80 protein-coding genes and 3 pseudogenes (2 of these 83 running past the window's edge) are annotated in these 115,343 nt (G+C 71.4%); 43 read left to right on the forward strand and 40 right to left on the reverse strand.

The features are described 5' to 3' along the window. The 4 genes and pseudogenes from C1N81_RS00780 to C1N81_RS00795 all read left to right on the forward strand — a co-directional run. Nucleotides 1-31: the final stretch of an MFS transporter gene (locus tag C1N81_RS00780; protein WP_394425664.1), read on the forward strand. It extends 1,379 nt beyond the left edge of the window; 31 of the gene's 1,410 nt are visible here — the last part of the coding sequence; the start codon falls outside the window, past its left edge; the stop codon is at nucleotides 29-31. A 220-nt stretch (nucleotides 32-251) separates the two neighbouring features. Further along, on the forward strand, nucleotides 252-7,088 hold the full coding sequence (locus C1N81_RS00785) for an amino acid adenylation domain-containing protein (RefSeq protein WP_394425666.1): 6,837 nt from the start codon (nucleotides 252-254) through the stop codon (nucleotides 7,086-7,088). A 100-nt stretch (nucleotides 7,089-7,188) separates the two neighbouring features. Further along, nucleotides 7,189-15,087, forward strand: a pseudogene (locus tag C1N81_RS00790) (amino acid adenylation domain-containing protein); the annotation flags it as partial. Then, the gene (locus C1N81_RS00795) at nucleotides 15,084-19,076 is read left to right on the forward strand and encodes an amino acid adenylation domain-containing protein (RefSeq protein ID WP_394425667.1); all 3,993 of its coding nucleotides are present in this window, start codon (nucleotides 15,084-15,086) and stop codon (nucleotides 19,074-19,076) included. The pseudogene C1N81_RS00790 and the gene C1N81_RS00795, both read left to right, overlap by 4 nt. A 172-nt stretch (nucleotides 19,077-19,248) precedes the next feature. On the opposite strand, the gene sbnB is transcribed toward C1N81_RS00795, so the two are convergent. The 6 genes from sbnB to C1N81_RS00825 form a co-directional block, all read right to left on the reverse strand. Continuing rightward, complete coding sequence (sbnB, locus tag C1N81_RS00800; protein ID WP_394425668.1) at nucleotides 19,249-20,256, reverse strand: 2,3-diaminopropionate biosynthesis protein SbnB; 1,008 nt, start codon at nucleotides 20,254-20,256, stop codon at nucleotides 19,249-19,251. Between the two features lie 42 nt (nucleotides 20,257-20,298). After that, nucleotides 20,299-21,246, reverse strand: coding sequence for a 2,3-diaminopropionate biosynthesis protein SbnA (gene sbnA, locus C1N81_RS00805; RefSeq protein WP_394425670.1), 948 nt, complete (start codon nucleotides 21,244-21,246; stop codon nucleotides 20,299-20,301). Next, nucleotides 21,243-22,466 carry a glutamate synthase-related protein gene (locus tag C1N81_RS00810; RefSeq protein WP_394425672.1) on the reverse strand — a complete coding sequence of 408 codons (1,224 nt, stop codon included), beginning with the start codon at nucleotides 22,464-22,466 and terminating at the stop codon, nucleotides 21,243-21,245. Before C1N81_RS00810 ends, sbnA begins: the two co-directional genes overlap by 4 nt. Then, a complete protein-coding gene (locus C1N81_RS00815; RefSeq protein WP_394425673.1) occupies nucleotides 22,463-23,479 on the reverse strand; it encodes an asparagine synthetase A in 1,017 nt (338 codons plus the stop codon). Before C1N81_RS00815 ends, C1N81_RS00810 begins: the two co-directional genes overlap by 4 nt. Nucleotides 23,480-23,551: 72 nt before the next feature. After that, nucleotides 23,552-24,865 carry a methylaspartate mutase gene (locus C1N81_RS00820; protein WP_394425674.1) on the reverse strand — a complete coding sequence of 438 codons (1,314 nt, stop codon included), beginning with the start codon at nucleotides 24,863-24,865 and terminating at the stop codon, nucleotides 23,552-23,554. Continuing rightward, nucleotides 24,852-25,322: a cobalamin B12-binding domain-containing protein gene (locus C1N81_RS00825; protein ID WP_394425676.1), complete on the reverse strand. Its 471-nt coding sequence runs from the start codon at nucleotides 25,320-25,322 to the stop codon at nucleotides 24,852-24,854. The genes C1N81_RS00820 and C1N81_RS00825 overlap by 14 nt, the downstream gene beginning before the upstream one ends. A 351-nt stretch (nucleotides 25,323-25,673) precedes the next feature. Here C1N81_RS00825 and C1N81_RS00830 point away from each other — a divergent pair, with 351 nt between their 5' ends. After that, nucleotides 25,674-34,514, forward strand: coding sequence for a non-ribosomal peptide synthetase (locus tag C1N81_RS00830; protein ID WP_394425678.1), 8,841 nt, complete (start codon nucleotides 25,674-25,676; stop codon nucleotides 34,512-34,514). 100 nt (nucleotides 34,515-34,614) lie between these two features. On the opposite strand, the gene C1N81_RS00835 is transcribed toward C1N81_RS00830, so the two are convergent. Then, a complete protein-coding gene (locus tag C1N81_RS00835) occupies nucleotides 34,615-35,610 on the reverse strand; it encodes a LuxR C-terminal-related transcriptional regulator (protein ID WP_394425681.1) in 996 nt (331 codons plus the stop codon). Between the two features lie 496 nt (nucleotides 35,611-36,106). On the opposite strand from C1N81_RS00835, the gene lanM reads away from it, so the two are divergent. The 3 genes from lanM to C1N81_RS00850 all read left to right on the forward strand — a co-directional run bounded on the left by lanM (nucleotide 36,107) and on the right by C1N81_RS00850 (nucleotide 42,604). Continuing rightward, nucleotides 36,107-39,220 (forward strand): type 2 lanthipeptide synthetase LanM, encoded by a 3,114-nt coding sequence (gene lanM, locus C1N81_RS00840; protein ID WP_394425683.1) that lies wholly within the window; start codon nucleotides 36,107-36,109, stop codon nucleotides 39,218-39,220. Between the two features lie 147 nt (nucleotides 39,221-39,367). Then, complete coding sequence (locus C1N81_RS00845; RefSeq protein WP_394425685.1) at nucleotides 39,368-39,592, forward strand: hypothetical protein; 225 nt, start codon at nucleotides 39,368-39,370, stop codon at nucleotides 39,590-39,592. A gap of 99 nt (nucleotides 39,593-39,691) precedes the next feature. Beyond that, nucleotides 39,692-42,604, forward strand: coding sequence for a helix-turn-helix transcriptional regulator (locus C1N81_RS00850; protein ID WP_394425687.1), 2,913 nt, complete (start codon nucleotides 39,692-39,694; stop codon nucleotides 42,602-42,604). 177 nt (nucleotides 42,605-42,781) lie between these two features. On the opposite strand, the gene C1N81_RS00855 is transcribed toward C1N81_RS00850, so the two are convergent. Further along, nucleotides 42,782-43,918: an eCIS core domain-containing protein gene (locus tag C1N81_RS00855; protein WP_394425689.1), complete on the reverse strand. Its 1,137-nt coding sequence runs from the start codon at nucleotides 43,916-43,918 to the stop codon at nucleotides 42,782-42,784. Nucleotides 43,919-44,419: 501 nt separating this feature from the next. Between C1N81_RS00855 and C1N81_RS00860 the strand changes: the two genes are divergently transcribed. Together C1N81_RS00860 and C1N81_RS00865 are read left to right on the forward strand one after the other, a co-directional pair. After that, entirely contained in the window at nucleotides 44,420-44,848 is a 429-nt protein-coding gene (locus tag C1N81_RS00860) for a phospholipase (protein ID WP_394426213.1), read from the forward strand. Between the two features lie 285 nt (nucleotides 44,849-45,133). Beyond that, a complete protein-coding gene (locus C1N81_RS00865) occupies nucleotides 45,134-46,057 on the forward strand; it encodes a calcium-binding protein (protein WP_394425691.1) in 924 nt (307 codons plus the stop codon). A gap of 211 nt (nucleotides 46,058-46,268) precedes the next feature. Here C1N81_RS00865 and C1N81_RS00870 read toward each other — a convergent pair whose 3' ends face one another. The 4 genes from C1N81_RS00870 to C1N81_RS00885 all read right to left on the reverse strand — a co-directional run bounded on the left by C1N81_RS00870 (nucleotide 46,269) and on the right by C1N81_RS00885 (nucleotide 50,728). Next, nucleotides 46,269-47,030: a hypothetical protein gene (locus tag C1N81_RS00870; RefSeq protein WP_394425693.1), complete on the reverse strand. Its 762-nt coding sequence runs from the start codon at nucleotides 47,028-47,030 to the stop codon at nucleotides 46,269-46,271. Between the two features lie 138 nt (nucleotides 47,031-47,168). After that, nucleotides 47,169-48,809, reverse strand: a complete 1,641-nt coding sequence (locus C1N81_RS00875) for a M48 family metallopeptidase (protein WP_394425695.1) — start codon at nucleotides 48,807-48,809, stop codon at nucleotides 47,169-47,171. Between the two features lie 148 nt (nucleotides 48,810-48,957). Then, on the reverse strand, nucleotides 48,958-49,512 hold the full coding sequence (locus tag C1N81_RS00880; protein WP_394425698.1) for a hypothetical protein: 555 nt from the start codon (nucleotides 49,510-49,512) through the stop codon (nucleotides 48,958-48,960). A gap of 166 nt (nucleotides 49,513-49,678) precedes the next feature. Then, a complete protein-coding gene (locus C1N81_RS00885) occupies nucleotides 49,679-50,728 on the reverse strand; it encodes an aldo/keto reductase (protein WP_394425699.1) in 1,050 nt (349 codons plus the stop codon). Between the two features lie 232 nt (nucleotides 50,729-50,960). On the opposite strand from C1N81_RS00885, the gene C1N81_RS00890 reads away from it, so the two are divergent. Beyond that, nucleotides 50,961-51,527 carry a TetR/AcrR family transcriptional regulator gene (locus C1N81_RS00890; protein ID WP_394425701.1) on the forward strand — a complete coding sequence of 189 codons (567 nt, stop codon included), beginning with the start codon at nucleotides 50,961-50,963 and terminating at the stop codon, nucleotides 51,525-51,527. 68 nt (nucleotides 51,528-51,595) lie between these two features. Here C1N81_RS00890 and C1N81_RS00895 read toward each other — a convergent pair whose 3' ends face one another. Beyond that, nucleotides 51,596-51,988, reverse strand: coding sequence for a VOC family protein (locus C1N81_RS00895; RefSeq protein WP_394425703.1), 393 nt, complete (start codon nucleotides 51,986-51,988; stop codon nucleotides 51,596-51,598). Between the two features lie 450 nt (nucleotides 51,989-52,438). Here C1N81_RS00895 and C1N81_RS00900 point away from each other — a divergent pair, with 450 nt between their 5' ends. After that, complete coding sequence (locus C1N81_RS00900; protein WP_394425705.1) at nucleotides 52,439-54,400, forward strand: protein kinase domain-containing protein; 1,962 nt, start codon at nucleotides 52,439-52,441, stop codon at nucleotides 54,398-54,400. Between the two features lie 606 nt (nucleotides 54,401-55,006). Here the strand turns inward: C1N81_RS00900 and C1N81_RS00905 are convergent. Together C1N81_RS00905 and C1N81_RS00910 are read right to left on the reverse strand one after the other, a co-directional pair. Beyond that, entirely contained in the window at nucleotides 55,007-57,208 is a 2,202-nt protein-coding gene (locus C1N81_RS00905) for an MMPL family transporter (RefSeq protein ID WP_394425706.1), read from the reverse strand. A gap of 183 nt (nucleotides 57,209-57,391) precedes the next feature. Further along, nucleotides 57,392-59,059 (reverse strand): cellulase family glycosylhydrolase, encoded by a 1,668-nt coding sequence (locus tag C1N81_RS00910; RefSeq protein ID WP_394425709.1) that lies wholly within the window; start codon nucleotides 59,057-59,059, stop codon nucleotides 57,392-57,394. Nucleotides 59,060-59,287: 228 nt separating this feature from the next. Here C1N81_RS00910 and C1N81_RS00915 point away from each other — a divergent pair, with 228 nt between their 5' ends. Together C1N81_RS00915 and C1N81_RS00920 are read left to right on the forward strand one after the other, a co-directional pair. Next, on the forward strand, nucleotides 59,288-59,596 hold the full coding sequence (locus C1N81_RS00915) for a hypothetical protein (RefSeq protein ID WP_394425711.1): 309 nt from the start codon (nucleotides 59,288-59,290) through the stop codon (nucleotides 59,594-59,596). 79 nt (nucleotides 59,597-59,675) lie between these two features. Beyond that, the gene (locus C1N81_RS00920; RefSeq protein ID WP_394425713.1) at nucleotides 59,676-60,701 is read left to right on the forward strand and encodes a DNA topoisomerase IB; all 1,026 of its coding nucleotides are present in this window, start codon (nucleotides 59,676-59,678) and stop codon (nucleotides 60,699-60,701) included. A 164-nt stretch (nucleotides 60,702-60,865) separates the two neighbouring features. Here the strand turns inward: C1N81_RS00920 and C1N81_RS00925 are convergent, their stop codons facing one another. Further along, nucleotides 60,866-61,111, reverse strand: coding sequence for a DUF397 domain-containing protein (locus tag C1N81_RS00925; protein ID WP_394425715.1), 246 nt, complete (start codon nucleotides 61,109-61,111; stop codon nucleotides 60,866-60,868). Further along, entirely contained in the window at nucleotides 61,108-61,959 is an 852-nt protein-coding gene (locus C1N81_RS00930; protein WP_394425717.1) for a helix-turn-helix domain-containing protein, read from the reverse strand. The genes C1N81_RS00925 and C1N81_RS00930 overlap by 4 nt, the downstream gene beginning before the upstream one ends. A gap of 304 nt (nucleotides 61,960-62,263) precedes the next feature. On the opposite strand from C1N81_RS00930, the gene C1N81_RS00935 reads away from it, so the two are divergent. The 5 genes from C1N81_RS00935 (at nucleotide 62,264) to tgmC (ending at nucleotide 65,631) form a co-directional block, all read left to right on the forward strand. Continuing rightward, a complete protein-coding gene (locus C1N81_RS00935; protein WP_394425719.1) occupies nucleotides 62,264-62,575 on the forward strand; it encodes a hypothetical protein in 312 nt (103 codons plus the stop codon). Further along, a complete protein-coding gene (locus C1N81_RS00940; protein WP_394425720.1) occupies nucleotides 62,572-63,051 on the forward strand; it encodes an ATP-binding protein in 480 nt (159 codons plus the stop codon). Before C1N81_RS00935 ends, C1N81_RS00940 begins: the two co-directional genes overlap by 4 nt. Nucleotides 63,052-63,275: 224 nt before the next feature. After that, nucleotides 63,276-63,569 (forward strand): putative ATP-grasp-modified RiPP, encoded by a 294-nt coding sequence (gene tgmA, locus C1N81_RS00945; RefSeq protein WP_394425722.1) that lies wholly within the window; start codon nucleotides 63,276-63,278, stop codon nucleotides 63,567-63,569. Then, nucleotides 63,566-64,516, forward strand: coding sequence for an ATP-grasp ribosomal peptide maturase (gene tgmB, locus C1N81_RS00950; RefSeq protein ID WP_394425724.1), 951 nt, complete (start codon nucleotides 63,566-63,568; stop codon nucleotides 64,514-64,516). The genes tgmA and tgmB overlap by 4 nt, the downstream gene beginning before the upstream one ends. Beyond that, entirely contained in the window at nucleotides 64,513-65,631 is a 1,119-nt protein-coding gene (gene tgmC / locus C1N81_RS00955; protein ID WP_394425726.1) for an ATP-grasp peptide maturase system methyltransferase, read from the forward strand. Before tgmB ends, tgmC begins: the two co-directional genes overlap by 4 nt. 107 nt (nucleotides 65,632-65,738) lie before the next feature. Here tgmC and C1N81_RS00960 read toward each other — a convergent pair whose 3' ends face one another. The 3 genes from C1N81_RS00960 to C1N81_RS00970 form a co-directional block, all read right to left on the reverse strand. Then, complete coding sequence (locus C1N81_RS00960; protein WP_394425729.1) at nucleotides 65,739-66,464, reverse strand: MBL fold metallo-hydrolase; 726 nt, start codon at nucleotides 66,462-66,464, stop codon at nucleotides 65,739-65,741. Between the two features lie 119 nt (nucleotides 66,465-66,583). Then, complete coding sequence (gdhA, locus tag C1N81_RS00965; RefSeq protein ID WP_394425730.1) at nucleotides 66,584-67,954, reverse strand: NADP-specific glutamate dehydrogenase; 1,371 nt, start codon at nucleotides 67,952-67,954, stop codon at nucleotides 66,584-66,586. Nucleotides 67,955-68,152: 198 nt separating this feature from the next. Further along, on the reverse strand, nucleotides 68,153-69,016 hold the full coding sequence (locus C1N81_RS00970) for an NAD(P)-dependent oxidoreductase (protein WP_394426215.1): 864 nt from the start codon (nucleotides 69,014-69,016) through the stop codon (nucleotides 68,153-68,155). Nucleotides 69,017-69,259: 243 nt separating this feature from the next. On the opposite strand from C1N81_RS00970, the gene C1N81_RS00975 reads away from it, so the two are divergent. Further along, entirely contained in the window at nucleotides 69,260-69,646 is a 387-nt protein-coding gene (locus C1N81_RS00975) for a winged helix-turn-helix transcriptional regulator (RefSeq protein ID WP_394425733.1), read from the forward strand. A gap of 9 nt (nucleotides 69,647-69,655) precedes the next feature. On the opposite strand, the gene C1N81_RS00980 is transcribed toward C1N81_RS00975, so the two are convergent. Both C1N81_RS00980 and C1N81_RS00985 read right to left on the reverse strand, forming a co-directional pair. After that, nucleotides 69,656-71,794 carry a glycosyltransferase family 4 protein gene (locus C1N81_RS00980; RefSeq protein WP_394425735.1) on the reverse strand — a complete coding sequence of 713 codons (2,139 nt, stop codon included), beginning with the start codon at nucleotides 71,792-71,794 and terminating at the stop codon, nucleotides 69,656-69,658. A 115-nt stretch (nucleotides 71,795-71,909) separates the two neighbouring features. Continuing rightward, nucleotides 71,910-72,836, reverse strand: coding sequence for an alpha/beta hydrolase (locus C1N81_RS00985; RefSeq protein ID WP_394425737.1), 927 nt, complete (start codon nucleotides 72,834-72,836; stop codon nucleotides 71,910-71,912). A 300-nt stretch (nucleotides 72,837-73,136) separates the two neighbouring features. Here C1N81_RS00985 and C1N81_RS00990 point away from each other — a divergent pair, with 300 nt between their 5' ends. Beyond that, complete coding sequence (locus C1N81_RS00990; protein ID WP_394426217.1) at nucleotides 73,137-73,910, forward strand: GNAT family N-acetyltransferase; 774 nt, start codon at nucleotides 73,137-73,139, stop codon at nucleotides 73,908-73,910. Here the strand turns inward: C1N81_RS00990 and C1N81_RS00995 are convergent. The 3 genes from C1N81_RS00995 to C1N81_RS01005 form a co-directional block, all read right to left on the reverse strand. Then, a complete protein-coding gene (locus tag C1N81_RS00995) occupies nucleotides 73,889-74,776 on the reverse strand; it encodes a helix-turn-helix domain-containing protein (protein ID WP_394425739.1) in 888 nt (295 codons plus the stop codon). The two genes, C1N81_RS00990 and C1N81_RS00995, sit on opposite strands and share 22 nt — an antisense overlap. Nucleotides 74,777-74,820: 44 nt before the next feature. Then, a complete protein-coding gene (locus C1N81_RS01000; RefSeq protein WP_394425741.1) occupies nucleotides 74,821-75,747 on the reverse strand; it encodes an alpha/beta fold hydrolase in 927 nt (308 codons plus the stop codon). A gap of 116 nt (nucleotides 75,748-75,863) precedes the next feature. Next, nucleotides 75,864-76,094: a hypothetical protein gene (locus C1N81_RS01005; RefSeq protein WP_394425743.1), complete on the reverse strand. Its 231-nt coding sequence runs from the start codon at nucleotides 76,092-76,094 to the stop codon at nucleotides 75,864-75,866. Between the two features lie 210 nt (nucleotides 76,095-76,304). On the opposite strand from C1N81_RS01005, the gene C1N81_RS01010 reads away from it, so the two are divergent. Beyond that, entirely contained in the window at nucleotides 76,305-77,327 is a 1,023-nt protein-coding gene (locus C1N81_RS01010; RefSeq protein ID WP_394425745.1) for an alpha/beta fold hydrolase, read from the forward strand. A gap of 110 nt (nucleotides 77,328-77,437) precedes the next feature. Next, nucleotides 77,438-77,899 carry a hypothetical protein gene (locus tag C1N81_RS01015; RefSeq protein WP_394425748.1) on the forward strand — a complete coding sequence of 154 codons (462 nt, stop codon included), beginning with the start codon at nucleotides 77,438-77,440 and terminating at the stop codon, nucleotides 77,897-77,899. Between the two features lie 105 nt (nucleotides 77,900-78,004). Here the strand turns inward: C1N81_RS01015 and C1N81_RS01020 are convergent, their stop codons facing one another. After that, nucleotides 78,005-78,553, reverse strand: coding sequence for a CGNR zinc finger domain-containing protein (locus C1N81_RS01020; protein WP_394425750.1), 549 nt, complete (start codon nucleotides 78,551-78,553; stop codon nucleotides 78,005-78,007). Nucleotides 78,554-78,662: 109 nt separating this feature from the next. Here C1N81_RS01020 and C1N81_RS01025 point away from each other — a divergent pair, with 109 nt between their 5' ends. Together C1N81_RS01025 and C1N81_RS01030 are read left to right on the forward strand one after the other, a co-directional pair. Further along, on the forward strand, nucleotides 78,663-80,126 hold the full coding sequence (locus tag C1N81_RS01025) for a catalase (protein WP_394425751.1): 1,464 nt from the start codon (nucleotides 78,663-78,665) through the stop codon (nucleotides 80,124-80,126). A gap of 193 nt (nucleotides 80,127-80,319) precedes the next feature. Next, nucleotides 80,320-80,721, forward strand: coding sequence for an ankyrin repeat domain-containing protein (locus C1N81_RS01030; protein WP_394425753.1), 402 nt, complete (start codon nucleotides 80,320-80,322; stop codon nucleotides 80,719-80,721). Between the two features lie 106 nt (nucleotides 80,722-80,827). Here the strand turns inward: C1N81_RS01030 and C1N81_RS01035 are convergent, their stop codons facing one another. The 3 genes from C1N81_RS01035 to C1N81_RS01045 are packed head-to-tail and all read right to left on the reverse strand — an operon-like array spanning nucleotide 80,828 to nucleotide 84,188. After that, complete coding sequence (locus tag C1N81_RS01035) at nucleotides 80,828-80,953, reverse strand: hypothetical protein (RefSeq protein WP_394425755.1); 126 nt, start codon at nucleotides 80,951-80,953, stop codon at nucleotides 80,828-80,830. Next, nucleotides 80,950-83,418 carry an ABC transporter permease gene (locus C1N81_RS01040; protein ID WP_394425756.1) on the reverse strand — a complete coding sequence of 823 codons (2,469 nt, stop codon included), beginning with the start codon at nucleotides 83,416-83,418 and terminating at the stop codon, nucleotides 80,950-80,952. Before C1N81_RS01040 ends, C1N81_RS01035 begins: the two co-directional genes overlap by 4 nt. Next, nucleotides 83,418-84,188 (reverse strand): ABC transporter ATP-binding protein, encoded by a 771-nt coding sequence (locus C1N81_RS01045; protein ID WP_394425758.1) that lies wholly within the window; start codon nucleotides 84,186-84,188, stop codon nucleotides 83,418-83,420. Before C1N81_RS01045 ends, C1N81_RS01040 begins: the two co-directional genes overlap by 1 nt. Nucleotides 84,189-84,288: 100 nt before the next feature. Here C1N81_RS01045 and C1N81_RS01050 point away from each other — a divergent pair, with 100 nt between their 5' ends. Together C1N81_RS01050 and C1N81_RS01055 are read left to right on the forward strand one after the other, a co-directional pair. Continuing rightward, nucleotides 84,289-85,506, forward strand: a complete 1,218-nt coding sequence (locus C1N81_RS01050; RefSeq protein ID WP_394425760.1) for a sensor histidine kinase — start codon at nucleotides 84,289-84,291, stop codon at nucleotides 85,504-85,506. Beyond that, nucleotides 85,491-86,138: a response regulator gene (locus tag C1N81_RS01055; RefSeq protein WP_394425762.1), complete on the forward strand. Its 648-nt coding sequence runs from the start codon at nucleotides 85,491-85,493 to the stop codon at nucleotides 86,136-86,138. The genes C1N81_RS01050 and C1N81_RS01055 overlap by 16 nt, the downstream gene beginning before the upstream one ends. Nucleotides 86,139-86,267: 129 nt before the next feature. Here C1N81_RS01055 and C1N81_RS01060 read toward each other — a convergent pair whose 3' ends face one another. Both C1N81_RS01060 and C1N81_RS01065 read right to left on the reverse strand, forming a co-directional pair. After that, the gene (locus tag C1N81_RS01060) at nucleotides 86,268-86,963 is read right to left on the reverse strand and encodes a GAF and ANTAR domain-containing protein (protein WP_394425764.1); all 696 of its coding nucleotides are present in this window, start codon (nucleotides 86,961-86,963) and stop codon (nucleotides 86,268-86,270) included. 93 nt (nucleotides 86,964-87,056) lie between these two features. Continuing rightward, a complete protein-coding gene (locus tag C1N81_RS01065; protein ID WP_394425765.1) occupies nucleotides 87,057-87,395 on the reverse strand; it encodes a WhiB family transcriptional regulator in 339 nt (112 codons plus the stop codon). A 341-nt stretch (nucleotides 87,396-87,736) separates the two neighbouring features. On the opposite strand from C1N81_RS01065, the pseudogene C1N81_RS01070 reads away from it, so the two are divergent. Beyond that, nucleotides 87,737-88,366: pseudogene (locus tag C1N81_RS01070) on the forward strand (Scr1 family TA system antitoxin-like transcriptional regulator). A gap of 60 nt (nucleotides 88,367-88,426) precedes the next feature. Here C1N81_RS01070 and C1N81_RS01075 read toward each other — a convergent pair. Further along, nucleotides 88,427-88,900 carry a hypothetical protein gene (locus C1N81_RS01075; RefSeq protein ID WP_394425767.1) on the reverse strand — a complete coding sequence of 158 codons (474 nt, stop codon included), beginning with the start codon at nucleotides 88,898-88,900 and terminating at the stop codon, nucleotides 88,427-88,429. 13 nt (nucleotides 88,901-88,913) lie between these two features. After that, the gene (locus tag C1N81_RS01080; protein ID WP_394425769.1) at nucleotides 88,914-90,197 is read right to left on the reverse strand and encodes a helix-turn-helix domain-containing protein; all 1,284 of its coding nucleotides are present in this window, start codon (nucleotides 90,195-90,197) and stop codon (nucleotides 88,914-88,916) included. A gap of 148 nt (nucleotides 90,198-90,345) precedes the next feature. Between C1N81_RS01080 and C1N81_RS01085 the strand changes: the two genes are divergently transcribed. From C1N81_RS01085 to C1N81_RS01100, 4 genes are all read left to right on the forward strand, one after another. Then, on the forward strand, nucleotides 90,346-90,885 hold the full coding sequence (locus C1N81_RS01085) for a winged helix-turn-helix domain-containing protein (RefSeq protein ID WP_394425771.1): 540 nt from the start codon (nucleotides 90,346-90,348) through the stop codon (nucleotides 90,883-90,885). Then, nucleotides 90,882-91,430 carry a transposase gene (locus C1N81_RS01090; RefSeq protein ID WP_394426219.1) on the forward strand — a complete coding sequence of 183 codons (549 nt, stop codon included), beginning with the start codon at nucleotides 90,882-90,884 and terminating at the stop codon, nucleotides 91,428-91,430. The genes C1N81_RS01085 and C1N81_RS01090 overlap by 4 nt, the downstream gene beginning before the upstream one ends. A 128-nt stretch (nucleotides 91,431-91,558) precedes the next feature. Further along, nucleotides 91,559-91,951 carry an ATP-binding protein gene (locus C1N81_RS01095; protein ID WP_394425773.1) on the forward strand — a complete coding sequence of 131 codons (393 nt, stop codon included), beginning with the start codon at nucleotides 91,559-91,561 and terminating at the stop codon, nucleotides 91,949-91,951. A gap of 113 nt (nucleotides 91,952-92,064) precedes the next feature. Continuing rightward, the gene (locus C1N81_RS01100) at nucleotides 92,065-93,333 is read left to right on the forward strand and encodes a tetratricopeptide repeat protein (RefSeq protein WP_394425775.1); all 1,269 of its coding nucleotides are present in this window, start codon (nucleotides 92,065-92,067) and stop codon (nucleotides 93,331-93,333) included. A gap of 54 nt (nucleotides 93,334-93,387) precedes the next feature. On the opposite strand, the gene C1N81_RS01105 is transcribed toward C1N81_RS01100, so the two are convergent. Next, nucleotides 93,388-94,815 carry an esterase/lipase family protein gene (locus C1N81_RS01105; protein WP_394425777.1) on the reverse strand — a complete coding sequence of 476 codons (1,428 nt, stop codon included), beginning with the start codon at nucleotides 94,813-94,815 and terminating at the stop codon, nucleotides 93,388-93,390. Nucleotides 94,816-94,921: 106 nt separating this feature from the next. Between C1N81_RS01105 and C1N81_RS01110 the strand changes: the two genes are divergently transcribed. The 4 genes from C1N81_RS01110 (at nucleotide 94,922) to C1N81_RS01125 (ending at nucleotide 101,587) form a co-directional block, all read left to right on the forward strand. Next, nucleotides 94,922-97,087 carry a hypothetical protein gene (locus C1N81_RS01110; RefSeq protein ID WP_394425778.1) on the forward strand — a complete coding sequence of 722 codons (2,166 nt, stop codon included), beginning with the start codon at nucleotides 94,922-94,924 and terminating at the stop codon, nucleotides 97,085-97,087. A gap of 179 nt (nucleotides 97,088-97,266) precedes the next feature. Continuing rightward, nucleotides 97,267-99,783 carry a WD40 repeat domain-containing protein gene (locus C1N81_RS01115; protein ID WP_394425781.1) on the forward strand — a complete coding sequence of 839 codons (2,517 nt, stop codon included), beginning with the start codon at nucleotides 97,267-97,269 and terminating at the stop codon, nucleotides 99,781-99,783. Between the two features lie 258 nt (nucleotides 99,784-100,041). Next, a complete protein-coding gene (locus C1N81_RS01120) occupies nucleotides 100,042-100,734 on the forward strand; it encodes an RES domain-containing protein (protein ID WP_394425783.1) in 693 nt (230 codons plus the stop codon). A gap of 445 nt (nucleotides 100,735-101,179) precedes the next feature. Further along, nucleotides 101,180-101,587: an XRE family transcriptional regulator gene (locus C1N81_RS01125; protein WP_394425785.1), complete on the forward strand. Its 408-nt coding sequence runs from the start codon at nucleotides 101,180-101,182 to the stop codon at nucleotides 101,585-101,587. Nucleotides 101,588-101,600: 13 nt separating this feature from the next. Here C1N81_RS01125 and C1N81_RS01130 read toward each other — a convergent pair whose 3' ends face one another. The 4 genes from C1N81_RS01130 to C1N81_RS01145 all read right to left on the reverse strand — a co-directional run bounded on the left by C1N81_RS01130 (nucleotide 101,601) and on the right by C1N81_RS01145 (nucleotide 105,113). After that, the gene (locus C1N81_RS01130) at nucleotides 101,601-102,431 is read right to left on the reverse strand and encodes a SigB/SigF/SigG family RNA polymerase sigma factor (RefSeq protein ID WP_394425787.1); all 831 of its coding nucleotides are present in this window, start codon (nucleotides 102,429-102,431) and stop codon (nucleotides 101,601-101,603) included. A gap of 161 nt (nucleotides 102,432-102,592) precedes the next feature. After that, nucleotides 102,593-103,282: a WbqC family protein gene (locus C1N81_RS01135; RefSeq protein ID WP_394426222.1), complete on the reverse strand. Its 690-nt coding sequence runs from the start codon at nucleotides 103,280-103,282 to the stop codon at nucleotides 102,593-102,595. A 46-nt stretch (nucleotides 103,283-103,328) separates the two neighbouring features. Next, nucleotides 103,329-103,997 (reverse strand): YdcF family protein, encoded by a 669-nt coding sequence (locus tag C1N81_RS01140; RefSeq protein ID WP_394425788.1) that lies wholly within the window; start codon nucleotides 103,995-103,997, stop codon nucleotides 103,329-103,331. A gap of 21 nt (nucleotides 103,998-104,018) precedes the next feature. Continuing rightward, nucleotides 104,019-105,113 carry a helix-turn-helix domain-containing protein gene (locus tag C1N81_RS01145; RefSeq protein WP_394425790.1) on the reverse strand — a complete coding sequence of 365 codons (1,095 nt, stop codon included), beginning with the start codon at nucleotides 105,111-105,113 and terminating at the stop codon, nucleotides 104,019-104,021. Between the two features lie 153 nt (nucleotides 105,114-105,266). On the opposite strand from C1N81_RS01145, the gene C1N81_RS01150 reads away from it, so the two are divergent. From C1N81_RS01150 to C1N81_RS01165, 4 genes and pseudogenes are all read left to right on the forward strand, one after another. Further along, the gene (locus C1N81_RS01150) at nucleotides 105,267-105,686 is read left to right on the forward strand and encodes a hypothetical protein (RefSeq protein ID WP_394425792.1); all 420 of its coding nucleotides are present in this window, start codon (nucleotides 105,267-105,269) and stop codon (nucleotides 105,684-105,686) included. Then, complete coding sequence (locus C1N81_RS01155) at nucleotides 105,683-106,219, forward strand: ATP-binding protein (protein ID WP_394425794.1); 537 nt, start codon at nucleotides 105,683-105,685, stop codon at nucleotides 106,217-106,219. The genes C1N81_RS01150 and C1N81_RS01155 overlap by 4 nt, the downstream gene beginning before the upstream one ends. Before the next feature lie 11 nt (nucleotides 106,220-106,230). Further along, nucleotides 106,231-107,351 (forward strand): annotated as a pseudogene (locus C1N81_RS01160) (NAD(P)-binding domain-containing protein). Between the two features lie 5 nt (nucleotides 107,352-107,356). Continuing rightward, on the forward strand, nucleotides 107,357-107,899 hold the full coding sequence (locus C1N81_RS01165; protein WP_394426224.1) for an NUDIX hydrolase: 543 nt from the start codon (nucleotides 107,357-107,359) through the stop codon (nucleotides 107,897-107,899). 126 nt (nucleotides 107,900-108,025) lie between these two features. On the opposite strand, the gene dnaE is transcribed toward C1N81_RS01165, so the two are convergent. Next, nucleotides 108,026-111,625 (reverse strand): DNA polymerase III subunit alpha, encoded by a 3,600-nt coding sequence (dnaE, locus tag C1N81_RS01170; RefSeq protein WP_394425795.1) that lies wholly within the window; start codon nucleotides 111,623-111,625, stop codon nucleotides 108,026-108,028. 462 nt (nucleotides 111,626-112,087) lie between these two features. Continuing rightward, a complete protein-coding gene (locus C1N81_RS01175) occupies nucleotides 112,088-112,852 on the reverse strand; it encodes a helix-turn-helix domain-containing protein (protein WP_394425796.1) in 765 nt (254 codons plus the stop codon). 251 nt (nucleotides 112,853-113,103) lie between these two features. Here C1N81_RS01175 and C1N81_RS01180 point away from each other — a divergent pair, with 251 nt between their 5' ends. The 3 genes from C1N81_RS01180 to C1N81_RS01190 all read left to right on the forward strand — a co-directional run. Then, nucleotides 113,104-113,772, forward strand: a complete 669-nt coding sequence (locus C1N81_RS01180; RefSeq protein ID WP_394425798.1) for a DUF4097 family beta strand repeat-containing protein — start codon at nucleotides 113,104-113,106, stop codon at nucleotides 113,770-113,772. Nucleotides 113,773-113,858: 86 nt separating this feature from the next. After that, nucleotides 113,859-114,833: an ATP-binding cassette domain-containing protein gene (locus tag C1N81_RS01185; protein ID WP_394425800.1), complete on the forward strand. Its 975-nt coding sequence runs from the start codon at nucleotides 113,859-113,861 to the stop codon at nucleotides 114,831-114,833. Continuing rightward, nucleotides 114,830-115,343, forward strand: partial view of an ABC transporter permease gene (locus C1N81_RS01190; RefSeq protein WP_394425802.1) — the 5' portion only. The gene runs 263 nt beyond the window's last position; only the first 514 of its 777 coding nucleotides appear in the window; the start codon lies at nucleotides 114,830-114,832; its stop codon lies off the right edge, out of view. Before C1N81_RS01185 ends, C1N81_RS01190 begins: the two co-directional genes overlap by 4 nt.

Below are 115,343 nucleotides of genomic sequence, written 5' to 3' on the forward strand. Positions count from 1 at the left end.
GGAGGAGTCCTCGGTGCAGACCGCGGCCTGATCCGGCGCGGGCAACGGCGAGGCACGCGTGCGGTGGCCGGGGCATCCGCCCCGGCCACCGCACGCACGAGCAGAAGTGTCCACGTCCCGCGGGCAGAAGTGCCCACGTTCCACGGGCAGAAGTAACCAGTTATCGCGTCAAGATCGCTCTGCGAGCATCAAATCGGCTGAGCATCCGAGGGCCTTCCGGTACGGGTCGACGACGAGGAACTGGTGGACGCATGACTACGAATCCGATGGCGCCCCCGACACCGGCACCCGGCCGGGATGCGGGGCGTGAGCCGTTCTCACCGGCGGAAAGCCGAATAGCCGCCATCTGGGGGGCGGTTCTCGGCACCGAGGTGACGTCGGCGGATTCCGACTTCTTCGCACTGGGCGGCACCGGCGAGCAGGCCGCGGAAATGGCCCGGCGGGTCGCGGAGGAATTCGGCTCGGAATTCCGGGCCCCCTTCGCAGCGGGGCCGCCGACCGTTCGGACCGTGGCGGCCTTTCTCGCCGAGGAGGCGATGGAACGGGCCCGCCGCATGTTCGAGGACAGCATGGACGGCACGGACGGCGACTCCGGCGGCCTCGCGGCCTCGTCCGTCTCCTCCACCTCCTCCGCCTCCGCCTCCGACGACACCGCCTCGGTCCCCCTCGCCGTCCGGGACGGGCGGCCGCTGCCGCTGTCGTTCGCGCAGCGCCGTCTGTGGTTCCTGGACCAGCTGGATCCGGGCCGCGCCGAATATCTGATCCCGATGGGGCTGCGCATCAGCGGTCCGCTGGACGTCGCGGCGCTCGAGACGGCGCTGACGGAGCTGGTGGCGCGGCACGAGGTGCTGCGGACCCGTTTCGTCACCGACGAGGACGGCACCCCGGGCCAGCTGGTCGACGCGCCCCGTCCGCTGCCGCTGGCCGTGCACGATCTGCGGTACGTGACGGACGACGCCGCCCGTGAGGAGGCGGCCACCGCGCTCGTGGACACCGAGGGTTTCCGCCCGGTGGATCTCGCCACCGGTCCGATGGTCCGCGCCCTGCTGCTGCGCCTTGCGGACGAGGAGCACCTGCTGTCGCTGACCGTCCATCACATCGCGTTCGACGGCTGGTCGGTGGGTGTCCTCTCGCGTGAACTCACCACCCTGTACACGGCACAGGTGACGGGGCTCGCCGCCGGGCTGCCCGAACCGCCGCTGCAGTACGCCGACTTCGCGGTCTGGCAGCGTTCGTGGTTCACCGGCGACGTGCTGGCGGGTCAACTGGACTACTGGCGGGGACGGCTGGCGGGCGCCGAGGCGCTGGAGCTGCCCACCGACCGCAGGCGTCCGGCGCGGCGCAGCGGCAACGGGGCGATGCTCACCTTCGCCATCCCTGCGGCGACCGCCGACGGTGCGCGCAGGCTGGCGCGCGACACGGGCGCCAGCCTGTTCATGACGCTGCTCGCGGTGTTCCAGGCGGTGCTGTCCCGGTACAGCGGCCAGGAGGACATCGCGGTCGGCACCCCGATCGCGGGCCGCAACCGGGCCGAGATCGAGGACATGGTCGGCTTCTTCGTGAACACGCTGGTGATGCGGACCGACCTGTCCGGCGATCCGACGTTCACCGAGCTCATCGACCGGGTCAAGGACACGGCTCTTGGCGCCTACGACCACCAGGACATGCCGTTCGAGCGGCTGGTGGAGGAGCTGGCGCCGCAGCGGGACCTCTCCCGCAATCCGCTGTTCCAGACCATGTTCGTCCTGCAGAACACGCCCGACAGCCGTTCCTGGGAGCTTCCCGGGCTCAGCGTCCGGCAGGTGGACGTGGCCGCGCAGGAGTCCAAGTTCGACTTCACGTTCTACGCGACGGAAGCCGCGGACGGCGGCCTGGACTGCACCATCGTCTACTCCACCGATCTTTTCGACGAGTCGACGATGGTGCGGCTCGGCGGGCATTTCGAGACCCTGCTCGGTGCGGCGGCGGACTCCCCCACCGCCCCGCTGTCCTCTCTGGAGATGCTGACGGGCGCGGAGCGGCGGGAGATCCTCACCACGTGGAACGGCGCGGACACCGACGCCCCCGACTCCGTCACCGTCCACCGGCTGTTCGAGGAGCGCGCCGCCGAGCGGCCGGACTCCCCCGCCGTCACGTGCGGCCCGGACCATCTGACGTACCAGGAGCTGGACGCGCGGGCCGAGTGGATCGCCGCCCGGCTGCGCGAGCGCGGCGCCGGCCCCGGGACGCTGGTGGCCGTCTGCCTGGACCGGGGCACCGACATGGTGAGCGCCCTGCTCGGCATCCTCAAGTCGGGCGCCGCGTACGTGCCGTTGGACCCGGCCTATCCGACGGACCGGCTCGCGTACATGGTCGAGGACAGCGGGGCGCCGCTGATCGTCACCCGCCCCGCACACGCCGACCGGCTGCCCGCGGCGACGCCGCGCCTCCTGCTGGAGGACTGGCCCGAGGAGCTGCCCGCCCCGAGCGGTGGCGGCGCGTCGGCGCCCGGGGCGGGGCCTGACGACCTGGCGTACGTGATCTACACGAGTGGGTCGACGGGCCGTCCCAAAGGCGTGCAGATCACCCACGGCGCGCTGCGCGCACGGATGCGGGAGACACGGCGGCAGCTCGGTCTCACCTGCGAGGACCGGGTGCTGCAGTTCGCGTCGATCTCCTTCGACTCCTCGGTGGGGCAGCTGTTCGCGCCGCTCGTCTCGGGCGCGTCCCTCGTCCTGCGCGACGACGCCTGGGACCCGGGGATGCTGGCGGAGGCGCTGCGCGCCAACGCGGTGACGGTGGCCTGGCTGACCCCTTCGGCGTTCGGCGCGCTCGCCGCGCAGCTCGAAGGACCGGACGGCCTCGGCCCGGAGCTGCGCCTGGTGCGGCTCGGCGGCGAGGCGCTCCAGCGGGAGCAGGTGCGCCAGTGGTTCCGCCACACCTCCGTACCGCTGGTCAACGGCTACGGTCCGACGGAGGCGGCGCAGGAGGCGGCGACGGCGCTGATCACCGGCCCCGGCGACCACGTACCGATCGGGCGCCCGGTCGCCAACGCCAAGGTGTTCCTCGTGGACCGGCACGGCCGGCCGGTTCCGGTGGGCGTCCCGGGCGAGATGTGGATCGCCTGCCCCGGCCTCGCGCGCGGTTACCTGGACAGGCCCGAGCTGACCGCCGAGAAGTTCACCGTCGTCACCGTGGACGGCACGCCCCGGCGCGTGTACCGCACCGGCGACCTCGCGAAGTGGCACCCGGACGGGCACCTGGAGTTCGTGGGCCGGGGCGACAACCAGGTCAAGCTGCGCGGCTACCGCATCGAGCCGGGCGAGATCGAGACGGCCCTGCTGACCCACCCCTCGGTGACCGGCGCCACCGTCCTGCTCCGTGAGGACGTGCCGGGCGATCCGCGCCTGGTGGCGTACGTCGTCGCGGACCCGCCCGTGGAGGCGGGTGTCCTGCGCGGCCACCTCCAGCGCGACCTGCCGGACTACATGGTGCCCGCGGCGTTCGTGCCCCTGGACACCATCCCGCTCACCCCGAACGGCAAGACGGACCGGCGCGCGCTGCCCGCGCCCGCCTCGGCCCGGCCCGACCTCGGCGCCGCGTACACGGCGCCGCGCACGGAGACCGAGCGGACGGTGGCGGCCGTCTGGGCCGAGGTCCTCGGCATCGACACGGTCGGCGCGGACGACGACTTCTTCGCCCTGGGCGGCCACTCGCTTCTTGCGACGCGGGTCGTGTCGCGGCTGCGCCGCCGCCTTGGCGTCGACGTTCCCGTACGGGCCCTGTTCGGCGCGCCGACCCCTGCGCTCCTGGCGGCGGCCGTGGAGGAACTCGACGAGGCGGGCGTCGCGCGGATTCCCGCCGTACCGCGTGACGGGGGTCCGCTGCCGCTGAGCTTCGCCCAGCAACGCCTCTGGTTCCTCGACCAGTTGGAGCCCGGACGGGCCGAGTACCTGCTGCCCTTCGCCTTCCGCGTGCACGGCGTCGTCGACGTGGACGCGCTGAACAACGCCTTCACCGCGCTGGTGGAGCGCCACGAGATCCTGCGCACCCGGTTCGCCACGGACGCGGCGGGCTCGGCGGTCCAGTCGATCGCCCCGGCGGCCCCGGTGACGGTGCTGGTCCGTGACCTCCGGGGCGTCGCGGACGCCGCGGCCCGCGAGGACGCCCTCGCGGCGGTCCTGGCCGGCGACGCCCTGCGTCCGGTCGACCTCGCCGCCGGTCCGATGCTGCGCGCCGTGCTGGTGCGCCTGGCCGACGAGGAGGCGGTCCTGGCGGTCACCGTGCACCACATCGCCTTCGACGGCTGGTCGATCGGGGTGCTGCTGCGCGAGCTGTCCGCCCTGTACGCGGTGGCTCTGGGCGCGGGGCCCGGCGCGGCCCCGGCGCCGCTGCCGGTGCAGTACGCCGACTACGCGCTGTGGCAGCGCTCCTGGCTGACCGGCGAGGCGCTGGAGCGCCAGCTCGGCTACTGGCGTGGCCGCCTCGCGGGCCTTGAGCCCCTGGAGCTGCCGACGGACCACGCGCGGCCGACGGAGCGCACCGGCAAGGGCGAAGTGGTCCGCTTCTCGGTCCCCGCCGACGTCGCCGCACGGGCCGGGGCGGTGTCCGCCGAGGGCGGTGCGAGCCTGTTCATGACGCTGCTCTCGGTGTTCCAGCTGCTGCTGGCCCGCTACAGCGGCCAGCGTGACGTGGCGGTGGGCACGCCCATCGCCGGCCGCAACCGGGCGGAGACGGAAGAGCTGATCGGCTTCTTCGTCAACACGCTCGTCCTGCGCACCGACCTCTCCGGCGATCCGGCGTTCAGCGAGCTGCTGGCCCGGGTCAAGGACACCGCCCTGGGCGCGTACGACCACCAGGACCTGCCCTTCGAGCGCCTCGTCGAGGAGCTGGCGCCCGACCGCGACCTGTCCCGCAACCCGCTGTTCCAGACCCTGTTCGCGCTGCAGAACACGCCCGGCGCCGATGCCTGGAGCCTGCCGGGGCTGACCGCGGAGCCCGTCGAGTCCCCGGTCCGCGAGGCGAAGTTCGACCTGTCGATGTATCTGGCGGAGACGTCCGACGGCACCCTGGACGGCGCCGTCGTCTACGCGGCCGACCTGTTCACCGAGGCCACCGCGCGCCGGCTGGCGGACCACTTCACGATCCTCCTCGACGCGGCCACGGCCCGCCCGCAGAGCGCGCTGTCCGAACTGGAGATGCTGGGCGCGGACGAGCGGCACCGCATCGTGGCCGAGTGGAACGCCACGTCGGCGCCCGTCCCGGCCGAGGCCACCCTGCACCGGCTGTTCGAGGAGCGGGCGGCTCTCACGCCGGACGCGGTCGCCGTCGTGTGCGACGCGGAGGAGCTGACCTACCGGGAACTCGACGAGCGCGCCAACCGGTTGGCGCACCGCCTGCGCGCCGTGCCGGGGATCGGCCCTGACGTGCCGGTGGGCGTCTGCCTGGAGCGCTCCCCCGCCCTGGTGTGGACGCTGCTCGGCATCCTCAAGGCGGGCGCCGCGTACGTCCCGCTCGACCCGGAGCATCCGGCGGAGCGCCTGGCGTACCTGGTGGAGGACTCCGGTGCGCCGCTGGTCGTCACCGACACCGCGCACGCCGCTCTGCTGCCCGCGGGCCTCGGCCTGCTGGCCGTCGACAGCGCGACCGACCTGCCGGACACCCTTCCGGTCACCGCCCCGGACCCCGTCGCGACACCCGGCGACCTCTGCTACCTGATCTACACGAGCGGCTCCACGGGGCGGCCCAAGGGCGTCCGCATCGAGCACCGGGGCGTGGTGAACTACCTGGCCGGCATGCAGGACGCCTTCCCGCTGACCCCGGGCGAGGGCTTCCTCCAGGCCACACCGCTCTCCTTCGACGTGTCCGCGTACGAGATCTTCTGGCCGCTGTGGCAGGGCGCGACGGTCGTGCTGGTGCCCGGCTCCGACCGCCTTGACATGGCCGAGGTGTCGCGGCTGATGCGGGAGCACCGCGTGGTCGGTCTGCACTTCGTCCCGAGCCTCCTCGACCTGTTCGTCTCGCAGGCGCGGCCCGAGGACTGCGCGCACCTGCGCTACGCCTTCGCGAGCGGCGAGCCCCTCCAGCCGACCCTGGTGGCCCGTTTCCTCGACCGCTTCCCCGGCGACCTGATCAACCTGTACGGCGCGACGGAGGTCTCGGTCGACACCACGTACTGGCGGGCGTCGCGCACCGACCCCGCCGGTCCGGTGCTCGCGGGACGGCCCATGGTCAACCAGACGGTGTACGTCCTCGACCCGGACCGCCGCCCCGTACCGGCGGGGGTCCTCGGCGAGGTGTACCTCGGCGGTGACAGCGTGGGGCGCGGATACCACGAGCGCCCCGAGCTGACCGCGGAACGGTTCGTGCCCGACCCGTTCACCGGTGGCCGCATGTACCGCACGGGCGATGTCGGCCGCTTCACCGCAGACGGCGAGCTCGACCTCCTGGGCCGCATCGACCGGCAGGTGAAACTGCGCGGCGTACGCGTCGAACTCGGCGAGATCGAGGCGGTGCTGCTCACCCATGACGCGGTGGGCGTGTGTGCGGTGGCCGTGCGCGAGGACGTCCCCGGCGACAAACGGCTCGTCGCCTACTACGTGCCCGCGCCGGGCGGCACCGCCGACACCGCGGCGCTGCGCGCCTGGGCGGCCGAGCGCCTGCCCCGGGCCATGATGCCGTCCGCGTTCATGGACCTGCCGGAACTCCCGCTCAACCGGAACGGCAAGGTCGACCACGCGGCGCTGCCCGCACCCGCGGAAAGCGACATCACGGCGGGATACGTGGCGCCCCGGGACGAGATCGAGGCGGAAATCGCCGAAATCATGGCCGAGGTTCTCGGACTCGAAAAGGTCCGGGTCGGAGTCGGAGTCGGGGTCGAGATCGGGGTCGAGGGCAGGATCGAGGTCGGGGTCGGGATTCACGACGACTTCTTCGGCGTCGGCGGCCATTCCCTTCTCGCCATTCAACTCGTCAACCGCGTAGAGGCGGTGACGGGAGTCCGTATCGGCCTGCGCCGGTTCTTCCTGGCCCCGACGGTCGTCGGCGTCAAGGAGCAGCTCCTCGAATTGTTCGAGACGCAGGAAAACGAATCGGAACAGGCCTCCTGAATTCAGCGGCCCGCTGCCCACACGCACACACCCCGCTGCCCACACGAAGAGAATGAGGACGGACATCATCATGGGCGAGAACTCGATCGAGGCGCGGCTGCTGTCCCGTATGCGACGGCGTGCGGACGCGGACCGGATCGTCCGCGGCGCCGAGGAGACCGCCGGACCGCAGCCGCTGTCGTTCGCACAGCAGCGGCTGTGGTTCCTGGACCGCCTCTCCCCCGAAAGCGCCGACTACCTGGTGCCGACGGCGCTGCGGGTCCGGGGTCCGTTGAACGTCGCGGCGCTGGAGAAGGCGCTGTCCGGCCTGGTGGCCCGGCACGAGGTACTGCGGACGGCGTTCTCGGCCGATGACGACGGCACGCCGCAGCAGGTGATCACCGCGCCCTGGCCGGTGGAGGTCACGGTGCACGACCTGCGGGGCGACGCGCACGCCGAGGATCGCGGCCGCGAGGTGCTGCGCACCGAGGCGACGCGCCCCTTCGACCTCACGTCGGGCCGGCCCCTGCGGGCGGACCTGGTACGCCTGACGGAGGACGACTCCTACCTGTCGCTCACGGTGCACCACATCGTGTCGGACGGCTGGTCCTCGGGCATCCTGGCGCGGGAACTGCGCGAGCTGTACGCGGCCGCCCTGGCCGGGAGCGACGCCTCGCTCCCGGAACTGCCCGTCCGCTACGCGGACTTCGCCGCCTGGCAGCGCGACCGGCTCACGGGACCGGCCCTGGAACGACAGCTCGGCTACTGGCGCGAGCGCCTCGCACACGCGGCGCCCCTGGAGCTGCCGACCGACCACCAGCGTCCCGCACACACGAGTGGCACCGGCGACGTAGTGACCTTCTCGGTGCCGAACGAGGTCACCGAGCGGCTGCGCGAGGCAGCGGGCCGACAGGGCGCGAGCCTGTTCATGGCACTGCTTTCGCTGTTCCAAATCGTGCTGGCCCGCTACTGCCGCCAGGACGACATCGCCGTGGGCACCCCGATCGCGGGCCGCAACCGGGCCGAGATCGAGGACGTGGTCGGCTTCTTCGTGAACACGCTGGTGATGCGGACCGACCTGTCCGGCGACCCGACGTTCACCGAACTACTCGACCGGGTCAAGGACACGGCCCTCGGCGCCTACGACCACCAGGACCTGCCCTTCGAGCGGCTGGTGGAGGAGCTGGCACCCCAGCGGGACCTCTCCCGCAACCCGCTGTTCCAGACCATGTTCGTCCTCCAGGCCCCCGGAAGCGCTGACGGCCAGACCTGGGAACTGGCCGGCACGGACGTCGAGCCGGTCGAGATCGAGCGGGGCGTGGCCAAGTTCGACCTGACGCTGACGGCGGTCGAGTCGTCGGAGGGATCGGACGGGTTGGACGGGTTGGACGGGTCGGAGGGGTCGGAGGGACTGCTCGCTGTTCTGGAGTACCGGACGGATCTGTTCGAGCGGGCGACGATCGAGCGGATGGCCGGCCACCTGGCCACCCTCGCCGCATCCGTCGCAGCCAACCCCGACGCCCACCTCTCCGAACTGAACATGCTCACGGAGCGGGAGCGTCAAGAAATCCTGGTCGACTGGAACGGTGCCACCGGCCCCTATCCCGACACCGCGACCATCCATTCTCTGATCGAGGACCGGGTGACGACGGATCCCGACGCCATCGCCATCACGCATGGGGACGAGCGGTGGACGTACGCACAGGTCAACGAGCGCGCCAACCGACTCGCCCACCACCTGCGCGACACCGGCATCACCCCGGACACCCTCATCGCGGTCTGCCTGGACCGATCCCCCGAACTGATCGCGACTCTGCTCGGCATCATGAAGGCGGGCGGCGCGTTCGTCCCGCTCGACCCCGAATACCCGACCGACCGCATCACCTACATGGTCGAGGACGCCCAGGCCCCCCTCATCATCACCAGCAGCCACCACACCGACCGGCTCCCCGCCGACACGCCGCATCTCCTCGTCGACCGCGAGTGGCCCCAGGGACCGACGACCAACCCGACACCCCTGGCCTCCCCCGACGACCTCGCCTACATCATCTACACCTCAGGCTCCACCGGCCGCCCCAAAGGCGTCGCCCTCGAACACCGCGGCGTCGTCAACTACCTCCACTGGTGCGACCAGAACTACCCCGTCACCCAACCCGGCGGCATCGGCACGATCCTCTACTCCTCCGTCACCTTCGACCTCACCATCACCGCCCTGTTCCTGCCCCTCATCCAGGGCACCCAGCTCGCCATCCCCGCACTCGAACCCGGCCAGAGCGCCTTCGACGCCGCCATCGACCTCATCCTCACCGGCACCCCCATCAGCTTCCTCAAAGCCACCCCCTCCCACCTGGAAATCCTCGCCGCACACCTCACCACCCGCCACGCCACCCACCACATCACCACCATCGTCGCCGGCGGCGAAAACCTCACCCCCGCCCTCGTCTCACAACTCCTCGACACCAGCACCACGACCACCACCATCTCCAACGAATACGGGGCCACCGAAGGCTCCGTCGCCAACGTCATGAGCCTCACCACCACCCCCGACCCCAACGGCCACACCACCACCCTCGGCCGCCCCATCACCAACACCACCACCTACGTCCTCGACCACCACAACCAACCCGCCCCCATCGGCATCCCCGGACACGCCCTCCTCGGCGGCATCTGCCTCGCCCGCAACTACCACCACCGACCCCAACTCACCCTCGAACGCTTCACCCCCAACCCCCTCAACACCCCCCACGACCCCCGCACCTACCACACCGGCGACCTCGTCACCTGGCGCCCCGACGGCACCCTCGAATTCATCGGACGCATCGACAACCAGATCAAACTCCGCGGCTACCGCATCGAACTCGGCGAAATCGAAAACGCTCTCCAGACCCACCCCCACATCCACTCCACCACCGTCACCGTCCGCGAAGACACCCCCGGCAACAAACAGCTCACCGCATACATCACCACCACACCCGGCACCACCACGCCCGCCCCGCACGAACTGCGCACCCACCTTCAGCACCAACTCCCGGACTACATGGTCCCGGCCACCTACATCGCCCTCGACCAACTCCCCCTCACCCCCAACGGCAAGATCGACACCAAAGCCCTCCCCGCACCCGGCGCCGAGCGCCCCGACCTCGACGCCGCCTTCGTAGCCCCGCGGACCACAGCCGAGCAGATCGTCACCGCCGTCTGGTCCGAGATCCTGGGTGTCGACACCATCGGGATCCACGACAACTTCTTCGAGCTGGGCGGGCATTCACTGCTCGCCACGCAGGTGACGTCCCGGTTGCGCAAGCAGCTCGGTGTCGATGTGCCGGTCCGCACGGTCTTCACCGCACCCACCCCGGCGACTCTGGCCGCGGCCGTGCGTGAACTGACGACCGCCGACGAGGCACCGCTCGTACCGGTCGACCGAGCCGACGCCGCACTGCCGCTGTCCTTCGCCCAGCAACGTCTCTGGTTCCTCGACAAGCTGACGCCGGGCAGCCCCGAGTACCTGGTGCCCTTCGCCCTGCGCCTGCGGGGCGAGCTGGACAGCGACGCCCTGGGCGCCGCGTTCACCGGCCTGGTGGCACGTCACGAGATCCTGCGGACCAGGTTCGTCACCGATGATTCCGGGCGCCCCTCACAGATGGTGGACGCGCCGTGGTCGGTCACCCCGGTGGTGCACCATGTTCGGGCCGACGCCGGTCCCGAGGACAGGGAGCGGACCGCGCAGGAGGTCATGGAGGCCGAGGCGCGGCGCCCGTTCGAGTTGGACGGCGGGCGGCTGCTGCGCGTGGATCTGGTCCCCGTCGCGGAGGACGACCGGTATCTGCTGATCACGATGCACCACATCGTGTCGGACGGCTGGTCCTCGGGCATCCTGGCGCGCGAGCTGCGCGAGCTGTACGCGGCGGCCCTGGCCGGGGGCCCGGCCGCACTTCCGGAACTCCCCCTCCAGTACGCGGACTTCGCCGTCTGGCAGCGGGAACAGCTCACGGACGACTTCCTGGAGACGCAGTTGGCCTACTGGCGTGAGCGCCTGACCGGCGTGCCGGTGCTGGAACTGCCTACGGATCACGGACGCCCCGCCGAGCGCGAGGGCGCTGCGGGCGACACCGTTCACTTCACGCTGCCGGCCGAGGTCGCGGGACAACTGCGGGAGGCTGCCCGGCGGCGTGGTGCGAGCCTGTTCATGACGCTCCTTTCGCTGTTCCAGACCGTGCTGGCCCGCTACTCCCGCCAGGACGACATCGCCGTGGGCACCCCGATCGCGGGCCGCAACCGCGCCGAGACCGAGGCCCTGATCGGCTTCTTCGTGAACACGCTGGTGATGCGGACCGACCTGTCCGGAGACCCGACGTTCACCGAACTGATCGACCGGGTCAAGGACACGGCCCTCGGCGCCTACGACCACCAGGACCTGCCGTTCGAGCGGCTCGTCGACGAGTTGGCCCCGAACCGCGACCTGTCACGCAACCCGCTGTTCCAGACCCTGTTCGTCTTCCAGAACACTCCGGACGGGGATACGTGGAGCCTGCCGGGCCTCGACGTCGAGCCGGTCGGAGTGGGCGGTCAGGACGCGAAGTTCGACCTTCAGCTGACGGCTGCGGAGTCCGGCGGCAAGGTGCTGGCGGCGCTGGAGTACCGGACGGATCTGTTCGAGCGGGCGACGATCGAGCGGATGGCCGGCCACCTGGCCACCCTCGCCGCATCCGTCGCAGCCAACCCCGACGCCCACCTCTCCGAACTGAACATGCTCACGGAGCGGGAGCGTCAAGAAATCCTGGTCGACTGGAACGGCGCCACCGGCCCCTACCCCGACACCGCCACCATCCACTCCCTCATCGAGGACCGGGTGACGACGGATCCCGACGCCATCGCCATCACGCATGGGGACGAGCGGTGGACGTACGCGCAGGTCAACGAGCGCGCCAACCGACTCGCCCACCACCTGCGCGACACCGGCATCACCCCGGACACCCTCATCGCGGTCTGCCTCGACCGCTCCCCCGAACTGATCGCCACCCTGCTCGGCATCATGAAAGCCGGCGGCGCATTCGTCCCGCTCGACCCCGAATACCCGACCGACCGCATCACCTACATGGTCGACGACGCCCAGGCCCCCCTCATCATCACCAGCAGCCACCACACCGACCGGCTACCCGCCGACACGCCGCGTCTCCTGGTCGACCGCGAGTGGCCCCAGGGACCGACGACCAACCCGACACCCCTGGCCTCCCCCGACGACCTCGCCTACATCATCTACACCTCAGGCTCCACCGGCCGCCCCAAAGGCGTCGCCCTCGAACACCGCGGCGTCGTCAACTACCTCCACTGGTGCGACCAGAACTACCCCGTCACCCAACCCGGCGGCATCGGCACGATCTTGTACTCGTCCGTCACCTTCGACCTCACCATCACCGCTCTGTTCCTGCCCCTCATCCAGGGCACCCAGCTCGCCATCCCCGCACTCGAACCCGGCCAGAGCGCCTTCGACGCCGCCATCGACCTCATCCTCACCGGCACCCCCATCAGCTTCCTCAAAGCCACCCCCTCCCACCTCGAAATCCTCGCCGCACACCTCACCACCCGCCACGCCACCCACCACATCACCACCATCGTCGCCGGCGGCGAAAACCTCACCCCCGCCCTCGTCTCACAACTCCTCGACACCAGCACCACGACCACCACCATCTCCAACGAATACGGGGCCACCGAAGGCTCCGTCGCCAACGTCATGAGCCTCACCACCACCCCCGACCCCAACGGCCACACCACCACCCTCGGCCGCCCCATCACCAACACCACCACCTACGTCCTCGACCACCACAACCAACCCGCCCCCATCGGCATCCCCGGACACGCCCTCCTCGGCGGCATCTGCCTCGCCCGCAACTACCACCACCGACCCCAACTCACCCTCGAACGCTTCACCCCCAACCCCCTCAACACCCCCCACGACCCCCGCACCTACCACACCGGCGACCTCGTCACCTGGCGCCCCGACGGCACCCTCGAATTCATCGGACGCATCGACAACCAGATCAAACTCCGCGGCTACCGCATCGAACTCGGCGAAATCGAGAACGCTCTCCAGACCCACCCCCACGTCCACTCCACCACCGTCACCGTCCGCGAAGACACCCCCGGCAACAAACAGCTCACCGCATACATCACCACCACACCCGGCACCACCACGCCCGCCCCGCACGAACTGCGCACCCACCTTCAGCACCAGCTCCCGGACTACATGGTCCCGGCCACCTACATCGCCCTCGACCAACTCCCCCTCACCCCCAACGGCAAGGTCGACACCAAGGCCCTCCCCGCACCGGGCCCCGAGCGCCCCGACCTCGCCAACAGCTACACCGCCCCCCACACCGACACCGAGCGCACCCTCGCCTCGGTGTGGAGCGACATCCTCGGCATCGAGACCGTCGGCATCCACGACAACTTCTTCGAGCTGGGCGGCGACTCGATCATCAGCATCCAGATGATCGCCAGGGCGAAGAAGTTCGGCCTTCATCTCACCCCGCGCATGATCTTCAAGCACCAGACGATCGCCGAGATCGCGGTCCACGCCGGCGCGACCGCCTCCGTCGACGCGGAGCAGGGCCGTGTGGTGGGCGACGTACCGCTGACGCCGATCCAGCACTGGCTCTTCGAGAAGGAGCTGCCGGCCTTCGACCACTTCAACCAGGCCGAGCTGCTGGCCACCGACTCCTTGGACCCCGATGTCCTGCGGCTGGCGCTGACCGATCTGATCGAGCACCACGACGCTCTGCGCCTGCGCTGCGAGAGCGGTGCGGACGGCTGGCGTCAGTACCTGGACGACGAGTCGGTGGACAGCGGCGTCCTCGACGTCCACGATCTGTCCGGTGTCTCCGCCGACGCGCTGAGCTCGGTCTCGCTCGGGATCGCTGAGGAGACCCAGCAGGGCCTCGACCTGGCGAAGGGACCCCTCATCAGGTGCGCCCTGCTGGAGCTGGGCGCGGCGCGGGGGCAGCGGTTGCTCATCGCCGTGCACCACCTGGCGGTCGACGGGGTGTCCTGGCGGATCCTCCTGGAGGACCTGGGCAGTTGCTACGAGCAGCGCGCCGCCGGAAGGACGCCGCGGCTGCCCGCTAAGACGACGTCCTTCCGGGCCTGGGCGGAACGGCTGCGCGCATTCGCGACGTCGGACGCGGCGCGCGCCGAGTTCGCGTACTGGGCGGAGCCGAAGCCCGGCGGACAGGTTCCGCGTGACCGGGACGGGCGCAACGACCTGGGCTCGGCGTCCACCGTCGCGGCGACGCTCACCCCCGACGAGACACGCGCCCTGCTCCGGGACGTGCCCCGTGCCTTCAGCACGCAGATCAACGACGCGCTGCTCACCGCCCTCGCTCAGGCGCTGCGGGACTGGACGGGCGACGACGAGACGCTGATCGGTCTGGAGGGGCACGGCCGCGAGGACCTGTTCCCCGACGTCGACCTGTCGCGGACCGTCGGCTGGTTCACGTCCGTGTTCCCCGTCGCGCTGCGACTCGCTCCGGGTGCGGGTCCGGTCGCGTCGCTCGACTCCGTCAGGGAGCAGCTGGGACGGATCCCGAACAAGGGCGTCGGCTACGGCATCCTGCGTCATCTCGGGGCAGCGGACGTGGCGTCCGTTCTGGGCAGGCAGCCGGTTCCCGAGGTCAACTTCAACTACCTGGGGCAGTTCGGCCGGGACCTCCCCGGCATCGGCCGGTACGCCCCCGCCGACGAGCCCAAGGGCCACTCGATCAGCCCCGACGGCCTGCGCTGGAACGTCCTCGACGTGACCGCGGCCGTCGAGGGCGACACGTTCGGGGTGTATGTCGGCTACTCGACGGCGCTGCACGACCGGGAGACCGTCGAGCGGCTGGCCGCCGGAGTACTCGGCCACCTGCGCACGCTGATCGCCGGCAGCGCCGAAGGCGCCGCCGAATCCCGCCGGACCGCCCCCGGCGTCCCCCTCACCGACGTCGGCGACACCGACATGGCCGCGATCCTGAAGAGGTTCTCGATATGAGCACGCACAACGTGGAAGACGTCTACGGGCTCTCGCCCCTGCAGTTCGGGATGCTGTTCCACTCGCTGGAGGACACGTCCGACACGCGCCCGTACATGGTGCAGATGACGGAGGAGGTCGAGGGCCGCTTCGACGACGCGCTGTTCGGGCAGGCGTGGCAGCAGCTCGTCGACCGGCACGCGATTCTGCGCAGCGCGTTCGTGTGGGAAGGCGTGTCGGAACCGGTGCAGGTGGTGCAGCGCCGGGCCCCCGTGCCCTTCGTCGTACGGGACCTGCGCGGCCTGCCCGACCAGGAGCAGCGACTGGACGCCTTCCTCGCCGAGGACTGGGAGCGCGGCTTCGACCTGTCGCGGGCGCCACTGGTGCGGGTGACTGTGCTGCGGACGGCGGAGGAACGGCGTTACGTCGTCTGGTCGTTCCATCACATCCTGCTGGACGGGTGGAGCGTGCAGATCCTCCAGAAGGAGTTGTTCGCCCTCTACCGCGGGCTCCTCGACGGCACACCCGCCGCGCTGCCGCCGGCCGCTCCGTACCGCCGCTACATCGAGTGGCTCAACGCCCAACAGGACGACGCGTCGGCCGAGTTCTGGAAGAGCTACCTGGCCGGGGTGGACGAGCCGACCGACCTGCACGTGGACCGCGACACCGGGGACACGGGCGTCGGGGAGTACGAAGTGGTCGCCTCGCCCGAACTGTTCGCACGGGCCCGTGACTACGCCCGGTCGCAGCGGATCACGATGAACACCCTGGTGCAGGGGTTGTGGTCGATCCTGCTCTCCCGCTACAGCCGCCGCGACGAAGTGCTGTTCGGTTCGACCATCTCGGGCCGCTCGATCGCGCTGCCGGGTGTCGACTCGATGATGGGGCTGTTCATCAACACGCTCCCCGTGCGCGGCCGGCTCACCGGTGACATGGGGGTCGCCGGCTGGCTGCGCGATCTCCAGGACGAGCAGCTGGAGATGCGGCAGTGGGAGTACTGCCACCTGGTCGACGTGCAGAAGCACAGCAGCATCGAACGCGGCGAGCCGCTGTTCCGGTCCATCCTGGTCTTCGAGAACTACCCGGTGGTGCAGAAGCCGTCCGACGTCCCCGAGGGCCTGACCCGGCGTCTGGTCAACTGCGTCGAGCGCACGGGCTATCCGCTCACCCTGGTCGCGTCGGCGGGCCGCGCCCTGGAGTTCCGCTTCGTGTACGACCGGAGCCGCTTCGACGCGGCGACAATCGAGCGGATGGCCGGTCATCTGCGCACCCTGCTGGAGTCCGTCGTGGCGGCTCCCGCTGCGCGCATCGCTGAGTTGAACATGCTCACGGAGCGGGAACGTCAAGAAATCCTGGTCGACTGGAACGGTGCCACCGGCCCCTATCCCGACACCGCGACCATCCATTCTCTGATCGAGGACCGGGTGACGACGGATCCCGACGCCATCGCCATCACGCATGGGGACGAGCGGTGGACGTACGCACAGGTCAACGAGCGCGCCAACCAACTCGCCCACCACCTGCGCGACACCGGCATCACCCCGGACACCCTCATCGCGGTCTGCCTGGACCGATCCCCCGAACTGATCGCGACTCTGCTCGGCATCATGAAGGCGGGCGGCGCGTTCGTCCCGCTCGACCCCGAATACCCGACCGACCGCATCACCTACATGGTCGAGGACGCCCAGGCCCCCCTCATCATCACCAGCAGCCACCACACCGACCGGCTCCCCGCCGACACGCCGCATCTCCTCGTCGACCGCGAGTGGCCCCAGGGACCGACGACCAACCCGACACCCCTGGCCTCCCCCGACGACCTCGCCTACATCATCTACACCTCAGGCTCCACCGGCCGCCCCAAAGGCGTCGCCCTCGAACACCGCGGCGTCGTCAACTACCTCCACTGGTGCGACCAGAACTACCCCGTCACCCAACCCGGCGGCATCGGCACGATCCTCTACTCCTCCGTCACCTTCGACCTCACCATCACCGCCCTGTTCCTGCCCCTCATCCAGGGCACCCAGCTCGCCATCCCCGCACTCGAACCCGGCCAGAGCGCCTTCGACGCCGCCATCGACCTCATCCTCACCGGCACCCCCATCAGCTTCCTCAAAGCCACCCCCTCCCACCTGGAAATCCTCGCCGCACACCTCACCACCCGCCACGCCACCCACCACATCACCACCATCGTCGCCGGCGGCGAAAACCTCACCCCCGCCCTCGTCTCACAACTCCTCGACACCAGCACCACGACCACCACCATCTCCAACGAATACGGGGCCACCGAAGGCTCCGTCGCCAACGTCATGAGCCTCACCACCACCCCCGACCCCAACGGCCACACCACCACCCTCGGCCGCCCCATCACCAACACCACCACCTACGTCCTCGACCACCACAACCAACCCGCCCCCATCGGCATCCCCGGACACGCCCTCCTCGGCGGCATCTGCCTCGCCCGCAACTACCACCACCGACCCCAACTCACCCTCGAACGCTTCACCCCCAACCCCCTCAACACCACTGGCGACCCCCGCACCTACCACACCGGCGACCTCGTCACCTGGCGCCCCGACGGCACCCTCGAATTCATCGGACGCATCGACAACCAGATCAAACTCCGCGGCTACCGCATCGAACTCGGCGAAATCGAGAACGCCCTCAACACCCACCCCCACATCCACTCCACCACCGTCACCCTCCGCGAAGACACCCCCGGCAACAAACAACTCACCGCATACATCGTCACGAACGAGCAGGTCGACAACGACGCCCTGCGCACACATCTCCGGCAGCAACTCCCGGACTACATGGTCCCGGCCACCTACGTGACCCTCGACCAACTCCCCCTCACCCCCAACGGCAAGGTCGACACCAAGGCCCTCCCCGCACCGGGCCCCGAGCGCCCCGACCTCGCCAACGCCTACACCGCCCCGCGTTCCGACACCGAGCGCATCCTGGCGGCCATCTGGGCGGACGTGCTCGGAATCGAGACCGTCGGCGTGCACGACAACTTCTTCGCGCTCGGCGGGCAGTCGATCAGCGCGGTGCGGATGGCGTCGCGGATTCGGGAGGCGGGGCTGCCCGTCGCCCTTCAGCAGATCATGCGGCATCCGACGGTGGCCGATCTGGCCGCCGTGCTGGACGCACCGAGGGTGAACGCGGGGACAGGGCCCGGCGGGCTGGTCGTCCTGCTCTCGTCCGAGGACGACCCCGCTCTGCCCCGGCTGTTCTGCGTGCATCCCGGCGGCGGCAGCACCCATCCGTACCGGGCGCTCGCGCAGCGCCTGGCAGGGGCGTTCACCGTGTACGGGGTCCAGGCACCGGGCCTGAACGAGGGTGAGTCGCCGCTCGTCGGCTTCGAGGCCGTCGCGGAGCGCTACTGGCGGGAGATCCGCCGGGTGCAGCCGGAGGGCCCGTGCACGCTCCTCGGCTGGTCGACCGGCGCGGTGATCGCGCACGCGATGGGGGTGCGTGACCCGCAAGCGGTGGCCGCCCTGCTGCTGTTGGAGCCGGCGGTCACCGGGGACGACCAGCAGGACCGGTTCCAGCGGCACGCCGAGGTGTACCGCCGGGTGCACGACCTGTGGCGGCTGGGCCAGGACCAGACCGGGGACCGGCGTGCCGCCACGGAGCGGGTGATGAAGTCGCTGGCTCCGGAGATGAACATCGAGGAGTCGGCGATCACGCTCGACGAGTGGCTGCCCTACGCGGTCCTGGAGGCCGAGGTGCGCTCACTCGCCGCCTACCGGCCCGAGGGCTCTGCGGTACCCGCGACGCTGTTCGTCAGCGACACGGTGCGGCATGGCAGTGGCGACGAGGTGCCGCGGGCCCGGTACGTCGCCCACTGGCAGGGGCTCTATCCGCTGGGCCTGGACGTCCGCTCGATGCCGGGTCGCCACATGGAGATGGTCAAGGGTGAGGAGCAGGTGGCCTTGCTGGCCGCGGCCCTGCGCGAGACCGTGCCGGACAGCGCCGGCAGTGCGGCCGGGGTGTTGTTGCCGGTCTGACAGGTAGCAGCACGACGGAGCCGCTCCCCGTTCACGCGGGGGGCGGCTCTTTGCTGCCCGGGTCAGGTGTCGGGTCCGTGGACGCGGGAACGCCCCGGTCCCGGGGTTTCTCCGGTGGGAGCGGAGGAACCCCGGGACCGGGGCGAAGAGGCGTCGGCGCGCGGCGGTCAGCTCACCAGCGGGTCAACGCGGGGAAGAAGCCGGGCACTTCGACGGCGCGGCCGGTCTCCACGGCGGTCCGGTAGATGTGGCAGCCGACCGCCAGGTCCAGGACGCCGAGGCCGAACGGGGAGAAGACGGTCGGCCGGTCGCGGTCGAGGACGACCGTGCCGCGCAGGACGTCGGCGAGGGTGCCGTCGATGAAGTCGCGGGTGCCGTACTCCGTCTCGGTGAGGTGGGGGGAGGTCTGGGCTTTCAGGCAGTGGTCGATGTCGTCCAGGATGTTGTGGCACTTGACCATGACCGTGGGATGGATGTCGCGCAGGGACAGGTTGAGGATGAGCTGGTCCGGCAGCAGGGTCTGGCCGTCCGCGAGCCAGGGCGTCGGCGCGGTGGTGGCGAGGACGACCAGGTCGGCGGTGGCCAGGGCCGCGTCGATCTCGGTCACGGCTCTGGCCTGCCATCCGTGGGTGTCGGCGGTGTAGGAGGCGAACTTCTCGGCGTAGGCGTCCACATGGTCGTGGACGAGGCACTCGCGGACGTTGAGGCCGCGGGCGGCGAGGAAGTCGGAGACTGTGCGGCCGATGACGCCTGCGCCGACGAAGAGGACCGTGCGGGGCGCCTCGCCGGGGGCGAGGGTCTCCACGGCGAGCGCGGCGGAGGCGGCGGTGCGGGCGGCGCTGATGAGGGACGCTTCGAGGCAGGCGAACGGGTAGCCGGTCTCCGCGTCGTTGAGGAGCAGGACGGCGGAGGCCCGGGGAAGGTTCTGCCGTACGTTCTCCGGGTAGCTGGCGATCCACTTCAGGCCGGACAGGGGGGCGTCGCCGCCGAGGTGGGCGGGGAGGGCGATGATGCGGGCGCCGGGGTTGTCGGGGAAGCGCAGGAAGTAGCTGTCGGGGTTCACGGTGGCGCCGCGGCTGTGCTGGAGGTAAGTGTCCCGCACGATCTCCAGGATCTCCGCGGGCGCGGAGGTGATGACGTCCTGGGCGACGGTGCCGTCGATCACATGAAAAGTCGACATGCGTGGGTGCCTTTCGCGGGTGGGAGAAGTGCGGGACGGTGATCAGGCGAGGACACCGAGGTGGCTGTCCACCCAGGCGTCGTTGTAGACCGTGCCGAGGTAGCGTTCGCCGAGGTCGGGTGAGATGGCGGCGATGCGGGAGCCGGCGGGGAACGCGTCGGCGCGCTGGCGGATCGCGGCCAGGACGGATCCGGTGGACCCGCCGACGAGCAGCCCGTGGGTGCGGGCGAGCAGCCGGCACTCGTGGACCGCGTCCTCCTCCGCGACGAGCACGACCTCGTCGGCGAGGCCGGGTTCGAACAGCTCAGGGACGCGGCTGGCGCCGAGGCCCGGGATGCGGCGGGGTCCGGGCGGGGCGCCGAAGATGATGGAGCCGAGGGCGTCGACGGCGACGATCCGGGTGCCGGGCGAGTACTCGCGCAGGTAGCGGGAGCAGCCGACGAAGGTACCGGTGGAGCCCGCGCCGACGAACAGGTAGTCGATGTGCTGGAGCTCTTTCAGCAGGGTGCGTGCGGTCTGCTCGTAGTGGGCCCGGGGGTTGGCCGGGTTGGCGTACTGGTTGAGCCACACCACGGAGGGGTCGGCCTCGACGCGCCGCCGGATGTGGGCGATGCGGGACTGGAGGAAGCCGCCGTTGGCGTCGACGGTGTCCACGACGACGACCTCGGCGCCGAGGGCGCGCATGTGGTCGATGCTGGTGGCGTTGGTGTTGGGGTCGACGACGCAGGTGAAGGGGTATCCCTTGGTGGCGCAGATGGAGCTGAGGGCGATGCCGAGGTTCCCGGAGGACGACTCGATGACGCGGGCGCCGGGGGTGAGGACCCCGCGGTGCTCGGCGTCCTCGATCAGGCTCAGGGCCGTCTTGAGCTTGACCGAGCCGGCCGGGTTGAGCCCCTCGATCTTGAGGAAGACGTCGGCGCCGGGGACGATGCGGGCCAGCCGGACGAAGAGGTCGTCGGTGACCAGCTCATAGGTGTGCTCGTAGATCACGACTCGGGCCTCCACAGGTCCTCGGGCCCGGTCTCGCCGGCCGCGTATCGGCCGAGCGAGCTGACGGCCATGCGCATCTCCAGGGCCATGGCGTCCAGCAGGCGTTCGAGTCCGTGGTCCGGGTCCTCGTCGGCGGCGACGAGCGCGGCGCGGCCGAGGCCGACGGCGCGGGCGCCGAGGGCGAGCAGCTTGACGGCGCGCATGCCCTCCCAGACACGTCCGCTGGCGAGCAGGGTGCGGCCGGCGGGGTCCACCCGGCGCAGGCACTCGGCGAGCGGGAGTCCGACGTGGCCGAGGAAGCCGGTGGGGGCCCAGCCGGTGCCGCCCTCGGCGCCGTCGACGGTGACGGCGTGGGCGCCCGCCTCCCAGGCGACGGCGGCGGCACGGCCGACGTCCCGGCCGGGGAAGAGCTTCACCCAGCAGCGGGCGCGCGGGTAGTTGTTGCGCATGAGCTGGATCTGCCGGCGGAAGATCTCCTCGGTGAAGGTGCCGGGGCTGGAGCAGCGCAGGACCGCTCCCCCGTCGGGGGCGAGGCGTTCGACGGCGTACTGCCCGTCGAGGTCGGCGGCGACCGTCTCGCTGATCATGGTGAGGCCGCCGAGGCCGGGCTTGGCGCCCTGGCCGACCTTCATCTCGAAGCCGAGGCGGCCGGTGGCGAGGAGTCCGGAGACGGCGGGGTCGCTGTAGACCTGGTTCCAGACCTCGGAGTCGGCGTCCTCGGTGCTCTGCTGGACGCAGATGCCGCCGACCCCGTCGGGGAGTTCCTCGCAGTAGGCGAGGATGCGTTCGAGGAGGCCCTTGCGGTGGTCGTCGCCGCTGCTGCGGAACCCGTTCATGGGGGCGACGTTCTCGCCGATGACCATGGGGATGCCGAGGCGTCCGGCCTGGCGGCTGAGGGCGAGGCTGGTGCCGGCGACGCGGGTGGACCCGAGGGCCGACACGTACACGGGCACCGGGGCGTCGAAGCCGCCGAGGGCGGTGGTGAGGCGGACGTCGGAGTAGAGGGGTTCGCGGCCGAGGTCGATGAGTTCGGCGAGGCGGCCGGGCATGAAGACGGGCGGGGCCAGGCGCAGTGCGTCGATCTCGTCGCCGGGCTCGGGGGTGCCGCCGAAGACGGCGGTGCCGTAGCTTTCGGCCGGCGGGAAGACGGCGGCGGCTCCGGCGCGGGCGCGGGCGCGGATGGCGTCCTCGGGCAGGCCGGGTGCGGTCAGGTAGGTCACGGGGACACGACCCCCGCGAGCTTCGGGAAGGCCGTGGCCTGCCAGACGGAGTCGAGCCCCGCGACCCAGCGGGTGAGGCGTTCCAGGCCGATGCCGAAGCCGGCGCTGCGGGGGATGCCGTGTCGGGCGACGTCGAGGTACCAGGCGTACTTGGAGGGGTTCTCGCCGGTCTCCCGCATCCGGGTGACCAGGGCGGCGTACGCGTTCTCGCGCTCGCTGCCGCTGCACAGTTCGCCGCAGGACTCGGGGGCGATCAGGTCGAAGTTGAGCAGGGTGCCGGGCTCGGCGGGGCTCTCCTTGTCGTAGAAGCCGCGGGAGCCCTTGGGGTAGCCGACGATGAAGAACGGGGCGTCGGCCTGGCGGGAGATGCGCTCCTCGGCCTCCCACTCGATCTCCGTGCCGGCGGCCTGCGGGTAGCCGTCGCTGCGCAGGCGTTCGACGACCTCGCCGTGCGGGACGCGGGCGAAGGGCTTCGCGACGAAGCGGCGCAGGGTGTCGGGGTCCCGGCCGAGGACGGCGAGGTCGGCGGCGCACTCGTCGGCGACGGTGGTGACGGCGTGGCGGACGAGCCCTTCGGCGATGTCCATGGCGTCGTCGCGGGTCGCGCCGGAGTACTCGACGTCGATCTGCCGGAACTCGGAGAGGTGGCGGTGGGTGGAGCTGGTCTCCACCGGCTCCAGGCGGACGTTGGGCGCGACGAGGAAGATGCGGTCGTAGGCGAGCAGGGACGCCTGCTTGTAGAGGATGGCGCTGGTCATCAGCTTGTAGCGGTGGCCGTAGTAGTCGATGTCCACCTGCTTGGCACCGCGCGAGCCGGGGTCGGTGACGGGGCCGATGATCGGGTGGGCCATCTCCACCGCGTCGTCGGCGCGGAGGTAGGCCCGCGCACCCGCGACCAGGGCCTGCTGCACGCGCAGGGCCGCCCGGGTGCGGGGGTCGCGCAGGTGCTCGAGCGGCGAGGGCAGGGCGGGAGCGGCGGCGGGTGTCAGGGGGTGATCGATCTGGAGCGTCATGTCGGTCCTTGTCCGGTCGACGTACGGTTCACCGGCCCGGGAGGGCGGCGGGAGGGGAGAGTTGACGGGTGGTCAGCTCGCTCGGGCGAGCGAGTCGGCGGCTCCGTCGTAACGTGTCTTGACGTGTTGGAGCGCGCGCATCAGCCCCGACGAGGTCAGGCGCCGGGAGCGGTGCACGGTGGCGGTGGGGCCGAGCGGCAGCGATCCGGTGTCGGACCACTCCAGGCGGCCCTGCTCGCCGATGACGCTGCGGGTGCGGCCCGCGTTGTCGGGGTGCAGGCAGAAGGGGACGTCGAGGTAGCCGCGGGCGAAGGCCCGGACGAGGGCCTGCCCGAGGTCGTCGTGCAGGCCGAGGACGGCCTCCACGAGGGCGCGGGCCTCCTCCTCGATGCCGGTGGACGGCGGCGGGGCGGTGCGGCGCGCGGAGTGTGCGGCCCCGGTCGCCGTCTCCAGCGCCGTCACGTTCTCGGCGATCGACGGGATGCGGGCGGCCTCGGCGGCCGTCTTGACGATGAGGCGTGCGGCGCCGGTGCGCACCGCGAGCCGGGCCGCGTCCGCGACGAGGGCCAGCGCGCCCGGCCGGGTCTCCGGGTAGACGCCCATGTAGGCGTAGATCACCACGTGCCAGGAGGTGTCCGGGAGGTGTTCGCCGGCCAGGGCGCGCAGGGCGTGGACGGCTTCGACGTCCTGGCTCGCACTGGTCTGCTGGGCGTAGCTCAGGGAGATGCTGCGCAGGCCGTTCTGGCGGAAGAACATGCCTTCCAGGACGGAGAGGGCGATGAGCAGCGACGGCGGGCAGAGCTGGCCCAGCATGCACCCGCCGAAGCTCTCCAGGTGCGGTTCGGCGCCGGACGCCCGGAGCGCGCCGAGCCTTTGGCACGCCTCGCGCCATGCCCGCACGGAGGTGGCGAGCGGGGTGCGGCCGTAGGGCAGGCAGTACGAGACCGGGCCGCCCTCGGTGGCGTCGAGTCCGGCGTCGATCAGTGCCTCGACGATGCGGCCGGGCTGTGCGGAGCCGTGCCGTACCTGGACGGGGAAGTCCTCGCCGCGGACGCCGTCGAGCAGCCCGGTGGTGGTCGCGACGGGCATGCTCACGAGCGGGTAGCCGTTCAGCGGGTGTCCCTGGGCGGCGGCGCGGGCGGCGGCGGCGTAGTCGCCGACGCGGGTGAAGCTGTCGAGGGTGAGGGTGCCGACGGTGGTGGCGTCGGCGTCACGGGTGGCGAGCAGACCGGCGCGCATCCTGGCGGGGTCCGCGAAGCCCATGCGGGGCTGGACGACGAGCGTGCCGGAGCGCGCGGCGGCGGCCATGAAGCGGTGGAAGGAGCCACCGGCTGCGGGGCCGGTGCGCGCTCCCACGCCGGCGGGGGCGCGGTCAGCGGGCGGCATGGGCGTGGACCCTTCCCTGCGCGGGCTGCGACAGGGAGTCGAGCAGGGCGAGCAGCCGCGGTACGGCCTTCGGCCCGGTCAGGACGGCGTCGAAGCCGGCCTCGGTCAGCTCGGGGTGGGCGTCGGGGACGGTGGACCCCTCGGTGTCGAGCTTGCCGCCGATGACGAGCGGCACGTGGGTGAGGACGGGCTCGGCGCGTACCGCGCGGGCCAGGGCCGGGGCCTCCTCCGCGCCGTGGCCGTTGACGGTGCTCACGACGATGAGGCCGGGGGGCCGCGCCGCGGACTCGGTGACCAGGGTGGCGACCGGGACGCAGGCACCGAGGTTGGTGACCTCCCATCCCTGTTCCTCCAGGACGAGTTGGAGGAAGAGCAGATTCCAGGTGTGCGAGTCCGAGGGAATGGTGCTCAGGACCGCGTGGGGCGGGCTCTCCGAAGGCTGGTGACGCACGTACACGACCGGCTTTCCTCTCGACACCATAGGGGGCCGCGACCGTTGCGATCGGGCCGGTCATCCGGACCCGCCCCGACCTGATCGAGCCCTCGAAGTCGCTGCCCCCGCAGGGGCGTTGGGCGGCACTTCGGTGAGTCGGCTCCAGACGTCCGGGCTGTCGGCGGGTGACGTCGTCCATCGTGGCCAGCGGTGTTCCCGCGCGGCACTGGGCACTTGTGGCCAGCCGCCGGGGCGTCATTTGTGCCCACTGGGGGCGCCCCCGCCCGCCTCCTAACGTGCTTGTCGCGGACGTCTCGCTCGGACCGCTTGGACCGCTTGTACCGCTGACAACGTGCTGACGATGGGGAGTGAACGGTGGCTGATCACCAGGTGGAAGAGTGGCGTCACGCGCTGGCGGGCCTGGAGCCGCTCGAACTGCCGGCGGACCGGCGCCCGGCGCACGACGGGCCGGGCCCCTCGGACCGGGTCCTCTTCGACGTGCCCGCCGCGACCGCGCGGGCGCTGTCCATGCTGGCGTGCGAGCGGGGGACGGATATTCCGGCGGTCCTCCTTACCGTGTTCCAGGCGCTGCTCGCACGCCACACCGGCCGGGGCGACGTCCCCGTGGTGGTGTGGGGCGAGGGCGGACGGACGCTGGCGGTTCGGGGCCCCGACGGCGACCCGGCGTTCGAGAACGCGCTGGCCGGCGTCGCACGCGCCGTCGAGGAGCGCGGCCCGCTGCCGTACGCCGCGCTCGCCGAGGCGGCCGGCGGCGCCCTGGACGGTGCGCCCTGGTTCGCGTGGCGCGCTGCGGGTGAGGGGCCGACCGCGTTCGCACCGACGGCACAGGTCACCCTGGAGCTGGCCGCCGACGGTGACGTGCTGCGGGGTGTCCTGGGCTTCCGCACGGACCTGTTCGACCGGGCGACGGCGGAGCGCCTGGCCGCCCACTTCGGGCGCCTCGCCGAGTCCGCCGCCGCGACACCCGGGGCGCGACTGGCCGCGCTGGAGATGCTGACGGCGGCGGAGCGGACACGGATCCTCACCGAGTGGAACGGCCCCCGGTCCGCGTACCCCGACACCTGGACGGTTCACCGCCTGGTCGAGGAGCGGGCCGCCCGCCAGCCGGACGCGGTCGCCCTGGAGCACGACGGGCGGCTGCTGACCTACCGCGCGCTGGACGAGCGGGCGAACCGGCTCGCCCGCCACCTCCGCGAGCGGGGCGTCGGACCGGGCGCACTGGTCGCGGTCTGCCTCGACCACGGCCCGGACCTGGTCTGCGCGCTGCTCGGGGTGCTCAAGTCCGGCGCCGCGTACGTGCCGTTGGACCCGTCCTACCCGGCCGAGCGGCTGCGTTTCATGGTCGGCGACAGTGCGGCGCCCGTGGTGATCACCCAGTCCCAGCACGCCGGTCTGTTCGCGCCGGGCTCCGGGCTGCTGCTCACCGACCGCGGCTGGCCGGAGGGTGACGGCTCGGCCCCGGCCGCCGAGTCGGGCCCCGACGACCTGGCCTACGTCATCTACACCTCGGGCTCCACGGGCCGCCCCAAGGGCGTCCGGGTGGCGCACCGGGGAGTCGTCAACTATCTGCACTGGTGCGACCGCGCCTACCCGGCCGCGCCCGGCGCCGAGATCGGCTCGCTGCTGTGCTCGTCGGCGGCGTTCGACCTGACGGTCACCGCCCTGTTCCTGCCGCTGGTGCAGGGCCTGCGCCTTGTCGTGCCGCATCCCGGCCCTGGGCAGACGGTGTTCGACGCGGCCGTGGAGCTCGTGGCGGCCGGCGCGCGGGTCAGTTTCCTCAAGGCGACCCCCTCCCATCTGGAGCTGCTGGTCGGGCGGCTGGAGCGGGAGGGTCTGCGGCACGCCGTCGCGACGGTGGTGGCGGGCGGCGAGGACCTCACACCCGCGCTGACGCACCGGGTCCTTGCGAGCGGCGCGAACGACACGGCCGTCGTCAACGAGTACGGGCCGACCGAGGCGACCGTGGGCAACGTGGTCAGCCGGACGGTCTCGGTGGACCCGACGGCGGACCACGTGCCGATGGGCCGCGCGATCGACAACACCGAGGTGTTCGTGGTCGGCGCACACGGTGAGGTCCAGCCGGTCGGTGTGCCGGGCGAGCTGCTGATCGGCGGCGTGAACGTGGCCCTCGGGTACCTGGGGCGGCCCGAACTGACGGCGCAGCGGTTCGTGCCCCATCCGTTCTCGGCCGATCCGGACGCCCGGGTGTACCGCACCGGGGACCTGGTGAAGTGGCTGCCGGACGGGCAGCTGGTCTACCTCGGCCGGATCGACGACCAGGTCAAGCTGCGCGGCCACCGGGTGGAGCTGGGCGAGATCGAGAACGCCCTCCTCGCCCGGCCGGGCGTGGCGGCGGCGACCGTCGTCGTCCGCGAGGACATTCCGGGCGACAAGCGCCTGGTGGCGTACCTGGTACCGGCGGGCGGGACCGGTCCGGCCGCGCCCGAGCTGCGCCGGGCCCTGGCGCGGGATCTGCCCGAGCACATGGTGCCCGCCCGGTACGTGGCGCTGGAGCGGCTCCCTCTGACACCGAACGGCAAGGTCGACCGCAAGGCGCTGCCCGCGCCCGAGGGCGGGCGTCCGGATCTGACCTCGGCGTACACGGCCCCGCGCACCTCCACCGAGGCGGCCGTCGCCGGCATCTGGGCCGATCTGCTGGGCGTGCACCCGGTCGGCGTCGACGACGACTTCTTCGAGCTGGGCGGGCACTCGCTGCTGGCCGTCCGGGTCGCTTCCCGGCTGCGCCGGGACCTGGGCGCGCACGTCTCCCACCGCACCCTGTTCGAGGCGCGAACCCCCGCGGCGCTGGCGGCCGCCCTCGACGCGCCCGGCGTCCTCCGCGAGGCGATGGCCCCGCGTCCGGAACGGTCCGCGGGACCGGTGCCGCTGTCGTTCGCCCAGCAACGCCTTTGGTTCCTCGACCAGTTGGATCCCGGACGGGCCGAGTACGTGGTCCCGGCCGGGCTGCGGGTCACGGGGCCGTTCGCGCCGGACGCGTTCGCGGCCGCGCTGACGGCTCTGGTCGCCCGGCACGAGATCCTGCGGACCCGGTTCGTGGCGGACGCCGCGGGGCGTCCGGTGCAGATCGTCGAGCCGCCGCGCGAGGTGGCCGTCCAGGTGCACGACGCGCGGGACCTCGGCGGCGACGCGGCGTCCGCCATCCTGCGGGAGGCGGCGGGGCTGCCGTTCGACCTGGCGGCGGGACCGTTGCTGCGGGCGGTGGCGGTGCGGGTCGCCGAGGAGGAGTGGCTCCTCCTGGTGGCGCTGCACCACATCGTCTCCGACGGCTGGTCGGAAGGCATCCTGGCGCGGGAGCTGCGGGAGTTGTACGGGGCGGCGGTCACGGGCCGCGATGCCGGTCTCGTCCCGCTGGAACTCCAGTACGCGGACTTCGCGACCTGGCAGCGCGTGACCCTGGAAGGCCCTGAGCTGGACGGACAGGCGGAGTACTGGCGGGAGCGGCTCGCCGGACTCCAGTCGCTGGAACTGCCGACCGACAGGCGCCGGCCCGCCGAGCGGTCGGGCCGTGGTGACGAGGTCGCCTTCACCGTCCCCGCCGAGCTGGTCGACGCGGCCCGGCGGACGGCGGCGGGGCAGGGCGCCAGCCTGTTCATGTCGCTGCTCGCGGTGTTCCAGCTGCTGATGGCCAAGTACAGCGGGCAGGAGGACATCGCGGTCGGCACCCCGATCGCCGGCCGCAACCGGTCGGAGACCGAGGACCTGATCGGTTTCTTCGTCAACACCCTCGTGATGCGCACCGACCTGTCCGGCGACCCCCGCTTCGGTGACCTGCTCGACCGGGTCAGGGAGAGCGCGCTCGGCGCCTACGACCACCAGGACCTTCCCCTCGAGCGCCTGGTGGAGGAGTTGGCGCCGGAGCGGGACCTGTCCCGCACCCCGCTGTTCCAGACCATGTTCGTGCTCCAGAACACCCCGGACGGGAACGCGTGGGGGCTGCCGGGGTGCGAGGTCGAGCCGTTCGCGGTGCGGACCGAGGAGGCCAAGTTCGACCTGACCCTGTTCCTCACCGAGCGGCCCGGCGGTTCGCTGGAGGGGAAGCTGGTCTTCGCCACGGACCTGTTCGACCACGCGACGGCGACCCGGCTGGCCGGTCACTTCACGACCCTGCTCCAAGCGGTGACAGCGGACCGGGACCGGCGGCTGTCGGAGCTGGAGGTGCTGACCGGGGCCGAGCGCGCCCGTGTCCTGACCGAGTGGTCCGGGATGGCGTCCCTCTCCGCGGACGACGCCACGACGGCGCACCGGCTCGTCGAGGAGCGTGCCGCACAACTGCCCGCCGCGACGGCGGTGTGGTCGCAGGCCGGGGAGGTGACGTACCGGGAACTGAACGAGCGGGCCAACCGGCTCGCCCGGCACCTGCGGACGCTCGGCGCCGAGGCCGGCCGGGTGGTCGCCGTGTGCCTGGAGCGCGGGCCCGACCAGATCACCGCCCTGCTCGCGGCGCTGAAGTCGGGGGCCGCGTACCTGCCGCTGGACCCGGATCTTCCGGCCGACCGGCTCGCCTACATGATCGAGGACTCCGGGGCGGCGCACGTGGTGACCGACGCCGCGCACGCGGCTTCGCTGCCCCGCACAGCCCACCGCTTCCTCAGCGACCGGGACTGGCCGCTGGTCCAGGAGCTGGCGGCGCACGACCCGGAGCCCGTAGCGGCCCCGGACGACCTGGCCTACCTCATCTACACCAGCGGCTCGACCGGCCGCCCCAAGGGCGTCCAGATCGAGCACCGCAGCCTGGTCAACCTGATCCACTGGACGGTGGAGAGCTTCGGCGCGGCGCCGGGCCGACGGGTCGCGCACCTGGCCGGTCTCGGTTTCGACGCCGCGGCATGGGAGCTGTGGCCCGCGCTGGCGGCCGGCGCCACCGTGTGCGTCCCCGACGACACGGTGCGGCGCACACCGGAGCTGCTCAAGCGCTGGCTGGCGGCGCGGCGGGTGCACGGCACGTTCCTCTCCACGCCCATGCTGGAGGCGCTGGCCGCCCTGGACTGGTCGGAGCCGACCTCGCTGGCCCACGTCCTGACCGGCGGCGACGCGCTGCGCCTGCCGGCCGGGCTGCGGCTGCCGTTCCGCGTCGTCAACAACTACGGGCCGACCGAGTCGACGGTGGTCACGACGTCGGCCGAGGTGGAGCCGGGGGTACCGGTGCCGCCGATCGGCCGGCCGGTGCGCAACACCGTCGTGTACGTCGTCGACCGGTACGACCGGCCCGTGCCGATCGGCGTCGCGGGCGAACTCCTGGTGGGCGGCGCCGGACTGGCGCGCGGCTACCAGGGGCTGGCGGAACAGACCGCGGCGCGGTTCGTCACCGTGGACGTCGACGGCACCCCCCGGCGCGTCTACCGGACCGGGGACCGGGTGCGGTGGCTGCCCGACGGGCAACTGGAGTTCCTGGGCCGCCTCGACGACCAGGTGAAGCTGCGCGGCCACCGCATCGAGCCGGGCGAGATCGAGTCGGTGCTGCTTGCCGGTGATGACGTCGCGACCGCGTCCGTGATCCTGCGGGAGGACGTCCCCGGTGACAAGCGCCTGGTGGCGTACGTCATACCGGACGGGCAGGCGCCGACCGCCGAGGGTCTGCGGGCCCGGCTGCGCCGGGAGCTGCCCGCCTCCATGGTGCCGTCCGCGTTCGTCGTCCTCGACCGGCTGCCGCTCACCCCGAACGGCAAGGTCGACCGGCGTGCGCTGCCCGCGCCGGAGCCGCGCTCGGCCGAGGGCGGTGTCGCGCCGCGCACACAAACCGAACGCGCGGTGGCCGAGGCCTGGTCGCTGGTGCTTGGGACGGAGGTGACCGGTGTCGACGACAACTTCTTCGAGCTGGGCGGTCACTCGCTCCTTGCCACCCAGGTCACCTCCAGGCTGCGGGCCGCGCTCGGCGTGGAGGTGCCGGTACGGTCCCTGTTCGCGGCGCCCACCGTGGCCGGGCTCGCGGCCCTCGTCGCCGAGCTCGACACGGACGACACCGAGAACACGGACCGGATCACCCCCGCCCCGCGGACCGGCGGGCCGCTGCCCCTCAGCTCCGCCCAGCAGAGGCTGTGGTTCCTGAACCAGCTGGAGCCGGGGCGCGCCGAGTACGTCGTCCCGTTCGCGCTGCACATCCGGGGCGTACTGGACGTACCGGCCCTGGACGCCGCGCTCACCTCGATGGTGGCGCGGCACGAGGTCCTGCGGACCCGGTTCGTCTCCGAGGACGGTGAGCCCGGGCAGGTCGTCGATCCGGCGGCTCCGGTGCGCACGGCCGTCCACGATCTGCGTCACGTCGCCGATCCGGAGCAACGGCTGGCGCAGGCGCGGCGGATCGCGGAGGCCGAGGCGGGGCGCCCGTTCGATCTCGCCACGGGTCCGCTGCTGCGGGCGCACCTGGTGCGGCTCGCCGACGACGAGGCGTTCCTCCTGCTGTCGGTGCACCACATCGCGGCCGACGGATGGTCGGAGGGGATCCTGGCGCGCGAGCTGCGGGAGGGGTACCGGGCGGCGGTGACCGGGGTGGAGCCGGCCGGCCTGCCCGAACTGCCGTTGCAGTACGCGGACTTCGCCGTGTGGCAGCGCGAGCGGCTGGCCGGTGGCGCGCTGACGGACCAGCTGGACTACTGGCGCGACCGGCTCGCCGGAGTGGAGCCGCTGGAGCTCCCCAGCGACCACCGGCGCCAGGCGGGGCCGCCGGAAGGCGGCGGCTCCACCGTGACGTTCGAGGTGCCGGCCGGGGTCGCCGCCCGGCTGCGGACGGTGGCGACGGGGAACGGCGCCAGCATGTACATGGTGCTCCTGGCGGTGTTCCAGGTGCTCCTGTCGAAGTACAGCAGGCAGGACGACATCACGGTCGGCAGCCCCATCGCCGGCCGCAACCGCGCCGAGACCGAGGACCTGATCGGCTTCTTCGTCAACACCCTGGTGATGCGCACCGACCTGTCAGGCGATCCCGCGTTCACCGAGCTGATCGACCGGGTCAAGGACACCGCGCTCGGCGCCTACGACCACCAGGACCTTCCCTTCGAGCGCCTGGTGGAGGAGCTGGCACCCGACCGCGACCCCTCGCGCAACCCGCTGTTCCAGACCATGTTTGCGCTCCAGAACACCCCGGACGGCCACACCTGGAGCCTTCCCGGTGCCGAGGTGGAGCCGTTCGCCGTGACGCCGCCCGACGCCAAGTTCGACCTGACTCTGATCATGTCCGAGGGCCCGTCCGGCGGTCTGCGCGGCACCCTGGAGTACCGTACCGACCTCTTCCGGCAGGACACCGTCGAGCGGCTGGCCGGCCACCTGGGCACGCTCCTCGACGCGGTCGCCGGCGCTCCCGGGTCCCGCCTGTCGCAGCTGTGCCTGCTCACCCCGGCCGAGCGGCGCACGACACTCGTCGAGTGGAACGACACCGCCACCGCCTATCCGGACCGTGCCACCCTGCACGGCCTCTTCGAGGAGCGGGCGGCCCGGCAGCCGGACACCGTGGCCGTCGAATCGGCGCAGGCCACGCTCACCTACGGCGAACTCAACGCGCGCGCCAACCGGATCGCCCACCACCTGCGGGCCCGTTACGGGGTGCGGCCGGACATGCCCGTGGCGGTGTGCCTGGGCCGCGGCGCCGACCTGGTGACGGCGGAACTCGCGGTGCTGAAGGCCGGGGCGGCGTACGTGCCCCTGGACCCGGAGTACCCCGTCGAGCGGCTGGCGTACATGGTGCGCGACACGGAGACCCCGGTCGTCCTCACCGACACCGCGCGGGCAGGCCGACTCCCGTCCGGTGTCCCCGTGCTGCTCCTCGACGCGTGCGACGCCGAGGGGGGAGTCCTCGACGGCATGCCGGTCACCGACCCGGAGCCCGCCGCAGGCCCGCACCACCTGGCCTACCTCATCTACACCAGCGGCTCGACCGGCCGTCCCAAGGGGGTCCAGGTCGAGCACCGCGGCCTGGTCAGCCTCGTCCACTGGACCGCCGCCGAGTACGGGCTGGAGCCGGGCCAACGGATCGGGCTGCTCGCCGGGGTCGGGTTCGACGCCGCGGCGTGGGAGCTGTGGCTCGGCCTCACCCGGGGCGCGACCTGCTGCGTCACCAGCGAGCGGGTCCGGCTCGCTCCGCAGCTGCTGCGGGACTGGCTGGTCGAGCAGCGCATCCACGCCACGTTCCTGTCGACGCCGATGCTGGAGTCGCTGGCGGCGCTCGACTGGGACCGGGACACCCCCCTCGACTACGTACTGACCGGCGGCGACCGGCTGCGGATGCCACCGCACGCCCGGCTGCCGTTCCGGGTGGTCAACAACTACGGCCCGACGGAGACCACGGTCATCGTCACGTCCACCGTGTGCGTCCCCGGGGACACCGTTCCGCCGATCGGCCGGCCGGTCGGCAACGCCCGGTGCTTCGTGGTGGACCAGCACGGCGCTCCGCAGCCCGTCGGCGTCCCGGGTGAACTCCTGGTCGGCGGCGTCCAGGTGGCGCGCGGCTACCTGGGGCGGCCCGATCTGACCGAGGAGCGGTTCGTCGCGTTCGAGGCCGGGGAGGTGGGCGACCGGGTGTACCGCACCGGCGACCTGGTGCGGTGGCGGGCGGACGGGCAGCTGGAGTTCCTGCGCAGGATCGACCACCAGGTCAAGATCCGCGGCAACCGCATCGAACTGGGCGAGGTCGAGGCCCACTTGATCACCCACCCCGGTGTCGGCGAGGTCTCCGTGATCGTCCGTGAGGACGTGCCCGGCGACAAACGCCTGGTGGCCTACCTGGTGGCCGCCGGGCCCGACGCCCCGAGCATCACCGAGCTGCACGCGCACCTCGGACGCCACCTGCCCGACTACATGATCCCGGCCGGGTTCGTGCTCCTCGACCGGCTTCCGCTGACCGCCAACGGCAAGGTCGACCGGGCGGCCCTGCCCGTCCCGGACGGCAGGCGGCCGGAGCTCGGGACGTCGTACACGGCACCGCGCAACACGGTCGAGCGGCACATCGCGGCCGTCTGGACGGAGCTCCTGGGCATCGAACGTGTCGGCGTCCACGACAACTTCTTCCAGCTGGGCGGCCATTCGCTGCTCGCCACCCAGGTCGCGTCGAGACTGCGCAAGGCCCTGCGGGTCGAGGTGCCGGTCCGGGCGGTGTTCGACCACCCGACCCCCGCCGAGCTGGCGCAGAACATCGCGGATCTGATGATGGCCGCGATCAACGCGCAGTTCGCGCCGGCCGGATGACGCGGTACGCCCCCCACCGTCGCGCCGGCGGTGGGGGCGTACGGCCGGGCCCGCCGTCGTGGTGACAGTGACGGCGGGCCCGGCCGGGCCGCGAGTCGCGTCAGGCCATGTCCTCGGCCTGGATGCCGCCCTGGGCGATGGCCAGGGCGCCGAGCTGGAAGCGGCTCTGCGCACCGAAGCGGTCGGTCAGTTTCTCGGAGAGCCGGCGGACCGTGCGCAGCGAGACGTCCATCCTGCGGGCGGCGGCGGCGTCGGTGAGGCCCTGCGCCCACAGCCGCAGCACGTGCTGCTCCTGGAGGGAGAGGGCGCCGCGGGTACGGGGGCGTGCCTCGGTCAGCGGAAGCGCCTCCTTCCACAGCCGGGTGAACAGGGCGGCGAACGCCTCGGTGACCGACTCGACGCCGCACACCATGGCGCCGACGACGGACCGGGCGGTGGCGACCGGGACCACGACGTGGGTGCGGTCGCAGAGGATCATCCACGCGGGCAGCGAGGGCAGCGTACGGATCGACCCGATGCTGTCCTGCCTCCCGCGCACCCGGTCCATCACCTCGGGATCGTTGCGGACGCTCTCCAGGACGATCGTGCGGGACGCCGCGCCGCGCCGGCGCAGGATCTCGTCGACGGGCCCGGCGGACCCGGTGACGGACAGGGCGAGCCGTTCCGTGGGACCGACGGTCAGCCACTCCTGCTCGCATCCTTCGGCCAGTTCCGTGACGCGCCGCCACACGGCGTCCGCGCCGGCCAGCCACTCGACGCCGGGCATCCCGTCCCGGCCGCTGCGGGCGTGCTCGGACAGCAGCCGGGTCACCTCGAGGCGGCTGTCCTCCACCTGCAACCGGTGGCGGGCGAGGTCGTCCTGCTCCCGGGCGAGCATCGCGGCCAGGCCCACCTCCGGGGCGACCGGCCGCCAGCCGGAGGCGGTGTCCCCGGGGACCACGAGCAGGAGGGCCGACAGCCGCTCAAGGCGCTCCCGGACCGTCTCCTCGTCCTCCTTCAGCCGCTCCGCCAACTCGGTGACCCCGGCGCCGGGCAGGTCGACCATGGCGAGGTAGACGCTTCGTGCGAGGGGGTCGATACCCGAAGAGGTCCGCATTCCTTCACTCCTGTTGTCTCGGCTGTACGGCACCTGTTGGTCACGCATCGAGTCGGACGACGTTCGGCGGGCCACGGCACGGTCCCGTGCCGCTGCCTGGTCATCGACCGGACATCAGTAGACGGGAGGCCCGGGCGGTGGGGAATGCGGGCCGACCACCCAAGTTGTGGGGCGGTGCTCCGTACCGGGCGTGGCTCCCCGTACGACGGCACCCGTCCCGTGCGGGCGGCCAGGGAGTCCGCGGACACCGGCCGCTCCCGTGCTGCCGCGCGAGGACCACGTATCTCCGGAGCGAGCTGTCACGGTGTGCCGCACGCGGCACCGAGGCATCCGGGTACGCGCACTGGCCTGCGGATTCGCCGCTCCGGCGCCGCGAGTTCGGGCCGTCCGCACCCAGGGACGACGCGTCGGCCCCCACCCCTCCCCGGGGGCCGTCGGAGAATATGGGGGATGCGCCCCCATGTGGGGGCCGCGCGGTGTCTGGGACGTTCTTCCCGTGACCGAAACAGCCGCACCCACGACGCCCCGAAGCGCGCACCTGCCGCTCGCCTGGTGGGCCCCCGCGCTCACCCTCAGCGAGCGCGTCGCCGCCCCCGGACGTCCCGCGGCGTCAGCCACGACCGCCACGTCCGGCCGCGCCCCGTGGGCGGCCGGGGACACGGCGGGCTTCGCGGCCCGGCTCGCCCACCTGGGCCTCGACGAATTCGCCGTCCGGGCGCTCGTCGCCGAGGCACCGGAACACCTGGCGGACCGCGCCGGCACCCCGCGCTGGGCCGACTACGTCGAAGAGGCCCTGCTCCACGCCGACACCGCCGCACGCCCGGCGCTCGGCCACGACGCCACCGGGCCCGAGGTGTTCGCACCGGTCGTGGCGCCGCTTGTGGTGCCCGCATCGGCCGACCTCGACCGGCGCCTTGCGCCGCTCCCCCCGGTGGAACGGGCCCTGCTGCGCGCCTCGTTCGAGCAGTGGCTGCTGAGCCGGATGGCGCGGCAGGCGGCCCGCACACTCGTCCGCGAACTCGACGCCGCCCGGCGCGCCGGAGGGCTCCCCGGTGCCACCTCCCGCGATCGCTTCGCCTCCTTCCTCGCCGCCCGCGGCAGCGCCGACGGCCTGCGAACCCTGTTCACCTCCTATCCGGTGCTGGCCCGGCTCCTTGGCCAGGCCGCCTTGGACGCGGCCGACGCCGTCGCCGAACTGGGCCTGCGGCTGCACACCGACCGGAAAGAACTGGTGGCCGTCCTGCTCGCCGGCCGCGACCCCGGTCCGCTCACCCGCGTCGACCTGGGCCGCGGTGACGTCCACCGCGGCGGGCGCGCCGTGGCGGTCCTGGAGTTCGCGGACGGCTCACGGGCGGTCTACAAGCCGCGCCCCCTCGGGCAGCACGCCCTCCTCGACGACCTGGCGCACTGGCTCACCGGGCGGGTCGCCGGCCTGGAACTGCGCACCCCGCGCACGGTACGGCGACAGGAATACGGCTGGCTCGAGTACATCGAGCACCGCTGGTGCGGATCGATGTCCGAGGCGGACGCCTTCTACCGGCGCCAGGGCGCACTCCTGTCCCTGCTGTACGCGGTGGACGGCGCCGACATGCACTACGAGAACCTCATCGCCGCCGGTGACCAGCCCGTCCTCGTGGACGCCGAGACCCTGCTGCACACCGGGCTTCCGCAGGCCGCCACGGCAGGAGCGGATCCGGCCGCCGACGCCCTCCAGGCCTCCGTGCACCGCACATGCCTGCTGCCCCACCTGCTGATCGGTGAGCACGGCGCGCTGGACATCTCCGCGCTCGGCCGCTCCGAGCAGGGCGCGTACCCCAGCGAGGGCCTGTGCTGGAAGGACAGCGGCCTTGACACCATGCGGGTCGTACGCGGCCGGGTGATCAGTCCCGCCGCGCAGAACCAGCCGCTGCCCGCCGGGCACCGGCTCCAGGGCGCCGACCACCGCGCCGCGCTGCTTGACGGCTTCCGCACCACCTACGCCGCGATCCGCGCGCACGGCGCCGAACTGACCGCGCCGGACGGCCTGCTGGCCCGGCACGCGGACAGCCCCGCACGGCTGATCGTCCGCTCCACGCGGCTGTACTCCACGCTGCTGGAGGAGTCCACGCACCCGGCCCTGCTCGGCGACGCGCTCGCCCGGGACGCCGCGTTCGCGGTGCTGTGGACCGAGTCGGCGCACGACCCGGCGCGCGGCCGCCTGGTGGAGCACGAGACCGAGGACCTGTGGCGCGGGGACGTCCCCCTGTTCGTCCACCGGCCCTCCGGAACGGAAGTACGGGCAGCGGGCGGGACCTGGCTGGCGAACCTGCTGCCGACGGCGAGCGTCGAGGCGGTCCGCGCCAAGATCTCCCGGATGGACGAGGTCGACTGCCGCAACCAGGAGTGGATCGTCGCGGCCGCCCTTGCGGCCCGCGAGGCGGACTCCCCGCTGGTCAGGCCGCGCTCCGAGCTGGTGCCGGCGCCCCTGCCCGCCGTGGCGCCCGAGCCGTCCCGGCTGCTCGCAGCGGCCTGCGGGATCGCCGACGAGATCGCCGCCCGCGCCGTGCGCTCCGGCGGCCGGGCCAACTGGATCGGCCTGGAACGCCTGCCCGGCGGTCACTGGTCGGTCCTCCCGATGGGGGCCGGACTCGGCCAGGGCTACACCGGGGTCGCGCTCTTCCTCGCGCAGGCCGGACTCCTCGCGGGAGCCGACCGCTACACGGCGCTCGCCCACGAGGCGGCGCAGCCGCTGCCGACGCTGCTGAAGATGCTGGCCGCTGACCCCGAACTGTGTGCCGTGGTGGGACCCGGAGCGTACGACGGGATCGGCGGCATCCTGTACGGCCTGATCCGGCTGTCGGCCCTGCTCGACGCGGACCTCGCGAACTCGCTGCCCGACGCGCTCACCGCACTCGAACACGCCGTGGCGGCCTGCCCTGACCACGGGTTCGCGGACGGCGCCGCCGGGGCCCTGGCGGCGGCGGTCGCCGCCCATGAGGCCACCGGCGCGCCCCGCGCCCTGGAACTGGCCGACGCGCTGGCGGACGCCTTGGCGGACGCCACCGCGCAGGGCGGGGGCGGCGGGGGCGACGCGGGATTCGCCGACGGAGCCGCGGGCATCGGCTGGGCGCTGTGGCGCCACGCGGCCCACCGGGCCGACGGGCGACGCCGGGAGGCGGCGGCCGGGCTGCTGCGTTCCGCCTCGATCGACGCCGCCGCGTACGGTACGTCGTGGACCGCAGGACTGCCCGGCATCGCCGCCGCGACCGTTCACCTGCCGGGATACGAGGCCGGGCTCGCCGCCCGGCTGTCCGCACTCGGCGACGGCTCCGATCTGAGCGCGGGCCACGGCGCCTTCGGCGCGGTGGAGGCCCTGTCGGTCCTCGCCGGCCGGGGCGACCCCGCGGCGTCCACCGCCCTCACCCGCACCGGCGGCCGGCTGCTCGCGACGGTCGAAGGCCAGCAGCACCGCTGCGCGACCCCCGACCAAGTCCCCTCTCCCGCCCTGCTGACCGGCCTCGCCGGAATCGGGTACGGGCTGCTCCGCCTCTGCTCCCCCGACCGTGTCCCCTCAGCGCTCCTCCTTGAGCACTCCCGTCCGCCGATCCCGGCCACCGCACGGACCTGTTAGGCCGAGCCCGCCCGGCGACCCGACGGCTGCCCCGTCTTCTTCTCCTCGTCTCCTCGTCTCCACTTCTCCTCTTCTCCACTTCTCCTCGTCTCCTCTTCTCCGTTCTCTCCCGCTCACCCGGCACATCCCCCACGAAGGAGTTCCCTCATGGACCAGCGGAACCTGCACTCCGAGCACGTCGCTTCCGTCTCCGCCGACACCGCCGTCACCCCGGCTGCCGTCGAAGCGCAGGACGACGCCGCGGGCGGCATCACCCTCTCGGGCCGCAACCGCGCCTGCGCCCGCGCCCGCGTCCTGGCCGGGATGGTCCTCACCAGCGGCATCGTCATCACGCTGAGCTCGATCGACACCTCGGTGTCCGCACCCCACTGACCTCCCCCGGCCGCCCGGCAGCCGGGCCCGCCGGATGGACCGCGGCGGAAAGCCGAGACCACACCGCGCTTCCGGATATTCCGATTATGCTTGGAGATCATGCGCCTCCAAGCATCGTCACTTGTCGGCCGGGATGCCCAACTGGGGCTGCTCGAACGCGCCTTGTCCGAAGCGCGGCAGGGGCGCGGCGGTGTGGTCTTCCTGGTGGGCGAAGCCGGGGTCGGCAAGTCGCGGCTGGCGGCCGAGGTCGTGGGCAGCGCGGTCGGGGCCGGGATGGGTGTCCTGCGGGGACGCAGCAGCACCACGGGACCGGCGATTCCGTTCCGGCCGCTGACCGAGGCGCTGATGTCGCTGTTCCGCACCGGTGAATCGCTGGACGACCTGTCCCTGGGACCGTACAGACCGGTGCTCGGACGCCTGATACCCGACTGGAACACCGGCGCCGGTGACAGCAGTTCCATGGTCATCCTGGGTGAGGCCGTCCTGCGCCTGCTCATGGCCACCGATCACGGCCGGGGCCGGCTCCTGGTCCTTGAGGACCTGCACGACGCCGACCCCGAGACGCTGGGCGTCCTCGAATACCTCGTGGACAACCTGGAGTACAGCCCGGTTCTGCTGCTCGCCACCGCCCGTACGGACTTCAGCGACGCCCTGGACCTCGCCCAGTCGGCCCGCCGGCGCGGCACCGCCTCGGTCCTCGAACTGTCACCCCTGACCCGCCCCCAGGTTCTCGACCTGGTGGCGGGTCAGTTGGGTACTCCCCCGGAGGACGTGCCGGCCGCGGTGCTCGAGCAGTTGTGGGAGGGCAGCGCGGGCAGCCCGTACCTCGTCGAGGAGTTACTCCAGTCGATGATCGGCGCCGGCACCCTGGTGCAGGGACCGGACGGCTGGCGGACGGTCGGTGATCCGCGGGGTGACGTCTCCTCCGCTCTCGCGCGGGGAATCCTGCGCCGCATCGACCGGCTGGGCACGGAGGGCCTGACGCTGCTGTCGGCGGCGGCCGTGCTGGGCAGGCGGTTCCCGCTGACCGTGCTCCAGCAGATGACGGGGGTCGACGACCGAGCGCTCCTCAGCCACCTCCAGGCCGGCGTCGCCGCCCGGCTTGTGGTTCCGGACGAGCCCGCCCCCGACTGGTACTCCTTTCGCCACTCCCCCACCGTGGAGGCGCTGTTCACCCAGCTGACGCCCGGGCAGCGGGCGGATCTGGCCCGTCAGGGCGCGGAGGCGGTGGAGAAGCTGCACCCGCAGCTGCCCGGCGACTGGTGCGCGCTCGCCGCCGGCCTGCGCTCCGAGGCCGGCGAGGACGCGGCGGCCGGCAAACTGTTCGCCGAGGCGGGGCGGCGGGCCCTGTCGGCGGGCGCCCTCGATTCGGCGGTCACCCTGCTCAGCCGGGCCGAGACCCTGCTGGCGCGGGCCGGTGACCCGCAGGAGAGAGCGAGCGCGCTGGAACCACTGCTGCCCGCGCTGGCCGAGTCCGGCGACTTCGACCGGGCCTTCGACCTGGTCGAGCATCTGCACGCCCTGGACAGCGCCGGGCTGGGGGCGTCCCGGCTGGCGATCCTGCACACCCGGCTGGCCAAGGTGGCGCACACGGCGGGGCGTTGGAACGACGGGAACCAGCAGATCGACCGGGCCCGCGAGGTGCTCGGGACGAACCCGGACGGCGCGGCGGCAGCGTCCGTCGACGTCACCGCCGCCTATCTCGCCCTGGACACCCCCGGCACCGACCGCACCCAGCAGGCGGAGAGACTCGCGCGCGCGGCGGCCGACGCAGCCGAGCGCTACGCGCTGCCCGCGGTCGCCTGCCAGGCCTGGGAGCTGCTGGCGACCGTGGCCCGCGAACAGGACCCGCAGGAGTCCCGGGCCATGCTCCAAAAGGCCCTGACCACGGCCGAGCGGCACCAGCTCCCGCTGCGGCGGATGTACGCCGCGACCCGTATCGGCGGCAACGACTGGCTGGCGGAAGGTGACACCGCCGGCCTGCTGTCCGCCCGGGAGGAGGCGCTGCGGCTCGGCTCGATCAACATCGTGCACACCGTGGACGGCATCCTCGTCCTGGACGGGGTGATGCGGGGCGCACGCGAGAAGACGCGGGAGGCGGCCGTCGAGTGCCTGGCGATCGTCCGCAGGCTCAGGCTCGCCCCGGCCGTCCGCTACCTCCTGATGTCACTGGCGTCGCTGGAAGCGCACCGGGGCGACCGGCGGGCGATGCAGGAGGCCCTCGACTCGTTCGCCGAATGGGAAGGCGCGGGTTCGCAGGAGGAGCCGCTCACACTCGGCATGGCCCGCGCGTTCTGCGCCCTGATGGAGGAGGACCGGGAGCTGGCCCGGGAGGAGCTGAGAGCGGTGTCGGCGCTGGAACGCCACAACCCCAGCACCTACCACCTCAGCGGCACACACGGTGTCGGGGTGCTCCTCGACGTGCTGGCCGGGGACGCGGACCGCCCCCGGTACGAGGCGGTCGCCGCCACCGCGGTCGGACAGATGCGGTGGAACCGCCAGTTCGTCACGCTCGCGGACGCGGTCCTGCTCGGCCGGGAGGGGCAGCCCGAGCGGGCGGGCGAGCGCATCGCCACGGCGCTGCGCGACGCCGCCGTGTATCCGACCGCCCTGCACCTGGGCCTGCGGCTGGTCGCGGACGCGGCGCACGAGGACGGATGGGGCGAGCCGGTCGCCTGGCTCAGGCGGGCCGAACACCACTTCCACGAGCAGGGGGTACCGGCCGTCACGAACGCCTGCCGGGCCGCCCTGCGACGGAGCGGCGCCCCCGTGCACCAGCACCGCAGCGGCACGGACGGCATCCCCGAACATCTGCGGTCCCTCGGCGTCACCGTGCGCGAGTACGAGGCGTTCCGTCTCCTCGCCGACCGCCTGAGCAACAAGGACATCGCCGAACGCCTCTTCATCTCACCCCGCACGGTCGAGAAACACATCGCCAGCCTGATGAACAAGACGGGCGCGGCCAGTCGCGCGGACCTGTGCGCACGGTCGACGCGGCTGCTGGAGCAGTGAGGTCAGGGCGGCGGAAGACCGTGTGACGAGCCTGCACGGGTTCGGCGTAGAACGGAGGATCAACCGCAAGCGCGTCACGGGCTTGATGCGCTTGATGCGCTTGATGCGTGTCCACCACATCGCCGGCCGTCACCTGCGCCGGAAGGCACTCCCAAGGAGGAGCCTCACCCGGATCCCTCATCCCGAGGAGGTGGACATCCTGTCGACAGAACTGTTGTCCGAGACGATGAAGTCCCGATCGCTGGAGTGTTCCGAGTCCTCATCACCGCTGAGGTAGTCACCGGCGGCGTTGCGCTCGAAATCGTGGCTGCGGTTGCAGGTCGCGCATTCGATCTGCAGATTGTTCAGGTCGTTGTACGCGGCCCTCGCCTCATCATCGTTGGTGACACCCTTGGATCGCAGGTACTGCTTCCACGGCTGGCGGTGCCCGATGTCAACGCCGGGATAGGTGACGCCACGCCTGCAGGACGCGCACTGCCACATCAGCGTGGGCTGGTCCGTGAACGGATCGGTGACACGGCGGCTCTCCGCGTTGTCGATCACGGACTCCCGAGTACGCGGATACCAGTCCGGCCGGTCCAAGTTCGCCAGGAAGGCATCCACCTGGGCCCTGGTTTGAGCATCACGCGGCTGCTTGCCGGGGATGTCCCTCTCCCCGTTGAACAGCAGCGGATCAGCCTCATCGTCATACCAGCGCTGGACCGAGGCTGCGACGGCGCCGGCAGTAGTTGCGGCACCCGGGCCAGGACCCTGAATCGCGCTGGCCCTGCCCGAGCGCATCCGCGCCGCGTTCGACTCCGCCTCGCGCTCCTCAGCGTCGTGCGGATGGGTCATGCTGAACCCACCGCCCGTTCGATGTCCTGTCGAGGCTTTCGCCTGGTTGCGGACCACGTGGGTCAGCTCGTGGTCCAGCGTCTGCGCATCGCCGCCGTGCTCCCCGATCACGATGTCCTGATTCACCGTGAACGCCCGCGCCTGGACGGAGGCAGCCGCCTGCCGCGCGACAGTCCCCTCGTGCACCCGGACGGCAGACAGGTCAGCCTGGAATTGGTCCTCTTTGCGGGCCAGCGTGGCCTGATCCAGCGGGCGGCCGTGCGTGCGCAGACCAGCCTCGACGTCGGACCGCTGAACGGCTTCCTCGTCGTGCTGATGCCTTCCCTCTTCCTCTTCCCGCGCACGCTGCATCATCCGCAACACCGTCTGGTTGCCGACGCCGGCCTGCAACCCCAACGACCCCACGGGCGGGCCCGAGCGTCCTGTACCGCCACGGGTGCCCGGCGCGGCGGATCGGGACTTCTTGTCGTGCGAGTGCATCCGCGCCTCCTCGGGTGGGGCTCTGGATGTTCGACCCTAAAGACACGGTGCCCCCTCTGGAACCCGTAGCTCTGAGGCCTTTCGGACAACTGGGCTCCGGTTCTTGTCCCACCTGCGGGAATGCACCCCGGGGACGACGACGCCGTACCCATCTCTGCCCAAAGGGGCAGTGATCCCTTGTAGGCGGTGGCGGCGCCGTCGACGGTGCGCTTGTAGATCTCCTGCGCGGAGGGACGGTCGGCCTTGGCGCGCCAGTGGGCTGGGTCGCCCAGGCAGCGGAGCGAGCATGAGCGGTCTCGCCGTGCGGTGGCAGGCGAGAAGCGCGGCGCGAAAGGCCCCGCATCGGGTCGCCCGGCCCGGTCAGAAGGGCCGACTCAAGTCGTGCTCAGTACGCGCTCTGTACGCGCTCCGTGGGCAACTCCGAGACTGGTGTGACTCCTGAGGCACCATCAGGCCCCCTCACCCCCGGAGGTACCCGTGAACCGTCACGTCGCCAAAGGCATCGGCGTATCGGCCACCGCCCTGCTCGCCGCCACGGTGTTCAGCTCCCCCGCCACCGCGGCCCCCGCCGACAAGCCCCAGGTGCTCTCGTCCTGGACGCAGACCAGCGCCTCCAGCTACAACGCCTTCATCGCCGCCCGCAACAACCAGGGCGCCTGGGGCGCCTACGGCTTCAACTGGAGCACCGACTTCTGCTCCAGCTCGCCCGACAACCCGCTGGGCTTCAAGTTCGACCTCTCGTGCGCGCGCCACGACTTCGGCTACCGCAACTACAAGGCGATAGGCACCTTCGACGCCAACAAGTCCCGCCTCGACAGCGCCTTCTACGAGGACCTTAAGCGGGTCTGCGCCCCTCTCGGCTCGGTGCAGAAAGCCGCGTGCAACTCGCTGGCCTGGACGTACTACCAGGCGGTCAAGGCCCTCGGCTGACCACGGGCAGCACCCACCGCACCCCACACAACGCCCCGGCACGATGTCCTGACACACGTCCTGGCACGACGCGACGGCCCCTGACCCACGTATCCGGTCGGGGGCCGTCGGCCGGTGTGGTGGATGTGGTGGATGTGGGATCCGGATACTCCCCGACGCCCGTACAACCTTTTCGCCTCATCGCCGATCACACCTCTGCGGCTGCTGTGGCCGTGCGTGATGTGGGTCCGCCCGTGCCGCGACCCGCGTCCGCTCTTCGATCGACAGTCGACAACGGAGCTCCTCATGTCCCAGCACTCCCGCGATCAGTTGACGTCCGGCAAAAAGGTGACCCTGGGTGTCGGCGCTCTGGCCGCCTCCGGGCTCGCCGTCGGACTGCTCGTCGCACCGTCCGCGATGGCGGACGGGACCGGCGCGTCCCAGGCGCTGAAGCAGAACAGGGCCGCTGCCGCCGAGGCGTCGGCGGCGAAGTCCGCCGTGCCCAGGGCTTTCGCCGCGAGCGCCGCGGACGCCACCGTCGTCTCCGGCGTGACCGTCAACGGAGGCAACACCGCCCGCGTCGGGACGACGAACACGCAGGCGGTCACCGTGAAGTGGACGATCACCGGCGGGTCGACGCTCTACGGCACCAACGCGTCTCTCTGGCGCGGCACCGACACCGGCAGCGGATTGGAGCGGTTCCTGAACTCCGAGGAGTTCAATGCGGACGCCGACCTCTGCGTCCGGTCCGGCGGCACCACGTACACCTGCAAGGCCACCTTCAAGATGGATCCCCGGAACTACCTGACGAACGAGGATGCCGGGGCCTGGAAGATCTCCCTCTGGGCGATCACCGACGCGGACACCGACGTGGACACCGACAACGCCAGGACCTGGTACCTCAAGCGCTGGTCCCGGCTGAGCAACGACGCGGCCCCCGAGCCCGTCGCCAAGGGCAAGACCATCACGATCACCGGCAAGCTGGAGCGCGCCAACTGGGACACCCACAAGTACGCGGGCTACACCCAGCAGACCGTCCGCCTCCAGGAGCGTTCGCTGACCGGCTCGTACGCCACCACCAGCAGCCACCTCACCGGCACCGGCAGCCTGGCGGGCGTCGAGAAGCAGACCCGCACCGCCACCACCGACCGCTGCTACCGCTACAAGTTCGAGGGCACCTCCACCACGCCGCCGGTCACCGCCACCGGTGACTGCGTGGACGTGCGCTGAGCCCACTCAGGCGGCCGGCCGGCCGCATCGGGGCGGCGAGGCGATGACGCACGCGTCCTCGTCCCGGTGCCGGCCGGCCCGCAAAGCCGGTGGCACGGTCCGGGCCGGTCCCGGTCCGGGTTGGTCCCGGTCCGCGCCGGTCCCAGTGCGCGCCGGTCCCGGTCCTCCCCGGCGGCTCAACGGGCCGGATCTCGCAGGTGGGGGCGACCCATCACCCGCCGTGGCTGGCGCGCAGATCCCGGTGCAGGAAGTATGCCGTCCCCGCCGTGACCGGTCCGCACACCGCGGGGACGAGCTGCCACGGCAGGCCCGTCCAGGCGGACAGCAGGCCCACGACGACACAGCCGGCCACCGGGACGAGCAGCACCACCTTGCCGAATGGGCGCCACGCGAAGAGCCCGGGGTCGCGCGGCCGCAGGAGCCGGACGAGCCCGAAGACCAGCGCCTGCGCCGCCAGGAGCGCGGCGAGTGTTCCGGCGGCGGCGATCGGCTGGGGTTCGTCGCGCGGGGCGTCGGAGGAGTTCTGCCGGGAGCCGCTGCGCCCGATCTCGACGACCGCGCCGCGCCAGACGGTGGCCGTGACCTGGTCGCCCTCCCCGAGCGCGTCCAGTACGGGTCCCGGGTCGCCGAACGGCACGGTAGTCCTGCCGTACGGTGCGGGGCCGCGCAGGGTGGCACTCAGGTGTTTGACGCGGGTGTCGGTGTCCTCGACGGTGAAGGTGACCTCCCGCAGGCACTCCTCCGCCCCCTGGATGTCCCCGTGGTCAAGGCACGCCACGGCCGCGCGGTAATCCCGGTAGAGGGCGCGCTCGTTCGGCAGCCAATGGGCGAAGACCGCGTAGCAGGCGGACGCGGACAGCAGGGCCGCGACGATCAGCAGCGCGCCCAGGAACAGGTTCCGGCCCGGACCGGGCGCGGCCGACCGCGCTTCGTCACCGCGCGCCGCATGTGCTCTCGCCCTGGTCGTCGTCATGGATCCCCCGCCTGCCGACGCCTGCGCCGGATGTGTCGTACGCCGCCAGTCTCACCTGGTCACGAACCGCCGGCCAAGGTGATCGATCAGCAGGGGAGAAGCGGCTCTCGTTGCCGGGTTCCTACGGAAGGACTGCTCTCAGGAGACGGCGGCCTGCTGCGCGAGCAGGGCGCGCAGGGGCGCCGTGTCGGGCTCGTCGGCGATCGCCGCGTCGACGGCCGCGTCCATGCCGGCCTCCCAATGAGCGGGCAGAGCGAGGCCGGGCGTCCCTGACCAGGCGATGTCGGGGGTGGCCGCGCCGCACTCGACGAGGTGCAGGAGGGCCAGACCGGCGAGGCCGTCGAAGAGTGCGGGGCGGATGAAGTTGCGGGCCGATGCCCCGGTCAGCCGCCCTGCCTGGTACGGCCGTGGCATACGGTCCGCGATGTCGCCCCACAGGAGGCCGTCGTCGAACGCGTCCAGAACCTCCGCGAGACCTGGCTCGGTGCGCGTCTGCCGCGACGCCGGATGCAGCGCGCGGCCGGTGGCCGTCCGCAGCGGCTCGGCCCACTCCCGTGCGTCCGCGACCGAACGGGACAGGGCGAGGCCGTCCCAGCTCATCCGCTGCGATCCGGCCACCTCCGCAGGCAGCGCGCGGGCTTCCAGCGCCGCGAACGCCGCGTCGGCGTCTCGCAGCAGCGACAGCCCGGAGGGCGACGCGCCCACCTCGTCGCGACGCTCACCGTCCATCGACTCCTGGGCCAATTCCCCGGCCAATCCCTCGGCCGACTCATCGATCGCCTCCTCGATCGCCTCCTCGATCGTCTCCTCGGGCAACTCCTCGATGCGGGCGACCCGTTCGGCCATCGGCGGGTGCGAGTCGTACGGGTGCGGGCGCTCGGGCCGCCGTTGCGCACCGAGCGCCGCGAGCCGGTCGCCGGTTCGTGCGGCGAGCAGGTGCCGGAAGCCGCCGTAGAACTCGCCCCGGGGTGGCAGGGCGCCGCAGCGCGCGCCGAGTTCCGCGTACGTGGTCAGGTAGTGGTCGTACGCCGTGTCGACGACCGGGACCGTGCGCAGCGCCGAGGCCGTCGCGGTGCGGCCCGCGTACCGTGCGGCCGCGCGGTCGGCGGCGAACTCCTGGGCGCGGGCCACGGACTGCGAGGAGCGCAGGAAGACGCGGGCGTAGGCCACGTAGAGCGAGCCGATCACGGCGTGCAGGCCGGTGCTGCCCTGCTGGAACATCCGCACGGTGTGCAGCACCGCCGTGCGGCCGCGCATCGTGACACCGCCGAGCCGGGTGTCCCGGTTGCCGTAGTGGCCGAACTCGTGGGCCAGGACCGAGCGCAGCTGCGGCAGGGTCAGCCCGGCGAGGAGCGGGAGGCCGAGGAGCAGTCGGCGGCGACCGGGCAACAGCCCGAGCAGACGGCTCTGTTCGGCGACCCCGGCGTTGACCTCGGCGGTGAGGAGGAGTTCGTCGGGGGCCCGCTCCCCCGCCGCGTCGGCCGCTTCACGTACCGCCTGCCACAGCTCCGGTTCCTCGTCGGGCCCCACCGGCACGGCGTCCGGCACCGGCCGCAGCCGTCCCGCCCGCAGGAACGTGACCAGGCCCTGCACGATCACCACGGCCGCCAGCACCGTGGACGTCACCAGGGTGGCTTCGAGCCAGGCGGCCTGCGCGACGAGGAAACGGGTCAGCAGCAGCCAGTCGACCGTGGCCATCACGGCCAGCAGCACCACGCCGATCAGGAAGAATCCGGACAGCAGGACAAGCGCGCTGATCGCGCGCACACGAACGGACATCGATCTGGTCCCCCCACAGGACGCGCCGCCCGGCGGGCGGCGGTGACCGTGGATCCTACGCTTGGGACACCTGGAGCGCCCGGTGTGGCTGGTGGTGGTGGGGGGTCGTGGTGGGTCGTGGCTGATTCCCGATGACCGTTGTGAAGCGTTAAGGCTGCTTATTGGGGGCTGGGGGCATACCAGTTGCACGCCGGAGCCTTGCCCACCACGGAGAGGTCGGCCGAGCGGCGGTCGGGAGGTCGCCGGGGACGCCTGATTCCTGCGCTGTGGCGGTGCTCTCGGCCGGGTCGTCGCGGGGGCCTTCGCGAGGGTCTCCGCGGAACACGACAGCGTCCTGCCCGATCCCGACCACCTTCAAGAGGGTGTCCAGGGCCTGGTCGGCTTCCGCGTGCGGCTCGGTGAGCCAGACGGACGAGACGCAGAGCGGATTGCCGTCATGCGTGCTGATCGCGAAGCTGAAGCCCCGCAGCCTGAACAGAGCGACGTCCAACTCGTCCAGCCCGTCCCACGAACGCTCCACCCGCAGGCAGAGCCGCCGGGCGATCGGCTGCACCGGCAACGCCACCCCTCCGATCAGCTGGAACAGCGGGGCGACGTGCTCCCACACGCTGTACTGGGAGGCAGGGTTCCTGCCCGTGCCATAGGGCGGTTGCGTCGCGGGCTGCCAGTCGGGCTCCGGCCCCGGGACCTCGAATTCCGTCACAGCGGCTCCTCCCCGTGCCTTCCGGCCGACCGGTGATCAACCTACCGTCGTCGGGTCGGGAGGCACGGCGCGGCGCGACGCGACGGCGGCGAGAACCCGCCTCTGTGTTCCGCGGAGGGCCCGGCGTCCGGGGGTGGTGGTTTGTTGCGTGCTCAGGTGTGCGTGCTCAGGTGTTGGCGTAGCCGGGGATCGCGGCCTTGATGCGGTCGAGTTCGCGGGAGTCGGAGATGCCCTGCAGGTCGTGGCGGGGGGTGTAGGGGGCTTGGAGGCGGCGGGCTTCGTCGTCGGTGAGGTCGAGGTCGAGAGAGGCGACGGCGTCGTCGATCTGCTCGACGGTACGGGCGCCCACGAGGGGCGCGGCGACCACGGGGTTGCGGCGCAGCCAGGCCAGGGCGACCTGGGCACGGGAGACGCCGCGATCCTCGGCGATCGCGCCCACCTCGGCGATGATCTGCCGGTCGCTCTCGGCGTTGGCCTTGTAGAGCATGTCGGCGAAGCCGGCGTCGGTCGCGGCGCGCTGCCCCGCGTTGGCCTGGTCGAAGGGGCGCGCGAGGCGGCCGCGGGCCAACGGGCTCCACACCATGGTCCCTACGCCTTCGTCCTCGCAGAGCGGGAGCATCTCGCGTTCCTCTTCGCGGGCGAGGAGGTTGTAGTGGTTCTGCATGGTGATGAAGCGGGCCCAGCCGTGGGCCTTTTGGAGGTGGAGGGCTTTGGCGAACTGCCATGCGTGCATGGAGGAGGCGCCGAGGTAGCGGGCTTTGCCGGCCTTGACCACGTCGTTGAGGGCCTCCAGCGTCTCTTCCAGAGGGGTGTCGGGGTCCAGGCGGTGGATCATGTAGATGTCGACGTGGTCGGTGCCCAGGCGGCGCAGGCTGTGGTCGATCTCGGTCATGATCGCCTTGCGGGACAGGCCGCCGCCGTTGGGGCTGCCGGGGCGCATGTCGTGGCGGACCTTGGTGGTGATCACGACGTCGTCACGGCGGGCGAAGTCCTTCAGCGCCCGGCCGAGTATCTCCTCGCTGGAGCCGTAGGAGTACATGTTCGCGGTGTCGAAGAAGTTGATGCCCGCTTCGAGGGCGTGCTTGATCAGCGGGCGGCTGGACTCCTCGTCGAGGGACCAGACGGGGTGTCCGCGGTCGGGCTCGCCGTAGGTCATGGCGCCGATGGCGATCGGGGAGACGTCCAGGCCGGTGCGGCCGAGTTTGATGTAGCGCATGGGGGTGCTCCTACACTGGTACGACGCTAAGCGGAGAGTTCTCCGCCGTCCCGTCCGACGCTAACGGAGAACTCTCCGGATCGCAATCGGGGATCCGCCCGAGCCCGCGGATCCCCCCGAGCCCGCGGATCCACCCGACCCAGCAGATCCGCCCGACCCCACCGATCCGTACGACCCCGCCGATCCACCCGACCCTGCCGATCCGCCCGAGCCCGTACGAAAGGAAGCCCCCATGACCGGTACCGCGCCCCAGCGCTCCGACGCGCAGAGGAACCGCGAGGCCATCCTGCGGGTCGCGCACGAAGTGCTCGCCGAGTCCCCGGACGCCTCGCTGAACTCGATCGCCAAGCGCACCGGCATCGGCCCCGGCACCCTCTACCGTCACTTCCCCACCCGCGAGGCACTGATCCTGGAGGTGCACCGGCACGACGTGGACCGCCTTGTCGCCTCCGTGCCCGGGCTCCTGGCCTCGCACCCCCCGCTGGACGCCTTCCGCACCTGGTTCACCACCCTCGCGGCCTACATCCGCATCAAGCACGGCCTCGGCGAGGCGATGCACTCCGCCGCCGCCCAGGAAGTCATCAGCTCCTCATGGCCACCGGTCACCGCGGCCGTCGCCGAGTTGCTGCGCGCCTGCGCACAGGCCGGAGAGATGCGGGAGGGCATCGACCCGGTCGACGTCATCATGCTCATGAGCTGCCTGTGGCGCACCGCCGACACCCCCGACGGCCAAGCCCAGGCCGACCGGCTGATGGAACTGGCCATCCACGGCTTCCGCCCCGTGCGCGGCAAGCACTGAGACACACCGGGAGCCGCCCCCGCACAGCACAGCACGGCACGGCACGGCACAGCAGGGCGGCGCCGGAGCTAGGAGATCTCCTTGTGGACGGCTTCGATGTTGTTGCCGTCCGGGTCGCTGACGAACGCGCAGTAGGCGCGGTACTCGCTCCACCAGCCGGGCCCGTGCCGGGAGGCGCCCCCGGCCGCCACCGCGGCCGCGTGGAAGGCGTCCACCGCGTCCCGGCCGGCCGCCGTGAACGCGATGTGCGCCCCGGAGGTGACGGCAGCCCCGTCCTGCGCCCGTTCCAGGGACAACGACGGCGTGTCCTGCTCCGGACGCCAATACTCGGTGACCCCGTCGGCCCGGTAGCCGACGCCGATCCCCAGCGCGTCCAGCGCAGCGGTGTAGAACCGTTCGCTGGCCTCGAAGTCCGACGCGAACACCCCGAGGTGATGGATAAAGGAGACCGTTGTCTTCATGACGGCCGAGCGTACGGAACAGATCGAACGACACGGGGTGGAGTGGACCCTGTGTCGCCGGGCCGCTCCTCACACCTCGTCCGTCTTTGTGTTGCAGCGATCGCTGCCGCCTCCTTGTTGGTCGCGGGCGCTTCAGCGCTTCAGGGCCCTGTAGGGCAACTCTTGCCTGTGCGGGTGGGCTTGATGCGCGGCGCAGTGCTGTCGGGCAGCCCCTGCCGGTGCTCCGGGCAGGCGAAGGCCCGTTAAGCTTCCGGGTGGGGGCAGGGTCGAAGGAGTGCAGGTCAACAGGGGAGTCGGCGTATCGCCGAGGGTGCCTGCGCGCTCACTGCCGGTGGCGCCGGAGGCGGCATTTCCGGTGCGGGGAGTCTTGGGCACCAGCCTCGTTGTAGCGATCCGTGCCGTACGGATCCCCGCGTTCGACCTGCCTGGAGGGCCTGTCAGGTGCACCCGTTGGAAGAGTCCGATCCGGCACACATAGGTCGCTATCGGCTGCTCGGCCGGCTCGGTTCCGGGGGGATGGGCAGCGTCTACCTCGGACGGACCCCGGGCGGGCGGCCCGCCGCGGTGAAGGTCGTCAACGCCCATCTCCAGGCCGATCCGGACGCGTTGGACCGGTTCCGGCGGGAGGTGGAGACCCTGGGCACCGTCCGCAACGCGTTCACGGCCGCCCTCATCGACGCCGAAGTCACCACCCCGCCCTTCTGGATGGCGACCGAGTACGTGCCGGGGCCGACGCTGGCCGACGCGGTCGACGCCTCCGGGCCGTTCCCGGTCGACCTCGCGCGCGCCGTGCTCGCGGCGCTCGCCGAGGGGCTGGCCGACATCCACGTACACGGCGTGCTGCACCGTGACATCAAGCCGCAGAACGTCATCCTCTCGGCGACCGGCCCCCAGCTCATCGACTTCGGTATCGCCCGCAGCGAGACGATGGCCAACATCACGCTGGCCGGGGCGGCCATCGGCACCCCCGGCTTCATCGCGCCCGAGACCCTCACCCGGAGCGAGACCGGACCGGCCTCCGACGTCTTCGCGCTGGGCGTCACCATGGCCTACTGCCTCACCGGACGCGCACCGTACGGGCAGGGCTCGGTGGCCACCGTCTCCTACCGCACCGTGCACGAGGAGATGGACCTCGCGGGCGTTCCCGAGGAGATGGCCCGGCTGATCCGGGCCTGCGCCGACAAGGACCCGGCCCGCCGGCCCGAGCCGCAGCGCATCGTGGAGCTGTGCGACAGCGAACTCGACGTCGTGCGGCACCCCGCCTATCAGCGGATCACCGCGTCGACGCCGTCCGCGGACGACACGGCGGCCGTCGCGGGCGCCGGTCCCCTGCCCCTGCCTCTGCCGACTGTCGCGGACCAGGGTGCGGCTGCGGTCTCGGTCCCGGGTGACGTTCCCGGCGGCGGCCCCGTGGCGCACGCGGCTCCCACGGTCGCCGCCGGTACGCGGTTCCTGCCGCCTCCGACGTACGCGGATCCGGCCGGTGCGTCCTCGGCCCCGCCCGCGCCCGTACCCACGCCCGTACCCACGCCCTCGCCCGCATCCGCGACCGGCACGCGACCGGCCTGGTACCGCCGTACTCCGTTCCTCGCCGCCGGCGCGGTGGCCGTCGTCGCGGTCGTCGCGGCGACCGCCCTCGCGCTGCAGAGCTCCGGTTCGACCGCCGACTCCAAGGAACCGACGGGGTCCGGGAGTCACAGCGGCTCCGGCGGCGGGGCGGGGGGCAAGAAGCTGCCGCAGTCGCTGACGGTGCGCGGCGGGAAGGTGCTGGAGGCCGGTCAGTCCCTCCGGACGGCCCATGTGCGGCTGGTCATGCAGAAGAACGGCGACCTGGTCTCCTACGACGAGCAGAACCAGCCGACTTGGGCGTCCCGGACGTCCGGCGAGAACTACAAGGCGGTCTTCCAGGAGGACGGCAACCTGGTCGTCTACAACCCCGGCCAGGAGGAGGTCTGGGCATCGGACACCGGTGCCTCTACGGGTGCGGTCCTCGAACTCCGCGCCGACGGCGACGTCGCCATCACCAAGAACGGCCACGACCTGTTCAGCACCGACACGGTCGCCGGACTCCCGGAGACGATGACGGTCCGCGCCCGCAAGACGCTGGAGACCGGCGACTTCCTCCAGGCGGCCCATGTGAAGCTGGTCATGCAGGAGGACGGCAACCTGGTCGCCTACAGCGACGACCGGCGCCGCTGGGCCTCCGACACGTCCGGTGAGCACTACAAAGCGGTGTTCCAGGAGGACGGCAACCTGGTCGTCTACACCGCCGACGACAAGCCCGTATGGGCCTCCAACACCGGCTATCCCGAGGGCGGCGCGCTCCTAGAGTTCCGCGCCGACGGCACCGTCGCCATCACCAAGGACGGAGGGGAGCTGTGGAGCAGTGGGAATGGGGGTGGCGGTGAGTGACGTGTGCGTTCCACACGTGGGCGGCGGCTCCGGGCGAGTAGGCCACCTGCGCGACTGCGGCGGGCGAGCCAGATCTTGAGTTCACCTGCCGGTCCTCGACCAGGGCGGGCGATCTGCGTCACGGTCGCCTCGATGCTCAGCGCACGCGGTACCTGGGTGTCCCGCACCATCCGCGTCAGCAGGCCACGTGTTCCGCCAGGGCATTCCGCCGGAGTCGCGCCTGCGAGGAAGGCGAGGGTGATCGGCACGGGCAGTGGCGTGGAGCGCGCGAGCGGGAGGGCGGCGAACGCCACGGCGCCCATGGCCAGTCCTGCGGCCAACTGCTGCCGTGTGCGGCCTGCGCGCAGGCGCGCCCCGAGCAGCGGTGCGCCGGTCATCTCGCCCAGCACGTACGCCGAGGCCGGACCCGCGCCCAGCGTGTATCCGCCCGGGGCTTCCCTGCTGAGGAACACCACGGCCGGCGGCGCCATGGCCACCGGCGTCTTGCCGGCGAGCGAGACCACCGCCCACAGCGGCGACTCACCGCGCGGCAAAGGCCGGTGGCCGGCCCGCTCAACAGACACCGTGATCAGCCCCCTCGCCTGACCAGATCACCTGGGCTGCGCTTCAGCCCACCGGCTCCAGCGGCCGCACACCCGTCCGCTCCCCGGTGCGCGCGCGGCGTGCGGAGTGCGAGGGCCACCAGTTCGCCTCACCGAGCAGGAGCATCAGGGACGGCAGGACGAGCATCCGGATGATGAAGGCGTCCAGGAGGACGGCGACGGCGAGGCTGAAGCCGATCTGCTTCATCTCGATGAGGTGCAGGGCGGCGAAGCTGGCGAAGACGGTGACCATGACGGCGGCGGCGCTGGTGACGACCCCGGCGGAGGAGCCGATGCCCTCGATGACGGCTTTGCGGGTCGGGACTCCGCGCAGCGCCGCCTCGCGGATGCGGCTGATCACGAAGACCTGGTAGTCCATCGACAGGCCGAACAGGATCACGAAGAGGAAGAGCGGGACGCGGGAGCCGATGGAGCCGGTGGAGGTGAAGTCGACGAGTCCCTCGGCCCAGGTGTGCTGGAAGACCAGGACGAGGATGCCGAGGGAGGCGGCGGCGGACAGCAGGTTGAGGACGATGCCGACCAGGCCGAGGACGACGGAGCGGAACGCCCAGACGGTCATGGCGAAGGTGACCAGGAGGAGGGCGCCGATGATGAGCGGCAGCTTCTGTTCCTGGTGGGTGGGGTAGTCGGTGTAGCGGGCGACGTCGCCGGTGACGGCGGTCTCGGCGCCGGGCACCTTGCCGACCGTCTCGGGTACGTACGTGTCGCGGATGTCCTTGAGCGAGCTCTGCGCCTCGTCGCTGCTGACGTAGTGCGGGACCTGCAGCTGGAGCATGCTGATCCGGTGGTCCGGCGAGGTGCGCAGGGTGGAGGTGCCGCTCAGGCGCGGGTCGTCCTCGACGTCGGCGGCGAGTGCGCGCAGGGCGGCGCTCACCTCGGGGGCGCGGTCGGCGTCGGCGCGGACGGTGATCTGGTGCATGGATTTCAGGTCCGGGTAGGCCGCGTTGAGACGGTCGTAGACCTGCATGGCGGCGATGGAGCGGGAGTGGGTCTCGCGGCCCATGTCGGTGAGCTTGAGGCCGAGGACCGGGGCGGCAAGGGCGAGCAGCGCGACGACGGTGACCATGAGGGTGGCGGCGGGGTGCTTGGCGACGGGGCGCAGTACTGCGGCCGTCAGCCGGCCGGGGCCGTACTTGTGCGCCCGCTGCTTCTTCGGCGCGCGTCCGCCGGCCGCGCGGCGTTCGGCGCGGCGCTGGGCGCGCAGGCCCATCGAGGCGAGGAGGGCGGGCAGGACGGTCAGGGAGGAGACGACGGCGACGAGGGTGACGAGGATCGCGCCGGTGGCGATGGAGGAGAAGATGACGTCGTCGGCGAGGTAGAGCGTGGCGCTGGAGACGGCGACGGCGAGCCCGGACAGGACGACGGCGCGGCCCGAGGTGGCGGCGGCGAGTTCGACGACGGCCCGGGGGCTCAACTCGCCGCCCGCGCGGGCCCGTTCCTCGCGTTCGCGCTTGAGGTAGAAGAGCGTGTAGTCGACGCCGACGGCGAGGCCGATGAGCAGGATGACGTTGGTGCCGACGCCCGCGTCGGGGAACACGTGCGAGGCGGCCATCGACAGGCCGACGGCCGAGGCGATCGAGGAGAGCGCGAGCAGCAGCGGTACGAGGGCCATCGCCACGGAGCTGAAGACGAGCAGCATGGTGATGAGGGTGACCGGCAGGGCGATGACCTCGGTGCGGGACAGGTCGTCGCCGCGCAGTTTGTCGACGCCCTTGCTGATGGAGGGTGAGCCGGTCTCCTCGACGCGCAGGTCCGGGTGGGCCTTCTGCACGGCGGCGGTCTGGGCGAGGAGCGGGTCGACGTGCTTCTTGCCGTCGAGTTCGGCACCCCGCATGGTGACGGTGACGCGGACGGCGGTGCCGGCCTCGCTGCGCACCGGGTCGGCGACGGCGCGCACCTCGGGCAGCTTCTTCATCCGGGCGGCTACCTCGGTGGCGGCCGCGTCGGCGGCGGAGATGTCGAAGGTGCCGCCGGGTTTCGCGGTGATGAGGACGTGCTCGACGGGCCGCTGCCGCAGTCCGCCCTCGGCGGCGATCTCCTCGCCGCGTCCGGCCTCGCCGATCCGGAAGTCCTCGGTCGTCGCCGGGTTGGTGCCGACCGTCATGCCGATGCCGAGGCACAGGACGACGAAGACGAGCCATCCGACGATGCCGCGCCAGGGGCGGGCGGCGCTCCAACGGGCCATGCGTACAGGGAGATTCCTCATGCCGACGATCGTCGTCGCGAAGCATGGGGTGCCGACAGCGGCGACCGGTTGAACCTGGGGTCCACCAGGTGGTGGACCCCAGGTCGCCGATGCCAGGACGCCGACCCCAGGTCGCCGGCCCCAGGACGTGGACCGCCGTCCCGTCCCGTGGGGTGCGGTGCGGTGCTGTGCGGTGCGGTGCGGTCAGGCGGACGTGCAGGTGGTGCCGTTCAAAGTGAACGTGGTGGGGGCCGGGTTGGTGCCGCCCGTCGTCGTCCCCGTGAAGCCCACCGTCGCCGTCGCACCGGCGGGGATCGTGGCCGTGTAGGAGGCCGCGGCCACCTTCACCTGCGCCCCGGTCTGGGTCGGGGTGCCGCCCCACATGTTGCTGATGGTCTGGCCTGCCGGGAAGGCGAAGCCGAGGGTCCAGCCGTTGACGGGGGCGGTGCCGGTGTTGCGGATCGCGATGTCGGCCTGGAAGCCGCCGGGCCAGGTGTTCGTGGTGCGGTAGGTGACCGCGCAGGTGGCGCCCGGGGTGCCGGTGTCCTTGTCGGTGGTGACGGTGACCGTGGCCGAGCGGGGCGAGCGGTTGCCGGCCGCGTCCTTCGCGTACACGGCGAACGTGTAGGTCGTGGCCGGGGTGAGCGAGTCGAGAGTGGCCCTGGTCGTCGTGGTGGCGGCCACCGTGGTCTCCGTGGTGCCGGTGACGCGGACGACGTCGTAGCCGGTCACTGCCTTGTTGTCCGTCGCCGCCGGCCAGGTCAGCGTCGCCGACGTGGAGGAGACGGCGGACGCGGTCGGGGTGCCGGGGGCCGTAGGGGCCTGGGTGTCGGGGGTGGTGGAGCCGAACACCGTGGCCTCGCGGGCGGTCTGGGCGATACCGTTCGCGCCGTGGAAGATCCGCTCGCCCCAGGAGCTGAGGCGCGCCGGGTCGAAGTCGATCGCCAGGTCGAGCACGGGGTCGGTGTTGCCGCTCCAGGACCAGGCCAGGTAGCCGAGGCCGAGCCGCTGCGCGGTGGCCATCATGGTGTCCTCGTCGGGGTCGCCCCACTGGTCGGCCGGGCCGCCGAACTCGCCGATGACGAGCGGGAGCCGGGCGCTCACGAAGGCGTTCAGGTAGTCGGTGATCTCTTGTGCCGTGTCGTACACGCTGTACATGTGGATCGAGAAGAGCAGGTTGCCGGTCGGGTCGGCGGCGTAGACCTGCTGGGCGCCGGCCTTCATGACCTGCTGCCAGTCCTGGCCCCAGTTGGGCGCGTCCACCATGATCGTGTGGGCGAATCCGGCCGCGCGCAGCTTCTGGATCGCGGCGGTCGTCGGGGCGGTCCAGCCGGCTGGATCGGTGTTGCCCCAGGGCTCGTTGCCGATGTTGATGACGACGTAGCCCTCTTGCCCCGCGAGGACGTTCTTGAGGCTGATCCAGTAGTCGGCCGCGTGGTCGAGCGTGCCCGCGGCGGCGTCCTCGCCGTAGCCGGTGGTGTCGTGCACCTCCAGGACGCAGATCAGGCGGTTGGCCTTGCAGTCGGCGACGACGGCGGCCACGTCCTCGGGGGTGTTGCGGCTCCAGCGGTAGCCGTCGGAGAGGACGACGCGCACGGTGTTGGCGCCGAGCGCCTTGATGTCGGCCAGCGACTGCGTCTCGCCGGGATACCAGGTGTGGGCGTGGTTGACGCCGCGCATCACGAAGTCGTTGCCGTTGCCTTCGAGAAGGCGGCCGTCGCTGATGTGCAGGCCGGTCGCGGCGGCGGAGTCGGGCGCGGGGGCGGCGTGCGCGGCGGGAACGGTCAGGGCCAGCAGCCCGAGGAGGGTGGCCAGGGCGGCTAAGAGCGCCGTGGCCGCACTGCTGCACGTCTTGGTCGCACTTCTTCTCACTGCGGCTCCGAAGGGTGAGGGTGAGGTGAGGGTGAAGGTGAGGAAGGTGTGCCGTGGTGCGGAACGGGTTGAGCGTGGGAGCGCTCCCATATAGCCAGGGTCGACAGGGGCACGTCAAGAGGGGCCACGTGCCTGTGCCTATGCCTACGCCTGTACCTGTGCCTGAGCCCTGCTCCGTCCGGCGCACCCCGGTCGCGCGCCGGGCGGGCCCGGCCTTAGACCGGGCCTATGAGCGACAGTCAGAACAGGGATGGTCAGAACGGCGACGGTCGGACCAACGACGGTCAGAACGGTGGCCGTCGGACCAGCGACGGTCGGACCGGCGACGGTCGGGCCGGCGAGGGACGGACCGGCGACGGTCGGACCCAGGTGTTCCACCCCGGTGAGATCGTGCCCGACTCCGGGATCTACGAGTGCGACTGCCAGGAGCACCACGGCTTCAGCACCGACGTGCGCGGGCACCGCTTCCCGCCTCCGCCGCCGGGGTGCAGCGGTCACGGGTGGCGGCTCGTGGACGCCGCACACCCGCACGGCTGACCTGGGCGGACGCAGACGCCACTGCGCCGAACGAGTCCGACCGAGGTCTGACGGTGCCGCCCCGGGGCAGTCCTGGGATATGCACGAGAAGCGGCGGCTGCGGACGAGCCACCTCGACCGGCCGGGCATCACCCGGATCCGTTCGGGGCGGGGATTCCGTTACAAGGATCCCTCGGGGCGCCCCATCACCGATGCCGCGGAGCGGGAGCGCCTGCAACAGCTCGTCATCCCGCCGGCCTGGCAGGACGTGTGGATCTGCCCGTGGCCCAACGGCCACCTGCAGGCCGTCGGCACGGACGCCGCGGGACGGCGGCAGTACCTGTACCACCCGCGCTTCCGGGAGCAGCAGGAGCTGGCCAAGCACGGTCACGTCCTGGAGGTGGCCCGTGCGCTGCCCGACGTGCGGGCGCGGGTGACGGAGGATCTCGACCGGCGCGGGCTGTGCCGCGAGCGGGTCCTCGCCTGCGCCGTACGCCTGCTCGACCTCGGGTTCTTCCGCATCGGCAACGAGTCCTACCGGCGGGACAACGGCACGTACGGGCTGACCACCCTCCTCAAGGAGCACGCCACCTGTAGCTCGGGCGAGGTCTGCCTCACATACCCGGCGAAGTTCTCCAAGACGCAGAGCCGGGTGCTCGTCGACCCGCCCGCCTGCAAGGTGCTGCGCTCCCTGCTGCGGCGGGAGGGCGACAGCCCCCGTCTCTTCGCCTACCGGCAGGGCAGCGCCTGGCACGAGCTGGACGCCGCCGAACTCAACGCCTATCTGCGCGAGAGCGCGGGCCGTGACATCAGCGCGAAGGACTTCCGCACCTGGCACGCCACGGTCCTCGCGGCGGTCGCCCTCGCCGTGTCCGCGCGGATGGCGAAGGAGTCCCGTACCGCACGCAAGGGCGCGGTCGTCCGGGCGGTGCGCGAGGTCAGCGCCTATCTGGGCAACACGCCCGCGGTGTGCCGGGCCTCCTACATCAACCCCCGGGTCATCGAACTCTTCGAGCAGGGCCGCACGATCGCCGACGACCTCGACGAGCTGGGCGACGGCGCCGCGTTCGGGCATCCGGCGACGCAGGGGCCGATCGAGGAGGCGGTGCTGAAGCTGCTGGAGTGAGGGCCTGTGGTGGGCCCCGCCGCTCCCCTGGCTGCCGCGCGCACCCGGTCGAGCGCCTCGATCACCCGGGGCAGGTTGATGTCGGCTCATGAGCAGATACTTCGAGACCCGGTTCCTCCAGATATGGGATGGGGGAGCCGGGTCTCGTCATGTGCATGGGGTTGTCAGACGTCGAACCGTCCGTTCGCCACGTACGTCAGGAAGGTGGTCATCGAGGGCTCGTCGAGGACGAGAACCGGGCCGTTCGGGACCTTGGAGTCCCGGACAGCCCGCTTGCCGGAAAACGGCGCGGCCGTCAGGGCGGCTACCTCGACGCACTGTCCGTTGGAGTCCCCGCTGTAGGAAGACTTCGTCCAGACGGCCTCTTCAAGTTCTGATGCCGTGAGGAAGCGTCCGCTGTTGGTGGTCACTGGTGCAGTCCTTCCAGGTACTTGTTCAGGAGATCCCGTGATTCGCCCGGGGAAAGTGCCGCGCTGGCGATGTTCTCGAACTCGGCTTCCAGGTAGACAACGTGGTCGGGGTCCATGGTGTGCGACCCGCCCATCGGATTGTCGATCGAGGCGACAGGCGTCCACGGGTGTCGGAACGTGAGGATCGTCATGGCTCCGTTTGATCCGTAGGACGGGTGTGCCGTCAGAGGCAGGATCTGGATGGTGACGTTCTCCATCTCGGAAGCGTCGATCAGCTTGCGGATCTGGTCCTTCATCAGTCCTGACCCGGACTCGAACTGGGCGTGAAGGGCGGATTCAGGAACGATCCCGTGGAACCGGGCCCGACTGAGGACTTCCTGCCTCGCCAGACGGATCGCGATCAGCGACTCGGGGTCATTGGACCGGGCGCTCGAATGCATCTCCCTGACGTAGCGGGGCGCTTGAACAAGGCCCGGGATGACCTTTGGGTGGATGATGCGGATGGTCTCCGCCTCCGCCTCCAGTTCGACGAAGTCGAGGTACTGCTCGCTGACACCGCTCTTGTTGGCGTATGAAGTCCACCAGCCCTTGCCGGTTGACTCCTCGGCGACACGGGCGACCTCTTCCACCCCTTCGGGGTCGTCAACGCCGATTTTCGCGCAGAGATCGAACACCTCATCGTGCGTGATGCGGTAGTAACCGCGCTCAACGCGGGAGAAGCGGGCCTGACTCCACCCCATGGCGCGCGCGGCGTCGCCGGACGGCATTCCAACTGCCTCGCGCCACTGGCGCAGTTGGGCCCCGACACGTCGCCTCTTGACTGACGGCGTCGCTCTCTTCTGCGTCATAGGCGCAGTTTGGCACGCCTGCGTCACCTCTGGCCACGTGCACGAGCGTTCGCGCCTTTTTAGCTTGTTGACGAATGTGTTGCGCTACAAAGCAAAAAAGGAGCAAGCTAACTCCGCGACGGACGTGACTGGCCGTCAGGTCAAGATCATTGGTGACGCCAAGTCACGCCTGCCCTTGCGCGGACCGGTACGCCGGTTCGGAGATCGCCCCCCACCCCCGTGAGGGGCGGTCTCCGCGCCCCACCCCGACGAGCCGAGGCCGCTGATGACGAGCCAAAGCACTACGCACCGGTCCCCTGACCGGATGGACCGCGAGAATGACACCGCCGCCCGGCGCACGGGGCCGGACCAGCCACCCATAACACCGGACCGCAACGTGCGGCTCATCCGGCTTCGTACCGAGCAGATGCGGCGTCGGCTCGACTACCTCAACGCATGGGGCCGTAACGCCTCCCGGCAGTTGGCGGTCCGGCTGGGCGGGCAGGTGCCCCGGGATCGGTCCCACACGGACTGCTTCAGCCTGACGGCCCGCGAGGACCGGCACGACCTCGCTTGGTTCGCCGAGCACGGCGGCTTCCTCGTCCTGGTGCACGCCGAGAGCGAGGTGCCCGAGTGATCATCGGCACCGTCGAGGACGTAGTGGCGGACTCGGACTCGCTGCGGGAGGACCAGGTTCTGAGCCTGCACCTGCGTCGTCGTCCCAGATCCGCAGGACAACCCTGCCCCCCGTACGAGGGGCTCTGGGTCGGCCACCTCCGGAGGGTCAGCGCGGCCAGGCTGCGTCACTGGGGCCTGTCCTGCCTCGTGGACGACGCGCAGATGGTGATCAGCGAACTCGTCACCAATGCCCTCACGCACGGCACGGGCGATGTCGTCTTCCGGTGCCTGTTCGGCACTGACGTGCTGGCGATCGAGGTGGACGACGGTTCCACCGAGCAGGCCCGCATCGCCGCGGCCGACGACTTGGACGAGCATGGTCGCGGCCTGTTCATCGTCAGCGCGCTCGCCACGCTCTGCGGCGTGAGCCCGGACGGGACCAAGACCTGGTGCTGTTTCAAAATTCCCACCACAGCCCTGCGGGGGACCGCATGACCACCCCGGCGCAGCACGCGCCGCACACCTTGGCCCAGTTCAGCGGCCCGGACTCATGACGGGCTGACAACTCGACTCCTGGCGCGGATGACGTGCTCCTCGCGATCTCCGCGCCAGGGCTCCACGCGCCGACGCCATGTCCGACGGACGGCGGCCGGTGTGGGGCGGGTCCTCCTACGGGGCCCGTCCAATCGCCTTGAACCCGCGACAACAAGGAGCACAACATGTTCGCCCACTCCGACCGCCTGCCCACGGGGCCCGCGGTCCCGCAAGGTGTCACCACGCCCGTCCCCTGGGGTGTCGGTCGTATGGCCCCGTATCCGACGACGGCGCCCGGCTACGCCGGCGTTCGCCTCGACGAGCGGACCCAGACCGCCCAGTTCTTCGACATCAACGGCATGGTCATGGAGATGCCCGGCCACGGCACCAGTACCGGAACCAACCCGGCCACCGGCACCAGTCCGGACGGCAACGGCTCCACGCAGGACACCGACACCGGCAGCGACAACGATCAGTGACTGACGCGCGTCCGGTATTGGTCGTCACCAGTCTGAACGACCCCACCGCCGACGTAGTGATTGCCGAGCTGCACGGCCGGGACATCCCGGTCGTGCGGTTCGACCCGGGGGACTTCCCCGCATCACTGTCGGTGGAGGCCGAGATCGCCCAGGACGGTGTGCATGGCCGTCTCGACACCCCGTCACGGACGGCGGACCTGGCGGGCGTCCGCTCGCTGTACTACCGCCGTCCCACCGGGTTCGCCTTCCCCCACCTCGACGAACAGGACGCTCGCTTCGCCACCACGCAGGCCCGCTACGGCCTCGGTGGAGTGATCGCGTCACTGCCCGGCTGCCGGTACGTGAACCACCCGCACCGCATCGGCGACGCCGAGTTCAAGCCCGCTGGACTCGCCGCCGCAGTCAACGCGGGATTCCTGGTGCCGCGCACCCTCATCACCTCGAACCCCGGCTCCGCACGGGCGTTCATCAAGGGCAGCGGCCACCCCGTCATCTACAAACCACTCCACAACCCGGTCTATCTCGTCGACGGCGTCTCCCAGGTCGTCAAGGTCGCCGAGGTACGTGCGGATGACATCGACGACCGTGTGGCAGGCAGCGCGCACCTCTTCCAAGAGCGCGTGCCGAAGACCGCGGACGTCCGTGTGACCGTCATCGGGCAGCACACGTTCTCCGTACGGATCGACTCCGGGCTCCTGGACTGGAGGACCGACTACGACGTGCTCCGCTACACCCCCGTCGACCAACCCGCGGCAATCGAGAAAGCCCTCCGCACATACATGGACCACTTCGGGCTCCTCTTCGGCGCCTTCGACTTCGCCGTGGACGCCGACGGCCGATGGTGGTTCCTGGAATGCAACAGCTCCGGACAGTGGTACTGGCTGGAGTCCGAGACCGGTCTGCCGATGTGCGCGGCGCTCGCCGACCTGCTGGAAGGGAAGCCGTGAACGACGACGAACAACTCCTGCACCACCTGATCGACAGGCTCACAGCCGACGGGGCCCTGCGTACAGAACCGTGGAAGCGGGCTGCCGCCGCGGTGCCGCGCCACGAGTTCCTGCGCGGCGGGTTCTTCCGCGTCGTCCCTCACACCACACCCACCGCTTGGAAGGCGGTCCACCGGAGCAGCCCGGAATGGCTGCCGACCTGCTACCTCGATGAGTCCCTGGTCACCCAGGTCGCAGGCACGATCAAGCCTGCGGACGTCCGCGGCGAGATCATGCGGGAACCCACTAGCTCCAGCACCCTGCCCTCCCTCGTCCTGCGGATGCTTGAGGAGCTACGGGTGGAGCCGGGGATGAAGGTGCTGGAGATCGGAACCGGCACCGGCTACTCGACAGCCCTGGCCTGTCATCGCCTCGGCGCGGACAACGTCACCTCCGTCGAGTACGACGCCGACGTCGCGCGGGCAGCCCGCGAAGCCCTGGGGCGGCTCGGCTTCTTCCCCACCCTCCTGACGGGCGACGGGCTCCTGGGCCACGCCGAGAACGGCCCCTACGACCGCGCCATCGCCACCTGCGCGGTGCGCCGCGTGCCTGCGCGATGGATCGAGCAGACCCGGCCGGGCGGGCAGATCCTCACCACCATCGGGGGATGGCTCAACGCCTCCGACCTCGTGCGCCTGACCGTGCACGAGGGCGGAACCGCCGCCGGACCAGTGCTGGGGGGACGCGTCGGTTTCATGCCGGCCCGCCCGCACACCCCGCCCCCGCTCGGCGTCCTGCCGGATCTCACCGTCGGCGTCGAGCGTGAGGCGCGCATCGGAGCCGACGTCCTGGCCGACTGGACCACCCGGTTCATCACTCAGTTCGCCGTGCCGACCGCCCAGCACCTGAAGCTGCGGACCGGCTCGCACGACGAGGACGTGTTGATCGACGTCGAAACCGGCGCATTCGCCGCCCTGCGAAAGGAAGGAGGCCGCTGGATCGTGCGCGAGGGTGGCCCGAGCCGCCTGTGGGAGGCCGCAGAGGCGCTGATCGGCCGGTGGCGGGCGGCCGGCGCTCCGGCGGCGGACAAGGCCACCGTGACCGTCACAGCGGACTCCCAGAGCATCCACTGGTAGGCCGTGCCCGACACGGCGCCGCGTTCGGGCATCCGGCGACGCAGGGGCCGATCGAGGAGGCGGTGCTGAAGCTGCTGGAGTGAGGGCCGGTCCCGCGACCCGGCCGCTCAGGCCTGCTTCGCTGCCGCGCGGACGCGGTCGAGCGCCTCGGGCAGGCCCCGGTCCCAGGGGGCGCCGTGGCCGGGCAGCACCCAGGTGGCCTCGATGCCGTCCAGCCGGTCCAGGGAGGCGAGGGCCTCGCCGGGGTGGAGGGTGAACGGGGCGGGGGCCGGGCCCGTGACGCCGGTGAGGACGTTGCGGGTGGTCATCGTGTCGCCGACGAAGACCGCGTCGACGCCGGGAACGTGCACGACGACGCTGCCGGGCGTGTGCCCGGGGACCCGGACGATCCGGGGCGCGCCCGGCAGGTCGAGGGTCGTGTCGTCGCCGGTGAACGTGGTCACCTCCTGGACGCCGGGCACACGGAACGCGCCGTTGCGCATCCCGTGCCACAGGAACTTGGCCGTCGCGCCGACACCGACCTTGCCGGCCTTGCCGTTCGGCTGCTTCGGCTCGCGGCGGGCCCGCGCGGCGTCGAGTTCGTGCACGTGCACCGGCACGCCGTGGTCGCGGCGCAGCCGTTCGGCGATGCCGAGGTGGTCGGTGTCGCCGTGGGTCAGCACGACACCGCGTATGTCCTCGACGGGGCGGCCCAGTGCGCGCAGTTCCGCCAGGAGGCCGTCCCAGTGCCCGGGGATGCCCGCGTCGATCAGGGTGAGTCCGTCGGGGGTGTCGACGAGGTAGCAGTTGACGTAGTCGGAGCCGATGCGGTGCAGCGACGGGGCGAGTCTCATCAGGGGGCGTCTCCTCGGACGATCGTGGTCGGCCGCTGGGAGCGTAGCCCCGGGGCCGCGGCGGCGCGGGGGGATTCGGTGATCCCCCGGGCCGCCGCGCCGCCGCGACCGGGAGAGATTCAGATCAGGCCCTGCGCCCGCATCGCCTCCGCCACCCGTTCGAACCCGGCGATGTTGGCGCCGCTGACGTAGTCGCCGGGGGTGCCGTAGCGTTCGGCGGTCTCCCAGCACACGTCGTGGATGTCGCGCATGACGGTGGCGAGTTCGTCCTCGACGCGGTCGCGGGTCCAGCTGTCGCGGCCGCTGTTCTGGCGCATCTCCAGGGCGCTGACGGCGACGCCGCCCGCGTTGGCCGCCTTGCCCGGCCCGTAGGCGACCCCCGCCTCCTTGAGGACGCGGACCGCCTCCGGGGTGACGGGCATGTTGGCGCCCTCCGACACCGCCCGCACTCCGCCCCGTACGAGCGTCTCGGCGTCGGCGGCGTTCAGTTCGTTCTGGGTCGCCGAGGGCAGCGCGACGTCGGCGGGGACCTCCCACACCGAGCCGCCCGGGACGTAGGTCGCCGAGGCGCCGCGGCGCTCCGCGTAGTCGCTGACGCGGCCGCGCTCGACCTCCTTGATCTGCTTGAGCAGGTCGAGGTCGATGCCCTTCTCGTCGACGACGTAGCCGCGCGAGTCGGAGACGGTGAGGGCGACGGCGCCGAGCTGGTGCAGCTTCTCGACGGTGTAGATGGCCACGTTGCCCGATCCGGAGACCAGCGCCTGGCGTCCGGCCAGGTCCTCGCCGCGCTTGCGGAGCATCTCGGCGAGGAAGAGGACGTTGCCGTAGCCGGTGGCCTCGGTGCGGCCGGCCGAGCCGCCCCAGCCGGTCCCCTTGCCGGTGAGCACGCCGCTCTCCCAGCGGTTGGTGATCCGCCGGTACTGGCCGAACAGGTAGCCGATCTCGCGGCCGCCGACGCCGATGTCACCGGCGGGCACGTCCGTGCTCTCGCCGATGTGCCGGTACAGCTCGGTCATGAACGACTGGCAGAACCGCATGACCTCGGCGTCCGACTTGCCGTGCGGGTCGAAGTCGCTGCCGCCCTTGCCGCCGCCGATGCCGAGGCCGGTCAGCGCGTTCTTGAATATCTGCTCGAAGCCGAGGAACTTCACGACGCTCAGGTTGACCGACGGGTGGAAGCGCAGGCCGCCCTTGTAGGGGCCGAGCGCGCTGTTGAACTCCACCCGGAAGCCGCGGTTGACGTGGGTGCGGCCCGCGTCGTCCTGCCACGGCACCCGGAACACGATCTGCCGCTCGGGCTCGCAGAGCCGCTCGACGAGCGCGGCCTCCGCCAGCTCGGGGCGGGCGGCGAGGACCGGCGCCAGTGACTCCAGGACCTCGTGCGCCGCCTGATGGAACTCGGGCTGGGCGGGGTTGCGGCGCACGAGTTCGTCGTGGAGCGAACTCAGGGTGTCCCGCGTGTCCTGGGCGGTCGTGGCGGCTGTGTTCATGAAGCAGTCCCTTCCGGGCCGGCGGCTCTCGCGTGTGCCCGTCGATGCGACCGGGCGTGCTCTGCATGGTGGCAGAGCAGTGCTCTCCTGATGCACGGGGGTCAAACGGGCCCGGCTCCAGAAGTGCCGCACGCCACCCTCCCGCGCCACCCTCCCCGCGTCCGGCGGCCGCCCGCCGGACGCGGGGATGTCTCACGGTCAGCGCGCGGAGCCCCGGATGGTGTCGATGACGCGGGTCCAGTTGTCGCCGCCGTGGCCGCCCTTCAGGGCGCCGCGGTAGTGGGACTGGACCGCCAGGGGCAGCGCCAGGTCGAGGCCGAGGGTCCTGCTCGTCTCGACGATGTGGTCGGCGGTCGCGCCCATCATCGTGACGGTGCTGAGGTCGCCGGGGTGTTCGCCCGCGTCGAGCGCGGCGCCCGGGTGCTCCTCGCCCGCCCGCAGGATGGCGCCGATCGCGTCGGCGGAGGCGAGCAGCTCCGGCAGCGCCTCCTTCGCCTTCATCCCGGCGGTGCCGAGCATCGCGGTGGCATGCATCAGGGCGGACAACGTGCTGAGGAAGACGGCGAGTTGGGCCTGGTACATCATCTGGGCGAGGCCCGGGTCCTCGCCCAGGTACTTCGGCGTGCCGAGCAGCGCCAGCGCCTCCCGGTGCTCCGCCAGCGCGTCGGGGCCGCCGCTGTAGTAGACGTGGGCCGCCTCCGTGCCGACCATCGGCGCCGGGACCATGACGCCCCCGGTGAGGAAGGCGGCGCCGTGCTCCGCGGCCCAGCGCGCCGCCTCGCGGGAGCGGTCGGGGGTGTCGGAGCTGAGGTTGACCAGGGTGCGGCCCCGGAGGGCAGCGGTGGCGGTGCCGAAGATGTCGTACATCGCCCGGTAGTCGGTGAGGCTGAGGAGGACGAGGCCGCTCGCCCCGACCGCATCGGCGGGGGCCTCCGCGCGCGTCGCCCCTTCGGCGACCAGGTCGTCGGCGCGGCTCGCGGTGCGGTTCCAGACGGTGACGGGGTGGCCCGCGGCGAGGAGGGTGCGGACCATCGCCTGCCCCATGGGGCCGAGGCCGATCACGGTGACGGGGCGGAGGTGTGGGCGCTGCGAGTTCTGCGAGTTCTGCGAGTTCTGCGAGTTCTGCGAGTTCTGCGGGTTCTGCGGGTTCTGCGGGTTCTGCGGATTCTGGATCTTGTTCACGTCTCCATGCTGGAGAGCGGCACCGCCCCGGGGAAGTACCTACTATTTTCTGCGGTACTTACCTTTTCGTAAGTCCCAGGTATCTCAGGAGTCTCCGGCCCCCGGCCCAGTGAGGAACGAAACGTGGCGAAGGCACCCCGGCGCGGACCGTACATCTGCGGCATCGACGCCGCGCTCGACGTGGTCAGCGGCAAGTGGAAGGGGCTGATCCTCTGGGAGCTGCACGCCCACGGCGTACGCCGCTTCGCGGAGCTGCGGCGCGGGATGCCGGGGGTCAGCGAGAAGATGCTGACGCAGCATCTGCGCGAGATGGAGGAGGACGGCCTCGTGCACCGCGAGGTCTACGCCGAGGTGCCGCCGCGCGTCGAGTACTCCCTGACCGAGCACGGGCACACGCTCAACCAGGCGCTCGCCCCGCTCGGCGTCTGGGGCGCCGAGCGGGTGCTGCGCGAGGGCTTCGGGCGGCCCGACGACCTGGAGGAGCCGGAACGGCTCGGCGCCGCCCGCTGACGCGGAGTCCTACTCCTCGTCGGCGTTGTCGTCGTCGCGCAGGCTGAGCGCCAGGTCGTTGTTGACCGTGAAGAACGGCTTCGTCCGGGTGCGGCCCCGCTCCGGGTGCGTGAGGTGGACGGCGGGCACCGTGTCGGCCTTCTTGCGGTCGACGATGTCGCCGCCGATCCGGCCGACGGGCACGGGCCCGTCGGTGGCGCCCCCGGGGTGCAGACGCAGGTCCCACAGGTCGTGCTCGTCGACGCGCAGGGCGAGGGCCTCGGCGTAGGGGAGGGTGAAGGTGAAGTCCCGTTCCCCGTCGCCGTCGTTCGCCCGGCGGGTGACGGGGACGCCGAAGTCGTGGGTCGTGTCGTGGCGGGAGACGGCGACGACGCGGGCCGCGTCGGTCAGCGCGACCGCCGGGCCCCCGGTGAGCAGCCGGGCCGTGACGGTAGCCCCGTCCTCGTCCTGCACGAGAGCGGTGATCTCGGCGTGCGCGGGGCGCTGCCAGGTGCGCAGGGCGAGGAAGCCGTCGGTGGTGGCGTAGGGGAGCCAGGAGACGACGTGGCCGTGCGAGGTCAGCGGCGGGCGGCCGACGCGGCGGGCCTGCTCGGCGAGGGTGACGGCGAGCCGTATGCGCTTGTCCTTCGTGCCGCGCCGCACGACGTAGCAGTCCCAGCGGCCCTCGGCGAGCTCGTGCTCGGCCGGGTCGAGGGTCACCTGGAACGCGCGGCCCCCGGCGGCGCTCTTGACCTGCTGGACCGGGAGGCGCACCTCGCGGCCCTTGCTGTCGCGGCGCAGGCGCGCGAGGAAGTCGAGCTGGCCCTCCGGCAGGGTCGCCGGGTCCAGGACGACGGTCACGGCGCCGTCGGCGGTGGCGCGGGCGTGCGCGGTGGGCCGCGGCGGCTCCGGCTCGGCCGGCTCGGCGGCGACGGGCGTGCGCGACGCGGCAGAGGAGGCGGGCAGCGCGCTCCGCAGGCGCTTCCAGAGGGAGCCCTTGGCGGGGCGGCGGGCGGCGGAGAGCTCTTCGAAGAGGGTTTCGTAGCGGCGTGCGATCGCGTCGGGGGCGAACGTGGCCGCGCGTTCGCGGGCCCCCTCCCCCAGCTTGGAGCGCAGGTCCGCGTCGCCCATCAGACGGTCGAGGGCGATGGCGTAGCCGTCGACACCGGAGTCCAGCGGGACAAGCACGCTGTTCACGTCGTGGTCGATGATCTCGGCGGGGCCGTGCGGGCAGTCGGTGGCGACGACCGGGACGCCGCAGTGCATGGCCTCGACGATGGTCATGCCGAACGACTCCATGTCGGAGGAGACGGCGGCGATGGCGCCCTTGGCCCACTCGGTCTCGATGGGCGAGGCGGGACCCATCAGCAACACGCGCTGGTAGAGACCCAGTTCGTTGATCCGGGCGCGCAGGGCGGGCTTGTCGGGGCCACGGCCGTAGATGCGCAGGGTCCACTCGGGGTGGGCGTCCGCGACCTTGGCGAAGGCGTCGATGAGCCGGTCGTAGCGCTTGACGGAGACGAGCCGTCCCGCGGCCACGATGACGTTCGAGGTGCGGTCGGAGGGTTCGACGTCGGGCACCGGGACGCTGTTGGGGACGCAGAGGATGCGGGCGCCGACGTCCGGGAGCGCGGCGCGGTACTGCGCAGCGTCGGCCTCGGAGACGGTCACGAAGGCGTCGAGACCGGCGACGGCCCGGTTCTGGTGGCCGCGCAGCGTCGCGTTGTGGGCGTCGAGGCTCAGGTGTTCCTGGCCGACGCGCAGGTAGCGGGGCTGTCCGTCGCGGGCGAGATACCCGTTGAGGTCGGGGCGGGTGGCGATGACGACATCGGCGTCGGTGTCGCGCAGCCACGCCCCGATCCGCTCGTCCTGGAGCGCGGAGTAGGGCAGGCGGGCGGAGTTCGCGGCGGCGCCGGTGTCGGGGAACATCGTGCAGGGCTGCTGCCGGAGGGGGTGGCCGCCCTCGTACGTGGGGGCGTCCTCACGCATGTCGATCAGCGAGGAGAGGACGACCCGCTCGTCGAGCGGGATAGCCGGTTCGTCCTGGACCCGGTGGACGCTGACGACTTCGACCTCGTGCCGGGTGGCGAAGGCGCGGGAAAGGTTCGCGGTGGCGCGGATGGTGCCGCCGATGCCGTACGCGTTGTTGATGAGGAACGCGATCTTCACTTGATGTTTTCCCTCTGCGCGCCGGCCGCTATACATGCCCTACACATGTGCCGGGCTATTCAAATCCACAGTTCGTTCACATGTCCAACGCGACATAACGGTGTATCAGTGTCTTTTACCGCTGATTAAGGTTGCGGGTGAAGAAGTCTGTGAGCTGGTCGACGGCCGGATCGATGTACTGCTTCCGGTCATACAGGTCGACGTGGGTCGCGCCGTCGATCCAGTGCAGCTCGGCCGGGCCCGTCGCTCGCTGGTGCACGTCCACGGCCATCCAGGACGTGACCGCGCGGGCCCCGACGATCTGGAGCAGCGGGCGCGGCCCGATCAGCGGGACGGCGTGGAAGGCGTCGAAGAGGGCCAGCCTGTCCACACTCTCCCAGGCGAGGGACTTCGCCGAACGCTCGTGCCCGCCGCGCGGCGTGCAGTAGTACTCGAAGCCCTCGCGGCCGTGCTCCCCGCCGAGCGCCTCGGCCTGTTCGGCGGTGTCGGGGAACATGGCCATGGCGCCGGGGTCCTCGCCGCGCGCGGCGGCGCTGCGGGCTTCGGCGGCCGCGCCGAGCAGGCCCCGGAAGACCTCCGGGCCTTGCGTCCCGTCGGCCCCGAGCCGGAACTGGCGGGCCACGTCGACCCCGCTGACCGTGGCAACGGCCCGCACCCGTGGGTCACTTCCGGCCGCCGCGAGCGAGTAGCCGCCCGAGGCGCAGACGCCGAGGAGACCGATACGGCCGGCGTCGACGTCGTCGAGGGCGGCCAGGTGGGACACGGCCGCCTTGAAGTCCTCGACCCGCTGCGCCGGGTCCTCCAGGCCGCGCGGCGAACCGCCGGACTCCCCCTGGTGGGCGGCGTCGAAGGCGAGCGTGGTGAACCCGCGCTCCGCCATCCGCCGCGCGTAGGTCCCGGACGTCTGCTCCTTCACGCTGGTGCCGGGGTGACCGACGACGAGCGCGGGGCGCGGGGCGGCGGCCGCCGGGGTGTCAGGTGTGTACAGGTGCGCGGCGATACGGATGCCCGCGCTGGTGAAGGAGGTATCGGTCCGGGACACGTGGGTGGTGGATACGTGCGAGGTGGATACCTGGGAGGTGGATACCTGGGGGGTGGACATATCTGACTCCTGGGAGATCGTGACCTGTTTGAGCGGTGACACTGATGCTTGGTGCCTTCACGATCGCCCGCGCTCCACCGCACCGAAAGAGACAGGTTTCCGGCCGGGAAGGAACCTTCCCCCCTTGCTCCCCCACCGTCGCCGCCCGCGCGGCAAGAATGGGCGCAGGCATCTGCTTCAGGCAGCTACTTGAGGAGTGGTGGTGCGGTGACGCACGGTCTCGCGGACTCGATCGAATCGATGGAACAGCTCGCCGTCGTCTGGCGGGCCATGGTGCTCGACCGGGACCCGGACGCGGACGTGCGCGACCTGCCGGGCATCGCCGTGCGCTGGGCGGACTGCCGGTTCCCGTTCTGGAACTGCGTCACGCTGACCGAGTCGGACGTGGACCCCGCGCTGTTGCGACAACGCCTCGGCGAGGCGGCGGAGATCATGCGCGCGAAGAAGCGGCCCGGCTTCCTGTGGGTCTTCGAGGACCTCGTCCGCGACGACGCCCGCGCGGCCCTCGACGACGCGGCCGGGCAGGCCGGGCTCGCGTACGCCTTCCCGGGCACGGGCATGGCGGGCGACTTCCTGCCGATCCCCGAGCCGTCACACCCCGAGCTGACGTTCGTCCGGGTGTCGACCGACGCACACCTGCTGGCCTACGCCGACCTCAACTCACGTGCCTACGGGTTCGAGCCGGAGGACGGACGGGACGGTCTGGCCGGCTCCGCGTTGTGGCGGGAAGGTGTGCACGCGTATCTCGGGCTGCGCGACGGGACGCCGGTGACATGTGCGGCCTCGGTCGAGGCGGAGGGGCGTCTGTTCGTCGCGCTGGTCGCCACCGATCCGGCCTTCGAGCGGCGCGGGTACGGCGAGGCGGTCACCCGTAAGGCGCTGTACGAGGGGGCGCGGGCCACCGGACTGACCCGCGCGACGCTGCACGCGACGGCCGCGGGTGCGCCGGTGTACCCGCGGATCGGCTTCGTGCCGAACTCGCCGATGCGGTTCTACGCGCCGGCCTCCGTCTGAGCCGGTGTCGCCGGCGCTGCCCCGGTCCATGAGGTGAGGATGCGCAGCGCGTCCTGCGCCGGGCTGTCCGGTTCCGCCGTGAGCACCATCAGGCGCTGCCCCGATCCGTCGGGGCAGGCCCAGGTGTCGCAGTCGAGTGTGAGGTCGCCGACCAGGGGGTGCCGGTAGCGCTTGGTGCCGTAGGCGGCCGTGACGACCCGGTGCTCGGCCCACCAGGTGCGGAAGTCCGCGTCGCGGAGCGCCAACTCTCCTACGAGGGTGGCGAGTTCGGGGTCGTCCGGGTCGCTCGCCGCCTCCATCCGCAGTGCGGCGACGGCGTCGCGGGCGTCGTGTTCCCACTGCGTGTGCAGGGCGCGGATCACGGGGTCGGTGAAGAGCAGACGTACGTAGTTGCGCTCGGCGGGGCGGAGGGCGGCGAAGTCGGTGTAGAGCGCGGCGGCGGCCGGGTTCCACGCCAGGACGGAGAGGTGTCTGCCGAGGACGAGGGCGGGTGTGTGGGTGAGCTGGTCGAGGAGGCGCAGCATCGCCGGGCGGGGGCGTTGCGCGGGCCCGCGGCGGCGCGGGCGCGGCCTGGCGTCGGACCGGCCCGCGATGTCGTACAGGTAGGTCCGCTGGTCCTCGTCGAGGCGGAGTGCGCGGGCCAGGGTGGCGAGCACGGAGGCGGAGGCGCGGACCCGGCCCTGTTCGAGGCGCGTGTAGTAGTCGACGCTGATCGCGGCGAGCCGGGCGACCTCCTCGCGGCGCAGGCCCGCGACCTTGCGCCGGGTGTCGTTCGTGGCGCCGGCCGTGGTGAGGCCGCATTCGCGCAGGGTCAGTTGCGCGCGGCGGGCTTTGAGGAAGGCGCCGAGGTCGCGGGGGTCCGTCACGGGCCCCTGAGTATGAGTACGCGTCACCTGAACACCCCGCCCCGTCACCTGGTCGCCCCGCTCATGGCGTGCGCCTCCAGGACGGCCGCGGTGAACGCGTCCGGGCGCTCCTGCGGCAGATTGTGCCCGGCGCCCGGCACCACGTGGTGGGTCCAGGGGCCGGTGAAGTGCGGCGCGTAGGAGCTGCCGTCGGTCCACGGCGTCACCCCGTCCGCCCGGCCGTCGAGCGTGACCGTGGGCGCGGTGATTTTCGGCTGCTCCAGGAGGCGGCGCTCCAGGTCCGCGTACGCGGGTGCGCCGGGGGCGGCGCCGAGCCGGTGGCGGTAACTGTGCAGGACGACGTCGACGTAGTCCGGATTGGTCCACAACCGGGCGGCCCGGGCGAACTCCTCCTCGGTGAACCGCCATTCGGGCGAGTTGCGCTGCCAGACGACGCGGGCCAGGTCCTCGGTGTTGCGGGCCAGGCCCTTCGCTCCGCGCTCGGTGAGGAAGTAGAAGAAGTACCAGAAGCCGAGCTCCAGTGAGGGTGCCAGGGGCTCCTCGGCGCGGGCGAGGTTCTGGATGAGATAGCCGTTCACCGAGACCAGGCCCGCGCAGCGGTGCGGCCACAGCGCGGCGGCCACGCCGGCGGCGCGCCCGCCCCAGTCGTACCCGGCGTAGAGGGCGCGCCGGATGCCGAGCGCGTCCATGTAGGCGATCAGGTCGGCGCCGAGGGCGGCCTGTTGCCCGGAGCGAGGTGTGTCGGCGCGGCGGAAGGTGGTGTCGCCGTGGCCGCGCAGGTAGGGGATGTGGCTGCGGAAGCCGTGCGCGGCGAGCGCGGGGGCGACCTCGGCGTAGGAACCCACCGGGTCGAAGGGCCAGCCGTGAAGGAGGATCACCGGCACGCCGTCGTCCGGGCCGACGGTGTGGTGCGCGATGTCGAGGACGTCGGTGCGCACATGGCGCACCGGGCCGAGGGGTCTGCTGCTCACATCGAGCCTTTCCGCGGGTTAAGGGGTGGGGCTCAGGGACGGGCCCACAGGCCCAACCGGCCCAATCGGCCCAACAGGTCCGACAGGTCCGACAGGTCCGACAGGTTCAATAGGTCCTAAAGCCCCAAGTCGTAGGCCAGGCAGGAGTAGTGGTTCCACGCGCCTTCGGGGTGGTACGTGGTCCTGGCCCCGGCGTCCGGGTCCGGGGCCACGTCCTCGCTCATGTCCTCGAAGCGGATCCGCTCGGGGAGCTTGCCGAAGCGCGCGTGCCGGGCCGCTGCCGCGGGGTCCGTCGTACGTTCGGGCGCGAGTCGCGTCGCGGGGTGTGTCGTCACTGTGTCGTGCATGGTTCGCCTCCGCTCTGACTGGTGACAAGCCTGACCCAGCTTCCGTCACCAGTCAAGACGGTTACTCGAAACAGAAATCATCACGTCACCACCTTGACCGGTTACTGATCAGCATGTCAGAGTCGGCCCGCACCCCCAACCACCCCCCAGCCACCCCCCAACCACCCCTCAGCCACTCCCCACCGAAGACGTACGGACGGAAGGTTCCTCATGATCGACAGGCGTACTTTCACCAAGGCGATGGGCCTGGCCACGGGCGCGGCGACCGTCTCCCTGACCGGCCTGCAAGGCGTCTCCGCCGCGGCCCCCGCGACGACGTCCGCCCCGCACACGTCGTTCCCGGCCCTGAAGCAGGTCAAGGCCGGTCTGCTGGACGTCGGTTACGCCGACCTCGGCCCCAAGCACGGCCCCGCCGTGATCCTGCTGCACGGCTGGCCCTACGACATCCACAGCTACGTCGACGTCGCCCCGATCCTCGCCGGTCAGGGCTATCGCGTGATCGTCCCCCATCTGCGCGGGCACGGCACGACGCGGTTCCTGTCCTCCCGGACGTTCCGCAACGCCCAGCAGTCGGTCGTCGCCCTGGACATCATCGCGCTGATGGACGCACTGAAGATCCACAAGGCCGTGATCGCCGGTTTCGACTGGGGTTCGCGGACCGGCGACATCCTCGCCGCGCTGTGGCCGGAGCGCGTCAAGGCGCTGGTCTCGGTGAGCGGTTACCTCATCACCAACCGCGCGACGCAGGCGGAACCGATCTCCCCGGCCGCCGAACACACCTGGTGGTACCAGTACTACTTCGCCACCGAGCGCGGCAAGAAGGCCATGGAGCGCGCGGACCTGCGCCACGACCTGACCAAGCTGGTGTGGCAGACGGTCTCACCGACCTGGGGCTTCGACGACGCCACCTTCGAGCGCACCGCCGCCGCCTTCGAGAACCCCGACTACGCCGCGATCGTCATCCACAACTACCGCTGGCGCCTCGGCCTGGCCGAGGGCGAACGCCGCTACGACGGGCTGGAGTCGAAGCTGGCGGCGGGCCCCTCCATCGCGGTGCCGACGCTCACGATCGACGCGCGGTACGACCCGTTCACGGCGCCCGGCGACGGAGCGGGGTACCGGTCCAAGTTCACCGGGAAGTACGAGCACCGTACGTTCGCCGTCGGGCACAACGTGCCGCAGGAGGCACCCGCGGAGTTCGCACAGGCCGTCGTCGACGTGGACCACTTCTGACGCAGTACGTATGAACACATGTACGACTGTGTGTGAGACATACCCACTCCGGCGACGCCCCCGCGTGAGTACGATGCCCTGCATCCACCATTACGAGGGAGTGACCGGTTGTGACCAGCCAATCAGCCGACACGCTCCGGTCGCGGTATGTAGCCCAAGCCGCGTCGGATCTGGAAGAGAACCGTCGCCGACAGCAGGAACTGGCCGAGAAACTCCGGATGTTGAAGCAGGAGGAGGCGCTGCTCGTCGACATCATCGGTCTTGCCGAGCGGTCCCCGCTGCCCGGCCAGGCGCAGGGCGAGCAGGGCGACACCGCCGCCAGGCCGCCCGCCGCCCGCGGTGAGACGCGCCGGCCGCTGCTCGGCACGGTGCTCATGAGCCTGCTCGCGGCCCATGAAGAGCCGCGCCTGGCCAAGGAGTTGCGCGACGAGCTGATGCGGGAGCACCCGGACCGGACGCCCACCCCGCAGGTCGTGCGGAACACCCTGGAGTCGCTGGTCGCCAAGGGGCGGATCCGCCGCCACAAGCAGCAGCGGTCGGTGATGTACTCCCTCACGGAGAAGGCTGTCTGACACCGCACGGGGGATCGCACACATACACGCACACATGCATGTGCGTCAGCGCATGCGTCAACACACGCGTCAACACATCCGCGGCCACACCGCACCCCGTAGGGCTCAGCTCTGCGCGCTGTGCTGACGGGCCCGGTAGCTGGCGGCCTTGACCCGGTTCCCGCACGTGCGCATGGCGCACCATTCGCGGCGGTGGCCGCGCGAGCGGTCCAGGTAGGTCTGGGTGCATTCGGGGCGGGCGCACTCGCGCAGCAGATCGCCGTCCTCGCCGCCGACGATCTCGACGGTCTCACGGGCGAGCGCGGCGAGCCCCTGGGCGACCGAACCGGTGCGCGTCGCACCGTCCGGGCCGAGCCGCAGCGTCACGGGCACGCCCGAGGCCTGCAGGTTCACCTCTGCGACCGCGTCGGCGGGCAGTTCCCTGCCGTCCATGCGCGCCGTCACCAGGGAGTAGATCGACTCCCGCAGATCCACGGCGAGGGCGAGGTCGACCTCGCTCGCGCCCGGGGCCAGGTCGAGCATCCCGGACTCCACGAACCAGGCGTCGAGCAGCTCGGGGGTGGCGAGCTTCTCCGTCGGCAGGTCGTTGCGTCGTGCGCGCAGGGTGCCGACGAAGTCGAGAGGGAGCGTCCCGCAGGGAAAGGCATGGTTCACGTAACCATCCTGAGCGGTGAGTGGCCGGAAAGCAAGCCTCGCTTTTGACTTAGACTAAGTCCAACATAGGATGGCTTCCATCTGAGACATGCTGCTGAAGGAGCGAGCTGTGCCCGAGAACAACCAGAAGCCCCTGACCTCGGCGGCCGGCGCCCCGGTCGCCGACAACCAGAACTCGCTGACCGCCGGCGCACGCGGGCCGATGCTGCTGCAGGACGTGTGGTTTCTGGAGAAGCTCGCCCACTTCGACCGTGAGGTGATCCCCGAGCGCCGGATGCACGCCAAGGGCTCGGGCGCATTCGGCACGTTCACGGTGACGCACGACATCACCCGCTACACCAGCGCGAAGATCTTCTCCGAGGTCGGCAAGAAGACCGACATGTTCGCCCGGTTCTCCACCGTCGCCGGTGAGCGCGGCGCGGCCGACGCCGAGCGCGACATCCGCGGCTTCGCCCTGAAGTTCTACACCGACGAGGGCAACTGGGACCTGGTCGGCAACAACACCCCGGTCTTCTTCTTCCGCGACCCGCTGAAGTTCCCCGACCTGAACCACGCGGTCAAGCGCGACCCGCGCACCAACATGCGCAGCCCCGAGAACAACTGGGACTTCTGGACCAACCTGCCCGAGGCCCTGCACCAGGTCACCATCGTCATGTCGGAGCGCGGCATCCCGGCCTCGTACCGGCACATGCACGGCTTCGGCTCGCACACCTACAGCCTGGTCAACGCCGAGGGCGAGCGGTTCTGGGTGAAGTTCCACCACCGCACCCAGCAGGGCATCAAGAACCTCACCGACGCCGAGGCCGAGGCCCTGGTCGGCAAGGACCGCGAGTCGCACCAGCGCGACCTCTTCGACGCGATCGAGCGCGGCGACTTCCCGAAGTGGAAGCTGTTCGTGCAGATCATGCCGGAGGCGGACGCGGCCCACTACCGCTTCCACCCCTTCGACCTGACGAAGGTGTGGTCGAAGAAGGACTACCCGCTGATCGAGGTCGGCGAGTGGGAGCTGAACCGCAACCCGGACAACTACTTCGCCGACGTGGAGCAGGTCGCTTTCACCCCGGCCAACGTCGTGCCGGGCATCGGCTACTCCCCCGACCGGATGCTCCAGGGCCGCCTCTTCTCCTACGGTGACGCGCAGCGCTACCGGCTCGGCGTCAACCACCACCAGATCCCGGTCAACGCCCCGAAGAACCCGGTGAACTCCTACCACCGCGACGGCGCCATGCGCGTCGACGGCAACCAGGGCGCCACCCCCGGCATCGAGCCGAACTCCTACGGCCGCTGGCAGGAGCAGCCCGCCTACCGCGAGCCGAGCCAGGCCGTCGGCTCCGTCGCGGACCGCTTCGACTTCCGCGAGGACGACGCCAACTACTTCGAGCAGCCCGGCAACCTGTTCCGGCTGATGAGCCCCGAGCAGCAGCAGGTGCTCTTCGAGAACACGGCCCGCGCGATCAACGGCGCCTCCGAGCGGACGATCGAGCGCCACATCCACCACTGCACGCAGGCCGACCCGGCCTACGGCGAGGGCGTCCGCAAGGCGATCGAGGCGCTGGCCGCCGGGACCCTCTGACACACAGCACAACGGCACACCGGCACACCGGCACACCGGCACACACGACACACACATGGCCGACAACGCCCCGCACACCTGCTGTCCCGGGTGTGCGGGGCGTTGCCCGTCCCCACACCTCCGTCCCCCACACCCCGCACGACACACTTCACACCCCACACCACCCACACCCGCAGCTCCGGAGCAACCCCTCATGGATCACCTCACCACCGACCAGACCGAGCGCGTCGTCGCCATCGCCATGGACCTCGCCCGCGCCGGGGACACCGCCGAGCTGACGGAGTTCGTGGGGCACGGGCTGCCCGTGGACGTGACCGACGCCCAGTCCAACACGCTCCTCATGCTGGCCGCCTACCACGGCCACGCCGACACCGTACGGGCCCTGCTGCGGCTCGGCGCCGACCCGGACCTGCCCAACGACCGGGGCCAGGTCGCGATCGCCGGGGCCCTGTTCAAGGGCGCGGACGACGTGGTCGCCGTCCTGGTGGAGGCCGGCGCCGATCTGGCCGCGGGCGCCCCGACGGCCCACGAGGCGGCGGCCATGTTCGGCCGCGCGCACCTGCTCCGGGAACAGCCGCACAATCGGCAGCACTGAGTGATCGAATCCCGGGTACACGGGCGCGCATGACAGTCGACACCGATACCCCCGGTCGTCTCTCGGCGGAGCGCGCGGAGCGCAGCCTGCGCCGTGTGCGCGTCTTCTACGCGGCCGGGACCGCCCTGTGGGCGGCCTCCGCCGCCTGGACCGCGTGGACGCACCCGGGCAGCCGGCAGATGTGGGTGGCCCTGCTCCTGCTGACCGTCTTCGGCGGTCTGCTCGGGGTCACGTCCCGGTTCCTCGCCGGCGCGGCCCCCGCCCGGCCCGCGCCCCGGCCGGCCCCCCGGTCCCCGTCCGGGCGCCTGGTCGGCGCGACGGTGCGGCGGGCCGCGATGGGCGCAACGTCCTGGCGGTGACCCCGGCCCCCGCGAGGACGGCGGCCGTGAGGGTGCCGAGGACCACGGTGGTGAGGGTGCCGGTGCTCAGGCGCAGGCCGACGTCGGCGGAGTTGGCCTGCCCGAGTCCGGAGGCCATGCCGGCCAGCGGGGCCAGGGTGACCAGGATGCCGAGGGCGGCGCCGACGGCCACGACGAGGACCGTCTCGCCGATCGCGGTGCGGAGCAGCTGAGCGTCTGTGCCGCCCGCCGACCTCATGACCTCGTAGTCGCGGCGCCGCGCGTGGGCGGCCATGGCCATGGAGTTGGCGACGGCGAGGACGCTGTAGCCGACCGCGATCACGATCAGCATCATGGCGAGGCTCTCGGTGAGCCTGGCGTCGGTCTCGTAGTCGGCGAGGGCGTACGCGGCGGCGTCGTGCAGGGCGGTGCCCGGGATCGCCGCCGTGGCCTTCGCGGCGCCGGGCACGAAGATGTCGTCGGTGAGGGCGGCCGGGTCGTGGGTGCGGACCAGGGCGCGGGCGACGACGAAGTCGCCGCGGGCCGGGTCGTCGGGCAGGACCGAGGCGACGCGCAGGGTGACGGTGGCGCCGTCGGCGAACCGGACGGGGACGTTCTCGCCCCGCTTCAGGCCGAGTTGTCCCGCGACGCGTTCGCCGAGGACGGCCTCGCCGGGCCGGTTCCAGCGCCGGTCGCGGCTGCCGAGGACGTCGAGGACGGTCTTGTCCGGGGTGACGAAGGCGCGGGTGGGGAGCGCGGCCTTGCCGACCGGGTGGGCGGCGACCACCTCGTCGGTGTTGCCGGGGATGCCGTCCGGGGTGACGATCGTCTGCCCCGCGACCTTCAGTGCCTCACCCGCCGGATAGGCGGCCCGCATCGTCTCCACGGCGCCGCTGAGCAGGACGGCGAAGCCGACGGCTGCGACGACGGGCGCGGCCAGGGCGGCGGCGCGGCGCGGGTCGGCGACGAGTCCGGCGCGGATCAGGACGGGAGCGGCCGAGTCGCCGCGCTGGAACGGCGCGGTGAGGAACCAGCCGACGGGCCCGATGAACGCGGGGGTCAGGAGCGCGGCGGCGACGATCAGCGTCATCGTGGCGAGGATCGCCAGGGTGACCCGGTCGTCGGCGCCGGCGGCCGCGGTCCATACGGCGAGCAGCACACCGGCGCCGAGGACGGCGAGCCCCGCGGCCCAACGCCCGCGCCCCATCGCCTTGTTGACGGTACGGCTGTCGCGGAGCGCCTCGATCGGGGCGACGCGCGCCGCCTTGCGGCCTGCCGCCCAGGCGCCGATGGCGCTGACGCCGACACCGACCGCGCACCCGGTGAGCAGCGGCCACGCGGCGACGGTCACCCGCATGTCCGGCGGGGCCACGTCCAGGCCGTCGAGGAGGTCGCGCAGCAGGGGTGCGGCGGCGACGCCCGCGACGCAGCCCGCGAGCGAGCCGAGCAGCCCGACGACGGCGGCCTCCCCGAGGATCATGCGCCTGATCTGCCGCGGGGCGGCGCCGATGGTGCGAAGGAGGCCGATCTCGCGGCGGCGCGCCCCGGTCGCCAGGGCCAGCATGGAGGCGACGACGAAGACGGTGGTGAACAGGGCGAGCAGGGCCATGGCGCCGATGAGCTGGACGCCCAGAAACCGTTTGTGGGCGATGTACTGGGGCTGGAGTGCGGCGCGGCCGTCACCGGAGACCACGTCGCCCTTGTCGCCGACGACCTTCTCGGCGGCGTCGACCAGCGCCCCCGTACGGGCGCCCTTCGCGGCGACGAGGCCGAGGGCGCGGACGCCGGGCTGCTGCCGTGCGGCGAACGCCTCGCCGAAGTAGTAGCCGGGTCCGTCGACGAGGCCGACGACGGTGAACTGTCTGCGACCCTGGGTGAGGTTGACGGTCAGTTCGCTGCCGGGGACGACGCGCAGGTCGCGGCCGACGACGACCTCGCCGTCCGTGTCCGGGGCACGTCCCGCGACCAGCTTGTACGGGGCCATCAGGGCACTGTCGAAGCCGTGCCCCGCCTCCAGGGCGCCTTCGTCGGCGACGGGCTCGCCGCCGATGACGGCCTGGGCGTAGAAGGAGCGGTCCACGACGACGCGGCCGACGCCGGGGACCTCGCCGAGCCGGGCGGCCAGCGGCGCGGCCTCCGCCCTGCTCCACGGCATCCGGTCCTCCGGGCTGCCGTCCACGTCGGTGGCCTGCCGGGGCAGGGCCAGGGCGGCGGTGCCCGCGTAGCGCGGCTGGGTCGTGGGGCGCGCGGAGTCGTGGATGACGAGGGTGGTGGTGATCAGGGCGACGCCGGCCAGCACGGCGAGGAAGGCGCCGAGGAAGGACGACCAGCGTTCCCGTACGTTCGCGAGGATCAGCATCACGCCTCCAGGCGGGCCATGTGGGTGGCGATCGCGGCGGCGTGGTCGGCGCCGGACGCGCGGTCGAGGGGGACGCGGTCGGCGACGCGGCCGTCCTTGAGGAAGACGACGACGTCGGCGTGGGCCGCCGCCACCGGGTCGTGCGTCACCATCAGCGTCGTCTGACCCTCCCGGTCGACGAGCGTCCGCATCATCGTCAGCACCTCGCGCGAGCCGGCCGTGGAGAGGGCGCCGGTCGGCTCGTCGGCGAAGAGCACGTCGGGGCGGGTGACCAGGGCGCGGGCGAGGGCGACGCGCTGCTGCTGGCCGCCGGAGAGTTCGCTCGGGCGGTGCCCGGCGCGGTCCGCGAGACCGACCGCGGCGAGCGCGTCCGCGACCTGCTCACGGCTGACCTTGCGGCCGGCGAACCGGGAGGGCAGCCGCACGTTCTGCGCCGCCGTCAGCGACTCCACCAGGTTGAACGCCTGGAAGACGAAGCCGACGCGGTCCCGGCGCAGCTCGGTGCGCTCCTTCTCGCCGAGCTGCCCGATGTCCACGCCCGCGAGGACGATCCGCCCGTCGGTCGGCCGCTCCAGGCCCGCCGCGCACTGCAACAGCGTCGACTTCCCCGAGCCGGACGGGCCCATGATCGCGGTGAAGGTGGCGCGCGGGAAGCGGAAGGAGACGCCGTCCAAGGCGGTCACCCGCCGTCCGCCGGTGCCATGGACCTTGCGCACACCGTGCAGTTCGACCGCGTCGTGCACCGGAGTCTGTGTCGTCATGCCCCGCATTCCACGTCGGCGGGGGTGGGCGGAGCACTGACGCGCGCTCTACTTCAGAGGTAGAGCCAGCTCTACTCCCTTCCCCGAACTCCCCGGCTACGTTGACCACATGCAACCCACAACGGCCTGGCAGGCCATGGCTCGGCGCCCGCTGAGCTTCCTGACCTCCAGCTGGCCCTGGCGGTCGCTCGCCTACCTGGGCGGCGGCGTCGTGGTCGGCGCCGCCGCCGTCCTGGTCCTCGCCCTGGGCCTGGCGGCGGGGCTCGCCCTGCTCGTCGTCCTGATCGGGGTCGCGCCGCTGGTCGGCACCGTGTTCGCCGCCACGCTCGTGGCCCGCGTCGAGCGGCGCCGGCTGCGCCTCGTGGACACGGACCCGCTGCCCGACCCGCACCGGACGCCGGACGGTCCGGGCCTGCGCGCATGGGCGGCGACCCGGCTCAAGGAGCAGGTGACCTGGCGGGAACTGCTGTTCACCCTCCTCTCCGCGGTCGCCCTGTGGTGGCTGGATCTGCTGGTCCTCGGCTTCTCCTTCGGCCTCCCGGCCGCGTTCTTCGCCGCCACCGCGGGGGACACCTGGCCGTGGACGGTGTTCGGGGCGCTCGTCCTGCTCGCCTCCCCCTACACCGTCACCTCGTGGGCGGGCGCGCGCGCCGCCATGGCCCGTACGTTCCTCGCGCCGCGCGACAAGGAACTCGGCGAGGAGCTGCGCGAGGTGCGGGCCTCGCAGTCCCGGCTCCTCGACTCCTTCGACGCGGAGCGCGTCCGCATCGAACGCGACCTGCACGACGGGGCACAGCAGCACCTGGTCTCGCTCGGCATGACCCTCGCGATGCTGCGGCTCGACATCCCGGTGGGCTCGCCCCAGTCCGCTCTGCTGACCCGGGCCGAGGAACAACTGGGGTCCGCACACCGGGAGTTGAGGTCGCTGGTCCGGGGCCTCAACCCTCCCGTCCTCTCCGACCACGGCCTCGTGGCCGCCGTCGAGGACTACGCGGGACGCTTCCCCGTCCCGGTCACCGTCGACCTGCGGCTGCCCGAGCGGCTGCCCAGGAAGCTGGAGACGACCATGTACTACCTCATCAACGAGGCCATGACGAACATCGCCAGGCACAGCGGCGCCACCAGCGCGGCGGTGCGCGGGCGCTACCATGCCGACCTGCTGTTCCTCGACATCACGGACGACGGCCGCGGCGGGGTCGATCCGGCGGGCAGCGGCATGACGGGGCTCGCGGACCGCGTCACGGCGCTCGACGGGCGGATGCGCGTCTCCAGCCCGGTCGGGGGCCCCACCCTGCTGCACGTGGAGGTACCGTGCCGCTTCGCCTGACCGTGGCCGAGGACGCCGTACTGCTGCGCGAGGGCCTCGTAGGCCTGTTGCGGCGGTTCGGCCACGAGGTGGTGGCGGCCGTCGGCGACGCCGACGCGCTCGTCGACGCCGTCCGCGCCGAGCGGCCCGACCTCGTCGTCACCGATGTCCGGATGCCGCCCTCCCACGGCGACGACGGGCTGCGCGCGGCGGTGCTCCTGCGCGAGGAACTCCCCGGCCTGCCCGTCCTCGTCCTGAGCCAGTACGTGGAACGCTCCTACGCGCTGCGGCTGCTCGACTCGGGCGGCGGCGCCGGGGTCGGCTACCTGCTCAAGGAGCGGGTCGGCAAGGTCGCCGACTTCACCTCCGCGATCGAGCGGGTCGCGGCGGGCGGCGCCGTCGTCGACCCCGAGGTGATCACGCAGCTCGTACGGGCGCGGCGGGACCCGCTCGAACGGCTGAGCCCGCGCGAGCGCGAGGTGCTCGGGCTGCTCGCGGAAGGCCGCTCCAACGGCAACATCGCCGCACACCTGTTCCTCAGCGAGGCGGCCGTGCACAAACACATCGGCAACATCTTCGCCAAGCTGGACCTGCCGGTCGACACGGAGGGGCACCGCAGGGTGCTTGCCGTGCTTGCGTTTCTCCGGGCGTGAAGTTCCGGGGGTGGGTCTCGGGGCGTGAGTCTCGGGAGGTGGGTACCGGGGTGGGTCTCCGGGGAGGGTTTCCGAGGAGGTGGGTCTCCGAGGAGGTGGGTCTCCGAGGAGGTGGGTCTCCGGCGTGGGTCAGGGGCCGTCCTTGAGGGAGCCGTGCTCGCACACCTGCCGCGCCACCTCGCGCAGCTTCACGTTGTGCTCCTGGGAGTGACGGCGCAGCACGTCGAAGGCCTCCGTCTCGTCGAGCCGGTACTGGGCCATCAGGATGCCCATCGCCTCACCGATGGCGTGCCGCGTCTCCATCGCCTGTTCGAGCGAGGCGTGCTCGCGGGCGCTGGAGAAGGCCGTCGCCGCGTGCCCGGCGAGCAGCCAGCCCGCGGTCTCGCTGTCCTCGGTGAACGCGCCGGGCTTCCTGGAGTACACGTTGAGCGCGCCCAGGTCCTGCTGGTCGTCGGTGTAGAGCAGGAAGCCCATCATGCTGCCGACGCCGAGCGCGTGGGCGCGGGGCGCGTAATGGCGCCAGCGCACCGTCTCGGTACTGACGTCGTGGATGCGGAACACCGGGTGGCCGGTGCGGGCCGCATCGAAACAGGGGCCCTCACCCAGCTCCTCCTGGAGCTTGTCGCTGTCGTCGACGAGCTTCTCGGTGGCCGCCAGGGTCCGAGCGCGGCCCTTGCGCAGTTCCAAAACACCGGCCGCGTCACAGCCCTCGACGCGCTCGACCGCCGCACGCGTGATCTTGTCCAGGGTGGTCCCCACGGAGTCGTCGGCCCGGAAGCCGCGGGCCATGGACGCCATGTGCACGGCAAAGTCGCGCCAGTCCATCAGGCTTCTCCACTCACGTCGCGTGTGCTGCCGGACATGGTGCAAGGCTCGCACGGACGACGACCGCGGCAAACAACCGACGGGCCGCGCTGATCAGGAGGCCACCACATCCTCCTCGCAGCGCCCCGCGGGCCGGCGCTCGTGCTCGGCACGCGCCGTCTCCAGCAGGCGCCGCCACGAGGTGACCGTCGGACGCCGCCGCAGCAGGGCGCGGCGCTCGCGCTCGGTCATACCGCCCCACACGCCGTGCTCGATCCGCTGGTCCAGCGCGTGCGACAGGCACTCCGTGCGGACCTCACAGGCGCCGCAGATCCGCTTGGCGCCGGTCTGCGCGGCGCCCTCGACGAACAGCTCCTCCGGGTCCGCCGTACGGCACGCCGCTCGTTCCCACCAGGTGTCCAGGCTGTCAGTCACTTCCCGCCCCTTGATCATCTCTCGTCTCTCGTTGCAGTTGGCGGGTGACAGTACGCCACCCACCCGAGGTCAGGCACCCCATCACCAGGGGTTGAACGGGGAGTTACGGGTGAGGTGCGGTCGCTTCAAAGGTGCCCTAGTCTGCGGCCTCCATGCGCACCCCTGCCGGGCCGGGCGGCGGCAACTGGCCGAATATGCACTGGTCGTGGCCGTGCGACGCCCCAGCCGCCGCCCCTCTCGGCCCGCGTCGCGGCACTCGGCCCCCAGCAGCTTTCCGCCCTGCCCGGCCGGGGCCTCCTGGCCGGTCTGCGAGCCGCCTTCGGCCGGTACGCGCAGCTCTGCCCAGACCGTCTTGCCGGGTGCGGCCGGGCGGAGCGTGCCACCCCGGTCATCCGCGAGCGCGACGACGAGGAGCGGGCCGCGGCCCGACTCGGACGTGGGGCCGGGGGTTGAGGGAGTGGCCGGGAGGCGTCCCTCCGGAGCGGGCCGGAATGGATCGCTCGAGGCCAGGGGCGCCGACCGGTTACTCGGCTTCGACGATCGCCTCTTTCGTGATACGGCCAAGTTGGAGGCCGAGGCGGTTGTACTGCACGTGTACGCCACTCAGGCCGTGCCGGGGCTCTTGCAGGCCGAGCCCTACCCGCGGACCGTGTTCGCCATATGGCGTCCGCAACTGGACGAAGCAGTCATCGAGCAGCGGTTGGCTGCTCGGCTGGCCCGACAGGGGAGTGAGGCCGTCCGGCGCGGGCAGCCGGAGCAGCTCCTGCTCATCGTGGAGAAGCGGAACGTGGAGATTCAGGTGATGCCGCACGGGGCGCCGAAGGGTACGGGAGCTTGAACAAACGTACGGCTCTCTGCGCGCGCAGGCCCACACTCCGGCAGAATCACGTCAGTTCGTCGAGACGCTACGCTGGTTCGCGGCCTTCAGAGGCGTACGGGGGGCCCTCGGCAGGGGCACGTTACCGAGAGCCCCGCACTCCTTGTCCTGATGAAGCAGGACGCCGCACACGGCGACTGACGATTTCCGAGCGGGCCCATGCCCGCTCCGGCTACCGAGTCGCCCCGGCCGGCCAGATCACAGTGACGGGCACGCCTACACGTTCTGCGTAGGCCACGACGTCGGCCGTGCCACCGTAGCCACGTGCCGGCAGGCCGTCCCAGACGGCGATGAGCCGGTCGGAGAGACCTACCAAGATCTCACTTCCGGCCTGGTGCGCTTCGGAGGTCGATTCCCTGAGCCCAGTGTGGTGTACGTCCTTGGCACGGTTCATCAGCTCGTCGTAGTCGGAGTGATGCCACCCGGGCAGACCGCATCTGTACTCGGTTGCCGGCGTGACCACCTCGACCTGGCCGCCCTCAGCGAGCACGATGTGGGCCCACCAGGTGTCGGGGCCGTCGGCGATGCAACTTATGGCGACGAGATCACGGGCGACGTACGTCTGGGCATGCTCCAGGAGCAGCGCGCGCACCTGACCCTCGACAGGCTGTGGCAGGCCACGGTGTCCTGTGATTCCGACACGCAAGGGAGGCACTTCCCTACAGATAGGTGGCGTGGAGCTGGTCGTCGAAGTCGCGCACGACAGTCGGTGGCCGGTGGGTGGAGTAGGCCCGGCGCAGCGTGCGGGCCCGTTCGACGATTCTGCCGGAGCGCAGACGGACGCCTTCGGTGAGGGATCGGGAGGCCAGCGTGAACGCGGCATCGATCTCTTTCGTAGCGAGGTGAGCGGTCGCCACGTCGAGCGTGAGCAGAGCCCGTTGCTTGTCATGACCGCCACTCAGGGCGGCCGCGACCTCGTGTTCTCCGGTCCGGGTGTGGAGGGGCTGGCCGAGCCGAGCCGTACAGGTGATACGGCATGCCGCGATCTTCCGCTCGTCGAAGGCGAAGATCCATGGCCACGAGACAGGCTCGGCGTCGGGGATCTGTGCGGCGCTGTATTCGCAGGCATACAAAGCCCGTTCGCATGATCGGCCCTGTCCATGTGACGCGTGAGCGACGGCTTCGGTGGCGAAGAGCCAGGCGGAGGCCAGCGGTGACGGGTCACGCCCGAGGTCGTGCCGCGCCTGTGTGACCAGGCGGAGCGCCTCGTGCGGGTTACCGGTCTCGGCCTCGAACGAAGCGAGGCTGCCGGTCTGGTACGCGGCCAGGAGGGGGTCACCCGAACTGCGGGCTGCCTTTATCGACGACCCGTACCAGCGACGCGCGGACCCGTGATCAGCCATGTCCCAGAACAGCCAGGCGGCGAACGAGGCGGCTTCGGATCCGACGGACGCCATGCGCGCGCGGTGCTCGTTGTCAGGTGCTTCGCTCGCCATGGTCTGGATGAGCTGGAGGTGGGTCTTCATCGACTCGGCCAGGTCTCTGGACGCGACGGTGGAGTCCAGCCTCCGGAACGAGCTGGTGGCAATGCGCAGGGTCGCCGCGTGCGAGCTGTCCTCCCATGTCGCGGGCCCATCGGGGGCTGTGTTGCCTATTTTGGGGGCGGCGACGAAGGCCGCCGACAGGTTCAGGAATGCGCGCCGTTCCACTGGCAAGGTCCCATTCGCTTGCTGGTTGGCGAGGCCGACCAGCTCGAATGGGAATCCGATCGCTGTGGCGGCGCGCGCCAGGGTTTCCATGGTGTAGGTGCCGGAGCCGCGGTTCTCAAGCCGCGAGACAGCGGCTTGAGAGAGATTGCACGCTGTGGCGAGTTGGCCTTGTGTGAGCCCCGCAATCTTTCTTGCGCGGCGGATCACGTAGCCGTAGTTCCCCGTGTAAGCGGCGTCCTTGAGGTCTCCGAACGAGGCCCAGTCGATGCTTTGTGTCCCCACGGTAACCAGCATGGCACGTCGTCCGAGGCGCCAATATGCGTGCTGCGCATGCTCGAATGCACCCGGCGAATGCGACGTAGAGATCACTTGCTGTTACTGAGTTTGTGGGCGTGATGTCGGGAGGGCTGACAGAGGAAGTCAGTCGCGGTAGGCCGGAACCATGAGGTATCCGCAAGGTGGTGGCCTGACGGCCGAGCGGCGGGCCTTTCGCGAGGGAGTCCGCCTGCAAGCAGCCGCGATGTTCGCCGCAGGTGACGGCAACACGGTGGTGGCGAAACAGCTGCGAGTCAGCGTTCGTTCAGTGCAGCGCTGGCGCCGCGCCTGGCAGGCTGGCGGGGACGGCTTCCTGTTTTCCAGGGGCTCGGCGGCCCGGCCCAAGCTGAGCGAGAAGCTGTTCGCGGTGCTGGAGGAGGAACTTGCCAAGGGGCCTGTTGCGCACGGCTGGCAGGACCAGACATGGACCCTGGAGCGGATCAAGGTGCTGATCGGGCGCCGGTTCCATAAGACCATCACCCTGTCGACCATCGCGCAGATGCTGCGGCGCCACGGCTGGAGCCACCAAGTCCCGGCCAAGCGGGCCCTGGAGCGCGACGAGGACAAGGTGACCGGCTGGGTGAAGGACACATGGCCACAGGTGGAAGCACCGCGGCGGCGCTCGACGCCTTCATCGTCTTCGAAGACGAGGCCGGATTCTCGATGACGCCGCCCACTTCCCGCACCTGGTCCAGGCGGGGGCACACGCCCGTGGTCCGGGTGCGAGGCCGTTCCCAGCGCCGCTTCTCCATCGCCGCCCTGGCCTGCTACAAGCCCGGCGAACGAACACGTCTAATCTTCCGGCCCAAACAGCATCTCGATCACAAGCGAGGCGGCCGGCGCAGCTTCACCTGGCGCGACTATCGCGACCTGCTGGTCGCCGCCCATCAACAGCTCGGCGCCCCGCTGATACTGGTCTGGGACAATTTGAATGTGCATCTGGACGCCCGACTGCGGGCCTTCATCGACGCCCACGACTGGATCACCTCCTTCCAACTCCCCTCGTATGCACCCGATCTGAATCCCGTGGAAGGTGTCTGGTCACTGGTCCGGCGCTCGGCGCAGTGCAACACCGCGTTCAGCGACCCGGACCACCTGATCCGGTCACTCCGCCGCACACTCCGCGAGATTCAGTACCGCCCCGATCTCATCGACGCATGCCTCACCGCAACCGGCCTCACCCTCACGACATCACGCCCACAAACTCAGTAGCGGCTACCTGGATCACACCCAAGGACATGGGGCCGGTGAAGCCCTTGCCGCACGCTGCATGGGGAGTTGAGATCGGGGTGGCCTCGTTGGAAGAAGTCGGGCTTGCGGCCGTCGCTCGGGAGTGGTCGATGGACTACACGATGGTCCACAAGAGCGTGCCCCTGGTCCGTCTCCACGTCCACCGAAGGCTCGTGGTGTGGGGATGGGCCGGTGACCAAGGGGAAGCGGCCCTGGTCGCCTCGGAGTTGACCACCAACGCGATCAACCACGCGCGCATCGTCGGGCACACGATGCTCGTGCGGCTGGCAGTGCTCAGTAACGGTGGACTCGTCGTCGACGTGTCGGACCCGGTGCCCGCGTTCCCCGACTTCGGCGTGCATGCCGCGGTGGATCGTCTCGACGAGTGCGGGCGCGGACTTCGTCTGGTTCGCGCTGTCGGCGGTGAGGTGTCGTGGTTCCTTCGTGAGCACGTCGGCAAGACCGTGCGGGTCGAAATGCCCGGAGAAGCGTCATGCGGGTGATCCCCTGAGGCAGCCTCCTTCACCTGCCCTGTCGGATGACCGCCCCGCGCCAGAAGGGCGGTGCCCGCGTGACCCCGCCGACTACGACCCCGCAGCACATCAGGAGGCCCTCAGTGGCGGCTGCCGCTCACCCCCACACCTGGCAGCTGACCCTGGACTCGTTCGAGGCGCGGGGGCTGCCCGAAGCGGCGGCCCTGCTGCGATTGCTCGCCCGGTTCGCGGCGGAACCCCTGCCCCTTGCCGTGCTCAATCACGAGGACATCGCCGGTGTCCTCCCCCGGGCCCGTACCGAGACGGCTCTGCGCGCTCTGCTCGACCAGTCGCTGTCGGAACGCGTCGATGTCGTCGGCATGCGTTGCGTGCAGAGCCATGGCGTCCTGCTCGACAGCGTCCACGCGGCGACACCCGTCGAACTGCGAGCCACGCTCGACGCGGTGGCCGTCCGCCTGCTCGACGCCGCCGTGCCCGGTGTCCCCGACGCCGGGCCGCACGAGCCGCGCCTGCGTCTGCTGGTCCCGCACGCGCTGGCCCTGCTGCGGCGCATCGGCATGTCGCCGGTCGCCGCCGATGCCCTTGCCGTGGCGACGCGGCTCTCGGTCGCTCTGCACCGGACCGGTGACTACCTCTCCGCCTGGGAGACGTCCCGGACCACCGCCGACCTCGGGCAGCGGCTGCTCGGCGCGGACGACCGTGCGGTCCTCGCCGCCCGTTCCAGAGCCGGACGGGCCCTGTTCCGGCTGGGCCGGTTCGCTGAGGCCGAGGCGTTGCTGCGCGGCGTCCGTACCGCTCAGGAAAGGCTGTTCGGGGCCGGCGACCCGGACACTCTGGACACGTCCTACGGCCTTCAGCTCGTGCTGGCGAATCTCGGGAGACGCGAGGAGTCGGTCGCGTTGCTCCGTGCCACCGTGGCCGGTCGGCGCTCGGCGCTGGGCCCCACGCATCCGCTGACCCTGCGCGCCCGTGCCGGCCTGCTGGAGATGCTGCCCGCGCGCGAGGCGGTCACCGCGGAAGACGGTGCGCTGCTCTCCTTGCCCGCTGAGTGCGACCGGCTCCTCGGGCCCGATCACACGGTCACCCTGGGCGCCCGGCACAACCACGCGTGGGCGCTGTTCCTCCTGGGCCGGTTCGAGGAGGCCGACCGCGAGATCCGGCTGGTCGCCGAGGCGTATGAGCGGCGCTTCGGGCCGGAGCACCCGATCGTGCTCGCGGCCCGGCAGTTGTTCTCCCGGACCCGGGCCGCGCTCGGCCGTGTGGAGGAGGCCGTCGAGCTGATGACCGACGTCGTCGCGCGGCGAGAACACGGCCTGGGCCCCGAGCACCCCTTCACCGTCGCGGGCCGGCAGCTCCTGGACACGTACCGCTCCGGACGACGACGGGGGTGAACCGGGTGCGGCCGGCCCGCTGCCCGGGGCTGCCGAGCAAGCCCAGGGTGCCCCCTAGCGCTCCGCCTCCACCGCCACCCCCGCCTCCCCCACCAGCACCAACTGGCTGACCGTGTACCGGTCGCGGGTGTGCAGCGCCACCCTGTACAGACCCGGCGCGTCCACCGTCACCGTCGCCGCCGGGCGGCCGTCCTGCATCTGGGCCGCGAGGGGGCGCTCCGTGCCCGTTTCGGTGTCGGTCAGGGTGAAGGTCAGGCCCTGCAGGGTGTCGGTGTCGGGGGCGGTCGCTTCCCAGGGGACGCCCGCTTCGGCGAGGTCGGGGACGGTCAGGCCCGCGCCGGGGCCGCCGTTGCCGGGCAGGGGCGGGCCCTGGGGGATGTCCTCCAGGAGGATGTCGGCGACCGTGTCGAGGACGCTGTCGGCGCGGGCGAGGTCGCCGTGCTGGACGGGGAGCAGGGAGACGTGCCGGGACAGGGACGCCGCGTCGCGGTAGACCGTGCCGTCGCCGTGCGCCGCGAAGTGCAGGACGTGCCCGGCCGCGTCGCGGATGAGGCTGCCGTCGGAGTGCTGACGGGCGCCCGCCTCGTACGCCGTGACCTGGCCGGAAGTGAGCGACAGGCTCTGCCACGTCGGCTGGCGGGTGCCGACTACCGCGCGGTGGTCCGGCAGGGGGACGGACTGCTGGCCCGCGTGGAAGGCCAACGAGTCGCGGGCCAGTTCGGGGTGGCCGCCCAGCGCGGTGATGTCGGAGGCGTCGAGGCGGCGTACGTCGTCGGTCGTGCGCAGGCAGCGGTAGAGCGGCAGCAGGTCGTGCAGGCCGGGCATGGTGGCGCAGAGGTCGCGCAGGCGGGCGTGCGGGAGGGGGACCGGGGCGCCGCGTCCGCTGTTGAGGATGACCGTCGCCTTGACCGAACCGTAGAAGGGCGTGCCCAGGGTGACGACCGTGCGGGTGTCGGCGGCCAGGTCGTCGAAGTGGCTGCCGTCCAGGGCGCTGCGCGTGACGAGGCCGCCCATGGAGTGGGCCAGGAAGACGAGCCGGGCGGGGCGCTGGTCGGCGCGGTGGCGCAGGGCCGCCAGGTGCGCGGGGTGCGTGCGCCAGGCCGTGAGGTGTTCGCGGGCGCGGGCCGCGAGCAGCTTGCCGTTCGTCGCGACCGGGAGGCGCCAGTCGTACGGGAACGTCATGATCGCGGCGGGGTCGGCCACGTAGTCCCGTACGGTGTCGACGAGGTCAGTGTAGGGCTCCTGGCCGCGCAGGTACGGGGTCCATGTGCCGTGGCGCAGGAGCTGGGTCGCCTGGACGCGGCCCGTCTTGCCGGTGAGTTCGTCCTCGGTGAGGTGGAGGGCGGCGAGGCCGTCGCGGCGCGTCCATGCCCGCAGCAGCCAGCGGGCGCCCGACAGGCCCCACAGGACCTCGCCCGTCTCGGCCAGGCGCAGCTCGCTGCCCATGATCCCGGGAACGATGACGACCGCGTCCTGCGTCACATGATGAGGTAAGTCTGCCGGTGCCGGGGCGGGTCGGGCCTCGCCGACCTGTCGCTGGAAGCTCATGGACGGGAACAATAGGCAAGATGCGGGAACAATAGGCAAGATGAGCGAGCAACGGGGGCCGGTCGTGGCTGTTGCCGCGGAGCCGGAAGCACAGCAGTGGCCGCACGGGCCGCTGGAGTCGGGGCCGCGCGGGCTGCTCGTCGGCCTGGTCGTCCCGGACGGCGACCCCTCCTTCGACGAGGCGGTGCGGCAGCAGCTCGCGGCGCTCGAGTTGTGGTGGCCGCGCAACGGGGAGGCGTTCGACTGGCGGCTGTCCGAGACGCCGCACGGTACGCCGCTGTCGACGCGGCACGAGGTCGAGGCGTACCTGAGCGCGAGCGGCCTGCGCGACACCGACGCCGCGACGCCGCTGATCCTGTTCGTCAGCGCGCACGGCCTGTCCGCCAAGTCCAGCCGCCACTACCTGCGCCTGCCCGACACCTCCGACGAACGCCTCCTCGCCACCGCCGTGCCCACGTCCGCGCTCGCCTACGCGGCCCTCGACTCGCGCGCCCATGACGTCCTGGTCATCCTCAACATGTGCGAGTCGGCCGCCGTACAGGGCGAACTCGTCGCCCTACAAGACGACTTGGCGCCCTCCCGCAAGGAGGAGGCCCGGCTCAACGTCCTCGCCACCACCGAGCGGGGCCGCACGGTCCTCGGCCTCGAACTGGCCCGCGTCCTCTCCCGCGCCCACCTCCTGGCCACCACCAGCGAGCAGATCGCGCACCCGCACCTGACGATGAGCGAGTTCACGCAGCTCCTCAACCGCGCGGCGAAACTCCTGGAGGAGGAGCGGCCCGTACGGCGCAGCGCGCGGCGCGCCCACGCCCGCGTCAACATTCCCCAGCCGCTCCTCACCCAGTGGCAGCACGAACGCTCGCGGGCGCTGCCCAACCCCGGCTACGAGCCCTCGCCGCGGGTCGCCAAGGACGCGGTCAGCGACGTCGCGGCGACCTTCGACGAGCTGGAGTACTGGCTGGAGAAGGCGAGCGGGCGGCTCGACAAGGCCGACGGCGGCTGGTACTTCTCCGGGCGCACCCGCCTCAACCGGCTCCTCGTCGACTTCGTGCAGTCCCCGCGCGGCGCCATGATCGTCACCGGGGGCGCGGGGACCGGGAAGTCGGCGCTGCTCGGCCGCATGGTGACGCTCAGCGACCCGCTGTTCCGGGGCGAGGAGCGCTACAAGACCGCGCTCGACGGGCCGCCCGAGACGATCCCGCCGCCGGGCGCGGTCAGCGCCGCGATCTCCGCCCGCAACCACACCGCGCTCACCGCGCTGCGCCAGCTCGGTGAGGCGCTGGGCTGCGCGCCCGCCGAGGGGAGCGTCGAACTCGGCGACTGGCAGGGCGCGTTGGAGGAGTTCCTCGCCCGTCCGGGCCCGCCCGTCACCGTCGTCGTGGACGGCCTCGACGAGGCGTACGACCCGACGCACTTCATCACCACGGCCCTCGCCCCGTTCGTCACCGCGACCCGGCCCGCACGGCGCGGCGCGGGCGTGCCCGCGCCCGCCGGACGGGGCCCCGCCACCCGGCGCCGCAAGGTGCGGCTGCTGCTCGGCGTGCGCAGCGCCCGGCCGGCGCCCACGGCGGCGAACGGCTCCGGGCCCCGGCCGCCCGCCGCCGACGACCTCCTCCGCGAACTCGCCGACCGCTTCCCGCACGCCCGCACCGTGCGCTGCGACACCGACCCGGACGAGGACATCGACGCCTACGTACGGGTGCTGCTGCGCGACCAGGAACAGTGGGACGCGGCGGCCGTCGCGCGGGCCGCGCGCGTCGTCGGCGCCCGCGCCGCCGGCTCCTTCCTCCACGCCCGCCTGGCCGTGGAACAACTGCGGGCGGCGGGGCCCGCGCTGCTCGCCGACCGGAACTGGCTGGGCCGCGTCGGCGAGGGCATCACGGGTCTGCTCCGCACCGACATCGAACTCGCCGTGGCCGCGGGCAGCGGCCTCACCGCGGCGGAGGCCGTCGGCCTGCTGCGCGCAAGCGCGTTCGCGCTGGGGCGCGGGGTCGCATGGGGGGACGTGTGGCCCGCGCTGACCGCCGCCGTGCTTCGCGTGCCCCTCGACGACCCCGACGAGAAGATCCGCCGACTGCTGAAGAGCCGCCTGGCCGGGTATCTCACCACTGACCACGAGGACGACCGCGTGGTCTACCGGCCCGCCCACGAGCAGTTGGCACAGATCCTGCGGCGCTGGCCGGCCGAGCGAAAGGGCCCCAGGTGACCGAACGGACCGGCCCGCACGGTGTCGCGCCCTTGCCCGGTACCGGCGATGACACCGGGCGACTGCCCGCGCTGGGCGGCGACGCGGGTCAGGCTCCGCCCCCGTACGACTTAGCCCCCGGCGCAGGGCCCGGCGCAGGGCCCGGCGACGACAACAGGGAGCCCGCCGCGCACGCCCCTATGACCGACCGCCGGCCCACCCTCGGCCGCGACGCGGATCAGCCCCCACCCCCGTACGACATCGCCCCCGGCGCAGGGCCCGGCGACGACAACAGGGAGCCCGCCGCGCACGCCCCCATGACCGACCGCCGGGCCGCCCTCGGCCGCGACGCGGATCAGCCCCCACCCCCGTACGACATCGCCCCCGGCGCAGGACCCGGCGACGACGACGGTGAAGCCGCCGTGCACGCGCGGATCGCCGAGCGCCTTGCCGCGCTCGGCGGCGGCGACGCCAGTCAGCCGCCGCCCCCGTACGTGCGCCGCCATCTCGCCCGGCACGCCGCGCTCGGGCATGTCCTCGACGACGCGCGGGTGCCGCCGCAGGCGCTCGCCTGGGACACCGGCGGCGGCATCCGCGCGCTGCTGCACCACACCCCGGCGGGCGGGCCCCGGCACTGGCTGACGGCCTGGTCGGCGATAGAGCCCTACCTGCGCGAGGAGCCGCTGCCGTCCCGCATGGCGAGCCTGCACCTCGCCCACACCGCGCTGACCTACCCCGGCACACCGCGCACCCGGATGCCTCCGGAGGCCGCGCCGCCCGACGACAGCCCGCTCACCGCGCACTACGCCGACTGGCGACTGTCCGCGAACATCTGGGCCACGCTCCCCGCCACCCCGACCCGGCTGCTCACCCTGGACCATCCGCGCCGCGGCCTCCAGGTCGCCGTCGCCACCGCGACCGGCACCCTCGAATTCCTCGACGCCGCGACCGCGCACCCCGCGGGCGCCCCGCTCGCCGCGCACACCGGCGAGATCCGCGCCCTGCACGTCAGCCCGCCGGGGCCGGGCGGACGCCAGTACCTCGTGACCGCCAGCACCGACGGCACCGTACGGCTGTGGGACGCGCACCGGCACGCGGCGCTCGGCCACCACACCGACTCGACCTGGTTCGACGACGCCGTGTCCTGCTTCGACGACGAGGGCGAGCACGTCGTGTGGACCGTCAACGGGCGCAGCGAGCTGACCAGTTGGGCGCCGCCAGAGACCGCCCGTGCGGTCGTCACCGCTCCCCCGGTGCTGCGCGGCGCGCTGACCACCCTGGTCGACACCGACGGCGAACGCGTCCTCGTCCACGCGGCCCGCGACCTGACCGTGCACCACCTCGACGGCACCGTCCGCGCCACGCACCGCCTGCCCTCGCCCGCGCGTACGGTCACGCCGGGCGCGGCACCGGGCCTCTTCCACTGCGGGCACGCGGACGGCAGCATCACCTCCTGGTCGGTCGGCGAGGGACGGCTGCCCGGCACCGCGCCCGGCCACGGCGAACCCGTCAAGGACCTGTGCCTGCTCGCCCTGGACGACGAGGAGTGCGTCGTCCTCGCCGCCGCCCGCGGCCACTCGGTCACCCTGTACGAGCCCGCCTCCGGCACCGTCGCCGACCTGCGCGGCCACACCGACACCGTCACCGCGCTCGCCGCCCTGCCCGAGAGCCCGGACCGGCCCGGCGCCCTCCTGTCGGGGGCCGCCGACGCGACGCTGCGCCTGTGGACGGCCGCCGACATCGACCGGGTCCTCGCCGAGGGCCACTCCCCCGCCCCCCGCCCCGCCGCGGGCACCGCCCTCTGGCACAGCGACGCGGGCCCCCTCATCGCCACCGCCCACGACACCTCCGTACGCCTGACCGCCACGCGCAGCGGCGCGACGACGACAGCGCTGACAGGCCCCGCCCCCGTACTCGGCGTGGCCTGGGCGCGGCGCGGCACCCAGCGGCTGCTGCTGTCCGCCGACACGACCGGGACGGTCACGGCGTGGGACCCCGCGGCCCCGGACGCCTGCCCCCTCGCGCCCCTGGACTGCGGTGGCGCGCCCACCCGCCACCTGGCCGCCTGCGCCAGCGCGGACGGCGCCCTCGCCCTGCTCCTCACCGCGTCGGACGACTACCGCATCCGCCTGTGGGACCTGCACACCGCGAGCCCGCTGCGCACCTGGGACGGCCACGCGATGAGCGTCAAGGCGCTCGCCGCCGCCTGCACGGACGAGGGCCGGCCGTGGCTCGCCAGCGCGGGCACCGAGGGCGTCGTCCGCCTCTGGAACCCGGCCCTGGCCGACGACAGCGCCGACCTGATCCGCTGCGACCAGGGCATCCTCCACGCGCTCGCGCTCAACACCGCCCCGGCCGACGACCTCCCGCCGTTCCTCGTCACCGCGGGCGACCAGGCCGACGTACGGCTGTGGGACCTGGCCACCACGCAGCCGCTCGGCCCGCGCCTGACGGGCCATCACGCGCCGGTCCACGCGGTGGCGACCTTCACCGCCGAGCACCGTACGTACGTGGTCAGCGCCTCCCGCGACGGGATCGTCATGCTGTGGGACGCGGCGACCTGCCGCCGCCTGCTGACCGTGGCGACCGCCACCCCGCTGACCTGGCTGGGCGCCACGCCGCACCCGGGGACGGCCACCGCGGACCTGGCGCTCGCGGGTCCGGCGGGGGCGGCGTTGACGAGCCTGGACCTGGCGCATCCGGCGCTGGCGCGCTGAGCGGGTCGTGACCGGGGCGACACATGCTTTCGGCCTATGCGCCCCCCGGAATGCTTCGTGCGCCCCCGGGATGTCTGGCAAGTGACTCGCGTCCCGGCCACCCGGCCCAGCACAATTGATCAATTGGCTGCCCCCTGTCCCTGGTCAGGGTCTTTGGTCGGGGCAGGCGGCCCAGCGAACCACCCGAGCCCGCCGGCCGGCGCCGGCGGGCCGCCCCGTTCAGACGGCCTGGACGGACGACCACCGGAGCCCAGAACCATGACCCCCAGTCCCGCAGCCGACGTCAGACTGATACCGGCCCCCGCCGACGGCGTATGGCGACTGGGCAAAACCCCCGACCCGCTCAGCTACGACACCCTCACCCCCGAGGACGAGACCAGCACGGCGGGCAACTCCTGGAGCTCCAGCACCCACGGCACCCTCTACTGCGCCTCCCAGCAGGACGGCTGCTTCGCCGAGGCCCTCGCCCCGTTCCGCGTCCACCCCGACATGCGCGAGCTCGTCGGCCCCGACTGGCACGAGCCGTACTTCGTCGGCCCCGGGAAGATGGTGCGCGACTGGAGCGCCAAGCACACCCTGCTGCGATTAGAACCCGCCAAGGAGAGCCGCTTCCTCGACGTCGACGACGACACCACCCTCAAGGCGCTCACCGCGGTGCTCGCACCCCAGCTGCGGGAACTCGGCGTGACCCGGCCCGAACTCACCCGCGAACACATCCACGGCTTCCACCGGCGCCTGACCCGCGCCGTCGCCCGCTGGGCCCACGCCCAGCGCACCCCGCAGGGCACGCCGAGCATCCACGGCATCGCGTACAAGTCCCGCTTCGGGATGCGCCAGTGCTGGGCGATCTTCGACAACACCACGGTGGAGCGTCTGGAGTCGACGTACGTGTTCCCGGAGTCGGTGCCGCTGGCGATGGTGGCGCGGGAGTACGGCCTGCAGATGTTCTGACCCCGGCCTGCAGATGTTCTGACCCCGGCCTGCAGATGTTCTGACCCCAGCCCCCCGAACTCCACCGGAAACCCACCTCGAACACCCGCTGACCCCACCCCCAAAGGGGTCTGTTCTCCGATGGAAAGCAGCCAAAGTCTGCGCCGACGACCATGGCCGGAAAGTACCCACTCCGCGAAGAAGCCGCAGGTGGAGACGGGTGGAGGGCCAGCTTCCGGGGTCTGCCCGGGCATATGACACCTCTTCAAAATGGTCGTCGCCAGGTGGAGTTGACCTACCCCCGTGGGTACCCTTTTGGATACACGCTTACTGAGTAGCGGTGTATATCTTCGAGAGGGAGGGCAAGGGCACCATGAAGCAGGCCGTGCGGCGCACGCTGCCGCGATCACAGGGGGCGGCCACCGTGCCCACCCAGTCCTTCCTACTCCGTACGAGGGAGACCCCTATGTCCGCGACCAAGGCCAAGCCGCCCCGGAGCGCATCCGCGGCCCTTCAGGCGCACAGCGCCGCCGTGAGCACCCCGATCGCCGACATAGCGCGATTCCTCCAGGACAATCTCGGCCAGCGCCTGACCGCGCGGATGGCCGGGATCAGCGATGCCAAGCAGGTGGGCCGATGGGCCGCCGGCACCAGCAGGCCCCGGCCCGAGGCCGAGGCCCGGCTGATCGACGCGATCCAGATCTTCCACCTCATCCAGGCCGCCGAGTCCGTATATACCGCGCGGGCCTGGATGATCGGCATGAACCCGCAGCTGGAGGACATGGCCCCGGCCATGTGTATCGCCGACGACCGCGCGCGTGACGTGATGGTCGCCGCCCGCGCCTATGTCGAGGCGACGGAGAGCGCCGCCTGAACAGCGCTCCGTTTCACGCTCCACTGACCGCACGCCTCTTCCCGGGCGCGCGGTCAGCGCGTTTCCGGACCTCGGCGCAGCACTGGCTGATGACCCGGGAGACGTGCATCTGGGAGAGGCCGACCCGCTCCCCTATCCGGCTCTGCGTCATGTCCTCGAAGAAGCGCAGGTAGAGGATGTGCCGGTCGCGTTCGGAGAGGTGGCGCAGCCCTTCCTTGGCGGCTTCGCGGCTGGCGACGAGGTCGAGGCGGGGGTCGCTGTCACCCAGGGTGTCGGCGAGGCTGAACGTCTCGTCGGCCGCCCCCGCCGGGGCGTCGAGCGACAGGGCGCTGTACCCCTCCATGGCCTCCATGCCGTCGAGCACGTCCTCCTCGCTGAGCCCGGTGTGGGCGCGGACCTGGGCGACGGTGGGCTCGCCGGTGGCGCCGGGCCGCTCCATGAGTTCCCGGCGGGCGACCCGCACCTTGTTCCGCAGGTTCTGCACCCGGCGCGGCACCCGGACGTCCCAGGCGTGGTCCCGGAAATGGCGCCGCAGCTCGCCGGTGATGGTGGGCACGGCGTACGCCTCGAACACCCCGCGCTCGGGCCGGTACCGCTGCACCGCCTTGACGAGCCCGACGGCGGCGACCTGCTTGAGGTCCTCCAGATCCTCCCCCTTGTTACGGAACCGGGTCGCCAGCCGGTGCGCCATCGGCAGCCAGGCGGTGACCAGCTCCTCGCACAGCGCGTCCCGCGCGGGCCCCGGCCCGGCCACGGCCAGGCGCGCGAAGGCGTCGGCGGTGTCGGGTGCGTCGCGGTGCGGGTGGCGGCGGGCCGCCGCGCGGGGTGTGGCCGGCACGGTCATCTGCTACTCGTCCGCGGGGCAACCATCGAGGCTCCGGCGGCCCCGGAACCCCTCTCCCTCCCGGTCTGCCCCCACGCCCGAGGCCCCGAATCGGGACTTTTGTCCCTTTGTTGCGCTTTCGCCATCTCGGCGAGCTGAGGCCTACTCCCCTGGGCTTCCGATCAAGCCGCGGACACCAACGTTCCGTGAGCGAACGCAAGCGCATGGAACCGGGCTGACACGGCTTCCGGGCCTCGAGTTGCGATGGCCCATAGGGCACTGATTCTCCGCCCTGAGGCCCACATCCCAGTTGTCGGTGACAGGAACGGGACGACGGCCACGCCCCGCGAGGAGAAGGCGGTGGGGTCAAGGTAGGTCATGCCGCCAGTTCCACACAGGTACGCGCGTGCGCCGGTAACGGCGGCCAGGTCGGCCAACCGCTCGGATCGGCCCGCACGTGCCGACAGGGCACTGCTTTCGATTATCCGGCCCTGCCAGCCGAACAGGTGGAGCAAGGAGCGGGTGGAGGCAGCAGCGACCGCGGCCGTGCGCCCGGTACTAAAGGCATCCCACACCGGCTGAAGCGCCTGGTCGAGTGCGGGCCAGTGAGGGCTGGCCCCGTAGTTCTGGCGAAGGATCGACGCCGTGCGGTGCCGGGTGGCGATCGGATCGGCGATCAGTGTGTCCCGGACAAGTGTGGCGCGGCCCTGCGGAAGATGGGTGGGGATAGTCAGCCACCGGTGCCGGTTGGCCTCGTCGAAAGCTGCGAGGCGGGCACGGTGCTGGTAGTCGCGACGAGCAAACTGCACGTTGTCCAGAACGACCCAGTAGTCCGCCGCGAACAGCTTGCCCAGCGTGGTCAGCCGGGGCAGGAAGTTGGGCTGGTGGATTGCGCACAATCCGCCTGCCACGGGGAATTCAAGAAGTGATGAGGCGGCTGGTGAAGCCGTCGTGGACGAGGGACTCGTATGCGGCATGCACGTCCTCCGGGACCTCCTGCTCGATGGCGAAACCGAGCTTCGGATACTCGATCACCCGTTGGAGATCGCCGACGAGCATGTCCACGACGAGCTTCTCGTCGCCGATGGACTTGAGATAATCGTCGAACTCCAGCGGCTCCGAGGCGCACACGATTTCGACCTCGGGCCACAGCTTGCGGGCGGTCGCGAACGACCGCCGTTCCATATAGGGCTTGGAGACCAGCAGCACCGTGGCTGGAGTGATGCCGACGGTGGTCAGGACCTCGCGGGCGAAGGTGATGTTCTGCCCGGTGTTCGCTGCGTGGGGCTCCAGCAGGATCGCCGAGGCCGGGACGCCGAGGTCGATGGCGTGCTCGCGGAAATGGACGGCCTCGCCCCGCGGGAAGACCCGGGCCGTGGTGGGACTGTTACCACCGGTGAAGACCAGTGCGGGGAAGAGTCCCGCCCGGTACAGCTCGGCGGTGCGGGTGGCGACACCAAGATCGTGGCTGCCCAGGCCGATCGCGACATCGACGGGGCGGGCCTGGTGATGCATCTGGTGGTAGTCCCAGATCGACTTGGCCTGACGCCACTGATCCTCGGTGATGGCCTGCCGGTTGTCACTCACGCGGGTTCTCCCTGGTCACCGTCATCGGGGCTCAGTCAACCCCTCAGTCATGGCTTTGACGCCCTCAATACTGCGCAGCTGGTGCACGAGTCCGTACTGCGCGGCCACTGTGGCGGCCTGGACGAGGACGCGAAGTCCATCATCCCGGGTCGCCGGATCGGAGAGCAGGATGTGGCCGTGAGCGGTGTCAAGTCGTACGCGTTGCATCGGTGATTCGGTGGGCCCGCTACTGCGGGCGATGCCGATGAAGTGCAGGGCTTGGGCGAGGTCGCCGACACCTCGACGCGCGAGGGCGATCTTCTGGTGGGCCACCGACCAGTCGTCGGGCTCGGTCAAGTCCTCGAAGTCACGGATCGCAGCTTGCATGACGCGCGTTGCGTAGTCGTGCTCACCGTCCTTGCTCAGCGCTGTGCCCACCCACAATCGAGCCCTGGCCCGGTCACGGCGGGAGAGCCGGTCGTCGACCGCGAGAGATTCGTAGGTACGGGCGGCGATCTCCACCCTCCCGGACATCTCCGTAATCACAGCGAGGGACAGATCGAGCTGAGCGACGCGGCGGGGAATGTCGAGCTGAGCGAAGACCTTGCGGGCTCCGGCGTAAGAATGCTGCGCGGACAGCGGACCGATCACGGCGCCCCGGTCACGTTTGAGGTCACCGAGCAGTGCCGTCGAGCGGGCAAAGAGGTAGAGCCCCTTGTCGTCCAGCTCGGCTGCCGTGAACCGGGTGAGCCACCGGTTCAAGAGGCTGTCGGCGAAGGAAAAGTTCTGCTGCGACAAAGCGATGACCACACGGTCCAGGTCGTCCGCCCATGACTCGTACTCCCAAGCCCGCGGGCCAAAGGCCACGATGCGGCGTCCGACACGGACGGCGGCACCGACCGTCTCCGACAAGATCGTCTCGAACCGCAGGTGACTCGCAGCATCCGCGCGCCCGAGAGCAGTGTCGAGGATGGCCTGCGTATCGGGCCTCGGCTCGGTGTCGGCGAGCTTGCTCTCCCACTTGGAAACCGTGGCAACGGCGAGGCCGAGGTGCTCGGCGAAGGTCCGCACGCTCATGCGCAATGCAAAGCGCAGAGCCCTGGCCTCCAAGCCGGTCCAATGGTGCACAGTCGCCACGTGTCGCTCCCTTCCACCGGTCATCGAAGCAGACGTGTGCATCCGGCGGGACGGAAGTGGGACGGAAGTGGAACAGGCGGTGATTGGAGAAAAGTCGAGCTCCGGCCACGCTCAATGGGACAACACTCGTCGAGCTACTTGGACGGTCCCCACATGGAACCCCTCACGGAGCATCGCCAGGTCGACGGCCCGGTCGTGTACGGCTTTCTGCGGCTGGTGGGAGTTCCCACGGCACGGAAGGCGGCGCTCACCGCGTCGCTCGCCGAACATTGCCGCGTCCACGAACTCCAGCTATTCGGCGTCTTCACCGACCACGACGCCACAAGCGGTGCTCCCACTTCGGCCGCATTCGCCGGCCTTCTCGACGTGCTAGACCTCCCCGATGTGTACGGCGTTCTGACGCCCGCCGCCTCTCACCTCGGCCCCAAGCCGATGGCGGCAGACCGCAGGCGGCGGATCGAGGCAGCCGGGGCCCGCCTCTTTCTGGTTCGTCACACCCGGCCCGCGCTTCTTTGCGGATCCTCGCGCCGCCTCGGCCCTGATTCCGTTCGCGTCTCGGGCGCCGGGTCGTGAAGCCCGAGATGGTCGATACGACACAACGGTTCTTCGCCGCTCGCCCCGAATCCGTCGGTCTGGCACGGGAGTTTGCCGACGCCACTCTCAATACCTGGGGGCGCCCCGCGCGAGCCGGTGACGTACGCCTCTGCGTCTCGGAGCTGGCTACCAACGCCGTGGTGCACGGCACCGCCCCGGGCCACGGCTTTCTGGTCAGACTCGACGCTGAGGAGGACGTCGTACGCGTTGAAGTGCACGACAGCCGCAGCCTGCGGCCCGCGATCCAGCAACCCACCGACACGGACGTGTCCGGCCGCGGCCTGTTGCTGGTGGCTGCCCTGTCAGACGACTGGGGAGTCGAGGATCTCAGCCCTTTCGGGAAGATCGTCTGGTTCTGCTGCAAGGCCCGACCCCAACACCCTGCGCCAGCAGTCAGGTGTTACTGCAGTGCCCAGACGGCTGACCCGCTGCGACAGTCCGCAGACGCCACCCAGCTCGACACCCCAATGGCAGCCGACCTACTGCTGCAAGATCTTCACATGGACGAATAGAGGGAACCGTGATGGAAACCTTCGAACGCGCACGGCTGGATGCCTACTTCGCCCGGATCTCCGCTCAGTTCGCCCCCGAGGAGCGGGTCGCTTCGCTCCTGATCACTCACCTCCTCGCCGAGCGTCCCGCGTTCGTCCGCGCCGTCGCCGCGATGACCCGGCTCGTGGCGGTGTTGCCCAAGCCGAAATCCATCCATCCCGCAGTCCGCCGCGAGATCGAGCAGACAGTCGCTGTCGACACGCTCACCCGCGAACTCTTCACCGCCCCGGACACCGCTCTGGACTACATCGAGTCCCGGGCCGCCGAGGAAGCCCTCTGCCTGCTCGACGTCGGCGGCTATTTCGCTCCCACCCTCACTGAGATTCACGACCGCTTCAGCGGCCGCTCCATCGGCGTAGTCGAAGACACCGAGAACGGGCATCGCCGCTATGAGGACTCGACAAGCTGCCGTACCCAGTCGTCTCCGTCGCCCGCTCCCCACTGAAGGATCCCGAGGACTTTCTCGTCGGCCAATCCGTGGTTTTCTCCACCGAGGCCGTCATGCGCGACCGCGGTGACATCCTCCACGGCCGCCCCGCCCTCGTGATCGGCTTCGGCAAGCTGGGCTCCTCCATCGCCCGCCTTCTGCACGCCAAGGGCGTGCAGGTCACCGTCTTCGACATCGACTCAGTGCGCCGCACCCAGGCACTGTCCCAAGGTTTCAACGTCGCCCGCGATCGTGAGGCCGCACTGACGGGCGCAGGGCTGGTGCTTTGCGCCACCGGCGCGGTTTCCCTTCGCGGCGAAGACTTCTCCCACTTGCGCAACGGCGCCTACGTCGCCACCGTCACCTCCAGCGAGGACGAGTTGGGCCTGGCAGCGCTCCCCGACGTCTACAACCGCACCCAGGTCAGCGACTACGTCACCCGCTACCAGACCACCGGCCACTACTTCTATCTGGTGAACGGCGGCAATGCCGTCAACTTCATCCACGGCGCCAGCGTTGGACCGTTCATCTTCCTGGTCCAGGCCGAGATCTTGGCCGCGATCAGGATGCTCACCCGCGGCGACCTCACGCCCGGCATTCACGAGGTCACCACCGCCGACCGCGAAGCCATCGCGGCGACCTGGCTCTCCTACTTCAACAGGTGATCAACATGCCCATTACAGCAGACCACATCCGCACGACTATCGCCGCTTACCTCGCTGAGTACCCCGACGACGCACGCGGACTCGACGTCGTCCAAGGGCTCCTGAACGGCGGCGACGACCTCACCAATCGCAAGACTCTGCCCGGCCACGTCACAGCCGGCGCCATCCTCGTGGGCGCCGACGGACGTGTCCTGCACATCCTCCACAACGCGACGCGGAAATGGCTGCTGCCCGGTGGCCACCTGGAGCTGTCGGACAACACACTTCTTCAGGCCGCCGGCCGGGAACTCGCGGAGGAGACCGGCATCCCGCCCCACGTCGTCACCCCGCACGGCGAGATCCCGCTCCACATCGACATCCACGTCATCGAGGCCAACCCCGCCAAGGACGAACCTGCCCATCGACACGTCGACTTCCGCTTCCTTTTCCGCACCACCGCGGACATCGGCGAGCTGCAGACTGAGGAAGTCTCCGATGCCGCCTGGCAGACGGTCGGAACTCTGCACGACGAGGCAGTGAGGCAGCGGGTGGTACAGGCGCTGCGCTGATCGAAGGCCCGCAGACACCACTGACAGAGTGCACCGCACCGGCTACCCGAGGCGCCGCGCGGAATGTCTCTCGACGGGGCTGGCAGCAAGCCGTATCGAGCTCCCCGTCGCCGCCTGTGTGGCCCCCTACGCCACCCCCACCCAGGCCTCCGCCCCGAACGACCCCTTGATGTCCGATGCGATCGTCGCCGCGTTGACCAGTGCGGGCAGTTCGTAGACCACCGTTTTGCGGGGGCCCCGTACCGCCACGTGGACCGGGTTCTGGCCGGGGTGGTCGCCCATGATGCGGCGGAGTTCGCCGATGAACTGTTCGGTGATGCGGTGGTAGGGGAGGTGGAGGCGGACCGGGGCGGCGCCCTCGCGTTCGGCGGAGGACACGTCCAGGACCTGGAGTTCCTGGCCGAAGATGCTGATGGCGCCGTCGCGGTCGTTGATGCGGCCCTGGACGGAGATGACGCTGTCCTCGACGAGGGCGGCGGCGACGAGCTGGTAGGTGGCGGGGAAGAAGAGGACCTCGGTGGTGCCGTCGCGGTCGGCGAGGTTGACGATGGCCCAGGCGTTGCCCTGCTTGGTCATCTTCGGCTGGACGCTGGTGATGAGCCCGGAGAGGCGGACGACACCCTCGGTGCGCCCCGAGGAGAGCAGGTCGACGATGGTGGTGTCGCGGTTGGCGGAGAGGATGTGTTCGGTGCCGTCCAGGGGGTGCGCCGACACGTACATGCCGAGCATTTCGCGCTCTGTGGCCAAGAGTTGTTTGCGGGGCCATTCGTCGTCGGTGATGGGGACTTCCAGGGTGAAGCCTCCGGGGGCGCCGTCACCGTCGCCGCCCAGGCCCGCGAAGAGGTCGTCCTGTCCGTACGCCGCCGCCTTCTTCAGGGGGACGACGGCGTCGATGGCGGACTCGTGCGCGGCCGACAGGCCCTTGCGGGTGTGGCCGAGGGAGTCGAAGGCGCCGGATTTGATCAGGGACTCGACGGCTCGTTTGTTGAGTGCCGGCAGGTCGACCTTGTCGAGGAAGTCGGTGAAGGACGCGTATTTGCCTGCCGACTTGCGCGCCTGGATGATCGATTCGATGACGTTGTCGCCGACGTTGCGCACGGACAGCAGGCCGAAGCGGACGTCGTCGCCGACGGCCGCGAACTCGGCGAGGGATTCGTTGACGTCGGGGGGAAGGACCGTGACGCCGAGCTTGCGGGCGTCGGCGAGGTAGATGCCCGCCTTGTCCTTGTCGTCACCGACGGAGGTGAGCAGCGCCGCCATGTACTCGGCCGGGTAGTTGGCCTTGAGGTACGCCGTCCAGTAGCTGACCAGGCCGTAGCCCGCCGTGTGGGACTTGTTGAAGGCGTAGCCGGAGAAGGGGAGCATGACGTCCCAGATCGCCTTGATGGCCTCTTCCGAGTAGCCGTTGCCCACCATGCCGTCGTGGAACTTCTCCCACTCGGCGGCCAGGACCTCGGGCTTCTTCTTGCCCATCGCGCGGCGCAGCATGTCGGCGCCGCCGAGGGTGTAGCCGGCCAGGGTCCGGGCGATGGCCATGATCTGCTCCTGGAAGATGAGCAGGTGGTGGGTGGAGCCGAGGATGGGGTCGAGGACTTCCTTCAGCTCCGGGTGGATGGGGTCCGGGTCCTGCTTGCCGTTCTGGCGCAGCGCGTAGTTGGTGTGCGCGTTGGCCGCCATCGGGCCGGGGCGGTACAGGGCCAGGGCCGCCGCGATGTCCTCGAAGCGGGACGGCTCCATGAGTTTCAGCAGCGCCCGCATGCCGCCGCCGTCGAGCTGGAAGACGCCGAACGTGTCGCCCCGGCCGAGGAGTTCGAAGGTTTTCGCGTCGTCGAGGGGGATCACGGTGACTCCGTCGTCGCCGTTTCCGGGGTCCACCGTCGCCAGGCGTACGCCCCTGTTCTCGCGGATGTTCTTGAGCGCGTGGTCGATGACGCCCAGGTTCCGCAGGCCCAGGAAGTCCATCTTGACCAGCCCCATGTTCTCGCAACTGGGGTAGTCGAAGCCGGTGATCTTGACGCCGTCCTTGGCCCGCATGTGCAGCGGGATGCGGTCCGTCAGCTTCGTCTTGGAGAGGATCACCGCGGCCGCGTGGACGCCGGTGCCGCGGGTCAGGCCCTCGACACCCTTCGCCGTGTCGATGACCTTCCTGACGTCCGGCTCGTTCTCGTACATCTGCCGGATCTCGCCCGCCTCGCCGTAGCGGGGGTGGGAGGAGTCGAAGATGCCGTCGAGCGGGATCGACTTGCCCATGATGTCCGGCGGCAGCGCCTTGGTGATGCGCTCGCCGTGCTGGAAGGGGTAGCCGAGGATGCGGGAGCTGTCCTTGATGGCGTTCTTGGCCTTGATCTTGCCGAACGTGTTGACCATCGCGGTGTACTCGTCGCCGTACTTCTCGGTGACGTAGCGGACCATGGCGTCGCGCTGGCGGTCGTCGAAGTCGAGGTCGACGTCCGGGGGGTTGATGCGCTCGGGGTTGAGGAACCGCTCGAAGAGCAGGCCGTGTTCGAGGGGGCACAGCTCGGTGATGCGGGTGGCGTACGCGACGATCGAGCCGGTCGCCGAGCCACGCCCCGGGCCGACGGGGATGCCGTTGTCGCGGGCGTGGCGGCAGATGTCGGCGACGACGAGGAAGTACGAGGAGAAGCCCATCGGGCCGATGACCGTCATCTCGGTCTCGAAGCGTTCGGTGACCTCGGCGGGGAGGGGCGTGCCATAGCGCATGGCCAGGCCCTCCAGGCACTCCTTGCGCAGCCAGGACTCCTGCGTCTCGCCCTCGGGCACGTCCGGGTACTGCGGCATCTCGTCGACGTTTCCGAAGACGGAGTCGTAGGACTGGATGCGCTCGGCGATCAGGAGCGTGTTGTCGCAGGCCTCGGGCAGTTCGGAGAACAGTTCGCGCATCTCGGCGGCGGTCTTGAGGTAGTAGCCGTCGCCGTTGAAGCGGAAGCGTTTCTCGTCCGCCTTGTTCTTGCCGACGCCGATGCAGAGCAGGTTGTCGTGCGCGTCGGACTGGTCCTGGTGGACGTAGTGCGCGTCGTTGGTGGCGAGGAGCGGGATGTTCAGATCCTTCGCGAGGCGCAGGAGGCCCTCGCGTACGTCCCGTTCGATGGACAGGCCGTGGTCCATCAGCTCCAGGAAGTAGGAGTCCTTGCCGAAGATGTCCTGATAGGCGGCGGCGACCTCGCGGGCCTCGTCGTACTGGTTGAGGCGGAGCCGGGTCTGGACCGCGCCGGACGGGCAGCCGGTCGTCGCGATGATGCCCTCGGCGTGCTCGCTGATCAGCTCCATGTCCATGCGCGGCTTGCCCGCCGGGAACTGGCCGGAATAGCTCGCTTCGGTGGACATGTAGAAGAGGTTCTTCAGGCCCTGGACGTTCTCCGCCCACATCGTCATGTGGGTGAAGCGGCCGCCGCCGGATACGTCCTTGGAGCCCTCTCCGTCGTCCGACATGGCGCGCTGGCCGCCCGGACCCCAGAACTCCTGCTTGCGGTTGCGGCGCGAGGACGGGGCGACGTACGCCTCGATCCCGATGATCGGCTTGACGCCGTCGAACCCCTTGCTCACCGTGTGGAACTCGTACGCCCCGAACATGTTGCCGTGGTCGCTCATCGCGACGGCGGGCATGTTCTGCCGGTCCACTTCTGTGAACATCGGCTTGAGTTTCTGCGCTCCGTCGAGCATCGAGTATTCGGTGTGATTGTGCAGGTGAACGAAGGAATCCGGCACCGGGAGGGCACCTCCGAGGGGTTGCGGGCGGGCGGCGGAGGCCCGGGTGCGAGCCGGGCTGGAGGCAGCACCCTAACCCCGCGGAGGCGGTCGGTTCAGGCGCGGTTCCGAGCCCTCTCGCGGACGCGCGCGACGCGCCGTGGGTGACCTCCCGGTCTCACCCACCGAAGTCGTACGACTCCTCGGCGTGGCGCCGTGTCGCGTGTCGCGGGTGATCTTCAGGGGGGCGGCACAGCGGGCCCGGCGGACGGTGCGGACGGTATGGGGAGGGCCGCCCGAATGCCCATGAGGACGGGATCGACCCCGCGAGGAACTGCTCACGGCCGTCGTGGCCGGGGAACGGGGCGGCTACGGCCCGCGTTGACCGGTACTCAGAAGGGTCGAGTTCCAGCCATGATCGCGTCGCGGCGTCGAGGTACGGCGGCGCCGAGGACGTGCCTCACCAGCGCGGAAGCCGCCAGCTCACGGAGCCGACGGAGCAGGGGCCGACGGAGCAGAGGTGTCGGGCGGCGTCGCCGGCTGCGAGTGCAGGATGTCGCGGGCCTGGTCGGCGGCGCGCAGCAGGCTCTCGGAGACGAAGTCGAGGAAGCGGGCCACGTTCTCCAGGCGGACGGCGGCCGGGGTGCCGGAGCCGAGCGGGCCCACGCCCTGGCGCGCGGTGTCGGCGAGCTGGGCGGTGGACTGGGCGCTCGCCACCATCGACTGGTACATGACGTCGTTGTCGACGATGTACCGCTCGCGGCGCCGCTCGTCGCGCTCCCTGCGCACCAGGCCCTGGGTCTCCAGGAACGCGATCGCCTTGGAGACCGTCGCCGGGCTGACCTCGAGGCGCTGGACGAGTTCGGCGGCGGTGAGACTGCCCTCGTCCGTGACGAAGAGGCAGGCGAGCACGCGGGACATCATCTTCGGCGCGCCCGACGCCATCATGACGGTGGTGAACACCTCCTCGTACTCCCGCACCGCCTCGGCGTCGCGGCCGTAGGGCTGCGGCGCCGCTTTCGCACCCCGGGGCGCGGCGGTGCGCTTGCGGCGGTGCGCACGGTGTTCGGTGGCGCGGTGGGCGAGGTCGGCGCGGTAGGAGGTGGGGCCGCCGTTGCGCATGACCTCGCGGGTGATGGTCGAGGTCGGACGGTCCAGGCGGCGGGCGATCTCCGCGTACGCGAGACCGTCGGCGAGGCCCAGCGCGATCTGCTGGCGTTCCTGCTGGCTGAGCCTGCCTCCGGGCATCGGGGTGTCTCCTTCGGGGGTGCGGGTTCGAGGGTTCCAGCATAGCCTTTCCGCGAACTCATTGCAACACGTGAGCGGTAAGTTGTTGCGTTATAGGGGCGCCCATTGCAACAATTTCACTCCCGTGAGCTGCATGAACTCACCGCACGCGCAACGAACGCGTTGCCAAAACTCTGAACGCAACGTAGCTTTTCCATCATCGGAAACAGCGACCCGCACGGCGGAGCGCGCAGCAGCTGAAGGAGAGCGTCATGCAGAAGTTCGACACCGCCGCCCCCGTCACCGCCGTCGTCGACATCGCCGCGGGCCGCATCCAGTTCATCGCCGCCGACCGCACCGACACCACGGTCGAGGTCCGGCCCGCGAACCCCACCAAGAGCCGCGACGTGAAGGCGGCCGAGCAGGTCACCGTCGGATTCGCGGACGGGGTCCTGCGGGTCAAGGCCGCGGCCGCCAAGAACCGGCTGCTCGGCTCCTCCGGCGCGGTCGAGGTCACCGTGCAGGTGCCGACCGGGTCCCGCGTCGAGGCGAAGGCCGCGGCCGCCGAGTTCCGCGGGGTCGGCCGGCTCGGCGACGTCGACTTCGAGGGCGGCCACCGCACCGTCAAGATCGACGAGACCACCGGCGCCCGCCTGCGCGGCCTCGACGCCGACATCGTCATCGGCCGGCTGACGGGACCCGGCGAGATCAGCACGCAGCAGGGCAACGTGAACGTCACCGAGGCCACCGGCGGCGCGCTCACCCTCAGCACCCAGCAGGGCGACATCAACGTGACCGCGGGGCGCGGCGTCTCCGCCGCGCTCGACGCGGGCACGATGTACGGCCGGATCAGCAACTCGCTGCGGAACGAGGGCGGTTCGCCCGACCTGACGATCAAGGCGACGGTCGCCCAGGGCGACATCACGGCCACCAGCCTCTGAGGCCCCGGCCACCAACCCTCCGGGTACCCGCCCCACCCCTCGCACGTCTTCCCGTTTCTCACCTCTCCCCTGAAGGAGCACTCCTCATGAGCGGCTTGGCCATCGTGGCGAACGGACTGCGCAAGTCCTACGGCGACAAGGTCGTGCTCGACGGCATCGACGTGAACGTCCCGGAAGGCACGGTCTTCTCCCTGCTCGGCCCGAACGGCGCGGGCAAGACCACCGCCGTGAAGATCCTCTCGACGCTGATCACGCCCGGCGAGGGCTCGGGCCCGATCCACGTCGCGGGCCACGATCTGGCCACCTCCGCGCAGGCGGCCCGCGCGGCGATCGGTGTCACGGGGCAGTTCTCCGCCGTCGACGGGCTGATCACCGGCGAGGAGAACATGCTCCTCATGGCCGACCTGCACCACCTGTCCAAGGCCGAGGGGCGGCGCGTCACCGCCGAACTCCTGGCCCGTTTCGACCTGGTGGAGGCGGCCAAGAAGCCCGCCTCGACCTACTCAGGCGGCATGAAGCGGCGACTCGACATCGCCATGACCCTGGTCGGCAGCCCGCGGATCATCTTCCTGGACGAGCCGACGACCGGCCTCGACCCGCGCTCACGCCACAACATGTGGGGCATCATCCGCGACCTGGTCTCCGACAGCGGCGTCACCGTCTTCCTCACCACCCAGTACCTGGAGGAGGCCGACGAACTCGCCGACCGCATCGCGGTCCTGAACAACGGGAAGATCGCCGCCGAGGGCACCGCGGAGCAGCTCAAGCGGATCGTCCCGGGCGGCCACGTCCGCCTGCGGTTCTCGGACCCGGCCGGCTACCAGAACGCCGTCGAGGCGCTGGACGGGACCGTCCGCGACGAGGACACCTTGTCGCTCTCCATCCCCAGCGACGGCAGCCAGCGCGAACTGCGCACCATCCTCGACCGCCTGGACGCGGCCGGTGTCGAGGCCGACGAACTGACCGTGCACACCCCGGACCTGGACGACGTCTTCTTCGCCCTGACCGGCCCCGATGCCTCCGCCACCGTCCCCGCCCAGTCGAAGGAGACCGTCCGATGAGCTCCCTGTCCCTCGCGGTCCGCGACTCGAACACGATGTTGCGCCGCAACCTCCTGCACGCCCGCCGCTACCCGTCCCTCACCCTGAACCTGCTGCTCACCCCGGTGATGCTGCTCCTGCTCTTCGTCTACGTCTTCGGCGACACGATGAGCGGCGGGGCGGGCCGCGACGCGTACATCGCGTACATCGTCCCCGGCATCCTCCTGATGACGATCGGCTCCACCGTCATCGGCACGGCGGTGTCCGTGTCGACGGACATGAGCGAGGGCATCATCGCCCGCTTCCGCACCATGGCCATCCACCGCAGCTCGATCCTCTTCGGGCACGTCGTCGGCAGCGTGGTGCAGACCCTGCTCAGCGTCGTCCTCGTCGGCGCGGTGGGCGTGGCGATGGGCTTCCGCTCCACGAACGCCACCGCCCTGGAATGGCTCGCGGCGTTCGGCCTCCTCGCCCTCGTCACCCTTGCCTTCACCTGGATCGCGGTCGGCATGGGCCTCGGCAGCCCGAACG

Source organism: Streptomyces sp. SGAir0957 (assembly GCF_043523415.1).

Bases quoted from the DNA above. Each gene is read 5' to 3' on its own strand.
- C1N81_RS01010 (WP_394425745.1), top strand. From the start codon at position 76,305: ATGATCGACAGGCGTACTTTCACCAAGGCGATGGGCCTGGCCACGGGC.
- C1N81_RS01050 (WP_394425760.1), top strand. From the start codon at position 84,289: ATGCAACCCACAACGGCCTGGCAGGCCATGGCTCGGCGCCCGCTGAGC.
- C1N81_RS01060 (WP_394425764.1), bottom strand. From the start codon at position 86,963: ATGGACTGGCGCGACTTTGCCGTGCACATGGCGTCCATGGCCCGCGGC.
- C1N81_RS00820 (WP_394425674.1), bottom strand. From the start codon at position 24,865: ATGCCGCCCGCTGACCGCGCCCCCGCCGGCGTGGGAGCGCGCACCGGC.
- C1N81_RS00795 (WP_394425667.1), top strand. From the start codon at position 15,084: ATGAGCACGCACAACGTGGAAGACGTCTACGGGCTCTCGCCCCTGCAG.
- C1N81_RS00960 (WP_394425729.1), bottom strand. From the start codon at position 66,464: ATGAGACTCGCCCCGTCGCTGCACCGCATCGGCTCCGACTACGTCAAC.
- C1N81_RS00905 (WP_394425706.1), bottom strand. From the start codon at position 57,208: ATGAGGAATCTCCCTGTACGCATGGCCCGTTGGAGCGCCGCCCGCCCC.
- C1N81_RS01185 (WP_394425800.1), top strand. From the start codon at position 113,859: ATGAGCGGCTTGGCCATCGTGGCGAACGGACTGCGCAAGTCCTACGGC.
- C1N81_RS01130 (WP_394425787.1), bottom strand. From the start codon at position 102,431: ATGACCGTGCCGGCCACACCCCGCGCGGCGGCCCGCCGCCACCCGCAC.
- C1N81_RS01150 (WP_394425792.1), top strand. From the start codon at position 105,267: ATGGAACCCCTCACGGAGCATCGCCAGGTCGACGGCCCGGTCGTGTAC.
- C1N81_RS00855 (WP_394425689.1), bottom strand. From the start codon at position 43,918: ATGCACTCGCACGACAAGAAGTCCCGATCCGCCGCGCCGGGCACCCGT.
- C1N81_RS01180 (WP_394425798.1), top strand. From the start codon at position 113,104: ATGCAGAAGTTCGACACCGCCGCCCCCGTCACCGCCGTCGTCGACATC.
- C1N81_RS01030 (WP_394425753.1), top strand. From the start codon at position 80,320: ATGGATCACCTCACCACCGACCAGACCGAGCGCGTCGTCGCCATCGCC.
- gdhA (WP_394425730.1), bottom strand. From the start codon at position 67,954: ATGAACACAGCCGCCACGACCGCCCAGGACACGCGGGACACCCTGAGT.
- C1N81_RS01040 (WP_394425756.1), bottom strand. From the start codon at position 83,418: ATGCTGATCCTCGCGAACGTACGGGAACGCTGGTCGTCCTTCCTCGGC.
- C1N81_RS00785 (WP_394425666.1), top strand. From the start codon at position 252: ATGACTACGAATCCGATGGCGCCCCCGACACCGGCACCCGGCCGGGAT.
- C1N81_RS01085 (WP_394425771.1), top strand. From the start codon at position 90,346: ATGAGGTATCCGCAAGGTGGTGGCCTGACGGCCGAGCGGCGGGCCTTT.
- C1N81_RS00920 (WP_394425713.1), top strand. From the start codon at position 59,676: ATGCACGAGAAGCGGCGGCTGCGGACGAGCCACCTCGACCGGCCGGGC.
- C1N81_RS00850 (WP_394425687.1), top strand. From the start codon at position 39,692: ATGCGCCTCCAAGCATCGTCACTTGTCGGCCGGGATGCCCAACTGGGG.
- C1N81_RS00885 (WP_394425699.1), bottom strand. From the start codon at position 50,728: ATGCGCTACATCAAACTCGGCCGCACCGGCCTGGACGTCTCCCCGATC.
- C1N81_RS00895 (WP_394425703.1), bottom strand. From the start codon at position 51,988: ATGAAGACAACGGTCTCCTTTATCCATCACCTCGGGGTGTTCGCGTCG.
- C1N81_RS00915 (WP_394425711.1), top strand. From the start codon at position 59,288: ATGAGCGACAGTCAGAACAGGGATGGTCAGAACGGCGACGGTCGGACC.
- C1N81_RS01115 (WP_394425781.1), top strand. From the start codon at position 97,267: ATGACCGACCGCCGGCCCACCCTCGGCCGCGACGCGGATCAGCCCCCA.
- C1N81_RS01165 (WP_394426224.1), top strand. From the start codon at position 107,357: ATGCCCATTACAGCAGACCACATCCGCACGACTATCGCCGCTTACCTC.
- C1N81_RS01125 (WP_394425785.1), top strand. From the start codon at position 101,180: ATGTCCGCGACCAAGGCCAAGCCGCCCCGGAGCGCATCCGCGGCCCTT.
- C1N81_RS01095 (WP_394425773.1), top strand. From the start codon at position 91,559: ATGGACTACACGATGGTCCACAAGAGCGTGCCCCTGGTCCGTCTCCAC.
- C1N81_RS01175 (WP_394425796.1), bottom strand. From the start codon at position 112,852: ATGCCCGGAGGCAGGCTCAGCCAGCAGGAACGCCAGCAGATCGCGCTG.
- C1N81_RS01045 (WP_394425758.1), bottom strand. From the start codon at position 84,188: ATGCGGGGCATGACGACACAGACTCCGGTGCACGACGCGGTCGAACTG.
- sbnB (WP_394425668.1), bottom strand. From the start codon at position 20,256: ATGTCGACTTTTCATGTGATCGACGGCACCGTCGCCCAGGACGTCATC.
- C1N81_RS01120 (WP_394425783.1), top strand. From the start codon at position 100,042: ATGACCCCCAGTCCCGCAGCCGACGTCAGACTGATACCGGCCCCCGCC.
- C1N81_RS00930 (WP_394425717.1), bottom strand. From the start codon at position 61,959: ATGACGCAGAAGAGAGCGACGCCGTCAGTCAAGAGGCGACGTGTCGGG.
- C1N81_RS00935 (WP_394425719.1), top strand. From the start codon at position 62,264: ATGGACCGCGAGAATGACACCGCCGCCCGGCGCACGGGGCCGGACCAG.
- C1N81_RS00815 (WP_394425673.1), bottom strand. From the start codon at position 23,479: ATGACGCTCCAGATCGATCACCCCCTGACACCCGCCGCCGCTCCCGCC.
- C1N81_RS01110 (WP_394425778.1), top strand. From the start codon at position 94,922: ATGAGCGAGCAACGGGGGCCGGTCGTGGCTGTTGCCGCGGAGCCGGAA.
- C1N81_RS00845 (WP_394425685.1), top strand. From the start codon at position 39,368: ATGGACCAGCGGAACCTGCACTCCGAGCACGTCGCTTCCGTCTCCGCC.
- tgmA (WP_394425722.1), top strand. From the start codon at position 63,276: ATGTTCGCCCACTCCGACCGCCTGCCCACGGGGCCCGCGGTCCCGCAA.
- C1N81_RS01065 (WP_394425765.1), bottom strand. From the start codon at position 87,395: ATGATCAAGGGGCGGGAAGTGACTGACAGCCTGGACACCTGGTGGGAA.
- C1N81_RS00870 (WP_394425693.1), bottom strand. From the start codon at position 47,030: ATGACGACGACCAGGGCGAGAGCACATGCGGCGCGCGGTGACGAAGCG.
- C1N81_RS01005 (WP_394425743.1), bottom strand. From the start codon at position 76,094: ATGCACGACACAGTGACGACACACCCCGCGACGCGACTCGCGCCCGAA.
- C1N81_RS00835 (WP_394425681.1), bottom strand. From the start codon at position 35,610: ATGCGGACCTCTTCGGGTATCGACCCCCTCGCACGAAGCGTCTACCTC.
- C1N81_RS00865 (WP_394425691.1), top strand. From the start codon at position 45,134: ATGTCCCAGCACTCCCGCGATCAGTTGACGTCCGGCAAAAAGGTGACC.
- C1N81_RS01080 (WP_394425769.1), bottom strand. From the start codon at position 90,197: ATGCTGGTTACCGTGGGGACACAAAGCATCGACTGGGCCTCGTTCGGA.
- C1N81_RS00890 (WP_394425701.1), top strand. From the start codon at position 50,961: ATGACCGGTACCGCGCCCCAGCGCTCCGACGCGCAGAGGAACCGCGAG.
- C1N81_RS00990 (WP_394426217.1), top strand. From the start codon at position 73,137: ATGGAACAGCTCGCCGTCGTCTGGCGGGCCATGGTGCTCGACCGGGAC.
- C1N81_RS00875 (WP_394425695.1), bottom strand. From the start codon at position 48,809: ATGTCCGTTCGTGTGCGCGCGATCAGCGCGCTTGTCCTGCTGTCCGGA.
- C1N81_RS01090 (WP_394426219.1), top strand. From the start codon at position 90,882: ATGACGCCGCCCACTTCCCGCACCTGGTCCAGGCGGGGGCACACGCCC.